This is a genomic window from Sporosarcina pasadenensis, from assembly GCF_047228845.1.
GTDB lineage: Bacteria > Bacillota > Bacilli > Bacillales_A > Planococcaceae > Sporosarcina.
On sequence record NZ_JBFEGM010000002.1, the window covers coordinates 230,687 to 338,069 of the forward strand.

The window sequence follows — 107,383 nt, forward strand, 5'->3', positions numbered from 1 at the left end:
TGCACTTGATGATATTTCATTCACAGTGGAAAAAGGTGAATTCATTGGGATTGTCGGCATGAATACATCTGGGAAGACGACGTTATGCTATGCGCTGAGCGGACTCGTCCCCCACTTTTTCAAAGGGGCTTATGGAGGCGATGTGTATATTAACGACATGGATGTTTTATCACATGAGATTAGCGACATAACGGCAAACGTCGGACTCGTTTTCGAAAATCCTTTTTCGCAAATGACCGGCGCCAAGTTCACTGTCTATGATGAAATCGCGTTTGGCTTGGAGAATCAAGGAGTGCCGCGTGATGTCATGCATGAGCGGATCCGTGAAAGTATGCGGTTGCTCGATATTGAACAGTTGCAGACCCAGAATCCATTCTCATTATCCGGCGGACAAATGCAGCGGGTCGCCATTGCAAGCGTCATCGCCATGGAACCCGACATCCTCATTCTCGATGAACCGACTTCCCAGCTCGACCCGCAAGGTGCGGAGGAAGTGTTCCGCGTCGTTGATAAATTGGCGGATGGCGGTATGACAATCATTATGGTGGAGCAAAAAATGGAGAAGCTTGCGGCATATGCAGATAGGATTCTACTGATGCATGACGGCAAATTGATTCAGGATGGAAAGCCTAAAGAAGTCTTTTCCAGGGATGACTTGAATAAATTCTGCGTCGATCCTCCTATGTATGTGAAAATCGCACGCACTCTCGGATTGCGGGATGAAGCGACAGGACTTTACCCGATTTCCTTGGAGGAAATGCCGATGGAACGAGAAATTCAACGCTCGGTTGATACCGAGTTGGAGGACAGAAGTACCGCTGAACTCATTGTCCGGAATCTTCATTTCGGCTATGAAAAAGGACAGGACGTCATTCGCGGTTTGAACGTCCACTTGTGCGGCGAGCCTATCGCGATCATCGGGCAGAACGGAGCAGGGAAAACGACGTTTGTGAAATTATTGAAGGCACTGTTGAAACCGGATTCCGGTGAGATTTTACTGAACGGAGAGTCGACCTCAGCAACGACGGCTGCTAAACAGGCAAGCCGAATCGGACTCATCTTCCAAAATCCGAACGATCAAATTTTCAAGCATAAAGTGATTGACGAGGTGATGTTCGGCCCATTGAACATCGGCCAATCCTATGAGGAAGCGTTGACCAATGCAAAAGCGATGCTTGCACTTGTCGGGCTTGCGGATAAAGAAGAGGAGAATCCCTATGACTTGAGCCTTGCAGAGCGGAAGATGGTTGCGATGGCATCAATACTCGCCATGGATACGGATATCGTCGTTTTCGACGAACCGACAATGGGGCAAGATTTCCGCGGGAAAGCAAAAGTGAAGGAAATTATCCATTCGCTTTATGAAAAGGGCAAGCTTGTCATCTGTATTTTGCATGATATGGATTTCGTAGCGGAGACGTTCGGCCGGACAATTATTTTCAGCAATGGAGAGATGCTCTTCGACGGTCCAACACGTGAAGCTTTTGCGCAAGAGGAAGCTTTGCGGCTTGCACGGGTCGAGCAGCCGCATATTACAAAGCTAGTGCGACGAATGGGATATGATCGCATTGTGTTGAAGGAAACCGAGCTCGTAAAATATGCAAAACGCCATATCCGCGACTGATGCGGCGGCGTTTTGAAACTAGCTCCCCCCTTGCCAGTAGTGCTTTTGTCGCTTATAATGAAGAGAGAGAATCTTTTTACAAATATTGTGGAAGAAGTGACCGCCATGTTCAAAGACCAACGTTTTATTGATTATAATGCGTCCGGATTCCGGAAAGATTTGCTTTCTGGGATTACTGTCGGTATCGTAGCCATTCCACTCGGGATGGCTTTTGCAATTGCCTCGGGCGTCAAACCGGAGTATGGAATGTATACGACGATCATCGCCGGCTTTATCGTCGCCCTCTTAGGTGGATCCCGTTTTCAAATTGCCGGTCCGACAGGTGCTTTCATCCCGATCCTTCTTGCGATCGTCCTTCAATACGGCTATCAAGATCTATTGATAGCAGGGTTTCTCGCCGGTATTTTCCTCGTCATCATGAGCTTTGCAGGCATTAGCAATCTCATTCATTTCGTCCCCCGTTCCGTAACGATCGGGTTCACTTCGGGAATTGCTATTATTATTTTCACAGGGCAGTTCGGGAACTTCCTCGGCCTCTCGGGATTGGAAAGCAAGGAATTCTTTCATGAAAACATGATAGATGTCGCCAAGCACCTCCATACGGTGAATGTCTATAGTGTGCTCACCGCAATGATTGGATTGGCCTTGATCTTCATCTTGCCGAAAGTCGCCCCTCGACTTCCGTTGCTGCTCTTCGCCCTTTTAATTCCAACATTATTATCTGTTTTGTTCTATCCAGGAAAAGTGGAAACGATCGGCACAGCTTTCGGCGGTATCCCGCAAACATTGCCAGGCTTTCAATTTCCTCAAATAACACTTTCCAAACTCGTGAGCCTTTGGCAGCCGGCATTGATCATCGCTGCACTCGGGGCGATCGAATCGCTATTGTCGGCAGTCGTTGCAGACGGAATGAAAGAAGGACCGAAGCATGATTCGAAGCGAGAACTGTTCGGGCAAGGAATCGCTAACATCGTTTCGCCGTTATTCGGGGGCATTCCCGCGACAGGCGCGATTGCGCGTACAGCGACCAACATCCGATCAGGCGCAGTCAGCCCGGTTTCAGGCATGGTGCAGAGCATTTTCGTATTGTTGTTCATTTTGGTGTTCGCTCCATTCGCATCCTACATTCCATTGGCTTCGATGGCGCCTATTTTAATGTTTGTCGCTTGGAATATGAGTGCGAGAAAAGCTTTCGTTCATATTTTGTCTGTGAGATCGGGCGATTCGATTGTGCTGCTCACGACATTTCAACTCACGATCTTCATTAATTTAACAGTAGCTGTCCAAGTCGGGATCCTGTTGGCCGCACTTTCCTTCCTGCGAAAAATGAGTGGCAAACTCCATTTTGCGACAGAAAAACTTTCCGATGTAGAGATTCATAAGTTCGGAGAGGATGTATCCAAATTCATTATTGAAGGACCGTTATTTTTCGGTACCGCAAAGGTGTTTGAAGACAAGATGCCCGATCTTCTTTCAACGGGAACAGCTAAAATCATTTTGGATTTGGAGCATCTATCGATGATTGACGCAACAGGTGAAGCTGCGCTATCTGCATTATTGGATAATGCTAGTAAAAAGAATGTGAGAATCATTATAAAGAAATTACCGAAGCAGAAGCTTTCTTTGTTCAAAAAGAGTGGATTATATGATCGGATCGGGGAAGAGAATTTCTTCATGTGAGGTTTTTTTGAGGGAAAGCAGCGATGCATAGGGATTTCCTCAGCCTGATTGAAAACGCTTGTCATCCTAGGCGCGAAGTGGAGCGAAGACGCGAATAGAACTTAAATTCATGAGCGGACGAGCGAGACGAGCAACAACGGATGCGAGCGTTTGCCAACAGGCTGAAAGCTGGCACCAATTATTTGGTGTCAGCTTTTTGTTTATCCCCTATGCGACGACTTCTTCAATAGATTGCTTCTCTTCCGGTCTTCTTCTTTGAATAAACCAGATGATTGTAATAAGCAACAGTCCAATGGCGCTTGTCGTCAGCTCCGGAATGATGAGCAATAGACCGCCGGCAAATAGGACAATCCGTTCCCATATGCGGGCATTCCGTACGAAGAATCCGATGACGGCGCTGCTGACTCCGATCATGCCGATCAACGCGGTTGCGATGCCAAGTATGAGCTTCACTGGAGTGACATCGACAAAGACGAGAATCGGGTTGTAGATGAAAATAAATGGAATGATGAACGCGGCAATCGCAAGCTTGACAGCGGTCATCCCCGTTTTGAACGGATTCGCCTTTGCTATCCCAGCCCCCGCATAGGCCGCTAAGCAAACCGGCGGTGTTATGTCGGCAACTATGCCGAAATAGAAGACGAACATATGCGCAGCAATCGGGGCGATGCCGAATTCGTTGATGAGCGCCGGAGCCGCAATCGTTGCTGTTACTACGTAGTTGGCGGTTGTCGGCAATCCCATTCCTAGCACGATACATGCAATCATCGTGAAGATGAGCGCCAATATTAAGTAGCCGTTCGATAGAGCGATAATGCCAGAAGCGAATTTTGCACCAAGGCCTGTCATGCTCACAACGCCTGCGATGATGCCTGCCGTTGCGACAGCTGAAATGACTGGAAGCGCCACCCTTCCTCCTTGCTCCAACACATAAACGACCCTCTTCATACCGAACTCCGATTCCTTTCTAAAAAACGCATTGAAAATCCATACGATCACAGCGGAAAGGATCCCGAACAATGCTGCACGTTGCGGTGTGAAGCCGGACATGATCGTAATGATGATGACGAGAAGAGGAATGATCATGTAACCGTCACGTACAAAAATCTTCTTGAACACCGGCAGTTCAGACTTTGGCAACCCGAGGATTTTCAAACGTTTAGCTTCGAAATGGGTTCCGATGAAAATCCCCGTAAAGTACAGGATCGCCGGAATGAGCGCGGCGAGCATAATAGTTGAGTAGTTGACGCCAAGGTATTCCATCATGATGAAGGCAGCTGCTCCCATCATCGGAGGCATGATTTGGCCTCCAGTCGAAGCGGAGGCTTCCGTAGCCGCAGCGAATTCAGGTTTGAATCCCGCTTTTTTCATCATCGGGATTGTGAAGCTACCCGTCGCCACTGTATTTCCAACAGAGCTGCCTGATACCGTTCCTTGAAGAGCGCTCGCTACGACGGCAGCTTTGGCCGTTCCGCCTGTATATCGCCCGGTTAACGAGAACGCCAGATCATTGAAGAATCTTCCGATTGGCGTATTGACGAGAAGCACCCCGAAAAACAGAAACAGGAAAATGAATTTTGCGGAAATCTGTATCGGGGTTCCAAATACGCCGCTTTCGCGATACCAAAGATTCGTCATCGTCCGGTCGAGCGCAAATCCTTCATGCGACAAGATGCGCGTCGGAATAAGGTTTCCATACATTGCATATAGCATCGCGACGCTCGCAACGATGACAATCGGAAGACCTACTGTCCTTCGTGTCGCTTCCAATACGAGCAATACGCCAACTATGGCAATGATGATATTCAATGAGCTATAGCCAGACACCCTGCTTTGGAGAATCGTATCGTAAAAAAATATTTTATGGTACGCCACATACATAGCAGTAAACGCTAGCAATACATCATACCAAGGGACTTTCTTCTGTGTTTTCCTCCATTCCTTTTTTGCCGGATAGAGCAGGAAGATGACTCCTAAAGCGGTTCCAAGGTGAATGGCCCCTTGTTGCTGTGAAGGCAGAACGCTCGTTGACCCCGTATATAAATGAAAGATGGTCAGCGAGACTGCGAGAAAGGTTACGACGTACGCCCATTTGCCGATTTCTACACGGAACTGATTTTCCTTGTCATATTTTTCAAGAATCTCTTGTGCATCTACCACCTTATGTTCTTTCATTTTTCGCCGCCTTTCTGCTTACTTGGCTGTATTCATTTCAAGTCCTCGAAGCCATTGATCTTCATCTTCTCCCTCGTCACGATTTGAACGACTTCTGGGTAAATATGGCCGATGAACGCTGCGTTTTTCACTGGGTTCCCTTCAAAATCAGCTTTGCCATTCAATGCATTCAACGCAGGCACGTGAACGGTCATTCCAAGATCCATCTGACCTTTGCTGATGGAAGATAGATTTTCGACGGACGCCCCTGTTTCCATATTCGTCACATTGATGCCGTCGATGTATTTATTCCAAAGGTTCGCCATCTCTCCGCCAAGCGGATAATACGTACCCCCTTGGCTCCCTGTTCCAAGTGTCAATTCTGTTTTCCGTTTCCCTTGTGCGGCTGTTAGTTCAGCCACGTCATTATTGACCGTCAATCCTTGTTCTTCGTAATATTTTTTAGCACCTGGGTGGATCAACAACCCTTCTGCCCCGTTCAATGCGTTTTCGAGAATCATCTGCTTTGCTTGCGCATGTGTATTTTCACTCGCATTTTCGATCATGCTCTTCGCCAATTCGTATCCGAGCTCTTCATCGATCGTATCCGTGTTCCCCATTAAAATTGCATATGCTGTTACTGTCTGTACATCCTCCGTGAGAAAATCATAAGACTCTTTCGGAATCGTGAAACGTTTGTACCCCGACTCTGCTTCGATTTTTGCAATCGCGTCGTCGGAGAGGCTGATCATTTTCACATCTCCCGTGGACGCTTGCAAGCTTTCAATACTAGCAGCAGGCAGACCTAAAATTCCGATCGATATGTCGATATTGCCGTCCTGAACCCCGTCTGCTGCAGCCCCGAATCCTTCCTGGAAAGCCTTATAGTCGCCATCATCAATCCCGTATGCCCCCAAAATGATTTTGGAAACATTGTTCGTTTCACTAGCAGGTGGACCGATTGCAATATTCTTCTTTCCACCCCCGCCACATGCCGATAAAACAAGCAAAGCACCAAGCAACATGAACAATAGAACTTTTACGCGATTTCTTTTCATGTGTTGTTCCCCCTCATTTTTCATTTCCCCTTCTCGTAAGCGCTTACAATTATGAAGGACAATGGAGCTCTTATGGAGGTGATGACGCTATGAAAAAAGGAGTCTACTATTAATTATACTTAACTATGGGCATTTAGCAATTAATTATCACTCTATTCCGATTAAATGTAATAGAGGTTCAATTAAAAAACTCCATCTCACGGAGCTTTTCCGTTAGATGGAATTTTTACATTTATTCCAGTAATGAAGCTTTTGCCAACGTCGCTGCCAGCACTTTCGCCCCTATATCAAGCGCATCCCGGTTGAATGTCATATCCGGATGATGAAGGCCAGGCCCTAAGTCGGCTCCTACCCCGATCATTGCGGCTTCCAGATCAGGCCTGTGAATTGTATAGAAATGGAAGTCGTCGCTTCCGGACGTGATGATCGCAGGTGCAAACGCCTCTTCCCCGACTGCTTCCAAAATCGCTTCCTTCGCAATCAAAGCCGCTTCTTCGGACACTTCAGCAGCAGGCGTATAGTCCGACCAGTTCAATTCGATGTCCACGCCGTGCAACTGTGCAATCGATTGGATTCCTGCATCGATGCGTTCCTTCAATTCATTCAGAACCGAGTTTGCCTGTGCTCGGACATCGATGGCAAACACGGCATTCCCAGGAATGATGTTCAAGCTTTCGCCGCCCGCCTGGACTTTCGTCAATTTCGCGGAATACGCTTCATATGGCGAGAAATGAATCGTCTTCAGGAACTGTGCAATTGCGAAAATCGGATCGAGTGCATTTTTCCCTTGCTGCGGCCTCGCACCATGGGCATCTATCCCTTTCACTTTCCCTTCAAGGAAAACCGCGGCTCCGTGATGGATTGCTGGTGAAACCTTGCCGAAAGGGATCTCTTCCTGAGGTCGGAGATGGACGCCGAATAAATGGGAAACACCATCGATGGCTCCTCTTTCGATCATCGATTTTGCACCGTTCCCTTTTTCCTCTGCCGGCTGGAAAATGAACCGGATGCGGCTCCCGATTTGTTGATCCTGTAAATAGGAGAGTGCGCCGAGCACCATCGACATATTGGCGTCATGTCCGCATGAATGGTTCGCCTGGGAAACGCCGTCCACCTCTTGCCAGAGCGCGTCAATATCGGCCCGGACTGCAATGATCCGATCACCTTCCCCGATTTCCGCCACTACGCCGGTTACATCATCGAAAGTATGATGCTTCACGTTCATTTCCGTAAGGATTTCGGCTATCTTTTTTGTCGTTTCGACTTCTTTCCAGCTAATTTCAGGGTGTGCATGAAAATGGGCGAACCATTCTCCTATTTGTTTTTCAATGGACATCGGTATCTCTCCTATTCTAGTTACTTCTATTATTCAGAATAACTTAAATCGGCGTAGAACAACAGATAAAAAATATCCCGCACACAGCTGAGCCGTGACGGGATATAAGTATTGTTTACAGCTTCCACTTCACCCTAGCGTAGATGACGAGCATAATCAGGTTGATGGCGGAGCTGATGACAGTTCCGTATGCGATTGCAGACGCGCCTAGCGAATCGATAAGCGCATAGATGATTGCTATGTTAATGCCGAGCACGCTAATGAGGCTGAAGATGACCGGCAGCATCGAATTTCCTTTTGCATAATAAAAACGGGTCACGTACGTATTCGCAGCGAGGAAGAACATCGACAATGCGAATACCTTGAAAATCGGAACTGTAATTAACACCGATGACTCGTCGAATTCTCCGTGTTCGAAAATGAGACGGACGAGCGGATCCGCGAAGAAATAAGCAACTGCAGTTGCGGGTGCAATTAATGCCGCAAGCAGGAGCATTCCTTTTTTATACAGTTTCTTAATTGTTTCATGGTCCCCTTCGCCTTCCTTCTTGCTCAACATCGGATAGATGACAGTCGTTACAGCCGTCATCATGATCGCCTGCGGGAAATTGCTCAGCTTGGACGCGTAGTTGACTGCCGAGATGGTCCCTTCACTCAATCCCGTTGCAGCGATTCTATGAATAAATGCATAAAATTGCATCGATGCACCACCTAGTAAGATCGGCAAAGCGATGACCCATACTCGCTTCACATCTTCCGACTTGCCAAAAGCAGGTTTCAGCGAGTAGAGCTTGCTCTTTTTGATTCCAGCGAATAAAAAGACGCCCATGAGCACCGCACCTAATAATGCGCCGATTCCGTAGGCCATCGGACCGTACCATTTAACGAGCGGTGCGGAAATGATGACGAATGCAGCGTTGTAGACGAGGATTGCGATGCTCGACAGCTTGAACTTGTCGTTCAGATTCAATAAACCGCTCATCCATGTTGAAAGGACGAGAATGATTGTTGATGGCATCATCCATAGGAATAGCGGATAAGTCAATTCAAATTGGTTCGGTTTTAGATCTGGAAAAGTCGTCTTTAATAACGGTTCTGCAAAAATGACAGCAAGGACCGTAATAATCGTTGCGGTCATTAATACCGAAGTGAACATTCTTCTGACGAAAATCGCTTTGTCGGTTTTGGAGGAGTGATAAACAGAAATGAAAGCCGTCGTTAGCCCTCCGCCGACGACTAGATATATGAAATTCGGTATCGTATACGCGGTCGCTATCGCATCTGCCGCAGCGGATGTCCCGAATTGGTTCCCGATGACCATTTCCCGCAGGAAGCCAATTATACGGGCGACGATATTTATAATGGCGACTGTGCCGATGATTTTCATCATTCTACTCATTTTGCATTCTTTCCTTTCGACACAGCGTCATAGATTGCAGTTAATCTATCGGCGATGACATCATACGTATGCTCGGCGACTTTTTCTTCCGCGATTTTCCGTCTTGATTCCGATGGCTCTTCCAACCCTTCTTTCAAGCCAGCCGCAAGGGATTCAGGGTTTTTCGGTTCAACGAGGATTCCTGCGCCATTATTAAGGAGGAAGGATAGACCTCCGACGTCAGTTCCGACAACCGTTGTTCCGACAGCCATCGCTTCAAGAGCAACGAGTCCGAACCCTTCATGATGGGAAGGAAGCACGAATACGTCCGCGGCGGCTATCCATTTTGCCACTTCTTTTTGCGGTAGCGGTTCTTGATGGGAAATCCGGACATCTTTCGACAGCATACGTTTCGCCAACGTTTCCATGAACCGTTCATCTTTACTCGAGCCAATCAAATGAAGGGCCGCTTCCGGGTGATCTTTGCGCACGATGTCGAACGCATCGACAAGTTCAAGCACGCCTTTCGCTTCAATCATATTGCCGACAAACAATAGAAGTTTTTCGTTTTGAGGGATGTCCAATTGTTTACGGGCTTCCTCTTTCGGCATCGGTTGGAAGATTTCCGTATTCACGCCCATGCTCATGACATGGACATGTTCCTCCTTCACTCCGAATTTTGTTATCACATCGTTCTTCAATCGTTCCCCTACAGTTATGACTGCATCCGCGCCTTGCAGGACCTTTCTTGTATATCCCGCAATACGCTCACTTTTCGCAGCCATTTTGTCGATGTCGCCGCCGTGCACCGTCACTACGTAAGGTATCCTGAAAAGCCTCTTTCCTATTAATGAAAGAACCCCTGTCGGAAACGCGTAATGTGCATGCGTCAATGATAGATGTTTTTTATGTCGTATTAAGAAACCGATCGATTTTAGGAACCACGCCAAATATTTTTTTATAGTGGCGACTTTCCCTTTCCCCGGTTCATCGATTGCTATGAGATCCACTTGAATTCCTTTTGAGCGCAACAGCTCTACTTGGTTTTTAACGAAAATACCGAACGTCGGATGCTTCTCCGAAGGGTACATATTGCTGAAAACTGCGATTCTGCGCATTTATTTCTCATCCCATCTATTGTAAGTCTTTACTCTATACACATTTAACGATTATACCATAAGTATGTTCCTTTCATTTTTGTAACACGTCTGTCATATACCGTTTTATCTACTACAGAAAACAGTGGGAAATACCTAAAAAGATGACGGAAATTGATAAATAACAGTAATTTTTCATTACAAAAAGTGTTTCCTACAAAAATACCCTTTAAGAAACGTTGATATGAGCGCATTTTCGACATAAGCCAGCGGAATGTAACGTTATTGTAATGTAACTGTAACCGAAATGAAGGTTTACCTATGGTAGGATGTTCTCAGATAAAAGCACACTGTATGTAAACGTGCGAAAGGGGAATTTGAGAACCAGATGAAGAAACTGTTTTTCTCTTTTTTGGCATGCTTTTTGTTAGCAACGTCCGTACCAGCCATGGCCTCAGCGAATTCACCGACTTCGCTCGTCAGTACAGCGCGGACCTACATAGGAACGCCATATGCCTATGGAGGCACAACCACTTCCGGATTCGACTGCTCAGGATATACGCAATTCGTCTTTAAAAAACAAGGAATCAAAATACCAAGATCGACTGGCGAACAGTTTGCTATGGGAACAGCTGTTAAGAAAAGCGATCTTAAAACGGGAGACCTCGTCTTCTTCAACACTTTTGGCAATAGAGTTTCACACGTCGGAATCTATATCGGTTCCAGCAGGTTCATCCATGCTTCGACATCAAAGGGTGTCATGATTTCTTCCGTCAACGATCCCGCTTACTGGGGCAAACGTTATTTAGGCGCTCGTCGCATAAAGGATTTCAATCATGAAAAAACAGTTGCTTTCGAAGAACCGACAAAAACTTCTCCTGTCTATGTATCTCGCGCTAAAATAGCAGAGACGCTCGTAAAAGAGCTTGGACTTGAAGCGGATGCTTCCAATGTAACTTTCTCCGATGTATCTGCGGATCATCCGCAATACGAATCGATTACGAAAGTGGCAAATGCCGGACTATTCTCCGGAAATGACGGGAAATTCAATCCCGATGATTCATTGACTCGTGCACAAATGGCAAAAATAATTGTGGAAGCCTTTAATCTACAAGGTTCCGCCAATACATCCTATAGTGATGTACCTGCAGGACATTGGGCTAATGAATATATCAATATACTAGCCTATAACAGTATTGCTAGCGGATATGAAGATGGATCATTCGGTCTCAACGATAAGTTGACTGAAAAGCAATTCCAGAAGATCCTTGATCGTCTCCACTAATAGCCTAAAAGCCAGGTGTTCCGTTTAATTGGACACCTGGTTTTTTTCAAAAAAACTCTATGAAAATAGTAAATTTACTATGGATTTACATGGAGAACACTGGTAAACTTAATCTACATCAAATTTAGGAGGACAACATGAAAACGTTTAAATGGGCAGCTGTTGCTTTACTGTTTTTCGCTCTTGTTTCCATCGTCCCTGGACATTCATCGGCGCAGTTCAAATTCTCGGATATCTCACCTGGCAAGGAATATTATGATCAAGTACATTACATAGCGGAGCTCGGCATTGTCAATAAAGCCGACAAGTTCAATCCCGGCAACAATTTGACAAGAGCACACGCAGCAAAAATGCTTGTCATCGCTTCCGGTAAAAAGGACATGCCTACGCCATCCATCCAGTTCAAAGACTTGAAGCCTGGCACAGAGCAATATGAATTTGCCAGCCGTGCAGTCGAACTCGGTTATTTCAAGAAAAAAGCTGATGGCAGCTTTGGTCCGAACGAGAAATTGAAGCGAGCTGAAATGGGCTATGCCCTCTCTGTCGCTTTCAATCTATCAGAAAACGTAACAGTCGATCGGCCGCTCATGCTTACTGATATGAAAGGCCACGCTTACGCAAAAGAAATCAACGGCTTGTATTATGGCGGCGTCACTCGTGGTGATGCAGGCAAATTCCTGCCAAATGATTTATTGACCCGTTCACAATTCGCATTGTTCGTGGCACGTGCTTTGAATGACAACTATAAGCTAGCTGTCAAATTGCCTGAACAGACTTCGAGAACGTATTTTGCAAAAGTCGCAACTGGCGGCGACAACTTAAATGTCCGTTCACATCCGGCAGTTACAGGTGATGTCGTCAATCGTTTGAAAGATGGCGATATCGTCGAGGTTATCGGACAGACTGGCGATTGGCTGCTTGTCCTGATCGACGGAGCGAATGGATATATCCATAGCCGTTACACGGTTGAAGTCGGAACTCAAGCACCATCCGATGATGACGTCGCTGCTGAGGAACCGGAAGAGCCTGAAGTCACTGAACCCGAGGAGGAGCCGAACACTCCCTCCCCTACAACTGGATTAATCGGTAAAGTGACGACAAGTGTTTTGAACGTTAGAAAATCACCTGACGGCACATCCGCAATCGTAGCAAAGTTATCACTCAACCAAAAGGTTAATGTCGAGTCGATAAACGGTAACTGGGCCAAAATTAATTTACAGAGCGGTACAGGCTATGTACACAAAAATTACTTGAAGCTCCTCAACCAGTCGGGTAACCCATTGAAGGACCGAGTAATTGTCATTGATGCCGGACACGGCGGAAAAGATCCTGGCGCTACTAGCAATAAATTAAGCGAAAAGACTGTTGTATTGAAAGTTGCTAAACTAGTTGAAGGCAAGTTAAAAAAAGCTGGTGCCAATGTATTGCTGACACGTTCAAATGATACGTATCTAACATTGGAACAACGTACTGAATTCGCTAAGAAACATTATGCCGAAACATTCGTTTCAATCCATGTAAATGCGGCAGGTTCTTCTGCAGCGAAAGGCGCGGAAGTCTTCTATGACTCTTCAACGAATCCGAATGCTTCAGAGAGTAAGCTACTGGCAAGCAAGATCCAAACGAATCTTGTTAAAAACGCCAACATGGCTGATCGCGGAGTAAAAGACCAACGCTTTTATGTCATTCGGAATAACAATGTAGCTGCTGTACTCGTCGAGCTTGGTTTCATTACAAACCCTGATGATTTCAAGAAATTATCAAGTGATCAATATGCGGAACTGTACGCCGAAGCGATCTATCAAGGGCTTGTACAATACTACGCAGTTCAATAAAGAAATTATGCCGGAAAGAAGTGACCTACACTTCTCTCCGGCTTTTTCTATGAAGCTATTAATTTACGGAAAATTCATTTGTTCTTTAATAATGATAATGATAAACTTGAAATGAATGAGTTTTCATCATTATTCCATCTTTGTAAGTTATATCAGAATATTGATGAAGAAAAAACCATAAAAGGAAGGTGCATTATGTCAAAGAAGTATATGAAAGGCGCGGCTGCATCCATGTTGCTGTTCAGTATGGCAGGAATGACTCCTGCTGCCGTTTCCGCAGAAGAAGCGTCAAAAGATTTCTCAATGACGGTGTTCCACACGAATGACACCCATGCACAGTTGGACAACATCCCTTATTTCTCAGCACTATTGAAAGCGAAACGGGCGGAAGTGCCGCATAATGTATTGCTGCATGCGGGCGATGTGTTCTCGGGCTCCCTCTATTTCAATGAATTCCAAGGACAAGCGGACCTTGAATTCATGAACTATTTTGGGTACGACGCAATGACTTTCGGAAATCATGAATTTGATTTAGGCAGTTCAGAAGACGGCCATAAAGGACTTGCCGACTTCATCAAGAAAGCGAAATTCCCATTCGTTTCTGCGAACGTCGATTTCTCAGCCGACAGCAACTTCGAAGACCTTCAACTTCGTGAAGTGACAGCTGAGCCTGAAAACGGCAAAATCTTTAACGGAATTGTAAAGGAAGTGGATGGGGAAAAAATCGGTATTTTCGGTTTGACGACTGAAGAAACTGTCGATATTTCCAGTCCTAAAGAAATAAAATTCACAAACTACATCACTGAAGCGAAGGCAGCAGTTGAAGCGTTCGAAGAGTTGGGCGTCAACAAAATCATCGCCTTGACACATATAGGCTTCAACGATAGCGATGCTATTGATAATGATAAATTGCTCGCAGCAAATGTCCCGGGCATTGATATTATAGTCGGTGGGCATACTCATTCCAAATTGGATGAACCGTTTGTCCATGAGGGAGAAGCAGGACCTGTTGTCATTGTACAAGCAAATGAACATCAGAAATTCCTAGGACAATTGGATATTACATTCGATGAAAATGGAGTTATCAAAGAGTACAATGGAGTGCTTCATGAAGTCGACACGAAAGAAGGGGAAAAAGACGCTGAAGCCGAAGAAATGCTGAAGCCATACGCTGATAAGGTCGGAGCGATCAAAAACTCCCCGACTGGAGGAGTTGCCGATGTGTTCCTAAGCGGCTTGCGCGACTTGGGCGGCGTCCGTGCAGGTGAAACGAATCTTGGCAACATTATCACAGATGGAATGCTTGCAAAAGCGAAAGAAGTCGATCCGGAAGTTGCCATTGCGTTCCAAAACGGCGGCGGCATCCGTACTTCCATCAACAAGGGTGAAGTAACTTATGGAGAGGTCCTCACTGTCCTTCCGTTCGGCAACAGCCTTGCGATCATGGAATTGTCCGGAGCTGAACTGCGTGAAACATTCGAGCATTCCGTTAAGGATTACCCGAAAGAAAGCGGTGGCTTCCTTCACGTCGCTGGCATGCAAGTCGTCTTTGACGGTACAGCAGATCCGGGCAAACGAATCGTTTCATTGAAAATCAATGGTAAAGAAGTCGAAGCGGACAAGATGTACAAAGCAGCAACAAACGTTTTCACTGCTAAAGGCGGAGATGGCTTTGTAGCTCTCGGCAAAGCATATGAGGATGGACGCGCAAGCGAACCAGGATTCAGTGACTGGGAGAACCTTGCTAATCACATTAAGTCGTTAGGCAACGTTACAACCGGCCTTGAAGGGCGCATCATCGCAACAGTCCCTTACAAGGATGTATCCCTTAATAACTGGTCATACCAATACATTTCAGATCTTTATTACCGTGACATTTTGACAAAAGAACCGACTTTCAAGCCGGGTGTAAAAATCACTCGCGCTGAAATGGTATCATGGGTCGTTAAAGCGAATGGATTGAAAGCTGAAGGTCAAGCGCCATTCTCAGATCTTAACGGACTGTCCGACGAATTGAAAGCTGATATTGCAGCTGCCTACGAAAATGGCATCGTCAAAGGCAATGAAGGTAAATTCAATCCGAACGACAAGGTGACACGTGCACAATTCGCATTGATCCTTGAGCGTGCATTTGAAAACTACACTGGTGAAAAGTATACGGCTGCGGCGAAAGCGCCTTATTCCGACTTCGGCAAATACGCAGATGACACGGTAAATGCGATTTCCATGTTGCATGAGCTAGGAATCGCGTCGGGCTATGAAGGTAAGTTCATGCCTGAGCAATTTACAACGAAACAACAAGCTGCAAAAATCGTTTCGAACTATATTTATAATACGAAGCAAGTGAAAAAAGCCGAATAAGCTATCAAAAATACCTTCCGCACAAATTTGCGCGGAAGGCATTTTTCATTCAGACAGAAGGCCGACATGGTCCATCGCCCATTCTTCATCAAAACGATTATAAATACGTGCATCTTTTAATGGTACGACTACAAATCTTCTTTTCTCGTCACGAATGACAGCAGTCGGAAAGAAAGTCGATTTCCCCATTTCCATAAATCGTTTTCCCGCCAATTCAACGGTCGAAATTTGCACTTTTGCAATGCCTCCGATATTCGTAGAATCAAATTGCTGGGCGGAATAGAAATTCCCGAGCGAATAAAACACTGAAGTATTGCCGATTTTCGCATAGCGTTGCAACACATGCGGATGGTGGCCGAAAACGATATCGACGCCTTCGGACGAAAGCCATTCAGCGAGCTCCTCTTGCCGCCCGGATGGCTGCAACGCATACTCATCGCCCCAATGGATCGAGACGACCGTTATATCGGCTTCCTCTTCCATTTCCCTAATGTCTGTTTCCATCTGGACTTTATCTATCAATGAAACTAAATAGCCTTTTCCTTTCGGAATCGCAAGTCCGTTCAAACTATATGTGTATGCCAATATGCCGATGCGTATGCCTTTCACTTCGAAGATACGCTTTGTTTCACGATCTTCTACAGACTCATATGCTCCTACGTACGGCATTCCATACTCGTTCATATGGCCAAGCGCCTTCATTAAACCGCCCTCGTTCCGATCCAGCGTATGGTTGTTTGCGATGGATAGCAGATCGACTCCGTTCGCTTTTAAATCTCTGATAATATGTTTAGGACTATTGAAGAGCGGATAGCCGGACAATCCGAGCTCCACTCCACCCGGCAATGACTCTTGGTTCGCAAGCAAAAAATCGATGCCGGTCATCTCGTCTTTCACGGCACTAAATGAGAGATCATAGTTGTCGTATGTATAGAGCGGATAATGCAATAGGATGTCCCCTATCATCCCAACTGTAATATCGGACGATTTTACGGTCAGGTTTATCTCCTGCGGATTGCTGTCAAGCATCGCAAAGTTGTCAGGACGGCTGACTTTTTCCTCATTCTGAATACACCCTGTCAATAAAAAGCTGCATGCTATGGTCAATATAGCAAAACGTTTCAAACAACTATCCCCAGTCATAAAGTAGTAGTCTCTTTCTCACTATACTCCAACATTCTAAAATATGGAAGATAGAAAAAACCTATGCTTCGCTAGAACGAATCATAGGTCTCAGTATTATTTTTCCCATTTATTATCCGTCGGCATTTCTCTGCATTGCGTTGAATTCTGGAACTGCGCCATTTGCTTCTCCGCCTCTTGTTCGGGCTCTAAATCAGGGAATTGCTTGGCATTCGGCATTCCTGTGAATGCTTCGCCCTTTTCATCATTTGGCTTTGTTTGAAAACGGTTGTCCTCCATAATGAACAGCTCCTCCTCTTTGATGTCTTACCATTACGTTACCCACAATCCGGTAATTTAATCTGATTGAACAATTGTAGGTAGGAGGAAAGAGACTTTGTAGGAATGGCTTGCGTTTAATTTATGATCACTCGCTGTTACCTGGACGCAGGATGGATGAAATAAAAAAGAGCAGGGATTTCCCCTACTCTTTTTCAGCAATTATTTCAATTGGATTGAGAAGTTGGCGAAGCCGTCTTTTGTCGGTGCGACGAATTCGATTCCGCTTTCTGTCGGAATGAAGTCCTTCGCTTTTGCCGACGTTTCGAATACGATTTTTACATCGCCTTCGATCGGAACGAACTTCCAGTTGCCATCGGTCGATGGGTCGATCGTTTCTTGCGCGATCATGTAATCCATGATTGCTTCTCGGTTTTCGTATGCATATTCGATTTTATCGGATGCATTAATGACACCCGGGAAGCTTCCGCTGCCACGGTAATTGTTCGTGACGACGATGAATTTCTGTTCCGGATTGATTTCCTTGCCATCGTATTGTAAATTAACAATCCGATTTGCTTCCGCATTGATCGTTTTTCCAGCATAATCATATTTCGCTGGTTGTGTGACGTCGATTTGATACGTCACTCCATCGATTACGTCAAAATTGTACGTGCGGAATTCGGTATTGATCAAATTCTGCTGTTCAGTTGAAGCATGGTCGATCTGGTTGAATTGACCTGCTGACATTTCAAGCCATTCCTTCACATCTGCGCCTGTCATGACGAGCGCATTCACCGTATTGTCGAACACATAAAGATCTGCGACGTTTTTAATGGCAACCTCGCCTGCAGGAATTTCAGTGTAGTAGTTTGCCCCATTGCGTCCGCCCGCTTTAAATGGCGCTCCCGCGGAAAGGATCGGCAAGCTTTCATACTCAGTTCCTTTCAATTGCTCTTCGACATACCATTTCTGAGCGTTCGTAACGATTTGGATTGAAGGGTCATCTTTCACTAATGAAAAGTAGCTTGTAATTGCGGATGTCGTTTTACCGACAGGGCTACGGACATACTCGATTGTGCCTTCATGCGCTTCCTTCACAGCCTCGATGACTTTTTCCGAAACTGCGTCTGATTTTGAATCGATTTCACGGACAGCACCTTTTCCGCTTACCACTTTCCAGCTGTCGCCGTCCTTTTCAAGAACGAGATCCATGACGCCCAAATGGCTTCCGAATTTGCCCGGCATGACGACAGGTGTTCCGTTGACGGTACCGTTTTCACTGTCAACATTTTTCAGATTGGCAAAATCACCCGGGAATACGGAGTGGTTATGGCCGGTCAAAATTGCGTCGACTCCATCGATTTGGGAAATTTGATAGACGACATCGTCTTCCCCTTTCGTATGGATTTCATCTCCCATGCCTGAGTGGGATAGGACGACGATAATATCCGCGCCTGCCTCATTCATTTCAGGGACGAATTTTTCAACAGTGTCCGCAGCATCTTCCGCAGTCACTTTCCCTTCCAAATGTGAGCGGTCCCAACGCATGATGCCTGGTGCGACAACACCGATAACGCCCACGTTAAGCTCGTGAGTTGTTCCATTGCCATCGACAACTTCCTTCTCCATAATGACGTACGGCGTGTAACGGTTCGTGCCCGTTTCCGCATCATAGACGTTGGCGTTTAGTACCGGAAATGGTGCTTCCGCCAATACAAGATCCAAATAATCGAGTCCATAGTTGAACTCATGGTTCCCTAAAGTGCCGGCATCATAATCTAGCGCCTGCAGAGCTGCCATTGCCGGATGAAGCTCTCCTTTTTCCAACGGATCGACGGACACTTTATATCCGCCGAGCGGTGTTCCTTGAATCAAATCCCCATTATCGAATAAGAGATTGTTCGAATTTTCGGCACGTGCTGCTTCTATTAGAAGAGCCGTTTTCGCCAAGCCGAATTCATTTGTCGGCTTGTCCTGATAGTAATCATAGTTTACAAAGTTCGTATGCAAATCGCTCGTGCCGAGAATGCGCAAAGCGACAGCGTCCTTATTCGTTTCGTCCACTTCAGGTGCAGCGTTATACACTGCTAGCAAACGATCAATGATCTTTTTCACCTGGCCTTTAGTCACGATTTGCTGCGGCTTCGCCGTACCGTCCTCATACCCTCTGAACAGGTTCAAACCGACGCTTTTCGCCAGTTCTTCAGGTTCATCCGTTTTGAAGTCAGCTTTGTCTTTGAAGCGGTCCAATAACGTGACCGGATACGTTTCCTCCGACTTCACCGCACGGGACGCGATGAGAAACGCATGCTCGCGAGTCAACTTCTGATCAGGTCTGAACTCAGTCAAAGTGGCGCCTTTTATAAGGCCGTGCTGTTGTGCAGCTTCAATGATCGGTGCCAACGTTTCGTTGACATCCGTAAATGCAGTCGTGCTTCCATCACCCAATTCAAGTTCAAGCGCTTCCACTACGGCTGAAATGAATTCCCCGCGTGTCACGTCTTGAGCCCCTGCCGCTTTTGCGACAGACGTTGAAAAACCGCTGAATGTGAGCGCCATGATAGCGAACCACATTCCCGCTTTTCGAATGAAAGACATCGTTCCATCTCCCCTACTTTTGATATTATTTTAAGTGCAATGATGCACGTAAAACCATTTCTCTTAATCTCCCAGTCTATATAATACCATAATTGGAAACACGACCGAATTATCATTCACTCAAAATTCATTAGATTCAATCCCAAAAAAGCCGTCCAGTAATCGGAACTCGATCACTGGACAGCCATTACTCATTTTTTCGTCTTATTCGCGATTTCCATCGCCCGGTTCGTTCCTTCCGCAGCCTTATCAAGCACTTCTTGCGGATCCTTGCCTTGGTATAGCTCTTCCAAAGCTGTTACGATCTGCTGTCTTGATTCAGGGAAGACGGAAATGAGCGCGCCTTGAGTTGCGAGTCCAGGAATCGTATCTTGAAGCTGATCCACTGTCACCTTGAACTGCGGGAATTCCGCCCATTTATCTTTTACGCTCTGCTCTTCGTACGCAGCAGGGTTGATGGCGAAGTATCCTGTGTCAAGATGCCATTTCGCTTGTACTTCAGGCGTCGTCATGTATTTCATGAACTCCCAAGCCGCTTCCTGCTCTTCCTTTGCAATTCCTTTAGACATCCATAACGAAGCTCCGCCGATGACGACTCCGTTACGTTGGACTTCATCCGCATGCGGAATGTAAGCGACACCGACTTCAAATGGAGCGTTTTTAATAGCGCCCGCTACACCGGCGGACGAGTCCATATACATGGCGACTTTGCCCGTTGCGAATGCGGAGCGGATGTCATCCCAGTTCGTTCCGAAGTTCCCGAAAGTGCCCGCTTTGTTCATCGTATCGAGGAAGCGGAACACGTTCAGCCCTTCAGGCCCGTTGAATAAAGCTTCCGTCGCATCACCTGATCTGCCGTTGTCTTCATTCACATACAAGCCGCCTTGCGTCGCGACGAGCTGCTCGAAGAACCAGCCGTACGTCAGCATGGAAAACCCGTACATGTCATCCGTTTTCAGCTTTGCCGCGGCGTCTATTACTTCAGAGAACGTTTCAGGAGCCTTCTCAGGATCCAGCCCTGCTGCTTTGAACGCGTCTTTGTTATAGATCATAACCGGCGTGGAGGAGTTGAACGGCATCGAATACAGCTCACCATCGACCCGGTAGTAGTTCAAGATATTCCCTTCAAGCTGGGAGAGGTCATAATTGTCTTCATCGATGAATTTCTGCATCGGTTCAATATAGCCGCTGTCGATCATATATTTCGTTCCGACTTCAAACACTTGCGTGATGGCAGGGGCATCTTTCGTGCCGCCGACGCCGCGAAGCTTCGTCAACGATTCTTCATAGGATCCTTGGAATTCCGCCTTCACTTCGTATTTGTCTTGGGATTCATTGAACCCTTTGACAATGGCGTCGATCGATTCCTGGCCGGTACCTGACATCGAATGCCAAAATTCGATCGATACTTTTTCGACAGTCGCAGCAGCGCCGTCGTCCTTACTTCCTTCTGTTTTCGTAGTTGGATCATTCGCCGCTGGCTTATTCGTTTCCTTACTGCTGTCGCTGTTCGTACAAGCCGTCAAAATGGCAACAGCCAGTATCAGTATCCAAAACAAAGATGAAGTGATTAGTTTCTTCAATTTCCCATGCACCCCTTTTTAATTAATCGAATCAATCATTTTAATGCACCTTGAGATAACCCTTTTTGCAGTTGCTTCTGTCCGATGAACAACAAAAGCAGCGTCGGTATGATGACTACGATCACCCCTGCCATGACCACCCCCCATTCGGTTGCGATTTCTTGGGACTGCAGCTGCTTCAGACCAATTTGTACGGTACGCACCGATTGGTTTGTCGTAATAAGCAGCGGCCATAAATACATATTCCAAGTCGTTAGGAAGCCATAGGCGCCCAACGTGACGAGGCTTGTTTTTGAAACCGGCAGGACGACCCGCCAGAAAAAGCGGAATCTGCTCAAACCTGCAATTTGGGAGGCTTCATGCAGCTCCTTCGGGATTGTAAGGAAATGTTGGCGAAGCAGGAAAGTGCCGAACGCGAGCGCGAAAAATGGCAATGTGAGCCCTTGATACGTATTGAACCAATCGAGCTTGCGGATTGTGAATACGTTCGGAATCATCGTCGCTTCCCAAGGGATCATCATCGTCGAGATGAACAGAAAAAAGATGAAGTCCCTTCCTTTGAATTTGAAGAACACGAATGCATATGCAGCAAGACTGCAGACAACGAGTTGGCCGAGCATAACGCTTACCGAGACGATGAAACTGTTCAGTAAATAATTCAGCAACGGTAACCGGCTGAACACTTTGCTATAGTTTTCAAAACTGATCGATTCCGGAAAAAACTTTCCTTGGATGATCTCCGGCCCCGTCATGAATGAAATCATGAATGCGTACAATACCGGAAAGAAAACAAATGCCGATGTGACGATTAACAGGAAATAGATCCATATTTTTTGAGGGAGCCCCATTTTCATTGATAATGCACCTTCCTTTCACCCAATTTGAATTGAAGGATGGTGACAATCAAAATGATGAGGAATAAAATGACGGCTTGCGCGCTCGCGGTGCCGAACTGATAGTTGATGAACGCTTCCCTGTATATCGAATAGACGATTAAGTTCGTCGACTGGGAAGGTCCGCCTTTCGTCAAAATATCGATCTGGCCGAACGTCTGGAACGCATTGATGAGGGAAATCGTAATGATGAAGAACAGCGTAGGCGACAGCATCGGCAATGTGATGCGTCTCAATCGATAGAAATAGCCTGCACCATCGATTCTTGAACTCTCGTAAAGATGTTCGTCGATGTTTTGCAAACCACCTAGTAGGATGAGGAATGAAAAACCGATATTCATCCAGATCGTTGAAATTGACACGGATAATAATGCCCATTCCGGATCAAGCAACCACTGGATTTGCGGTAAATGGAAAACACTCAGCAACCGGTTGAACATTCCGATGCTCGGGTTGAACATGAAAAGCCAGATGACGGAAGAGGCAGCGACAGAGATACCCATCGTCGATGAATACATAGTCCGGAAAAATCCGATGCCCTTCAATTTTTCATTTGCGAGTAATGCAAAGAACAGCGCCAGGATAATCGTGATTGGAACGGTATACAATACGAAAAGCCCCGTCGCTTTCATGCTATTTTGGAATTCGGATGAGCCAAGCAAGTATTGAAAGTTTTCAAACCCGACCATGATGGCGGCATTGCCCGTTTGATCCGTCAGGAAAAAGCTCAAATAGATTGTCCGGAACATCGGATAAAATATGAAAACGGAAAATAGTATGATCGATGGCAATAAATAAAGCGCAGCTGTCCGGCCGTCAACGGACTTTCGCCAGAATGTTGCAATCCGTGTCATGACGACACCTCTTGCTGCGTAACATAATTGCCGTAGTCAATTGTCTTTTTAATTAGCTCACCGTTCTGTTCGTCAAAGATGGACAATGACTGGAATTCCATGCGGACGGGCAAACGGTCGCCGATGTCGATATGCCATTGGCCGCTCCATTTCGCCATCCATTCCTCCGCGCCCAATTTGAATGAAAAGACGGTTTCATTCCCGAGGATTTCCACATTCGTCACTTCCACGTGGAATATGTCACCCGACTTTGTTTGTGGCGTTACCGGATGGAGATTTTCAGGTCTTACCCCGACTGTCATAGATGTATTCGGGAGTTTTCCAATTTCATCAGTTGGAATGTTCAAACGCAAATCATTGCCGATAACGAGTTCGGATGTTGAAGAATTGAACTCGGCTTTTGCCAGATTCATCGGCGGCGATCCGATGAACGTCGCGACGAATGGATTGGCCGGGTAGTTGTATATGTCGATCGGTTTGCCGATTTGCTGAATCTTCCCTTCATGGAGGATCATGATCCGGTCGCCCATCGTCATCGCTTCCACTTGGTCATGGGTGACATATATCATCGTAATGCCGAGGCTCCTTTGAATCCTTCTAATTTCCGAGCGCATATGTGCACGCAGTTTGGCGTCAAGATTGGAGAGGGGTTCATCCATCAGGCAGATCGGCGTTTCACTGACGATTGCTCTGGCGAGGGCTACGCGTTGACGCTGTCCGCCGGAAAGCTCGCGCGGCTTACGATCGAGATAATCTGTCAAACCTAGCATTTCCGCCACTTCTACTGCTTTTTTCCGTTGCTCCTCCTTCTTCATCTTCTTCACATCGAGGCCGAACGTAATGTTTTGCTGAACCGACAAATGCGGGTAAAGTGCATAGTTTTGAAAGACCATGGAAAGGTCGCGTTTATCGGGAGATAGATGATTGGCGACTTTCTCCCCGATTTTCAATGTCCCTCCCGTAATATCCTCCAGTCCCGCAATCATCCGGAGCATCGTGCTCTTCCCGCAACCTGAAGGGCCGACGAGGACAAAAAACTCGCCCGGTTCAATCGTTACGTTTATATTGGATATAACGTCAACTTGCTTATCGTATGATTTTGAGACATCTATCAGTTCTACTCTTTTCATCGATCAAATTCCTTTCCACCCGATTTTATATTAATCAGAAAATAGTTTATAATAACATACTTCGATAAAAGATGTCATTATCCTTCCTTTTTTCTCATATTTTACAATCACTTTACGTTCTAGGAGGAAACATTCGTGAAAAAAGCGATTCTTCTAATCCTGCTCATTCTTCTTTCGGCATGTTCTACAGCATCGATTGCGGCCTCTCTGCCGGATGATGAATTTTTGATTATCGCTCATCGCGGGGCTTCCGCCTACGCGCCGGAGCATTCCTTGCTTTCCTACGGATTAGCGGTGCAAATGAAGGCCGATTATATTGAATTGGATGTACATATGACGAAGGACGGGGAGCTCGTTTCCACGCACGACCCTTTTGTTCATTTGCCGCATGGCAGAAAGACGGTCGCTGAAGTGGATTTTCAGGAGTTGAAGAGCGTTCTTCGTGAGTCCGAATATGATGGGAAGTTGACGGTTTCATTCCCTGAAAGCATCGATCCGCTGCGAATCGTCAGTACGGAGGAGATTTTTTCGTATTTCCAAGATGACGTCAATTACTATATCGAACTGAAGACGCCCGCCTCCTACCCTGGAGTCGAAGAAGCCTTGCTTGGACAGCTGCGGGAGTTCGGACTGTTACCTTTAAAAGAAGCAGAAATGCCGAAAGTGATCCTGCAATCATTCAATGCCAATTCTTTAATGAAGATACATGAGCAGGAGCCGGCTATTCCGCTTATACAACTGTATTCTGCGAAAAATGAAACGATGCTAACGAAAAAACGTTTACAGAAAGTCGCGGAGTACGCGTCCGGCATTGGTGTCGATAAAACGATCGTTACGGAAGAATTAGTGGAGCTTGTACACGGTGAGAGCTTGCATATCCATCCGTTCACCGTGAATGAAGAAAAGGAAATCCGGCGCATGATCGAAATCGGTGCGGACGGGATTTTCACGGATGTGCCGGATGTAGCTGTCAAAGTGTTGAAAAGTTTGTGGGGAGATTGAGGAATGGTGCCGGCTGGTCAAAAAACGAAAACCGCCCTAGTCCCATACAGAGAATAGGGCGGTGCTGTTTTATTTGACGAGTGTTTCCGTTGCTTCTTTGAAGCGGTGGACGGCTTGCTCGATCGATACATCATGCCCGACATCTTTCAATGCTGCACCGATCTTTTCAATTGCAGAAATGAGCATTTCTGGCGTTGTGTTGCCCATATGGCCGATGCGGAATGCTTTGCCTGCCAAATGAGCTAACGCGCCTGCAACGATGAGTCCTTCTTTCGCCAAAGCGGCCCGGAATTCTGCGTCATCTACACCTTCCGGATAAAGGATGCAGCTTAATGTCGATGCGGCAACTTCTTCGTCCGCCAACGGCTCCATGCCGTATTCATGAAGTGCAGCGCGAACGCCGCGTCCAAATGCCGTATGTCTCGCATATCGTTTTTCCAAGCCTTCCTCTAGGACGAGTTTCATGCCTTCATCGTAGGCGTAGATCAGGTTCACTGGAGGCGTCGCGAAATATTTGGATGGATCATGCATGATTGGAATCCAGTTTTCAATATCGCAATAGTAAGCCGGAATATGTCCGAGCTGTTTGCGTGCTTCCAATGCAGTTTGATTGAACGCGACAATCGCCAGTCCCGGTGGAACGCCGATCGCCTTTTGGGAGCCGGTCAGCACGACGTCAATCGTATAGCCTTCGCCGCCATACTCCTTGCTCATATCCTCTTCCATCGCAGCAGTTGCGCAAACACCGTCCAAAATGACGAGCGCACCGTGTTTTTTCACAATCGGAACTAACGCATCCAAGTCTGCCGCCACTCCCGTGGACGTATCGGCGTGCGTAATCGTCACCGCCTTGTATGTACGCTCCGCTAGTTGACGTTCCACTTCTTCAGGTGCAACCTGTTTCCCCCATTCGGCTTGAAGGACATCGATTTCAATTCCGAACGCCTTCCCAAGCTGGATGAAACGATCCCCGAAATAACCGTGACTGATAACTAATAACCGCTCTCCGGCACCAACCGTATTGACGAGCGCCATTTCCATTCCGATCGTCCCCGAACCGGCGATGACGAATACCTCCCCATCGGTGTTCAGCATTTCACGGGTCCGCTCGATGGAACGCTTGTAAATCTCGACGAACCGAGGATCGGTATGTCCTCTCGTTTCACTTGCCATCGCGTCATATATCGAATCGATGACAGGCGTCGGACCAGGAATTAATAGCATCTCTACATTTCGCATAACAACATCCCCTTTACGTTTATTATCACTTCCATCATATCATCATCATTCGCCATAGGTGGGATGGAACCCTCTATTCTGATTGAAAAAGGAAAAGCCCGCTCCCATTATAGGGAGACGGGCCACATTTTACTCCTTATGCTTGCCGATGCAGCGTTCGCATTCATAGAGCAGGGATTCAACTTTCTCTACGATTTCGCAACCGCATTCCCGGCAGAATTTTTTCGACTTTTGCATTTCATTAGTCTTTTGCATAATGAACCTCCTCCTTTTCCTATGATAATTTTTGATATCCAGGCAACGTGAGAAATTCCTCGAAATCATCTTGGAGCGTCAATTCGACGAACAGATCGGCCGCCTCATTGAATTTGCCAAAACGAAATTCCTTCTCCCCGACAGCTTCCCTTAACTTCTTCATTTCATCAGCAAATACGTTTTTAAATAACTCAATATCGATGTCCCTGCCATCAATCAGTCTGCCTTCACGGTGACGGATCCATTGCCATACTTGGGAACGGGAAATTTCCGCGGTTGCCGCATCTTCCATCAAATGATTGATCGGAGCCGCCCCATTCCCTTTCAACCACGAAGCGATATACTGGACGCCGACACTGCAATTCATCCGAAATCCTTCCTCCGTTATCGTCCCGATCGGCACTTCCAGCAAATCCTCCGCCGTCACTTGCACATCTTCCCGTTTCCGATGAACTTGGTTGGGCGTTGCCATATGTTCATCAAATTCAGCCATCGCGACCGAGACGAGCCCCGGATGAGCGACCCACGTTCCGTCGTGTCCGTCCGTCACTTCCCGGCGTTTATCTTCAGCAACTTTCCGGAATGCTTCTTCATTCGCTTCGGGGTTGTTGCGAATCGGAATTTGGGCCGCCATCCCGCCCATCGCAAACGCATTCCGCCTATGGCACGTCTGGATGCAAAGCTGTGTATAAGCCCTCATGAAAGGCGACGTCATCGTCACTTGACCGCGATCCGGCAAAATGACATCCGGTTGGCTGCGCAGCCGTTTAATGAAGCTGAAAATATAATCCCACCGCCCGCAGTTCAATCCTGTTATGTGATCGCGCAATTCATAGAGAATTTCATCCATCTCGAAAGCAGCAGGAATCGTTTCAATTAATACGGTTGCTCTGATCGTACCACTTGGAATTCCGAGCTTTTCCTGTGCGAAGACGAATACTTCATTCCATAATCTTGCTTCCAAATGACTTTCGAGCTTCGGCAAATAGAAATAGGGCCCTGTGCCTCGCTCCAGCAATTCCTTCGCATTATGGAAGAAATAAAGTCCGAAATCGAAAAACCCACCCGCCATCGGCTCACCGTCAATGAGAATATGCTTTTCGTCCAAATGCAGGCCGCGTGCTCTCACCATTAAAACGGCCGTCTCTTCATTCAAAACATACTTCTTTCCAGTAGATGCCTGTTCGAACGAAATTGTACCTCTTATAGCATCTTTCAGATTGAGCTGGCCATCGATCATATTCGACCAAGTCGGTGAAGTCGCATCTTCAAAATCCGCCATGAACGCTTTCGCTCCGGAATTCAGTGCATTAATGATCATTTTCCGGTCGACAGGTCCCGTTATTTCAACCCGCCGATCCTGCAAATCGGGTGGAATCGGCGCCACCGTCCAATCCCCTTCGCGAATATGCTTCGTTTCTTCAAGGAAACCGGGCTTCCCGCCAGCATCGAATCGGCGTTGCCGCACTTCCCGCGCTGCAAGCAATTCCTGTCGCCGTCCATTGAATTTTTCGTGTAGACAATAAAGGAATTCAAGCGCTTCCGGCGTTAGGATTTCCTCCGTACCTGCCGGCATCTCGCCGGTCACATCCATATTGAAACGTGTCTGTTGAGTAGTCAGTTGAACCATCCTTTCATTTAGTTGGAATTGGGTCCTTCATTCAGACGAACTGCGCCTCTTCCGTCGACCCTTTCATCGCCGTCGTTGAGGACGTGCCTCCTGAAATGACTTGTGCAACTTCATCGAAATAGCCTGTTCCGACTTCACGCTGGTGGCGGGTTGCCGTATACCCTTTCGATTCATTCGCAAATTCCGCTTGCTGCAGCTTCGAATAGGCCGCCATCCCGTCTGTTTTATAGCCGTGAGCCAATTCAAACATGCTATGGTTCAATGAATGGAAGCCAGCCAATGTGACGAATTGGAATTTATAGCCCATCATGCCGAGTTCCCGTTGGAATTTAGCAATCGTCTCATCATCCAAATTCGATTTCCAATTGAATGAAGGTGAGCAGTTATAAGCGAGCATTTTGCCCGGAAACTTTTCGTGGATGGCATCCGTAAAACGTTTCGCTTCCGAAAGGTCCGGCGTCGACGTTTCACACCAGATAAGATCGGCGTATGGCGCGTACGCGAGACCGCGGGCAATCGCCTGTTCAATGCCTGCTTTCGTCCGGTAGAACCCTTCCGGCGTTCGCTCCCCTGTAATGAATTCATGGTCGCGTTCATCGATATCGCTTGTGATTAAATCCGCCGCATCGGCATCCGTCCGAGCGATGATGATCGTCGGGACACCCGATACATCAGCCGCAAGCCTTGCGGATATCAAATTTCGGACTGCATTTTGTGTTGGAAGAAGCACTTTCCCGCCAAGATGTCCGCATTTCTTTTCCGAAGCGAGCTGATCCTCGAAATGGACACCTGCGGCGCCTGCTTCAATCATCGCTTTCATCAGTTCGAACACATTTAAAGGACCTCCGAATCCGGCTTCCGCATCGGCGACAATCGGAGCGAACCAATCAAATCCGTCGAGCCGTCCTTCCGCGCAGTCAATCTGATCCGCACGTTGCAGCGCCTGATTGATACGCTTTACGACGTTCGGAACGCTGTTCACCGGATAAAGGCTTTGATCGGGATACATCTGCCCCGCCATATTCGCATCTGCCGCCACTTGCCAGCCGCTCAAATAGATCGCTTGAAGACCCGCCTTCACTTGCTGGACAGCTTGATTGCCCGTCAATGCGCCAAGCGCATTAATGAAATCCTCTTCATGAAGCGATTTCCAGAGCCGCTCCGCCCCTCTTTTCGCCAATGTATGTTCAATTTGAACAGAGCCCCGTAATTTGATGACGTCCTCCGCACTGTAACCACGCTCGATACCCGCCCAACGTTCATCCTGCCAGCTTCTCTCCAACTGCTCTACCTGTTCCATACGATTTGTCATTTCATTACACACCTTTCGTTTAATAGATTAATTGATACTTTCTTACTGTTCCACAACAGTTAAAGTTGTTATACATTACTATATAACAGAATATTTATATTGTCTGTGCATTCCGACAAAATGATAGTTTAAGAGGATGAATAAGGAAATAGCTCGATGAAATCGTTAAAGGAGAAGATATCTCAATGGAAAAGACGGATGTACGTGATGAAGTTCTGCAACAACTTGCATGCCTCCTGCAAGATTGGATTCCAACAGACGCCCGACTTGCGATAGCGTTGAACGGCCATTACATCTATTGCGTTCATGAGTTTGACGATGACAAATGGGTGGATGGCAAACCGGTTCTTGAAGGGAGCATTGCGGCGAAAGTGATTAAGCATAGGAAAAAAACGGAGGCCATGATGGATTCGACTTTGTCACCGACTCCTTCGTATGGCGTCGGCTATCCGATCGAAATAAACGGCGAACAAGCCGCACTCGTCGTCATCCTTCCACAGGAAGATGAGTCGGCCAAAAGCGGTCCTTTGCGGCTGCTCACTGGAAAGCTCGACGACGAATGGTACCCCGTGCCAATCGAACAGATCACACATATCGAAAGCTATCAAAAAAAGACATTCTTCTATACAGAGGATGGCCAATTCAGCATTTCGAGCACATTGAAGGAATTGGATAAGCGGCTGCCTGAGATTTTTTTGCGCATTCACCGTTCCTACATCGTGAATACAGCCAGAATTTTGAGGATCTCGCGCGATTTTTCATCAAACCTAGTCGTAACATTAGTGGATGGTACAGAACTGCCGGTGAGCCAGTCGTATGTGAATGATGTGAAATGTGTGCTGGGGTTTTGAGGGATGAGGGAGGGGATTTTTAGGTGCCAGGGCGGCGCTTTGGGCGCGGGAGGGCGATATATGATCACTTGCAGCGTTTTATGATCACTTGCTGCGATTTATGATCACTTGCCGCGATTTATGATCACTTGCAACGATTTATGATCACTTGCCGCGATTTATGATCACTTGCCGCGATTTATGATCACTTGCCGCGATTTATGATCACTTGCCGCGATTTATGATTACTTGCTGCGATTTATGATCACTTGCCTTTATTTACAAGCGCCTGCTCCATATAAAAACCGCCGGATAAGCACTTATCCGGCGGCACTACATCACTTATTCAATGCATCTGTAAATTGAACAGTTCCATTCATTGCTTCGTCATACAACTTTTTCGAGAGCTGTTCGGTTTGCTGCAATGTTCCTTGCCAGTCAGCATTCATTTCATTAAACGCACCGAGGAAATACTCGTCGTTTTCGTGAAGCTCGTCAATCGGAAATGAAAAGCGTTCCAGCCCCGCCAAGCTCATGAAGTCTTTCACTTTATGGTGGTACGAAATCGCCATGATCGGCGTTTCCGTGCACGTTGCCAAAATCAATGAATGCAACCGTGTTCCGATGACGATATCTTGCTGCTCCGTTACTTCCATTATTTTGGACGGCAAAAGATTTTCGTCGATGATTGTCGTCTTTCCTCGCTCATCCATGAGCTCTTGAATATCCTTCGTCACATTGGCGTCCTGAGGAAACTTTGTCGCAAAAAATGTAATTTCGACGTCCTGCTCGGAAGCAAGCTTGTCCAGATTTTTCGCCATGCCTTCGACGTATTTCCGATACTTATCAGGATTCCCTTCCGGCCAATAATGGGCGTTGTAATAAGGGACTGCAGTCACTCCGATTTTCGTCGGTTTATCGGATTTAGCAGCAGCGCCTTCTTCCCGCAATGAAAAAGCAGGATCACCGATGACGTCGACTTTTTCGTTGACACCGATCGATCGAAGTAACTCCGCGGATTCCGGATCACGGACCGACACACTTTCAGCATGCTTGCACATATAGCGGATGAACCATTTCCCTAAAGAAGTATGCAATGGACCCGCCCCGCAACCATAAATGACATATGGCGTATTTGATTGTTTCGCCATCATCGCATATGACCCGTACAAAGGCGCTTCCCGTCGGTACAAGTCCATGAGGATGCCGCCGCCACCGATAACAAGCAGGTCAAGCTGTTTCACGACCCTTTTATTTTGACGGAACGTTTCGATGAACGTCTTGACGGCGTTCCCTTTTTTATAATAAAGCGGATAGCTTTCCACTCCGTAGCGCTCGGCTGTCTGCTTCGGATTATTGCTGAAAATGGTGAGCTGAGACGTACTGATGTTGAAAGTGGACGTCACTTGTTTCACGAGGCTGAGCAGAATCGCTTCGTCCCCGTTATTATCGTTACCGTAATTCCCTACAATTCCTATTCTCATAATCCAACTTCCTTCTACAAATAATGAATTTATTATAACATGCAAAAGCGAAGGGCGCCTGCTTAGAGTCGACAGGCATAAGGAGGTTGCGGCGTGGCGTTTTTTGCAACAGAGCGGCTTTGACTTATGACCTCCGAGACTCTGGCGCTGCAGCTAGATGATACATGCTTCATTGGCAAAGAAAAAAGGAGCAAAACATATAGTCTTGCTCCCCCCACGAATGAAATATTTGAATTCAGGCATGACCCTTACCTTCCAGCGGTTGTTAAATCACATCGCCGGTTGTAATTAGGTACTGAAGTGCCTTTGGCAAGACACTGTTCTTAACAAGTTCCTCATTTTCCCTAAAATACAATGAGCTTTTTTTACGAATCTCATCGTCCACTTGCTCTGCAATTTTTATTGTTTGTCGTTCACATGAATCATCTACCACGCTGCATTCCACAAAACGATTCTTTTTGTTTCCGTGAATCAACATAAAGTCAAACAATACTTTACCTTGCCCTATTCTCACAACGCTATTTAGCTTTGCTAAATCACTGAGGGAGCTACGAAAGCTTGTTGCGATTAACAAGTAGTCATATGGGGCATTATTAAGTTGTATCACATCAAAGTTATCCATAATAAGCCACCTTCTCCCTCAGTTATTTTATGCAGTAATATACGTATATGTTCGTTCAATCATCTCAATGACTTCATTGACAATTAGGTCTGCTTCTACCTGGTCCTCCAAAATTCGAGTGGTAATAAGCATTCGTTCAGTGTGAAATAAGGTATGACGATTCTTATTTAAATAGCTATACACTTCAACTAATGGAGCTTCCATCTTCGGATTTTTCAAATCCTGAATCACATTCTCCTTTAGGTGAAAAGCATTTGTTTTAGTATCATGCCCAAATTGACTTGCGAAACTATGCCCAATTAGAATTTCTTCCATTTCAAATAACTGTTTTAAATATCCTTCAAGTGCCCGCAAAGCTGGAAAAGCGTAACAAGAATAATCTTCAATTTCGCTGCTAAACTTTCTCAACGAAATAGCAGGAGAAAGAATTTTGAATAACGTATCGTCAAGCACCCCGTACGTATTCGGCATTAATTTTTTAAGTTCCTCTCTTGTTTCGGACACATTAACGTCTACTTCATGGAACTTATTGTTGGCTTCAACAACGTCCTTCACTGTAACTTGAGGAGAATAGGACAAGAATGAAAGAGCTTCGGTATAAAGGTAAGCAGGCTTTCCTTGCAAGACCACCTTACCAGTAGCGTAAACATTTACGTTTAACCGATCCCCTATACTGCTTATAAACTTATACTGTTCAAGTTTTGAAGCTTCATGCTCTTTCAGTTCTTTGGTGACACCTTCTAATTGTTCCAAGAAACAGACTAATTTACCCGCCCAATCTTTAGTAATCGTAAAAGTATGCGATTTAGCTTCGCCTGTGTCCTTGAAATCGCTAAGTTCAAATATTTTTTCTTTCAACTGATTTGAGAATTCAGTGTTCTTCCCTGTCGGGCTCATGGTTGTTGTCCCATTATTTTTGCTATGGAAATTCAAAGTGCAAGGTTTTCCATCTACAGCGAAAATGCACTGCGTTACATTACCTTTCTCTTCCAACGAAATGAAGTGAAAGCTATCCCACAATTCAACCCCTGCAGCTTTTATAAGGTCAGCTAATCCAGCAGAGTCAGTGTAGATGCCCAATTTTTTAGATTTTTCAAGAATAGTATCCTTGTTGGATGTATCTACGTTCTCTGTTTGTACAAAGGCTTCTTTAGCGAGTTTATCCGCCAAGTCATTGAATTCATCACCCGAATGGCTTTTCACTTTCACAAATCGAATCTGCAAATCTTTTTTAATCCCATCGTAATACTTCTTATAACCAAGGGTGCCCGGCTTAGTCGCTTTCCATTCACCTGTACACCATTTTGCAATTCCTTCATAATCATAGTGAATCGAAAGAGTCTTGGCACCTTGTTCGATCGCAAAAGCCATAGCCTTTTCCGACCCTTTGATTTCTCCCGCAACATTTCTCATTGAGACAAGCTCAGGATCATTGAATTTCTCGTTAAACTGCAGTTGTTCCCCTTCGTAAAAAATAACTGCTCCATAGGAAAATTCATTGCTCTCTTCATTGAAACTGCCATCCACGTAAGCTACGACTTCAGAATCGACTTCATCTGCTTGGCCTTTTACCACCCCGTCGTCTTCTTGCGCCCCATGCAGATAATTTTCAGCTTCTGCCTTGTTTGTAAAACTTTTATATTCAGCGCCTGGATAGCCATGCACATTTTGTTTACACTCATCCCATGTAGTGAAGATTCCTGTTTTCTTGCCTTGTTTTACTGCATAGTATTTTTTAGCCACGTTAATCACCACTCCTGTAAGCTCATATTTATAAGTATTACCCTACGAAGAAGTGCCCTACAGAATGGAGATTTAGGTAAATCTATCACTAAACTAAATAAACAACCAGTTTCTATGTAAGAAAACCAGTTGCTCAGGCACATGGGGTTACGGGAATATATTAAATCGAATTTCAGTCTTTACAATTATACGGGGAAATTTATCGGTTTGCAATGTAAACACGTCTGCATCGTTGTTTTAGAGCATCATAATACCTCGCCCATTATACATTAAAGCCTTCTTTTCGTTCCGAATTGCCCGGTCCAGTGCCATAATGGTGGCGACAGCACCATCAATTTTCTCTTTCGAGCGCTCCTTCCACTTCATTTAAACATTCCACAATCTTTTTATATTCTTCATCATAAGGATTAAGTGACAAAGTTATTAAAGTCTTTTGCTTTCTTCTTTTTTCTTAATCAGTGCTAGAACAAAATAACGCAACGCTCTTCTATAGATTTTTCCTCCAATTCTGCCTTTCTTCCGTTATATATTTACCTTGTGACTACGAATGTTCGCATGTTGCGTAGATGAAGGACATTAGACTTATTACCTCTCTCGCTACAATTCTACGAAACCCAATATTAAAAAATGCCGCGGAACGGAAATTCGATCCACGGCAAATCTTTCTATTTAACGATTAATGGCGCGGTATAGGAATGCGCTGAATTGAGCGCGGTTTACCGGCTTATTCGGTTCGAAATTCCCTTTTTCATTCCCAGTCGTAATCTTGTGGTTCGCTAGGATATGAACTTGTTTGTACGCCCAGTGACTTGAAGGTACGTCCTTGAATTTCTTTTCGGACTCCCCTTTCAACTCGTAAGCTTTCACGAGAATCGCAGCCATTTGTGCACGTGTCAATTGGCCGGCAGGGTCGAAACTTCCGTCCCCTTTCCCTCCGACGAGGTTCGCTTCCGCGATGGCATTGATTTCGTTATAGTAACGGTGGGTCGATGGCACGTCGCTGAATTTTTGGGCTCCTGCGCGTGAAGTATCCAAGTTGAATACGCGGCTAAGGATGACAGCTGCGTGTTCCCTTGATAGTGTTTGGCCAGGATTGAACTTGCCGTCCAGATCCCCTTTAATATATCCAAGATCTTTCAAGAAACGGATTTCTGTGTAGTATGCATAATCGGACGATATGTCAGTGAATGCCGGCATGCCATCCGACAAATCAATCGGAAGTGTTGCTGTTTTCGTTCCGAGCTTCACATTGATGGACCCTTTGCCAGGCACTTTGGATGCTCTGAACGTTCCTGTTTCCGTAATAGCACCGATATCGCCGCTGACGCTCCATGTCAATTGTTCCGGAGAATAAATGACCGGTTTTCCTTGCGCGTCGGTAGCTGTTGCTGTGAATGTCATTGTTGAACCAGGGGCGATTGCCGATGTGACTGGTGATATCGTCAATTTGGCAGGCGCTTCGACAATCGTGATTGGGAATGATTGCGTCGCTCCGCCGTATTGGACATTAATCCGGTCGGTGCCCGCTTCAGTCGCCGTATATGTCGTGCCCAAAACGGAAGCTTTTCCATTAGCTGACGTGATTAACAATTGGGAAGCATCGAATTTCAGCGGATTGTAATGCGCATCTAACACATAGTTGATCGTCAACGGTACGCTTGCTCCGACTAGCATTTCGCCGACTTGTCCACGTGAAACGCTAATATGCGCGGGATCGCTGAGCGGTGCCGTGCTGATCGCTTCGATGATTGCGGACACTCTCCGCTGGCTCGTATCTGTCGTCCGGTTTGCCAAAACGACCGTATTGCTGCCATGTTTCCGGATGCCCATCGTCGTCGAGCCGCCGCCGTCAAAGTTAATGGCGCGGTCGTATCCTTGAGAAGCCAAATAATTAGCGAACTGTGTCAGCGTCATGCCCTGGCTGTATCCGCTTCGGCTATCGACAGTCACAAGGTCGACTTTTTTCTTGTCTTTACTAATGGCAATCGCTGTACGGGCAGTCATCGCTTTTGCACGCCAGTTTGATGTATCCATTGTTATATAAGGCTTGCCGTCCTTCAACAGCATCGGACCACTCGCCAACATAAATGAGGAATCCATCCATTTCGAATCTATGGATAAATTAAGAGAAACGTTATCCCCCACTTTGATCCCTTTCAATCGCTCCAACGGTTTCTTACCGTGCGCGGAAATGACAAAACCTGTTTTCGGGATCGTGACTTTTTCCTTTGATCCATAATCCCTTACATGTACAACTTGTCCAGTCAATTGCTGTCCATAATATGTAGACGTAATTGGTGTGCCGGTATCGACGACGATTTCGATGCCGAATTCATTCGACCCGGTCGTGGATGAAATATGTTGTGGTGTAAATACGATTGTTTCCTCCGCTTGTCTTTCACGGTTCAAACCTGTCATCATGTAATTTGTGCCTTGATGGTTAATGCGGATATCGAAATTGAACTCGTCAATTTCCGCGCGACCGTCATTCAATACACCGAATGCAATCGGCTTGCTCACATAATATTCTCGTGAACTTGAGATGACGCCGCCATTGATGATTTCATTGCCTTGCGAAATCAAATACATTGGCAATCCTGAAACCATGTCGAAAAATGAAGCATTCACCGCTCCGACAACGCGGTTCCCATCACGTGAATCTCGATTTGCAAGTGTTGTCGTCGCTTCCCGCTTGGCAATTGGGGATGGCAATCCGACATCCAGCTTCGTGTAAGGGTCATTCAAATTGACACTCACATGATTAATATGGTTCGTGCCCGAATGTGTGTAATGCGTATACGTCACTCCGGACGAAACCGGATAGCTATCCACTGTCTGCGTATTTGCCGATGCTCCTGCTGGCACTGCCAATAGGAGTGAAACGGCAGCCGCTGTCATTGCGACCTTTTTCCCGAAAACCTTCAATGAATCTACTTTATTAATGATAAGTCGACACCTTCCTTTCTATGAATCAATGTCAAGCTTACCAAACGTTTCGACAAAATACCATAATCCATAAGAAGGAAATAGCCTACAAGTGTTGTCATGACTAGATTTCCATCAATTTTAGTTGGTAAATACTTCATTATTATGGAAATCGCAATATTAATTGAGTGAGATATTAGGAGGGAAGATGATGGTTTTCCAGAATGAGATTCCCGTAGTTTTTTGACAACAAAAAACCACCCGGCGAAGCACCGGATGGCGGATAATTAAATATCTTTAATTTTGTATTTCGTGTATTGATTCGTCATGGAAGCGAAAACCCCGAACAGGATGAAGTAGAACATCGTGTAGAGCTTCAGTTCCCATATATTATAGTAGAAGCCGGAGAAGCCTGTTGCAAACCAGAGCGCAATCATGAATTTGCCCATTGGCGTTTTCCGTTCCTTCCAGAACAGATACAGCATGCCGAGCAAGAAGGCGGCGAAAAGAATGACTCCAATAATTCCTGTCTCTGTGATGATCTGGATGTATTGGTTATCCGAATAGAAATACTTGCCTCCGTAAATATCCGAACGGATTCCGTAATGATCGTAGATCGGCGAACCGTACGATAACGTTGCGGAACCGCCGAATGAGCCGAATCCTGAACCGGCAACCGGATACTCCTTAAAGATTTCGAAGCCTTTTTTAATGTAGAAGAATCGGCCGCTTTCAGACATGAGCGCCAAGTTCTGTTGGTCGAACGTCTCACCGAATCGACCGGCGATGCTGCCTGCCGGATCTTGCGGCGGTTCAACCCCTAGTGTCGCGACAAATTTAACGCCTAAATTCACTGGATAATAAATGAGGATGATCGCTGCGACACCTGCGATGACGAGCCTTTTCAGCAAGTGCCAGTTCTTTGTCGTCAAGATGAAAATCGCTCCTAAGACGAAAGCGGAAATCCACGTTCCACGTGAATACGTTAATATGAATACCCCGAGGAAAAGCACTAAATTGATATTCAAGAACCATTTATACTTTTCACCTTTATAAATGTGCTGAAGGAAGAGCAACGACATAATCCCGAAAAACAACAGAAGTGCCAATGAGTTCGGATTTCCCGGCAAACCGTAAATACGCACGAAGTTCGTTGCGCTTAACGTTTTATATTTCCATACATCCGGTAAAAGCAGCTGTCTCATCGACAGCTTTTCAATGAGGCCGTGGATGCTTGAAATCATGCTCGTCCAAACCGTCACCCATGCGAGCCGCTTCAACCAATCATCGGGCAAAACCATTCTTGCGATGACGTAATAAAGCAAGTACATGATGACGAATGTCCGGACTTGGAAAAGCACCGCCGCTGGTAGAACGCCTTGGAGCAATCCGCTGATTGATCCTGCGAGGAGCAATGCAAAAAATGCCCATTCGAACCATTTGAAAGAGAACAATGTCTTCCAATTACGGCCGCTTGAAATGACAAGCTTGACGAACGCTATGAAAGTGATCAAGTCCCCGATCAGCTTCAAGCCCGGGTTCACTTCCACGAGCAATGGACGGATGCTTACATAGATGACGAGAAACAACAGACTTTGCTGAGGCCTGAAAAATGCATAGAGGACAAAAAACAATGATGTCGCGACGAGTGCAATGGACGACGGAAGGAAAAGTGCGACCACGACGACCGCCAATGCGAGTAAGAAATAAACTGTATCTTTTTCCTTCAATTTGTTTGTAAGTGTTGTCATTAACAAAAAAACCCTTTCCATGAATGATCTCCAATAGATAATGGGCATGACCCTTAGTCATTATAGCATCTTATACGACGTTGCGGTTTACTGTTTAGTTGCATTTTCAAAAAAATCGACAAGAACTTGTCGAAAAACCTCACTCTATCACTTCTATTTAAATTCGAGAACAATTTATTTCTAGTAAATCGGAAATTTACACCAAATTACACCTTATTATTTCATAAAGAATCTGATATTATGGTAGATGATGTAGAAAAGGAGGTTTCTTGGTGAAAAAAATAATAACTTTTGCCTTGGCTATGCTACTCATGTTTACTCCTCTTTTCCATAATCCGGTGGAAGCGAGCACAGTCTCGGGACACCAGATGGAAACAGAGTTGAATTATTGGATCCAGAAAAAAGTCATTCGGACGGACAGCAAGCTCAATCCGAATAAAGCGGTCACTCGGGGCGAATTTGCTTCCTATCTTGCCCGCGCCCTGGAATTGCCCCCTTCAACAAAATATACGTTTAAAGATTTGAAGGCGAATTCCGGTTTGACGATCGAGATTCAAAATGCAGCTGGAGCGGGACTGCTTTCCGGCTATCCTGACGGCACGTTCAGACCGAATGACAAGATTACGCGCCAACATATGGCGGGGATGATATACAAAGCATTCCGTTATATGGATCTTCCTATTCAAAAGACGAATTCCACGTTCAAAGACGCAAATAAGATTTCGCCTAATTTCCGTGACGCAGTCTCGGCTGCAGTCTACTTGGGCATCATCCGTGGAGACCATCAGAAGACCGGCGTTTATTTCAAACCGCAAGATAACGCAACTATCGCGCACGCAGCTGCGTTCCTTTTCAGAATGCAGGCCGCAGCAGAGCGTTTGAAGCCAACCGAACCGACAAATCCAACAGATCCGGAAACACCCGAAGTGGATCCTGAAATCTATAAAGTCAGCAAGATTTCAAATGGACAAGTCATTCCGACAAACGCATTTTACACAACTTACGAAGATGCATTGGCAGCCTACAATGCATCTTCATCCATTCAGGTCATCCAAAAGGGAAGCGATATTATCAAGATGAAGGTTGGCCGTGCGTTCGGCGCGAATAACTCGAAGAACTACACTTCCCTTTACAGCGACAAGGCATTGCGGAATGAAGTGACGTATATTACGAGAGGCCGTGAAATGAAATACATTGGCAGCGGTCCGGATTATGTAATCGTTGAATTCGCGGGATCGACTTTCTACACAAGACATAACGAAGTCGATCTCGTCCCTTCCGATCTAGTCACCGGCTATGACTACTATGAAGTGACCAATGGCGTATTGACTCATTCAACCTATGATAATATCAGCAAGACAAGAGGCGTCTATCACGTAGGCCCTGCAGCTCCTAATATGCCTAATGGCAAGAAGTATACGAGCTTTGACGGCGTTCACTTCACGGATGTAGCAACGAAAAATGTGGTCACCTATTATCCATATTTCCAATTCCAATCCGTACGTCAGCCGACGTCCTATTCTGCGGCTGAGCTTAATTCCTACATCGATTGGGCATTGAGGGACCGGGAAGGCACAGGACATGCACGTTACAAAGATGCATCGATCAACTCGAAGCTGATCAATTTAGGTGAATACTTGAAATCAGTGGAAGAGACATACCGGGTGAATGCGATGTTCATTCTCGCTGCAGCGATCCACGAAAGTGACTACGGCATAAGTGCAAATGCGCAGACAAAGAATAATATTTTTGGAATCAGAGTCTTTGATTCTTCCCCTGAATTGGGAGAAGTGTATGCGACTCCTGAAAATAGCGTCAATGCATTCATCCAGCGCTACATCAACTTGAATTATGCAAATCCGCTCGGCGCACATGCAAACGGCGCAGTACCTGGGAATAAAGCGGTCGGCATCAACGTGAAATACGCATCCGACCCGAACTGGGGAGCTAAAATCGCAGGTCATATGTGGAAGATGGACACATTCCTTGGCGGACGTGATTATAAGCAGGCGCAATTAGGGATTATAAATTACACCGGTTCGGCAGGGGTCAATGTAAGAACGAGCCCAGAAGTGCGTTCTGACAATAAATTGTTTACATACAAACCGAAAGATCCCGGCTATAATGCGGCGTTCGGCTATCCGGTCGTCATCGTCGAAGAAGTTGCGGGCAACGACGGATATGTATGGTACAAAGTTTTGGCGGACATCAACCCACCGTCCGATTATGGATGGATCCGCTCCGATCTAGTGAATAAGATTAAATGAACAATAAAAAAGTAGAGGATAGGAATCTTTTAGATTCCTCCTCTACTTTTTTTATGGCCAATTATAATCAATCCAGCTTCGGGCGCCAGAGCCTCGGGGTCATAAGTCAAAGCTGCTCTGTGGAAAAATTCTCCACGACGCAGCTTTGTCTTATGCCTGTCGGCTCTATGCAGGCGCCCTACGCTTTATAGCGCGTCTGTATGTTCCACACCTGCCGGTAATAATTCCGGCATGCCGATACGGTCGAGGCCTTCTCTAATTTTCGTCGTATAGCCTTTTTTGTTTTTATCCATATAGCCTGCCTTCGAACGAATCATCTTCTCTAAGACTGCCGTTTTGGACGGATCGATATCGGACCACATTTCGTATGAATGGATGAGATCCTCCAATGTCAAATGAACGTAGTCCTCTCCGACAAATGTATGGTCCGGAGAGATTTTGTACCAAATGTCCCCGTTCGGACGGATCCATTTATTGACATCCTTCTCAAGTGCCGATTGGATACTTTGCGCTGTTTGCAAATAGACAGGATCGCCGAGTTCCTTGTAGGCAAGCAACAGGATGTTCATACCTCCAAGCAAATGGTTCATCGAACTGTGTGTCTTCACGTTTTGCTTCGATGGGAAGTAATCTTGGATGTAATAGGAATTTGCATCGACTCTGATGATGTTGCCCTTCCCTTTTTGGGAGACGAGCAGATCTGCGTAGTTTTTCAAGCCGAGCGTATAGTCGTCATGCCCGAACGCCTTTCCTCCATTATAAAGGAATAATGCGATCTGTTCATTGAATCGGGTGTCTACGAAAGGAGCTGTAATTCCGAACAGATTTTTCAAATACGTACTCGTCACTTCCGTTTCCCAGTACGTCCGGTCTCCTCTGAAAATGTCGAGGTTCGCAAATGAATTGAAAAGCAAACTTTCGAAATAACGTTCCTTTGTTTGATTGTACATCGCCATCGTGCGATCCTCTTTCACGAGAAGCAAGTTCCGGCCGTAACCCCTGCCCGATTTAGGCATCGGTTCGATCGTCGTTGCCATTTTATTGTAAGGACCGTTTGCGGTATACCATTTGTTCCGCTTCTTATAATACGTAGCCGATTCCAGCATCCACCGATCCATGCTTTGGTGGCTAGAGAACAGAAGTTCATCGGAAACGAGGAGCCATTGATCGACAATGTCATATCCTCTTGATTTCAATGTGTAGACGGAAAGCTGTGTGTCTCCTAGAAGGGCTCCACTGAATGCCTCGCTTTCCTCCAACAATTCGCGCGTATGGCTGCTTGCACCGTTCGGGTATGATTGTGTCAGCTCTTTCGATTGATACGACTTGCCAATCATCCGTTGCGCCTTGTCACCTTCATTTGAAGTTTTTTCAAATACGCCTGTCGGATACGTCGTCAAGTCGAAACCGAATGTGCCGTCTGAATCTTTTTTGATCGGATAGCGGCTATACTCCCGCAAAATCCCTTTCTCAACATTGCTTTCTGTCTGGATGACATCGACTCTGATTGGCATCCGTTGAGGGTTTTTCAGTTCTGTGAAAATGAAATAGTCCCCGTTTTCCAGCAACCGTTTTGTTACGTTGACGACAGCCGGCGACAATCCGCCGACTTTATACGTATAGGTGATATCCGTTGAATGGGCGTGCTTTCTCGTCTTTTCACCTGCAAACTGCAAATAGTTGTTGGAACGAAGATATGTTTTATTTGCGTTTGAAATCGGCACTTCGACAAAATTCTGTTCGTGTCGGATTGTTTCATAGTTACCAAGCATTTGTGGTTTATTGAAGACGATTGATTTGCTTTCTTCTATCTTTCCGGTCTTCACCATTGCACGATGAAGGAACACGACATATGTTGCGCGATTTACCGCAGTTTTCGGATCGAACGTCCCGTCTTCTTTACCCGTCGTAATTCCGTGCTGCGCAAGGATTTTCACGCCTTCCTTATGCGATGCACTGATACGGTTATCATCTTTGAATTGAATGTCTTCGCCTGTATCTTGCAAGTCGAAGGCACGTACGATGACCGTCGCCATCTGTTCACGTGTCAATGAATCCCCTACACCGAATGTGCCGTCTTCCTTTCCTAGGAAGATGCCGGCTTTGTACGTCGACATTGCTCCTTTTAAATGGGAGGACTTGCTACTGACGTCCTTGAAAATCGGTTCATATTGGGCTTCCGGTAATTGAAGCGCGCTCGTAAGGAGGTTCGCCGCTTGACCCCGCGATACTTCTACCGCCGGTCTGAACTGCTTGTCCGGGTAGCCATTGATGACACCCATATCGACAAGCTGTGTCACTTCATCCTTAGCCCAAAACTCGTTATGTATATCGGTGAAGTTCTGGTCGATCGTTATTGTATTTGCATCCGTCGGGCTGCATCCAAATAACACTAGCGCTAAAGACAGTACACTCGCTAGCACGACAGTCGTCATTCTATTTTTCATCACTGATTTTTCACCTTCCTATTTCAAGCTTTTTCATAAATCCTATCATAACACAAAATCCGACACAAAAACCCCCTAGTATTTAGGAGGTCAGTAAGTAAAATAGTGCGGGCTAAGAGTGGCCCGCACTTTATCTTTTAGACAATGTTATATTTCCGTTCAGCCGCTTTTTGATTCAACCGATCCCGTAAAGCATCGAGTGAAGTTGGCGTCTCTGTCCGTTCTTTCTTTGCAAAAAGCTCTGTTGCTAAATTAGCAGTACTGAATTGACGGGCGAACTGCTCCACTTTTACGGCAGTCGCTTCTGCTAGTGCTACGGACGCTTTCTCCACGATTCCTACGCTTTCCAGTTGATCATCGCCCTTCGCTTCTTCAATGATGGACGGCTCGACCGGTTTTGCATTGAATGAAGAAGACGCGACATTACGCTCATAGGCGCCTTTATTAATGGACGCCGCAATTTTCGCGATGTCCGGCCTCAATTCTTGTACAGCTTCCAATGCGAAAGCCATTTCGTTCGGATGATCCGCAAAATAAGGGTTTTCATACCAGTATTTATCTTCAAAACGGCCTTGTGACGCGGCAAGCGCATTATTGTACGGCGAATTGTACCAGTCGCTCGATGGCTTCGGAATGCCGTGTGCCTCTGCCAATGCCGGATCGGTGATGAAAGCGATGACGTGCGGCACTTCCCCTGGAGCGTTTTTAAAATCGGTGATCAGCTCATCCATACGCGCTTTCCGTCTTTCGATTTCCATCTCGTCGCCTGACTGGACCGCTTCTTTCAATGAGCGGTTCTGCACATCTATGAGATTGCCGTAATAGAGTTTATTCTGCTTCATCACTCCGCCTACGTTGTCGTACCAGGCAGGATGCTGTTTTGCTTGGAACTGATGATAGTCCGACCAATCATTCGTGCGCACCGCTTCAAGGATCAGGGAGTTACGTCCTTGGTTCACTGCTGCTAGCTGATTGATAGCAGCCGCTTCCTTGCCCCACACTTTTCGCCATCCGTCACCCGACGTGCTATTCACATCCCGGACTTGCATCGAGAAAGATCGATCATTTAATACGGATACAAACATTTGCCCACCCCTTGTTACTATTAGTATCTATGTCACAGACAAAGTTCTTTACGTTTTTATCCATTGTACACTATTTCGACAATAGTAGACAGTTAATGTAATAGATTAAATGAGAAGTTTTTTAGAGGAAACGAGAACTTAATCCAGTGAAATGAGAACTTAAGTGCCGAGAATGAGAACTTTGAATAGGTAAATGGGAACTTTATTCCGAAGAACGAGAACTTTTTACTGTGAGATGAGAACTTTTGTACCAAGAACGAGAACTTTAAATGAAGAAACGAGAACTTCATAAATAAATCCACCTCCCGTTCAATGTGTAGGGAGGTGGATTCGAATTCATGCATGCTGTTTTTCGTAATTGGCGATATGCTCTTCGTATTGGAACGTCAACGCGATTTCGTCCCATCCATTCAAAAGCATTTGCTTATAATATGGGTCGATGTCGAATGAGTACGTTTTCCCGTCTTCGCCTTTTACAGTCTGCTCGGCTAGATTGATTTCCAACGTATAGGGAGCGGACTCACCTTTGGATAAAAGCTCTTCGACTTCCTCAACACGGAGGCGGATCGGAAGGATGCCGTTTTTGAAGCAGTTATTATGGAAGATATCCGCAAACGACGGGGCGATGACGACTTCGAATCCGTAGTCAAGGATCGCCCATGGCGCGTGCTCCCTAGAGGATCCGCATCCGAAATTATCATGAGCGACCAAGATTTTTGAGTCTTTGAACCGGTCGTCGTTCAATACGAAATCTTTGTTTACCGTTCCGTCGGCCTGAAAACGCCAATGGTGGAAAAGGTATTTTCCGAAGCCGGTCCGTTCTATTCGCTTCAGGAATTCCTTCGAAATGATCTGGTCGGTATCTACATTTTTATGATTCAAGGGGGTCATGACGCTGCGCACTTCATTGATTGGTTTCATGGAATCATCCTTTCATCATCTTCGGGTTCATTAAGCGTGAGCCAACTTCATCTCACGAACATCCGTGAAATGACCGTTGATCGCTGCCGCCGCTGCCATTGCAGGGCTCATCAAATGGGTGCGGGAACCCGCCCCTTGCCTGCCTTCGAAGTTCCGGTTCGATGTCGATGCGCATCTTTCTCCAGCCGGAACGACGTCATCGTTCATCGCAAGACACATGCTGCAACCCGATTCGCGCCATTCAAATCCGGCATCGAGGAAAATCTTATCCAGTCCTTCCTCTTCCGCTTGCCGTTTCACAGTGCGCGAACCCGGAACAACAATTGCTGTCACATTCGGATGCACTTTTTGTCCCGCGATTACTTCTGCAGCATCCCGCAAATCGCTTAGGCGGGCATTTGTACACGATCCGATAAAGACGTGCTGGATTCCAATCGAAGTGAGCGGGGTCCCTTCTTCAAGCCCCATGTAAGTGAGTGCTTTTTTCAAGGCCTCCTTGTCGGATTCATCCGTAAAGTCATCCGCTGATGGGATGTTGGCGCTGATGCCGGAACCCATTGAAGGATTCGTGCCCCAAGTGACGAATGGCTCGATTTCATCGGCATTGATTTCAAGAACCGTATCGTAAACGGCTCCTTCGTCAGATGCCAAGGAGAGCCATTGTTCTGCGGCTTCCACGAACGCATCGCCTTCAGGGACATGGCGGCGCCCTCTCAAATACTCAATCGTCGTCTCATCGGGGCTGATCAAGCCGGCTTTTGCCCCCGCTTCAATGGACATATTGCAGATCGTCATCCGTTCTTCCATCGTCATAGAACGGATTGCTTCACCCGTGTACTCGGCGATATGCCCCGTTCCGACATCGATACCGAACTTTGCGATAATCGCAAGGATAACGTCTTTCGCAGTGACGCCAAAGCCGAGTCTTCCATTGATCCGTATTTCCATCGTCTTCGGTTTTGATTGCCACAAAGTCTGCGTTGACAGGACGTGCTCGACCTCGCTCGTGCCGATTCCGAACGCGATGGCGCCGAAAGCACCGTGCGTCGATGTATGGCTATCCCCGCAAACAATCGTCTTGCCCGGCTGTGTCAACCCGAGTTCAGGACCGATAATATGTACGATCCCCTGGTCCGGATGCTCCATATGTGCAAGCTCGATGCCGAACTCCTCGCAGTTTTTCTCCAATGTTGTAATCTGCTTTTTGGCAATCGGGTCATTGATGGTCGGCAAATTCCGGGTCGGGACATTATGATCCATCGTTGCGAAGCAGAGGTCGGGACGGCGTACTTTCCGCCCCGCCAGCCGCAAGCCTTCAAACGCTTGAGGAGACGTCACTTCATGCAATAAATGAAGGTCGATATATAACAGATCCGGCTTCCCCTGTTCTTCATATACAATATGCTGCTCCCAAATCTTTTCGATGATCGTTTTTGCCATTTAAATTACTCCTTTCATTTCAGACATAAGAAAACATGATGCTATTCGAGACGAACTGCAAATCAAGCTCGTTGATCACTTTATCTGTCCAATCGGTAGTAGAAAGAGCTCGGTCTGAGTCCCCAGCAAGGTCCGCCGTGAAATGGCCATCCTCAAATACGGTATCCACCGCTTTTTCGATCGCCGCCGCTTCCGTATCCATTCCGAATGAATAACGCAGCATCATTGCGGCCGACAAGATCGCCGCAGCCGGATTCGCAATGCCCATTCCCGCTACATCTGGCGCTGAGCCATGCACTGGTTCGTAAAGGCCGAATCCATCGGAACGAACACTTGCTGACGGCATGAGGCCGAGCGAACCGGTGATGACAGACGCTTCGTCGCTTAAAATGTCGCCGAACATGTTTTCAGTGACGACAACATCGAAGGATTTTGGGTTCGTAATCAATTTCATCGCCGCCGAGTCGACGAGCTGATGCTCGACTTCGATATCCGGATAGCCTTTCCGCTTCTCTTCGACGACTTCACGCCAAAGCTTGCTCGACTCCAATACGTTCGCCTTGTCGACGGATGTCACCTTCCCCCGTCTCATCCGCGCAAGCTCGAACGCCTTTTCAACGATGCGTTCGATTTCTTCACGTGTATAGACGAGTGTATCGACTGCGGAGGTATCCGTCTTGCGGCTCGGTTGCCCGAAGTAGATGCCGCCCGTCAATTCCCGAACGATCATCATATCGACTTCCCGTACGATTTCCTCCTTCAAAGGAGAAGCTTGAAGCAAGGATGGGACAGCCTTGACCGGTCTGAGATTCGCAAATAGATCGAAATGCTTCCGAATCGCCAGCAACCCTTTTTCAGGTCGCAATTCCGAAGGGTTTTGATCCCATTTCGGACCGCCGACCGCCCCCAAGAGCACTGCATCACTCGATTCACAGAGTTCGATTGTCTCCTTCGGAAGCGGGTCATTGAACGAATCGATCGCCACCCCTCCGATTGAACCGTAATTGAAATGGAATGTGTGGTTGAATCGTCTTGCAACCACTTCAAGAACTCGTACAGCCGCCGACGTCACTTCTGGTCCGATTCCATCACCTTGTAATACAGCCACTCTTTTTTCCATTGAACTTCTCCTCCTTGTTGTCATCTCTTCCCATTCGCAAAATCTTCAGACTCAATGGTGTATAAATACATCCAAATATAAACGGATTTGCACTCCAGGCGGACGCTTTCCGCGGGCAAGCACCGAGCCAATCGAACAGCGAAGGGTTCGATTTGCCGTATTTCTGCGACCTTTGCAGAAATTAAGGCAGCCTGCCATATCCTGCTCGCAACGCTTCGCTTTTGCTCGCAAACGCCGTCCTTCGTAACGGCGTTCGCCGGAGTCGCCGCCTTCCGTTCCAATCCTATCTAGTTACATCTAAATATATATTTCAATTATATAGAAACGCATAAACAGCTAGAATTACGCATAAATCCGTCTAAAAGCTTATAAACTGCAGTATTCACTCATAAACTGCTAAAATCGCGCATAAATCGTGATACTTACGCATAAATCCCCACAATTACGCATAACGCAACTGCTATTACGAATCACTGACCAACCGTTTCCATCACTTTCACTTGATCCTTCACTAACTTTCGATTAATAGCGTTCAAGTATGCTTTTGCAGATGCTTCTAGAACGTCTTGTGATACGTCGCGGCCTGTGTACGTTTCGCCGTTGAAACGCAAGTTGACGACTGCTTCCCCTAAAGCATCGCGGCCTTTGCCGATTGATGTGACGCGGTAGTCCAGAATGTTGACTTGCCCTTTGACGAGCAGCTCAAGCGCATTGAAGATCGCTTCGACCGAACCGGCACCTGTTGTCGCAACGACGACATTTTCCCCGGTAGGGACGTTCGCTGCGATTGTTGCTGTCGGAACATTGGATGTGCCGTATTGCACTTGCACATTCGTCAATTCATAAATGTCCGCATCTGCATACGCAATTTGCTTCCCTGTGAAGAGGACGAATAGATCGTCTTCCGTAATTTCCTTCTTGCGATCGGCGAGCTTCTTAAACTCGGCGAATGCTTCATTTAATTGCGCATCGCTTAGCTCAAAGCCCATCGATACAGCACGGTCCTTGAATGCATGGCGGCCCGAGTGTTTGCCGAGTGCTAGTGGAGCCGTCGTTTCACCAATCAATTCGGGCGTAATGATTTCATATGTTTCGCGGTTTTTCAGCATGCCGTCCTGATGGATGCCTGACTCATGCGCAAATGCATTTTTCCCGACGACCGCCTTGTTTGGCTGAATGACGACGCCTGTCAACTGGCTGACCAATTGGCTTGTGCGTTTGATTTCCTGTAAATTGATGCCCGTTTCAAAACCGTAGACGTCCTTACGTATATGAAGGGCAACCGCGATTTCTTCGAGCGCTGCATTTCCAGCTCGTTCACCGATCCCGTTAATCGTGCCTTCGACTTGATCGGCACCATTTTCAATCGCTGCGATGGAGTTGGCGACAGCCATTCCTAAATCGTTATGGCAATGCGCAGATAGTTTCACACGCTCAATGCCTGTCACATTCTCCTTCAAGAATTTGAATAAAGCCCCGTATTCTTGTGGCGTTGCATAACCGACCGTGTCAGGGATATTAATTGTCGTCGCACCGGCTTTGATCACTTGATTGATGATCCGGACGAGGAATGCAGGGTCGGAACGGAATGCGTCTTCTGCTGACCATTGAACGAGAGGAAAGAATTTTTTAGCGTATTTTACGGCTTCAACTGCGATGTCCACGACTTGGTCAGGCGTCTTCATCAATTTATGTTCCATATGGATCGGTGAAGTGGCCAAAAATACGTGGAGATGTGGTTGCTGTCCGCCTTTTAGCGCTTCCCACGATGTATCGATATCGCTTTTCATTGCACGTGCAAGTCCTGTGACAGTCGAGTTCTTGACTGTATTTGCAATTCGCTGCACTGCTTCGAAATCACCAGGTGAGGAAGCAGGGAACCCTGCTTCGATCACCGTAGCGCCAAAACGTTCTAGTTGGCGGGCAATTTCCATCTTTTCAGCCGTGTTCAGATTGATGCCGGCCGATTGTTCACCATCACGAAGTGTCGTATCAAAGATGTCAATTTTTCGCACTACCCACCACTTCCTTCTGTTTTGTTTTCTTGCCTTCATTTACAAACGGCATCATCGCACGAAGCTTTTCTCCAACGACTTCGATTTGATGCTTCGCTTCCGATTCCTTATACGCATTGTAGTCCGGGCGGTTGTTTTCGTTTTCTGCAATCCAGCCTTCCGCGAATTTACCTTCTTGGATTTCCGTTAGAATGTCTTTCATGCGTGCTTTCGTATCCGCATCAACGACACGCGGTCCTGATACGTAATCGCCCCATTCAGCCGTGTCGGAAATTGAATAGCGCATTCCGGACATGCCGCCTTCGTACATGAGGTCGACGATCAGTTTCAATTCATGCATCGTTTCGAAATAAGCTAGCTCAGGCTGATAACCCGCTTCCACCAATGTTTCGAAGCCGGCTTTGACGAGGGAAGTCAATCCGCCGCAAAGTACTGCCTGCTCACCGAATAGGTCAGTTTCCGTCTCTTCTTTGAATGAAGTTTCAAGTACGCCTGCACGAGCTGAACCGATTCCTTTCGCATATGCGAGAGCAACGTCTTTTGCTTGCCCTGAAACGTCTTGGTATACCGCGAACAATGCCGGTACGCCAGCACCTGCTTCATACGTTCTGCGAACGAGATGTCCAGGTCCTTTCGGTGCCACAAGGAATACGTCGACGTCTGCAGGCGGTACGATTTGTCCGAAGTGGACGTTGAATCCGTGCGCGAAAACGAGGGATTTGCCTGCTTTCAATGCTGGTTGGATCTCTTCGTCATACACTTTCTTTTGTCGCTCGTCCGGAAGAAGGATCATGATCAGATCCGCTTGTTCAGCCGCTTCCGCTACTGTTTTCACTTCAAGGCCGTCTTCCTTCGCCTGATCGAAAGATTTTCCTGGGCGTACGCCGACGACTACGTCGAATCCTGAGTCTTTCAAGTTTTGTGCGTGTGCGTGACCTTGTGAGCCGTATCCGATGACTGCAATTGTCTTTCCTTGTAGTAGTCCTTCATTGATATCCTGGTTGTAATACATTTTAGCCATTGTAAATTCCTCCTTGGATTTTAGGTTTTATATTTATATTGTCGATATTCGCTACAGGCGGACGCTTTCCGCGGGCGAGCGCCGAGCCTCCTCAGTCGCTTTGCTCCCTCCGGGGTCTCGTCTGTCTCGCTTTTCCCGCAGGAGTCGCCGCCTTTCGCTACAATCAACAAGTTTTACAAACTTAATAGAGATTATTTTAAAATGGATAACTGTGGTGAGTTGACCTTTTGGATTTCACGGGTGAATGCCGTTGCTCCGGTCCTTGCTAATTCTTTAATGCCATAAGGCTTGACGAGATCGATGAATGCTTCGATCTTCTCGGGTGCGCCGGTCACTTGGTATGTGACGACGTTCTTCCCTGAGTCGATGACCGTTGCGCGGAACGGTTCGACGATGCTGCTGATTTCGCTGCGCGCATGCGGTGGTGAGACGACTTTTACGAGCGCGAGCTCCCGCATGACGATCGCTTTGTCAGTGATGTCATTCACTTTGATGACGTCGATCTGCTTTTGCAGTTGCTTGACGAGCTGTTCGATTTTCCGTTCATCTTCCACATGGACGATGAATGTCATCTTCGACATGCCCGGCTGTTCGGAATGCCCGACAGAGATGCTCTCGATGTTGAATTGTCGTTTCATGAGCAATCCCGTTACCCGGTTCAATACTCCGCTTTGATTGATGACTGTGACCGATATGACTCTTCTCATTTGTTCTTCACCCCGATCATTTCCTGGAGTCCTTTTCCTGGCGCCACCATCGGATAGACGTTCTCCATCATTTTCACCCGACAATCGATGAGTACTGGTTCATCCGATAGAAGCGCTTCGCGGAAAATCTGTTCAGCGTCCTCTTTTTTCGTAATCCGATACCCTTTCAAGTCATACGCTTCCGCGAGCTTGACGAAATTCGGCTGGACGGGAATCAATGACTGTGAGTAGCGTTCATCGTAGAACGTCTCCTGCCATTGGCGCACCATTCCGAGTGCTCCGTTGTTCAAGATGACGACTTTCACCGGAATTCTCAACTCTTGTAGAAGGGATAACTCCTGTGCAGTCATTTGGAAACCGCCATCGCCGACAATTGCAACGACTCTTTCATTCGGCTTCGCAAGTTGCGCACCAATCGCAGCCGGGAATCCGAAGCCCATCGTTCCGAGGCCGCCCGACGTAACCCAATGATCGGGATTGTTCAATGAATAATATTGGGCCGCCCACATCTGATGCTGTCCAACGTCCGTCGTGACAATTGCATCCCCTTCGGTAATACGATGGATCATTTGAATTGCTTCTTGCGGCAGGATTTCGTGCTCGTCGACGTTGTACCATAACGGCGCTTCTTCCTGTAAACCATTCAAGTAAGCGATCCAGTCGTCGGAGTCAGGTGCATGGAAATCCTGATCGAGCAATGCTTTCAATGCTTCCTTCGAATCAGCCACGATCGGGATGTCGGTCGGGACGTTTTTTCCGATTTCAGCAGGGTCGATGTCAATATGGATGACTTTCGCATGCGGCGCGAAAGTTTCCAGATTGCCTGTCAACCGGTCGTCGAATCGTGCGCCGACATTGATTAATACGTCGCACTCGCTAATTGCCATATTTGCCGTATACGTCCCGTGCATGCCTGCCATGCCTAGGAATAGCTCATGGTTTCCGGCAATGCTGCCAAGTCCGAGCAATGTGTTCGTGACTGGAATCCGTTTCGTTTCAACCAAAGTCTTTAATTCTTCCATCGCCTGGCCGTGCAATACACCCGCACCGGCTAAGATGAGCGGCTTCCGTGCAAAACGGATTGCTTCGGCCGCCTTCTGTATTTGCAAGTAATTTGGAGTGGTCGTCGGCTGATAACCCGGAAGATTCACTTCAGCATTGCGTTCCTCCTCCGTGACAAAGATTTCTGTAGCCACGTTTTTCGGAATGTCGACGACAACCGGGCCGCGTCTGCCCGTTGATGCGATATGGAACGCTTCTTTGATGATCCTTGGGAGGTCCGCGACGTCCTGTACCTGGTAGTTATGCTTTGTAATCGGCTGCGTAATGCCGATGATATCCGCCTCTTGGAATGCATCCGTCCCGATGACGGTGCTTGCCACCTGTCCTGTGAAGACGACTAGCGGCAATGAATCCATCATCGCATCCGTAATTCCTGTCACAAGATTTGTCGCACCCGGACCTGATGTCGCGATGACAACGCCCGGTTTGCCGGATACTCGCGCATAGCCTTCCGCTGCATGGATGGCTCCCTGTTCATGACGGGCAAGCACATGGGGAATCGGATCCTTGTATAATGCGTCGTAAATTGGTAGGACGGCACCTCCAGGGTAACCGAAAATGACTTCGACACCTTGGTCTTTCAACCCTTGAATCAAGATAGCAGAACCATCCATCGGTTGAATTTTCTGTTTTTCTTCCTTAGGCTCTGGCGCCATTTCCATAACTGCCTGCTTCGTTTGAACTTCCGCACTCATATACGAACTCCTCCTTACTTTTCTAATCGCCTATTTTATATAAAAAAGAAAAGCCTTTTCTCCCCACACAAAGAAACCCTGTTCTTCGTATAAGGGATGAAAAAGCTTTTCATGGTACCACCCTTGTTCGCAGCATTCGCCGCCTCGTGAATGGACTCCAAAATTGAAGTCCATTCGCTGATAACGAGCCCATCTTGCACGAGCCCGGGATTGCCTACTCAGTTTCCCTTTCAGCACTCCACTCCGGGGTGATATCGTGGATAGTTGCATTGCCGGCTTCCAGCACGACCGGCTCTCTGTGAATGCAAGGATCTATCCCCTTTTGCCCCATCATCGATTTATTATATCTTCATGACGCCGCCTGTACTTGCGGACGTGACTAGTTTTGAATATCTGGCCAAATAGCCTTTTTTGATTTTCGGTTCAAATGGCTTCAGCTTCGCTCTGCGCTCCGCCAATACTTCGTCTGTCACTTTCAGCTCAATCGTCCGGTTCGTCAGATCGATGTCGATAATATCTCCATCTTCAACTAATGCAATCGGGCCGCCTTCAGCCGCTTCCGGTGAAATATGTCCGATGGAAATGCCTCGGGACGCCCCGGAGAAGCGACCATCTGTAATGAGCGCAACCTTCGTTCCTAAGCCTCTACCTTGGATAGCTGACGTCGGAGCGAGCATTTCCGGCATGCCCGGCCCACCTTTCGGACCTTCGTAGCGGATGACGACGACATGCCCTTCACGGACCGTGCCGTTGTCGATGTTTTCCTGCGCATCTTCCTGAGATTCAAAGACAATCGCTTCACCAGTGAACTGCTTGATGGATGGATCGACCGCCCCGACTTTGATGACGCCGCCGTCCGGTGCGATATTTCCGAATAGGACGGACAAGCCGCCTACCGGGCTGTACGGATTATCCTTCGTCCGGATCACTTGGTCGTTTGTAATATGATAGTCCTGGACATCTTCCCTCATCGTTTTCCCTGTAATGGTGATGCGATCCGGGTGGATGGCTCCTGGAATTTTTGTAAGTTCATTAATGATGGCACTGACGCCGCCTGCTTTGAAAATATCATCCATGGAAATATCGGATGCCGGCATGATTTTCGCTAAATATGGAACCCGTTCGGCAACTGTGTTAATATCCTGGACGCTATATTCGATTTCGGCTTCATGTGCAATCGCCAACGTATGTAGAACCGTATTGGTCGATCCGCCCATCGCCATATCGAGTGCGAATGCGTCATCGATCGCTTCCTTCGTAATGATGTCACGCGGTTTGACGTCCTCTTTCACCATGCGGATCAAGTTCTTCGCAGCTTCCTTGATCAGCTTATGGCGCTCATCGGAAGTCGCGACGATCGTTCCGTTGCCCGGTAACGCCATTCCTAGCATTTCCATTAGACAGTTCATAGAGTTCGCCGTAAACATTCCCGAGCATGATCCGCATGTTGGACATGCATTGTTTTCAATGTCGAGGAGCTCTTCCGCCGTCATTTTACCCGATTTGTATGCTCCGACCCCTTCGAACACCGACGTGAGGGAAAGCGGTGAGCCTGACGAGGATACGCCAGCCTCCATCGGTCCGCCTGAAACAAATACGGAAGGGACATTCGTCCGGACCGCCGCCATGAGCATGCCCGGCGTAATTTTGTCACAGTTCGGAATGTAGAACACTCCATCGAACCAGTGGGCATTGATGACCGTTTCGGCAGAATCCGCAATCAATTCGCGGCTCGGAAGTGAGTAACGCATTCCGATATGCCCCATCGCGATTCCATCATCCACACCAATCGTGTTGAATTCGAATGGAACCCCGCCAGCTTCCCAAATTGCCTCTTTTACAATTTCAGCAAATTTATTCAAATGTTTATGGCCTGGAATAATATCAATATATGAATTACAGACGCCGATAAATGGTTTCTCCAAATCTTTCGTTTTGACTCCCGTCGCGTACAACAGACTCCTATGAGGCGCACGGTCGATCCCTTTTTTAATCATGTCACTTCTCAATGCAATCTCTCCTAATCAAATCATCCAGCAACTATTAGAACTGAGTGAATAATGTGAAGTGAATCACATATCTAAATAGATTGTTGCTATCATATATCGGATTTTCACCTACGTCAACTATCTTTTTATAATTATTGTTCAATTATGAATAATAGTATATTTTGTATCCGCTTACATTAGCGATATATTGCATATTGTTAGGAATATGACTATTTGAAAATATTTTTTCTTCATTGTTGACTGCAGTATACGACAAGTGAAATTTTAGGTAGTCGATGGAAATCACTTGCTAGGATGGAGATTTTTATTAAGATTTTTGAGGAGAATGTTGAGAGTGCTTTGCTAGATGCAATTTGAGTTCTTGCTGAAGATAACGGTCCTTCTCTTCTACTCATTGAATTTATCAATCCGCCAGCCGGATCTTTTCACGTGGACGTAGCTCACTATGATTGTCTCCGCGGTTCTCGTGTCACCAATCGGAATTGTCAATTCGAATGTTTTCTTGCTTTTTTTCGATTTCACTTCCCTTGCCGTCGCGATTTCCCATAGGAGCAGTGATCCAGGTGGAGATCCCGCTTCAGGTGAGGCCAATTTTCCATGATGTTTCAAAATGCCGTTTTCCTTCATGAAACGTTTCGCTTTCTTCTTCGTCACGAACTTCTGCAGTTCCGCTCTCATTTTCTTCTTGGAGTCCAAATGAGACGCCAAATAGTGGTATTCCAAACCTTTATGGGCGAATGTCTTGTACTCGCCCTCTTTGTACAGCCCGCCGGCCTGGATCATCGCTTCCGCCCCGGTCCAAGCGGTCGCCAATTCGACGGCATCCTTCGGTGTAAAGGCGGCTTGGCCGGCTGGTGATTTTCCGCCGCAAGCCGCCGTCATGAGCAAAAGTAAAATGACAGCTGTTATGTTCATTGTCCTCTTTTTCAACGTGCAACCCCCTGACTAGCTAATACTTTAGCGTATGAACTACTAAGGGGGTACATACGCAGGCATGGCGATTTCTACGCTTTTCATTCACTGATGACTACCGAATCACGCCTCGGTATTTTGAATTTATTCTCAAACAGACTTGCAACAAGCGCTCCGACTGTCAAGTTGACGACCATATTCGCGACGGCCGGCACGGCGGCGAGGGAGCTGACGTGCTCCATTGCGAGCGTCGCAGCGAGGGCGGTGTTGCAGATGCCCGTATGGAACAGGATGGCGCGGGCGTTCTGTTCAGCCACTTTCATCAGCTTCGCAATGAAATAGCCCCCTGCCATCGGGATGCACACTTGAAGGATGACTGCTGCGAATACGAGTGGCAGCACCGATAAGTTCTGCTGCAATGATTGCTGGGCGCTTGAGATGACCGATACGATGACGATGAATAACGCAAGCTGCGAGAGGACGGATGTGTATGGCCTGATTGTTTCAACCTTTTTCGTCCACTTCCATTGGATGAACAATCCCGCCAACAACGGAATGAACACGATATAAATAATATTGAGAAACAGAGGCCAAAACGCGATCGGTATCAACTTCCCCGCAAACACTTGTACGAGAGTCGGCGTCAAAACTGGCGAAATGAACGTATCCATCGTCGCCATCGTAATGCTCAATGCCACTTCGCCGCCTGCAATGAATGTGTAAATGTTGGCGGACGTGCCGCTTGGAACCGTCCCCGCTAAAATGACACCTGTCGCAATTTCCGCTTCGTCCTTGAAGAACAAATAAGCGATCGCTATCGACACGCCGACTGTCATTGTCCATTTGAGGAAGACACCAAAAAAGGCAAACTTCGGGTTTTTAATGACCGCCATCAGTTTATCCGTCGATAAAGACAGGCCCATCAGAAAAAAGATCGTTCCGAGCCCAGCGCCTGTCAAACCACGTATCGGAATGAAGACATCCGGTGCCAAGTACGCGATTATAGATAGAAGGACAATCCATAACGGCAAATATTTTGAAACGATTCCTGTCGCCACTTGCAATAATTTCAATGGATTCCCTCCTTACTCAATTGCGCTCACATTAAGATAAAAGACCTGTGCTTAGAGTCGCATCACAACTCCAAGCACAAGCCATCAGATTTTCGTGTATAAAAAAGCGCCCCCATCGATCTTATCCAAATTAACCTCATCGCCGATCTGCACTGGCCCATCCATCCGGGCGGTCACTTTCACATCCGCATCGTCAAGCTGGATAAGTGCGATCGTATAAGGGGCGATGTCCGCGAACTCGGCGGGAGCGATATGGATGTCCGTAAAGCTGAAGACCATTCCTTTCGGAGATACTTCTTCCACTTCAAGCTTGCCGGTTCTGCACGCCGGACATGTATATTTCGATGAAACACTTCCGTAATCACATGAATTGCATTTGAAGATTCTCATGTCATCACACCCTCTCCAAAATGTGCACGGTCGAATACGAACCCGTACCGCCCAAGTTTTGAGCTAATGCAAGTCGCGCTCCGTCCACTTGGTTCGGAGCTGTGCCTCGAAGTTGCCGGACGAGGTGATAAATTTGGGCGATGCCTGTCGCTCCGATCGGATGGCCGCGCGATAGCAATCCTCCGCTCGTATTGACCGGCTTGTCTCCCGTCGATTTCGTCCGTCCCTCTTCGACTGCCTTCCAACCTTCGCGGCTTTTGAAGAAGCCCAACTCCTCGATGGCGAGCACTTCCGTCATCGAGAAACAGTCATGAATTTCGACGACATCAATGTCTTCCGGTCCGACGCCCGCCTTTTCATAGGCGAGGCGGCCCGATTCCCGGATTGCTGGGATGGATAATATATCTTGCGCATCCTGCATTTGCGTCGGTCCCGAGCTTTGGGCGGATGAACGGATATGCACGCCCGACTTGTTCTTCGAGATGACGAGAGCTGCCGCCCCGTCCGTCATCGGCGAACAGTCGAACAGGCCTAACGGATTCGTGATGATGCGGGCATTCAGTATTTCATCGAGCGTCGCACGCTTTTGGAATTGCGCGAGCGGATTATTGAGCGCATGCTCCCGGTTTTTCAAGGCGACCATCGCCAAATGCTTTTTCGTCGCACCCGTTTCGTAGAAATAACGGTTGGCCAAGACACCAAAAAACCCCGGGAACGTCAATCCTGCCTGCTTTTCATTCGAATCATTGTCCATCGCCGCATTAATCGCCTGGGTTACGTCGGATGTGGTGGCGTGCTTCATTTTCTCGACGCCCGCGACGAGAACCGTTTCATATTCCCCGCTCAAGACGCCCATAATGCCTTGCCGCAATGCAATTCCGCCTGAAGCGCAAGCCCCTTCGACCTTCGCTGTTGGAATGAATCCAAGCCCTAACTCATTCGCAACGATTGCTCCAAGAATTTCTTGGTTATATATGGCGCCGCCCATGAAGTTCCCGACATATACAGCATCGACTCTTGGATTGCCGGCATCCTCCAACGCTTGAATGCATGCTTCCATAAGGAATTCTTTCATCGAGCGGTCGACGTACGTGCCGAACTTCGTCATCCCGATGCCGTGGACATATACATTCGTCATGCCTTGACCCCCTCATGCTTACTGCGGAGTTCCCGTTTCAGGATTTTTCCGTACGAGCTCTTCGGCAATTCGTCCACAATATGAATTTCCTTCGGCTTTTTGAAGCTAGCCATGTTTTCGATGCACAGGGCGATGAGTTCATCTTCTGTCACTTCTGCGGTTCCATTCAAAACGACGTAAGCGACGACATTTTCGCCCCACTTTTCATCCGGCACGCCGATAACACAAGTTTCCTTTACGCCGGCATGCAAATTGAGCACTTCCTCCACTTCACGCGGATAAATATTGACGCCTCCCGAAATGATGACGTCCTTTTTGCGGTCGACGATATGAAGATACCCTTCCGCACTCTTCCAACCGAGGTCTCCCGTATGGAGCCAGCCGTCCTTCAACGTCTCTTCGGTCGCCTTCTTGTTATTCCAATAGCCTTGCATGACGAGGGATCCTTTGCAGATGATTTCGCCCACTTCCCCGTCTGCAACTTCATTCCCTTCGTCATCGATGATTTTCACGTCGACGAAAAGTCCTGTTCGGCCGCACGACTCAATCCTGTTCCCCATCTCACGCTTCGGCATCATCGTAATGCACATCGGTGCTTCGACTTGCCCATATGTTTGGGCGAAAATCGGGCCGACGAGCGATAATGCCTGCTCCAGCTTACTTGCTGCAATTGCCGAACCCGCCATATTGATTGTTTTCAATGTTGATAGCTTCGCTGGATTGAAATTCGGATGTTGAATCATCAAATTCACCATCGTCGGCACGAGGAAAATCGTCGATACCTGTTCCCTCGCCAAATCATTGACGAACTCTTCGGGCTCGAATTTATCGAATACGACTTGCGTCAAGCCATATAGCCAGGCGACGTGCGATAGGAAGTTGCTGCCGTGCGTCAATGGTGCGACATGCCCGATAATGTCGTCATAGTCCGTGTCACAAGCGACTGCAAGCGACAATGCGCCGGATATCATATTGCGATGTGACAGCATGACGCCTTTCGGATTGCCAGTCGTTCCCGATGTATACATGATCGCGAACAGTTCATCTTCTCCGACTTCCTCTATATGGCGCTTCCCGAGGTGCGCGTTGACTGCTTGCTCGTATTCCTCCCCAATCGTCAAAACAGCGACGTCCGTCCCGATCGGTTCAATCAATCCTTTATCCCCGATAATAAGACTTACGTCGGCATCCTTTAGCATGTATTCATGCTCCTTTGGATGAAGACGATAATTCAATGGAATTTTAATGACGCCCGTGAGCGCCGTAGCAACGTCAAGTTCGATATGCTCGAGCCGATTCGCCATGAGAATTCCGACCCGGTCACCTTTTTGCAAACCCGACTCCCGGAAATATGATGTCAAGGCAAAAACCCGTTCCATCATTTTCTCGTATGTAAATGACCGATCCTTATCCTTCACAGCCACCTTGTCCGGATAGGCGGCGGCAGACTTCATTGCAAACTTCCCCAATGTCTCCATACCCCTCACTCCTTCTCCCTAAATTGAAATACAGGAATGCCGTAAATTTCATCCAAGTCACGTTGCATCTTGATGCCATTCAGTGGGAATAGGATGAACTCGATCGTAACCGCGACCGGATTCTTGCCATCGATAAAATGCCCGCCGGTTATATTTTTATTACAGTCCACAATCATTCCATGGAAATGAACTTCCAGCTCCCCTTCCATATCAAGCCCGACAAAGCCGGTTCCCGATAATAGTTCAACCGGTGAATCCGTGATATTTTCCGATGAATAGTACAAAGTTCCGTCTTCATTCTGATCCGGCTGGACATACGTTGCGTACTCAAGCGACCCGAGACATTGAAACTGCGCCGCCTCCACCCCGAACTTTTTACAAACGCCTTTGATCCCTTCAAACAGATCGATGCCTTTCATGAAACGACCGGCAATCCGATCTGACTTCCTGTCATGCACAGCTTGAATACGCTTATCCAAAGCTATAGCCCCCATCGACCTTCAGCACTTGGCCGGTCGTATAGCCTGATTCCGGCAATGCAAAATAAAGGACCGCTTCCGCGATATCGGCTGGCGTCCCCATCCGTTTAATCGCTTGCCCGCTTACATCGTAAGGAACTCCGGAAGTGATCCCCGTCTCGGTTGCCCCCGGCGCCACTGAATTGCAAGTAATATTGAGCGGGCCTAATTCTTTTGCCGCCCATTTCGTCAACGCAATGACCGCCCCTTTCGATGCTGCGTAAGCCGGTCCGGATCGTCCATTCGCGCCATCACCCGAAGTGACTCCGCCGTTGATGCCGGAAACGGAGCTGATGTTGATGATCCGCCCGTATTTCTGTTCGACCATATGAGGATAGACGACCGCCTGCATGAACAGGAATGCGGCTTTAACATTCGTGTCCATATCCCGGTCCCATAGTTCGAGTGTCGTCGTGTCAATTCCAAGCCTGCCGCAAGTGCCCGCATTGTTCACTAAAATATGCAGTTCCCCGAACGAATCGGACGCGCGACCGACAGCCGCTTTGACGAATTCAGGATCACGGATATCCCCTAGGCATTCCAACACGTTCGCTTCAGGAATCTCCCCTTGAATGGAATCAATTGTGTTAGCACAAGGATTCAAATCGATCAGGACGGTATTTGCGCCTTCTCTAGCAAGACGGACGGCGGATTCGGCCCCGATACCGCTCGCCGCTCCCGTGATGATTGCTGTCTGCCCCTTAAGTTTCATGCCAAACTCCCCCCTATTTGACGTTTAATAAATCAGGTAAAAACGTAGATATTTGCGGTATGAATGTAATGAGCAGCAGGATGATGATTGAAGAAACGATGAACGGGAGAACCCCTATCGATAATCTGCCGATCGATGTTCCTGAAATGCCTGCCGCTACGAACAAATTCAATCCTACCGGTGGTGTGAATAAACCAATCGCCAAGTTGACTGTCATGAAGACACCGAAAACGGTTGGGTCCACATTCATGACGAGCATGATCGGCAGTAAAATCGGAATGAAAATATAGTAGGCGGAAATGGCATCAATGAACATCCCCGCAATTAACAGCAATACGTTGACAAGCAGTAGGATGATGATCGGATTTTCCGAAATGCCGAGCATCGCACTGGAAATCTGTCTCGCAATCTGTTCCGTCGTTATGATATACGCATAGACGGACGCCGCACTGACGATGAACATGACAGTAGCGGTCTGGACCGAAGCGGCAACCAATATGTCGTAAAGCTTTTTCAAGTTCAGTTCCCGGTAGATGACGAAACCGACGAATAATCCGTAAAACACTGCAACGACCGCTGCTTCAGTCGGCGTGAAGAATCCTCCGTAAATCCCTCCTAAAATGATAATAGGAATCAACAATCCCCAAAACGCACTGAGGAACGCTTTCACGCGCTCCATACCTGTTGCCTTTTCTTGGACGTGCGCTTCAATAGGGCCTTCCGTCCGCTCCTGTTTCCATCTGACATACATTGCAGCAAGTATGAAGCCGCCGCCAAGCAATAATCCCGGGATGATGCCCGCTATGAATAATCGTCCGATCGATACCGGAATCTGATCGCCCGCAACGACGGCAAACACGATGAAAGCGATACTTGGAGGAATGATAATGCCGATTGCGCCTGAACTTGCTACAAGCCCACCTGCCGTCTCCTTTTTATAACCGCTCTTCACCATCGCGGGAATGAGGATTCCACCGATTGCTGCGACTGTCGCCGGACCAGACCCGGAAATCGCTGCAAAGAAAATAGCCGTCATGACGGTGACGAAGACGATTCCACTTTTCCGATGACCGACTAAAGTCTGTGCGAACTCGATCAGTCTTTTTGAAATGCCCGCCTGCTCCATGATGACGCCTGCCAAAATGAAAAACGGAATGGCTAGCAACGTGAACTTTGACACGCTCGAATACATAATATCTGCGACCAATTCAAGGCCGAACATCCCGCTACCTGTGAACAGCACGGCTATGGACGAGATGGCAAGCGCAACCGCTATCGGCAGCCGTAGCATAACGAGCAGGAAAAACAGACCAAATAATAATAATGCCGTCATACCGACTGCTCCCCTTTCCGGTTTTGCTCACGAAATTCTTTTATTGTCGCTTGTACCGTCCTGAACAGGCACAATGCCGCCCCGATCGGCATAGCCATTGAGAACATCCATTGCGGCCATCCGAGTGCTGGCGTTTTTTGTCCCATCTCCACTTGGAACAGGAGCATTTGAATCCCGAAATAGATGAGAATGACAAACAATAATGACATCAAGACACCAACGAGAATCGTAATGATGTTTTTGACGAATAAATTCGCCGTATCATAAACGAGTGTAAAGCCAAGGTGTGCGTATTGCCGCACACCGATGGCTGTCCCGACGAAAGTGAGTGCTACGAACAAATTCACTGTGATCTCCTCGGCAAAGGAGAACGAATGGTTCGCAAATCCCCTCGAAAGGATGTTCACAAATGCGATGGTGGACATGATGGACAAAACGATTACAACAATCCACTCTTCTAATCTGCTAATCACTCTTTCCATTCATGTTCCCTCCACTTATTGATCTTGGAATGCTTTAAGCAAATCTTCGCCCCAAATATTTGTATATTTTTCGTAAAGCGGTTGAACGGCAGCTTTGAATTCTTCCATTTCCGCTTCTGTCGGCTCATAGAATTGCATACCGGCAGCTTTTAGATCTGCAATTTGTTGCGCTTCTTTTTCACGTGCAAGCTCGATTTGATAAGCCGCAGCTTCTTTTCCTAACTTCTTGAACAGCTCCTGGTCTTCCTTGCTCATCGAATCAAAAAGCTTTTTGTTCATTCCGAGCACTAATGGATCGTAAGAATAGTTCCATGTCGTCAAATAATCTTGAACTTCATTCAGCTTGGAAGAATGGATGACATCGATTGGGTTTTCCTGCCCATGGATTGTGCCTTGCTGCAATGACGTGAACACTTCAGAGAATGCCATTGTCGTAGGGTCGGCACCTAATGCACGGTACAGATCGGTGTACATGTTAATGCCTGGAATTCTAATTTTCATGCCTTTCATATCTGAAGGCGATTTTATTTCATGTTTGCTGTTCGTCACTTGACGGAAACCGTTTTCCCCGAACCCGAGCAATTCAACGCCTTTTTCATTCAAGATTTCCCCGATCATTTCACCGCCTTTTCCACTGAACACTTTATCCGCTTCCGCATGTTCACTGAACAGGAACGGCGCACTCGGCACTCCGAATCGATCATCGAGAATGGAATAAATGATTGTGGAGTGCAAGCTCAAATCCGTCTGCCCTTTTGCCAATAGCTCGACGCCTTTCCCTTGGTCCCCACCCGATAATTGCTCATTCGGGAACACTTCAATATTGATCCTGCCGTCCGTTTCTTCCTTCATGTCATTGGCGAGCTTTTCCGCAGCTTTGTACCATGTGGAAGAGTCGTTTACCGTTACGGACATTTTCAAATTGTATTTTTTATCACTTGATGCGCTGCCCGTGTCATCTTTTGAACAAGCACCCAGCATGAGCATCGCCGTTAAACCGATCGCCCCTAGAATTTTGCCTTTTTTCATCTTCATTTCATTTCCCTCCGTAGGTTCCTATAATTTTTTCGTGAATAAAATCGATGATATGCATGGCGCGGGCAGTTCCGGATAAGCCTTCCCTTTCTACGCCGACTTTCATTTGAAGCAAACATCCTGGATTCGTCGTAATGATTGTCGTTGCTTGTACCCGTTTCACCTCTTCCATTTTCGAACCGAGAATTCGTGAAGCCATTTCTGGTTGAAGTAAATTATATATACCGGCGGAGCCGCAACAAAGATGCGCACCGGGCATTTCCACAAATAGACTGCCTTTGACCGCTTTCAAAATTCCCCTTGGCTCGTCCTTCACCCCATTGACATTCCGCAAGTGGCAAGAGTCTTGATAGGTGACACTTTCATCCGTCTCCGTCACCGGTTGCTTCAATAGCTCATCAATAATGCCGAGCTTCACGAGCAATGAGGAAATATCAATTTGCTTTTCGACGAACCGCTGTGCCAGCGCAAGCAAAAACGGATCATTTTCGAACAACCGGTCGTATTCAGAAAGGAACGCTCCACATCCACCTGCATTGTTGACGATATAGTCGATGCCATCCAGATCGAATACTTCGAGATTCGCTTTTGCGTTCCTTCTCGCCCGATCCATTTCACCGCTATGCCCTTGCAAGGCGCCGCAACATTGCTGGCCTATCGGAATGACCACTTCGCAGCCGAGCATGTTCAGCAGATCGATCGTATTCCGGTTCGTCTCCTGGAACATCGTATCCATGAGGCAACCGGCGAAAAAAGCGACTGTCGTCTTCTTTTCGGTCGATTGGCTAAGCATCCGTCGCTTTTTCGGCGGGTCGGGCAGCGACCTCTCCATCTCTTTCATGAATGGCGGGAAGAGTTCTATGAAGCCGACTTTCCGCACAACTTTCTGCAATCCCGATTTTTGATAGAACGTCACCAGTTTCACGGCAGTCTTCATCTTCCGCTGGTCGGCGAAAAGATGGTCGAACGCCCCTTTCCGGATCGCTTTCTCCTTCAATGACTGCGGTTTAACGGAAAGAATCGCTTCGAGCGTCCCCTCGATGAGTGTTCCGTATTGGACACCTGCGGGACACGCAGGTTCGCACGCCCTGCAGCCAAGGCAAAGGTCGAAAGCCTCTTCGATGGAACCGTCCCATTCGACATCACCGTCGCGGACAGCTTTCATAAGTGCGATCCTGCCACGGGGCGACTGGGTTTCGTCATAACCGGAGTGGATATATGTCGGGCAGGCCGGCAGACAGAACCCGCAACGCATGCAATCCATCAGCCTGTTTTCATCGACATGGGTGACGAACGATTGCCGGATCAACTCAGCCTGAGCACTACTCATGCTGCACCACTACCCTTTTCTTCGCCGACTTGGCGAATATTTTCCCCGGGTTCATTATATTGAGCGGATCAATCGCCTGTTTAATGCTTTTCATCGTGTTGATTCCTGCTTCGCCGATCTTCCATTCCAAATAAGGCGCTTTCATCTCGCCGACTCCATGTTCGCCTGTAATCGTGCCGCCGAGTTTGATTGCTTGGTCGAAGATTTCCGCAAACGCCATTTCCACCCTTGCCATTTCCGCTTCATCCCTCACATCCGTCAATATCGTCGGATGCAAGTTGCCGTCTCCCGCATGGCCGAATGTGCAGATGAGCAAATCGTATTTCACGGCGATTTCTTGGACAGCCTTCACCATCTTCGCTATTTCAGAGCGCGGTACAGTGGCGTCTTCAAGGATTGTCGTCGGCCTTTTCCTTGCGAGCGCGGATAAAGCTACCCGGCGCGCGATGCTCAACTGCGCTGCCTCTTCAACTGTTTGCGCCATCTGTGTCGACGTTGCGCCATGCGCCATGCACAGTTTGTGGACGAGCTCCATATCCTTTTCGACGACCGCCGGATCGCCGTCTTGTTCAATGAGCAGCATCGCCTCGCAATTCGTCGGCAAGCCGATTTTCATGAACTCCTCGACCGCTTCGATCGTGCCTTGGTCCATGAACTCTAGCGTCGCCGGCACGATTTTCGCCGCGATGATCGATGAAACCGTCTGCGCAGCTTTTTCGAGTGTGTCGTAAAACACTAAAAGCGTCTTCTTCGTCTCAGGCGCCGGAATCAAACCTAATGTGATTTCCACGATAATTCCGAGCGTCCCTTCCGAACCGACGAACAAGCTTGTCAGGTCATAGCCCGCAACGTCCTTCGCAAGCTTTCCGCCCGTCGTCAGCAGCTCACCGCTTGGTAGGACGATCTTCAACGACTTCACATAATCGCGTGTCACGCCATATTTCAACCCTCGCAAGCCACCGGAATTCTCGCTCACATTCCCTCCGATTGTAGAAATGCTCATCGAACTTGGGTCTGGGGGATAAAACAACCCTTTTTCCGCAACCTTTTCATTAATGGCCTGTGTAATGACGCCGGGCTGAACCGTAATCGTCAAATTCTCCTCATCCAGCTCCAAAATCTGGTTCATACGGTTGAATAAAACGACGACTCCCCCGGAAGTCGGCGTCGTCCCGGCCGCAAGATTCGTTCCGGACCCACGGGAAACGATTGGAACCCCGTCCTCCGCACAAACTTTCACAATCTCCTGGACTTCCTCGATAGAAGCAGGGGAAAGGACTAAATCGGGCAGCGCCTGGAAATTTGCCGTAGCGTCGTAAGAATAAGCTAATCTCTGCGCCGTCGACGACTTCGCATGAGCACTACCCGTAATGGCAATCAATCGCTCCTTCACTTGCACATCCATGAAGCAGCCTCCTTCGAATTTCTGATTCTTTGTTTAATTCTAATAGTCTGATGATTAGGATGATATAGACAAACGCACAAGTTTTCAGTCATTTTTAGACGTTTTTTTGTTTGCGTGTACAAAGAAGACGAATCCAACGGAATATATGGGTATATAAAAAGACCCCTTTGAATTTTTCATTCAATAGGGATCTTTTACTTCATTTCGTCCAAAAGCCGGATTCCGAGATAGAGGAGGAGGACGTCATGGACATTCGAAACGGAAAGTCCAGTGAGCTGTTCGACCTTCTGCAACCGATACGAAAGCGTGTTTTTATGAATATGCAATTTTTGAGCTGTGTTTTGCATCGATTGGTTTTCATTAAACCAAACTTGAAGATTGTGCAGGAGTTCCTCGTCTTCGAGCAGCGGGGCAACAGTTCGCTGAATATATTCATCGCGGGTCGATTCTCCGATGCTTTGCAAGATCAGCTCGAAACGAAGTTCGTGTTCGAACAAGACCCGCCCTAATTTTTTGGAAGCATTCGCCGCCCTTTCCGCTTGGATGAACGACTTCGACAGATCGAAGTAATCGGTCTGTCCGCCGATTCCCGCCGCCACAATGATTTTTTTCCTTCTCTTAATAGATAAGAGGAAATATTCCAGTTCATTTTTCAATATGTCCTGATTCATCTCAGGCAAAAGCATGAGGATTTTATCTTGTCCCCATCTGATCATTTGAAGATCGGGATGGATGTTTTGATTGGACATAAAACGATCCAGTTCGTCGATTGTGAACTGATCTTCCGTGTTCATCACCTCAATGACGACGACTTGTTTATACAAGCTGACTTCGATGCCGAGAACAGCCCCTCTTTCACGGAAACGGACATCTTTCTTTCCCGTGGTGAGCCAGTCAAAAACGAAAAATTCCAATTCACGCACCTTTTCCTCTTTCTGTTTCCGCTTCATGGCGTCTTGGATGAATAGCTCCGTCACCCTTAGGATGAGTTGCGCCTGCGGATAGATATGCTTCGGTTCGCCAGTTATTCCGAGTACGGCAATCGGCTCCCCTTCAATGACGATCGGCAGGACGACGCCTTTGCGGACACCTCGTAACAGACCAATCTCCTTCTCCGTCATATGAAGGATCTTTTTCTCCCGCAAGCTCAGCAACGCACCTTCATGGAATTGGTTGATCCTATCCGGATCGGTGCTCGCTTGGATGAAGCCCCGGCGATCCGTTAGAAGGACTTGTTCCTGTATCAAATTAGAGAGCTCTTCCACAATTTCCTGACCGAGCGTATCAAATTGAAACATGATTCCTCTCCCCCAATTGTTTTTCATCTAATAGTATGCGAATTCTGTAAGAATCACAAGGTGAATTCTTATAAAATAGCAATTTCAGAAAAATCTTTCGACAATTTTCGCAGTTCCCCCATCTGTGGATAACATTGTCCACGTTATCCACCACACTCCCCTAGGCTTAACCGGCTTACAAACAAGTTAACCACAACTTATCCACCGTTAACTGTGGATATCGGAACGGTTGTTCTTACAATTGAAATTTGGTAAGGTAAAAACAGCCAAACTTAAAGTTATGCACCCGGGAATAGTTTTATGACAAGGAGGAGGAGTAAATTGTTGAGTATACCGGATGATTTTCTTATGGACTCGTATAGAAAAGCAGTCGCGCTAAATCTTTGCCCACAGTTCATCAAACTTTTGGAGAAAGAGATTCAGCGACGTTCCATTCATTCCTCAAAGCGTGGAATCGATTCTCCTTATATTGAAAATGAGAGCCCATCCATTCATTGACGGACAAGCTCTCACTTTCATTTATTTTACTGTGACATCAAGATAGATTCCTTTCTTTATTGCCTTTCCCGTCTTATCCTTCCAAGCTGGATGGATGATCAGCACATATTTCTTCCCAGAAAGTAATGGTGACTCGGGAATTACTTCAATCGTCTTGCCATCCTTCACTTCTATGCGGACACTGCTTTCTTTTCCACCGACTTCTATTAATTGGACCGCCTGTCTTCCAAGTTGACGCCACTCCATTTCCTTCGTCATGCTAACTGTGAATCTCTTCGTCGTCTTTACATTTTCCAATGAAGGGAATGCCGTGTAATCTTGTAATTTTGCAATCAGGTGATCATAATGTGCCGTCGTCAATTCTTCGTCTTTCTGCGTCACTACATCTGGTGAAACACCGACTTTATCGACAGGAATGCCTTTCGGCGAATAAAAACGGGCCGTCGTCATTTTCAACACGCTGCCATCGTTGAATTCAAACATCGATTGCATCGTCCCTTTTCCGTACGTTTTTTCTCCGTACAATATAGCGGCTTCCTCCTCTTTCAAGTTAACCGCCAACATTTCGGACGCACTTGCACTGAATTCGTTCACAAGCAATGATACGGGACCTATGATTTTCTGTTTTTGATTCACGGAAGGATAAATTGCCGGCTTCTTATGTTTCTCTCTCAATTGGAAAGCTTGCTCCACTCCTGGGAAAAATCCTGCAATTTCCTGTGCGGCTGTTATATAGCCTCCCCCGTTATACCTAATGTCGACAATGAATCTATCAGCGCCCTCAAGCGACCGGATTGCGTTTGCCATTTCCTTACCTGAATCGGTCGCAAAACTGTTCAACCGGATATAGCCGATATCGCCGCCGAGCATTTCCGATTCGACTGTAGGCAAATGGATTTCCGCCCGGCGAAGCGTCATTTCGATTGGCCTTTCCGTCTTTTCCCGCTCAATCGTTAGGGAGACGGCTGTGTTTTCTTTTCCGCTGATCAATGGAACTGCCGCCTGCACCGTCTTCCCTTTCAAGGATTTACCGTCGACATGCGTGATGACGTCACCTGCAATAATACCAGCCTTGAACGCGGGGCCGTCCGTTATGACGGAAATCACTTTTATGCCGTTACTGCTTTCCTCCAACACGACTCCGATTCCTACGATACGCTGTTCAATCCCATTAATGAATGCTTCATATTCAGTCTTGGACATGTATGCAGAATGGGGGTCAAGCCCGTTTGTAATCTCTTTTCCTGTGCTTCGTGATAATACCGATTCAGGAACGTCGTCGATATAATAGTCTTTAATGAGTTGCCGAATTTCGTTGATCGGTTCCGCAGCAGCGGTAGTTGTGTGCGGCAGCATAACGAGAAGAATGGCAAACAGCATGATAAATCGTTGCATTTGGTTTCTTATCAAATTGAGTTCCCCGTTTCTGAATAGAGTTCCTACTATTATACTAACTGCAAGTAGAATACGTAAGTAGTATTCGTAAAACTTTAAATAGCAAAACACACCGCTTATCAACAAGGCTGATAAGCGGTGCGTTTTATGTGATCATTAATTCTGTCTAATCATTACCTTAACCCCATTCAAAAAATATATCTAACAACCAACGACTTTTGACCGATATATTTTATAGCCTGAAAATCACCGAACTCATGGAGGAGGCATAGATGCTTCGGGAAGCATGAAACAAAATGACTGGGGAAGATTAAGGGTGACGAAAATAGAAGAGCTAATTTATCCGACGAGTCAACGAGCTTGAATATATTCAGAAGTACAAATACTCAACTGCCAGACGGAAAATGAAAGGAAGTAAGACATTTGAAAAGAGTTTTTTGGTTGGCGCTTATCTTCACTCTGGCTTTTCCACTGATGCCGGAAGCGGGAAACGTACCAACCGTTCACATCACAGAGACAACACCAGTTTATAGTCATTCGCAAAAAGTGGGGGTATTCCAAAAAGGTATTTCCGCATCTATTGTGAAAGAGTCGGACCGATACTACCACACCGTCATTGGCGGAGAAGAAGTGAAATTTTCAAAGAAGCGTGCCGTAAAAGTGAATGACAGCTACGGTTCAACAAAAGGAGCCTATCCGGTCAGGGGAAAAACGACGAAGAATGTCCGGGTACTGAATGCGCCTACACCAAGGGCAAATGAGATCGGGTTGCTTCAACCTACAATGAAGATTCAGCTTCAACGGGCAAAAGGTGACTATTATCCGATTAATTTCGGTGGGAAGACAGGTTATATAAATAAAAAGGATATCGTCATCGATTCTGGAATCCCCGTTCTGATGTACCATGATTTGACGAAAGTTAAACAGAGCGATAATCTATCTGTTCTCGAAGTGAAAAATTTCGAGGAACAGATGGCCTACTTGAAGAAGAATAATTGGACAACCATTACACCGAGGCAATTGGAGTTATGGGTGCAAGGCAAACTCAATTTGCCTGCAAAATCCGTCCTCATCACATTCGATGATGGCTATGAGTCCACAATTCAATTGGGCTACCCGATTTTAAAGCGCCACGGCCTCAAGGCGACATCCTTCCTAATCACAAGCAGGATCGGCAAACCCGGAATGGTTTCTGAATATGCTATCCGATCGACGACTGACGTTTATTCCTATCAAAATCATACACATGCTTACCATATGTTCAATTCGCTTAACGGTTTGAGTTATTTGCAGTCGGAATCACGTTTTGCCATCCGTGCCGACTTACGTGAGGCGAATGAAACGATCGAAGATATTTTAAGCGGCCATAAAGTGACTGCCCATGCGTATCCATACGGAAAGAGCAGTCCTCAAGCTGTTCTGGCACTAAAGGATGCTGGCATCAATATCGCTTTCACAATCGAGGAAGGCAATGTCCACCGCGGCGACCCGATTTATGCGTTGAATCGGCAACGCGTCCATTCGCATATGAGCTTGAAGGACTTTGCGGATAAATTGAAAGGCATGTGAGGGATTGAGCGGGAGTGGTTATGCGTGATTGTGTGCAGTTATGCGTATTAGGAGAAGTTTATGCGTGATTCTGAGCGGTTATGCGTAAGTATTTTCATTTATGAGCTTTTGCGGGGATTTATGCGTTATTGGAGACATTTATGCGTAAATTCTATGCGTTTTTGAAGTTGAAGGAGCCCCTTTTTCAGTCAATGATGACTGAAGAAGGGGCTTTCTTGTCATATCGTTGAGTGCACTCCGGAACGTAATGTATGTTTCAACACTTTTCCTGAAGCGTTCCGCGGAAGTTCATCCAGGAATTCGATTTCTACAGGAATTTTATATTTTGCGAGGTTGCTTGAGCAATGGCTGATGACGTCGGCTTCGGTGAGGGTCGCCCCTTCCTTCGCGACGACATACGCTTTCGGCACTTCCCCTAACACTTCATCGGGAACGCCGACGACTGCAGCTTCAAACAGACCTGGAATTTGATAAAGCACTTCTTCCACTTCGACTGGATAAACGTTTTCTCCTCCGCGGATGATCATATCTTTCTTCCGGTCGACGATATAAAGGAGTCCGTCTTCATCCATTCTGCCAAGATCGCCCGTATAGAGCCAGCCGTTTTTGATTGCCCGCCTTGTCTCCTCTTCGTCTTTCAAATAGCCTTTCATCACTTGCGGGCCGCGCATAACGATTTCACCGACTTGTCCGGTCGGGAGTGGTTCCCCGAATTCATCGACGACCCGGACTTCGGTTTGCGGCAAAGCCTCCCCGACTGAGCCGATTTTCTCAAGGGCAAGGTGATCTTTTAGTGTGGACGCCGCCGGTGAGTTTTCCGTCTGCCCATACAGGTTTTGCACTTTCACATTCGGGAATGTCTCTTTCAGCTTTTTCAATATTTCATACGGCATCGGTGCGGCTCCGTAACCGAACAGGCGCAATGAAGATAGATCCAGGTTTTTTATTTCCGGCAAGTTCAGGATGATTGTATACATGGCGGGAACTCCGAAGAAGATTGTCGGCTCCGCTTTCTGGAGCAGCTCAACCGTTCCTATTGGCGAAAAAGCTTCCTCGATGATGATCGTTCCGCCTTTATACGTTACGGGAATCATGAACACATGGCAGGCAGCGCAATGGAATAACGGGGTCGAAATGAGCATCCTATCCGCTTCCGAAATCGACATTGCCTCTGACCAGATTTCCGCAGTCGATATGATATTCTGATGCGTCAACATGACCCCTTTCGGCTTGCCCGTCGTCCCGGATGTGTACATGACGACCGTCGTGTCTTCACCGTCCATTGCCACAGGTTTGAATGCCCCCACATCCTCTGCAAGCAAACGATCGATGTCCCCTTCTTCACCGATCGAAAGTTTCTCTTTGAACGGATGTTTCGACTGATGGACGATGTCTTCCAATTTCTTATCATATACGAGCGCTTTTGCCTCGGAATGGTTGAAGATGTATTCCACTTCCGGTGGCGCCAATTTTGTATTGACCGGCATGACGGTGAAACCGCCTAATTGAATGCCGAAATAGTAGACGAGGAAGAGGTCGGAATTCAGTGAATAAAGGGCGATGATATCTCCTTTTTTATACCCTTCCGCTTGGAAATGGCCCGCCACTTTCTTTACCTTCTCGAAAAACTCGCCATACGTCCACTCCCTCCCGTTATATGAAGTGAAAACTTTGTCCGGCTGATTTTTCGCATATTCCCCCAATACGTCTGTCATGAACATGGATATTCTCCCCTTTGCGCCATAATGTCATCTACAAATATATTACCAACGTATATTTCAGATTACAAGATATATAACCAATATTCAGATAACAATCCATCTGTCTACTTCTGTTAATCTCCGCGTAAACTGCTAATAAGTATCCTATTTTAATTCTTAATGAGTGGTGGGAGATGTAAATGGCGGAAACCCCAAAAAAATCGTATAGGAAGTTGTTATTATTGGTGGGAGGTTTCGTTTGCCTTCTATTGATCAGCGTCATTTGCTATGCGCTATTCTTTGTGAGTGAACTGACGGAAACTGCGAAACAGATCCATGAGCCGATGGAGCGCGTCTACTCGGAAAAAAGGGATGATCCGATCATGTTTAAAGAGAAAGATCCCTTCTCCGTTCTCGTTTTAGGAGTAGATGAGAGGAAAGGTGACAAAGGCCGCTCAGATACGATGATTGTCCTGACAGTCAACCCAACGCTTCAATCAACAAAAATGGTGAGCATCCCGCGGGATACGTACGGAGAAATTGTCGGGATGGGATTTGAAGATAAACTGAATCATGCCTATGCATATGGTGGAATCGAAATGTCTCTCGCCACAGTGGAGCATTTTCTTGACATTCCAATAGACTATGTCATCCAAGTGAATATGGAAAGCTTCAAGGAGATCATTGACGCGGTCGGTGGAGTGTCCGTCACGAATTCGCTCGATTTCACTGTTGACAAACATTCATTTCCGAAAGGCGAACTGACATTAGATGGTGAAGAGGCTCTCGCCTTTGTACGGATGAGAATGGATGACCCACGCGGCGATTTCGGTCGGCAAGACAGACAGAAGCAAGTCATCCAAGGTATATTGCAAAAAGGCGCCAAGCTCTCAAGTTTAATGAAATATAAGAGCATTTTTGAAGCGATTGGCAACAATGTACGGACGAATATGACGTTCGATGAAATGGTGGAAGTGCAAAAAAATTACCGGGACGCTGCGAAATCCGTTGAACAAATCAAATTCGAAAAAGGCGAAGGAAAACGAATGGACGGAATTTGGTATTATATGATGCATCCTGGTGAGCTTGAATATGTGAAGGCAGAACTGAAGGCACATTTAGAAACAAATTAACTTTACTGCAGCCCATAGAACATGGGCTGTTTTTATTTTTGTTTGATAAGCAGAGATAATTATTGGATAATCTTGTTAACGAGGGATAGCTGATTTATATCTATTGAAAGGATGAATTCAAATGAATCGAAAGCTTTGGTATGCCGTACTAGTTTCAATACTACTAGTTGCGGGATGTTCGAAAGAAAAAGCTGAACAAGAGCCGACCAACGAAGATAAGAATCCATCCGGCGCCGAAGTCGAAGAAAGCGATGAGCTTAATGGACAAGATCCAGTCGAGGACGGTGCTGACCAAACGATTGAGATGGACAATAAACCGCCGCTCTTCGACATGGAAAACGGCAATCTAGTAGTTTATGGAATGAAATTGGGGGATTCCCCTTCAACCGCAGAGGCGATATGGGGAAAACCTGAAATAGTGGAGGAAGAGAACACAATACATGGAGAAACGTATTTCAATTATCCCGAAGCAAAGATGACGATCGGGTACTATGAAGATAAACTTACCTTTCTTGCAGTCGAAGCGGATGAAAAGGCTCTTCAGGAAATCACAGATAAGTTCCAAGGCGATCATTACCGGACGCCGGAAGGGGATGCCGAATTCTTCTTCGTGCCGGAAAACGGACAATTGCTCATTTACGGCGTTGCAAATAGCGCAGACGGTGATGCCGAAGTGCGGCTGCTCATGTCGGATGAAAACTTCTTCTATTATGTAGATGAAGGGATTTATGAGAAAGTGGAATAGAATTGAACATGTTAAATACTCCTCAAACAGGGAATATTCACAGTATCACAACGTGAATAGGAGTTGGAGGATTAACATGTCATTACCAGTGGATAAAGGCTTTGATCATACTTTTAATTTATTGACGGAAGGGTATCACTTCATGAGGAATCGGTTCGACGAATTTGGAACCGATATTTTTGAGACGAGATTGATGGGCAAAAAGATGATCTGCATGAAAGGTCATGAGGCAGTGAGACTTTTCTATGATACATCCCGTTTCCAACGATCGGGGGCTGTTCCGAAGCGGATTCAAAAGTCGCTGTTTGGAGAAGGCGGAGTGCAGACGCTCGATGGGACGGCCCACGAAGTGAGGAAGATGATGTTTTTATCGCTTATGACAGAGGCCGGGATTAGGCGGGTCCACCAATTGACGTTAGAGCAATGGAGATTGCAGGCAAGCCGATGGAAGAGCGGACAGAATGTCATTTTATTCGATGAGGCTGAAGAAGTGTTATGCCGAGTCGCTTGTCTGTGGGCGGGTGTGCCGCTGAAAGAATCTGAGGTATCGAAGCGAGCATACGATTTAGGAGCTTTGATTGATGCGTTCGGTGGAGTCGGTGCGAGATATCGGGAAGGCCGGAGAGCTCGGAAACGGACTGAGGACTGGATCCGCTCCTTGATCGAAAAGTACCGTTCCGGGGCGGTCGAAGGAGTCGATCATGCACTCGAGGTCATCGCAACACATCGCGATGAAAATGGACAGTTGTTGGATGCGCAAATCGCCGCTGTCGAATTGATCAGCGTCATTCGTCCGATTGTGGCAGTTGCTCGGTTCATCGTCTTTGGCGCACTTGCTCTTCATGATTTTCCACAGCACCGCCTAGCATTGGCTACAGATGATGAATTTTTGGAGGCGTTTTCCGAGGAAGTCCGCCGTTATTACCCTTTTACACCATTCCTAGGCGCGATGGTCCGGAATGATTTTGAATGGAAAGGTTATCAATTTCATAAGGGAGATACGGTGCTCGTCGACATATATGGTACGAACCACGATCCAAAAAGTTGGAATCAGCCTGATTTATTCAATCCAGAACGCTTTTTGGAAGAGACAGTGACACCCTATAATTTTGTGCCACAAGGCGGCGGAAATCCTGCGCGGGGCCATCGCTGTCCAGGGGAAGATGTAACCGTCGCGATCATGAAGGCAAGTCTTTCTTTCCTTGTAAATGAACTTGACTATACAGTCGTCCGGAACCAGGACTTGTCAGTCAATCTGACTCGCATGCCAACCCTTCCAGCTAGTCGGATGATCATTCAAATTAAATAAAAAAATCGCCAAAGGATTTCTTCCTTTGGCATTCTTTATTAGTCATCGCGAATTCAGACCCGTATTTTTCAAAAAACCAAATAAGCTCTCCAACTACTCCTTCTTCAGTTTCCCTTCAGCTTTTCTATCCGTTCTCTCGTTAGCGAAAATGGGGTTGCCACGAATATTGCAAAACCTCCGAGCATGTATAAAAAGGCAGCAATTCCAACATTCTCATCCACCGATTGAAACCTTAGAACTGTCATGATCGCAATGCCAATGAGAACAATTCCAGCAAGAGCTGTCGGCCACATAACAAGCTGCTTTAACTTGTGCGGATTTACAAAGACCTCTCCAATCTTCTCTTTCAAAAGATGTCCTACTAGGAAGAGTAGCAAAGTACCAATGAGTAGTGGCCAGAAAGCTACTGATCCATAGCTCATCCTTACAAAAGGCAAGGTCGTGAAAACCGAAAACCCGATCAGCATCCAGTACGCTTGGATGGAATAGTAACGCTCTGTATCGTGTTTGTATCGATTCCACATCGTAAGTACACGAAAGATCAATAAAGCCTCAAAGGTTAGATTAATGGCAAGCCAAAAGAAAAAACGGTCTTCTGGAACGGCACTTGCTCCTAGTATTAAAAATAGATGCAAGACAATCGTAAATCCAATACGTTTCTCTGCAATCGGCTTCATTTCGTTGTTTTGTAATACCATTGGTCACTCTCCTCTATTTTCGCGGAAGGATGATTGTCACGCATAGATGGCAAACAACTCTTTACTATTCAGATTCATTCTCTCTTCTTAGTCAGGTGAGCTTTGTTGATATTTTTCTTCGAGAGTTTGGATTGCTTCACTGTATTGCCTTTCATTCATTATATGTCAAAATAGTGACGAACGGATTTGAAACTTAATATGTCAATAGTCATTGGTCTTAAAGGTAAAGATATCTAACTAATCGTTTCCACATTTGCGAGTAATTTTCCTGTACGATAAAACAAGGACCAGAGGAAAAGTAACTCCTCTGGTCTAATTGTAATCATGAAGCTTTTCTAATATCCTCTGTTCCAGCAACTTGCCAAATCGACCTCACCCATTCAGGATGGTCGATGAACGGATTCCGGTTGCCTTGAATTTGTTCGATCACATTGTTGCGGTTCATTTCAAACGCGTCGACCGGATCCAGCTCATGCCATTCCAGGAGAACAGAAAGTTTTCCGTGGTATGGGTTGCTGCCGTTGTTCAGCAGTTCATTCAACTCCAAGTCGACACGGTCGCCCGCTTCGTAACGGGTTGCCATATAGAACAGCATCCGCGCCACGTCGCCCTTTACTCGATCAGGCGGCTCCCAAGAGTTGCTCGATTTAAAGCAACCGTCACAGCCCTTCACCGCACTACCGCCATAGTCAAAATCCAAGTTGCCGCGTGCGCTGTTCACTTGGACGTCGGTCGGACGCAAATGGTGGATGTCCGTTCCGGGGCCGATGCTTGTGCCGAAGTTGCCGTGCGATTTCGCCCATACATGCTCCCGGTTCCAGTCGCCGACATTCCCGCCGTTTCGATCTTTGGAGCGAGATTCACCAGAATAGAACAAGATGACGTTGTTCGTATTGTTCGGATCTTTATCCGTTTCCTTCAACGCATCCCATACTTGTGCATAGGTGAGCTGCAAGTGGTCAGAGATGATGTCGTGAAGGGCCGCTTTCAATTCCTGCCCTTCCTTGCCGATCGCGTCTTTATAATAACCATCTGCTGGTACTTCCACTTTCGTGACGGTTACTGAGAAGCTCGTTGTTACGGATTTATCGCCATCCGTTGCTGTCACTCCAACGATATGGCTGCCTTCCTCCAATTGCAACGTGAGGACGTCCTTCGTTAAATCAATGGTCCCTTTCGTTGTGGAATACGTCAGCTTATCGCCGTCCGGGTCGCTGAAATGCCCAGAGAGGACGATTGAAATCTTCTCCCCGGCCTTCGCTTCCTGATTAGGAATCGGCTTCGTGACGACCGGCGCATTGTTCACCGTCGGCACGCCAATCCGCTTCCCTTTCGAGTTGTAGAAGATGACTTTTGAAGCGTCTGCCCCTTTCACAAAGTCAATCCTCTTAATATTTTCAGCGCCTCTAATCTCGAGCGGATGCGAGCCTTCCACAATTACATGGCCCATCTCCGTCCCTTTCATGTCGACAATCAAGCCCTTTTTCTTCGGCTGCAAGATGACGGTATTCGTCTTGAACCCTTCACCCGTTAACTCGGCATAGTCCCCTTTCAAGTATATGCCGTCCTTCAATGACGATTGCCCATCCATATAAACGGAAACGCTCGGTTCCGCAATCATCACCTGTTTTTTATGTTCATTGATAAGGTTGTATACTTTCTTGATCGGCACCGGCTCCCATACAACTGGTGCTTCGAAGCCGATCTGCACCATGACTGGGTCATGATCGCTTGCACGTCCCGCCATGTCCGTGAAGTCTGCATTGATGTGTAAAATGTCGATTTCCGTTTGTTCCGCCAAGTTGTTCGACACTAAAATGTGGTCGAGTACTTGAGAGTTCCCTTGATGGACGTACGAATAACGGTTAGCCGTTTCGACATGGTTGATCATGTTCGTCATGAGGCTGCCTTCATGGATCTTCAATGCATCCGCAAACTGGAAGTCATTGAAATCCCCGAGAGAGACGATATTCGCTACCGGATTTTCAGCTTTGATTTCAGAAATGAAATTATAGACGAGCTGCGCAATCTGTTTACGCTGCGCTTCACTGCCATAGACCGGCGGCTGTGCAGAACCGAATAAAGGTGTATCTCCAGTTTTTGAATTCCAATGGTTCACGATCGCGATGACCGACTCGCCTTGGAAATCGAACTGCGCTGCCAATGGCTTCCGGCTGCTGTCGAATGCCGGATCATTCGGAGCGATACGTCCCGGATTGAGCGTCAACTTGCCGTTTTCATAATGAGTTGCCGAAGTCGCATCTCCATGCGGAATTCCTTCCGTGAGTGAAACACGTTCAGGATTGTAAAGGAATCCGACGCGGATATTCGCATTCGGCTGTCCGCCGTCCGCATTATTGACCGGGTCGATATTGACGTATTCGTACTGGACACCACCAGCTTCGACAATTGCTTGGATGAGGCGCACATAGCTTTCATTTGCGCGCGAATCGCCTGCATTTGGTCCATTATTGTCCTGCACTTCTGTGACGCCGATGATGTCAGGGTTTTGCATATCCTGTACAAATGCCCTCGCTAGTTTCTTCGCTTTATCATCTGAAGTCGTTGATTTATTGTTCGAGAAGTTCTCCAAGTTGTAGGAAGCGATTGTCAGCTTATCCGCATCCTTCACGATCGTCGTCTTCTCTGGCACTGCATCGCCTTTCGAATGAGCTTGTTGCATGTCACTCAAAGACGTGTAAATCTTGTAGTTTTGGAATGAATAGCCGACAACTCCCGTAATCGGTCCAGCGAAACGGTCTCCAGTCGCGACTTCGAAATCACGCGCTGGCCCGTTCGGCTCCAATCGGAATTGGACTCGCTCTGCGTTCTGGTCGTCCTCCTTCAAAAGAATCCCGCCATTCACTGTTTCCGTTTCAGCATTTTCGAATACCGTGACGAGGTCGCCATGCTGTTGAGGTCCGACCGCTTTCACATTGCCGACTTGCACAAGCATCGCTTCACGGCTTTCCCAGAAATCAGCTGCGTATTTTGCTGGATCGAATTCTGCGAACTGATGGCTTGCAATTTTCCCTTGTGGCAAGTTTTCTTCATCAATAATGAACGGTGTTGGAAGCGGAACGTTGCGCTTAAGGATTTGCACTTTGCCTCCTTGATCGTTTCTAACATTGATCTGTGTCGTCTTCAAGTCCGTATCCTGACGGTCTGCATATCCCTCGATTGCATATTCGCTCACTTTTCCGGTGACGGAAACAAGGTCACCGACAGAGAGATTCCAAGCATCTCTTCCACTATATAAGACAATTGCTTCTGACGTGTTCAAATTGCCGTCGCGTTTGTCATCCGGGGCTTGGATATGATAGTATGTCGAGCCGTTCAGTTCGTATTTGTATGTGACAATCCCTTCTACACCTTCCACAGTTTGTCCGTCAAAAGGAGATCTATGGCCGTCTCCTTGGATGTCATGGATCTGTAGAGCCTCCGTAATTGTATACGTGAACGTCGCAACGTCGCCGTAACGACCGTCATCCGTTTTCACGACCGCCTTCACTGTCGTGTCTTCTCGGATATCAATCGGCGTTGCGTACGTCGCACCATTTTCGATTGGATCCGCTCCATCCAATGTGTAAAGGATTTCCGCGCCAGGCGTGACTGTCGTCAATGAAACCTTCACTCCGTCGACGAATGTGCCAGCACCCGGGCTCGCGACAACCGGCTGGATGACGGAACTGTCAACGACAATATCGACCGTTGAGCGAGGGATAATTTGATAATCATTGTCGAACTGCTGGACAATTCCAGTGATTGAATCATAAGCTGTTCCGACAGTGAGACCTAATGTCGCCGTCTCATCACGGACGATGAATTCACCCGTTCCGTCTGTTGCTGCATAATTAGACCATCCGCTTCCATTTTGAACTCCCGAAAGGATTGCGTTATGGACAGTGACGAGCTGCGATTCAACCGCTTCACCGACTTCCGCCCCTGTAATGATGATAGGTTCAGGAGTTCCGGCATCTTTCGTAACTTCTACGATTGTCGCCCCATCCAACTGCAGCAACCCGCGGTAATCCGCAAGCTTTCCAGTCAACGTAACTTCATCGCCGACTTGCACATTCAAGCTCGTCGGCCTGACAGCGATACCGCCCGTTTCGTCCTGCACGGAAATTGTGTTCTTCAACTTGGCGGCAACCGTTCCTTTGATTGTTACGGTTTCCCCAAGTGCCTTTGTTCGTACATCGCCGATTGGGGAAATGTCTCCTGAATCATCCGGATCGCCTGGGGTTCCATCCATTTGATGCGACCCTAAATGATCGAATGTATCCTTTGGAAAGACAGTCCATTCTCCATCCCGGTTAAATGAATCTCCGGGATTTGAATCCCCGCTCGTAACCGATGCATTCCGCACAAGCGTCACATCCGTCCCCCAATTGGCACGCGCCCCTACTTGACCAAATGAGTCGATGACTGTGCCGGCTTTTTTGAGGACGAGCGCATCGTCACCATTGAAATTGATGACGCTCACATTCTCATAATGGCCTTTGTTCTTTATTTCGGCAACCGCATCTTTATGGTATAAGACATACGTCTCGCCGTGTCCCAACGCACCGGACAATGCCAGTCTTGCAGAAGGTGCCGTTGCACCATTCGCATACAGCTCCAACGTATAATTACTCAAATCAACTGCTTGTCCCGTGCCATTATAAAGCTCGATTGCCTTATTGAAGCTGCTGCCCTCCACATACTCGGAAATGAACAGATCTGTTGCAACCGACTCCGCTTTCACAACTGCAGGAATCGACGGCAGAACCATCGTTGCAGCAAGTCCCGCTGCCAAAAAGCCATTCAAGCGCTTCCTCCATCTCTTACTCCGCATGAAACCATTCTCCCTTCATCTATTGAAAATATGGTGCATTTGCGAGTAGGTCGTCTGTGAACCGCTCCCTTTCCATATCAGGTTATTAGATTACAAGGTTTCATACTTATCGTACCACTGCATAAATGGCATGACCATGCGACTTTTTGCAATATTTAGCTACTTATTAATCAAACTTTTGACATGTATTTTATCGTTATCTTTGTGAGATTAGGCGCAAGGGTAAAAAGGAGATTGGTTGTTTTACGATAAATACGTTTCATTCAAAAAAACTCCTTAGCCCAATTGGACCAAGGAGTTCCTTTTATTACACAATGATGACGAGCTCTTTTACTTCTTCTACGCCTTTGAAATCAACGATTTCCTGTATTTCGGAGCCGTCCAATGTCTCTTTCTGGAATAAGACATTGACCAATTCCTCAAACTGCGCGGCATTTTCTTGGATGAGCGTCTCCGTTTTCTTAAGTGCCTCACCGAAGAGCGCCTGCATTTTCAACTCTTTTTCGCCTTTATTGAATGTCAGTGTGAATCCATCTTGAAGCAAACCTGTGTCTACCATCCGTTCGATAATTTCCTTCGCTTGCTGCACGTCACCGCTGACGCCGATGCTATGCTCGCCAAGGTAAAGCCGCTCCGCGACGCCTCCCGCGAGAATCATGCTCACTTGATCGAGCAGCTCGCTCGCCGTCTGTAAATGGAGCTCTTTCTGGATTGGTGCTACGTAGCCAAGCGCCTGTCCACGCGGAATGATTGTCGCTTTGCGGACGGAGCCTGGTTTCGTAAGTGCTGCGATGAGCGCATGGCCTGCTTCATGGATAGCGACTCTTCTTTTCGTATCAGGATCATTGAGCGTACGCGATGTGCTTCCGAGAATTGTCCGGTCAATCGCGAAATCGAGGTCTCCTTTGCCGATCTCTTCGCGGCCGTCACGGATTGCCCGTTTGCTCGCGGTTTCGAATAAAGAGCTGAGCTCCGCACCGGAAAAACCTGACGTACTTTCGGCCAATACATCTAATGATGCATACACTTCTTCCGCCAACAGACGGCCCTTCGTATGGATGTCGATAATTTCACGACGGCCGTGCGTGTCAGGAAGCGGCACATTGAACGTGTAATCGATACGGCCCGGACGAAGGAATGCTTCATCGAGCATATCTTTCCGGTTCGTCGCCGCGATGAAAAGGATTCCTTCATTATCGTTGCCGCCGTCCAACTGAACGAGAAGCTCCGTCAATGTTTTCTCGGATTCCTCACCGCCATGCTCTTTCCGTTTGCCGGCAAGTGCATCGACCTCATCGATGAAAATGACGGCAGGACGTTGCTTGCGTGCATTTTGGAATAAAGTACGTACACGTGAAGCGCCGACTCCGACAAACAGCTCCGTGAAGGCTGAACCGCTCGACGAATAGAATGTTGCACCAATTTCGCGGGCGATCGCTTGGGCAAGCAATGTCTTACCAGTTCCTGGAGGCCCGTATAGTAGAATCCCTTTTGGCGCTTGGATCCCAACTTGTGTTGCACGTTTCGGATCTTTAATGATCGACAGCGTCTGGTGAATCTCTTCCTTCATCTCTTCCGGAAGACCGCCGATATCATTAAGTGTAATTTCAGGAAGCGGAGTCGCCTTCGAAGCTCCGTTCTTCATCGAAGAAACGCCGACCCCCAACTTCCCTTTCTTATGAAGAATCATCAACGTCAAAAACGATGCGAGTATCAAACCACCGACAATCAAGCCATTGAATTGGCCGCCATCGGCAAATCTATATGAAAGGTTATATTGTTCAACTAATTGTTCTGCCAGTTGGCTTTGCGGACGGACTTGCGTTACGTATAGCCCTTCTTCCGTCTTTAACTGCAACGTACCATCAGCCTTTTCCTTCAAGGATAATGGCTGTCCTTCTTGAGCCTGAATCGTCTTCTCAAATTCCGAAAACGACACATTCATTCCTTTATTTGCACCCGAGACATACCATCCGACACTTGCTGCTATTCCAATGACCAAAACGACAAGGACGACAATCTTAGTTGCAAATTTTGAATTCGGCTTCAAGCCATCCCCAACTCCCTTAAGAAAGATACTATTATTATATAAGAAATAAAGACGATTTAACAAGAAGAAAGATGTAGAAATAATGACAATTATATTGCGATAACTCGCTAACTAGAGGCTTTTATGCGAAACTCTCATTTTATTCCAGAGTAAAAATATTATATTTTGTCAAATGAAGATATTTCCTCCAACGACCCATCCGATTCTATTTCGGTTTGTTCTTTCGTGTAAATGAAGCAGGTTCTGTCGAAGATTGTTTAATTCCCGGGAAATATTTTTGAAGTCATCTACATTATCCGCCACTTGCCATGTGCCTCCAACCATGTTATAATAAATCAGTTAACGCCATAGTAACTTTTAATTTGACATGGCATTCTACGTACTGTTTTTGAGGACACTTATTCACACTGGCGCGGCTAAAGGGTCGCAAGGACGCAAGAGTCGGTAGGGCTTGCGTTGCTTAAGGATAGAAGACACCCAGTGGAAAATGACCGCGGCATTGATCATTTTCATTAGAATCCGGATCACGGATCTTAAGATGGACATAAACTTCAACAATAAAAGTTACTATACAAAAATAAGGGTTGCTTCTCATCATGAGAGCAACCCTTTTCCAATTTAATGAATGCGTTCTTCCGTTTCAACATCGAAGAAATGGGCTTTTTCCATGTCGAATGCGAGCGGGATTGTATCCGACGGGCGGATTGACGTATCGGAATCAATTCTCGCGATGAAGTCGGAGCCGTTCAATGAGGCGTATAAATACGTTTCCGCCCCCATCAGTTCCGCCACTTCAATTGTTGCTTGGAACGTCGCCTGTCCATTCAATTCAATGTCGGACGCTTTCGTATAAATATCTTCCGGTCGGACGCCGAGAATCATATCCTTCCCAGCATACCCTTTCCCTTTAAGCATCTCGCGCTTCCCCTTCGGAATGAAAACGGTCGTGTCCCCTATCGTAAATCCCTGTTCCGTCATCGTCCCTTTGAAAAAGTTCATAGCCGGTGAACCGATGAAACCGCCGACAAATACATTTCTCGGGAAATCATATACTTCTTTCGGTGTTCCGACTTGCTGGATAAATCCGTCTTTCATGACGACGAGTCGCGTCGCCATCGTCATCGCTTCCGTCTGATCGTGTGTCACGTAGATCGTCGTCGTCTGAAGACGTCTATGCAGCTTTTGGATTTCAGCACGCATTTGCACACGGAGCTTCGCATCCAAATTGGAGAGCGGTTCATCCATGAGGAATATTTTCGCATCCCTTACGATCGCCCGGCCTAACGCGACACGTTGACGCTGTCCGCCCGACAATGCTTTTGGCTTGCGGTCCAAATAATCTTCCAACCCTAAAATCTTGGCTGCTTCCTGAACTTTTGTGTCAATGTCCTTCTTCTTCACTTTACGAAGCTTCAAACTGAACGCCATATTTTCGTAGACGGTCATATGTGGATAAAGCGCATAGTTTTGGAACACCATCGCAATATCCCGGTTTTTCGGGGCTACGTCATTCATCCGCTTGCCGTCAATTTCAAAATCGCCGTCCGTTATATCTTCCAATCCCGCAATCATTCGTAGCGTTGTCGATTTCCCGCATCCGGAAGGACCGACGAACACGATGAATTCCTTATCCTCTATATCCAAATTGAAATCTTTGACGGCAACGACCCCTTTGTCATATTCCTTTGTCAAATTGGTCAATTTCAGTTCAGCCATACATGATTCCCCCCTCAATTACTTCGTGGACTGCTCATTTCGTCATAGTGAGCCACTTACCCCAAACCATCCTATAACCTTCATTTACGGGAAAAGCACACTTTCCCTCTGCAAATGGTCGCCTGAACTTGGAATTCGGCATCCAGGAGCACAAGATCTGCATCTTTTCCGATCTCGATACTTCCTTTTCGGTCAAACACGCCTAACCGTTTTGCCGCATTGGTGGATGACATTCTTATCAAATCTGACAAATTGGCCCCTATGTCCCGCATCATCCGAACCGCTTCGTCCATTTTCAAGACGCTGCCAGCCAATGTCCCATCCAACAGTGTCGCTTTCGCACCGACGACCTGTACGTCCTGACCCGCCAACGTATATGATCCGTCCGGCAATCCTTTCGCCCGCATCGAATCCGTTATAAGGATAATCCGTTCGGGTCCTATCGACTTATAGATGAGTCTCATCATATCCGATGATAAGTGGATTCCGTCCGCAATCACTTCGCAATGGAGCTGCTCCAGCAAGAAACCGGCACCGACCGCTCCGATTTCCCGATGATGTAAGCCGCTCATCGCATTGCCGAAATGGGTCAGATGTGACAGACCGCGTTCGGCTGCCTGCCTGATGTCCGCGAAAGTCGCTTTTGTGTGGCCACCTGAAACGATGATGCCACATTCTGCGAGCCGCTCGGTCATCTCCAGTCCCACGTCACATTCTGGAGCAAGCGTCACGATTTTTAAATGGTCGAGCGCTTCGCCAAACCATCTTTCCAATACATCAAACGAAGGCTTCCGGATAAATTCGACCGGCTGCGCACCCGCTTGTTCCGGATGGATGAATGGCCCTTCCAAATGAAACCCGAGCATTTCAGCGCCGGATTCATTTTGCTCCATAAACCTCCTACCTGCATCGATGGCTTTTGCAATGTCGTTTTCCGATTGCGTCAACGTCGTCGCCAGGAATGAAGTCGTCCCTTCACTTGGTACGGCGGTTGCAATATTTTCAAATGATTCCTCGCTCCCATCCATGAAATCGGCGCCATCCGCCCCATGGATATGAACATCGATGAATCCAGGTAATACAAGACAGCCTTGGCCATCCATCCGTTCCAGAGCGGAATCTTCAATGAATTCACTGGAAACAGTTGCGATTTTTCCATCCTCCACGAAGATTTCTCCGTCGATGACACTTCCGTCCGGCATGGCGATTTGGATGTTACGAATGAGGAATGACGTCAAGCTCTCACCTCCCGGCTAACTTTTTCCGTTTCATGAATGTCTCGTTCCGGATTTCATCAATCGCTTCGCGTGTCGCATCCAAATAAGTGATCGTCGTATCGAATTGCTTCGAGGCAACCGACATGAAAAGGATGTCCATGACGTGCAACTGGGCAAGTCTCGAGGACGTCGCCCCGCTTCGCAAATTAGCTTCCTTCGCCGGCGACGTATGCAGCTGTATATCCGAAATCTGTGAAATCGGCGTCTGGCCGAATTTCGTTAGACTGATCGTCGTTGCCCCGTTCGCTTGCGCAAGCTCCAGGATTTTCCCCACTTCGAACGTCGAACCTGAGAAGGAGATGCCGACGACGACATCGTCCACGTCGACATTCGCCATGATCGTCGCCCCCATATGTAAGTCCGTGCTGACGGTGGAGGCTTTATGGATCCTCAAAAACTTCTGTTGCGCATCGATTGCGGCAATCCCGGAAGCCCCGACACCGAAAAAGTGGATATTCTTCGCTTTGACAATCGCGTCGACGGCGCATTCCAATTGTTTCGGATCGATCAGTTCAGCTGTTTCAAGCAACGTATGGACAGCATGCTCCGTCACCTTCTGGATCGTCGTTGCTACCGGCTCATTCGGCTGGATATCCCGCGTCGTAATTTCCAGCTTCCGGCCGAGATCGCCGTTGATACGCAATTTTAATTCCTGAAACCCTTTCAATTGCAGCGATTTGCATAGCCTCGTTACGGCAGCCCCGCTCGTTTGGCTCACGTCGCCGAGTTCCGAAACGGTCATCGTCACAATGTCTTGCGGGTTTGCCAAAATATAATCGGCTATTTTCTGTTCCGAAGGAGGGAGCAAATGCCTCATTTCTTTCAGCAGCACTAAGCCGCCACTCGTGATTGCCAATTTCATCCCTCCAATTTCATCAATCCATCAATTCCTTCACCATCACATGGAATGTACGGTATGTCTTGAATCCGTTTTTCAAATATAAATGACCCGCTGAGCTCGTTTCACTCGTCCAGAGGAACCAGGCCCCTTGGATCGTCCTTTTCTTCATGGAATGAAGGGCTTCATGTAATAATACCTTCCCTAGCCCCTTTCCTTGCTCGCTCGTATCCACCCCGAAAGGTCCAAAACGTTCCCGAATTCCTTCGTAGCCGCCATACATGGCGAAACCGACGACTTTTCCTGCCTTTTTGGCAATCAGAATTTGGGACGGATCGATTCCTTGCAGTAAACCTTCACGGATTGCACGTCCCCAATCGGGATTGAAAATGGTATTCGCGAATCGGATGACTGCGGGTAAATCACCGTCCTTTACGGATTCAAATATATACCCTTCCTGCTCTCGCTCCGCCTTCACAATTTTCACGGCTTTTGGATATACGTAATCCGTCAACGCCCGATGCATGGCGACCGGCGAATAGGCGCGCAGGAACCCTTCCTTCTGAAGGAAGTCGAAACCGGCTGGATATGCTGCATCGTCGATTCCCGGAAGGAAATAATTCGGCGCATAGGAAGAGAAGAACACTTTCTTTGCCCCTTGATTGCAGATGTAATCACAAGCCCTCTCCATCAGCCCATGGCCAATCCCTTGCCTTCTGACATGAGGATGCACCATGAAAAAGGTGATCCACCCCGTATCCGGTTCCAGATCGGTCCCCATCATCGGAAGCTTCCGGGTGATGGCCAAAATCGCCCCTACAATCCGCTCTCCATCAACCGCGACAATCAAGCCTTCCGGATCGAAGTTCACATCTAGCAGAACTTGTGTCCGGAAACGTTTTTCATTGATCGGATCGTGTAGGAGAACTTCATTCCACAACCCTACAATCCCTATTTCATCCCCGCTTTGAAACGTACGGTACATGCAGATCACCCTTCTTCCCCTATTTAATAGAAGCGAGTGTAACGGCTTTGCCTACGAATCCATCCGCTGATTCAATCAACGTTTGTGCCTTTTCTTTATCAACTTCTGCCAGAATCATGACGATCGCAAGCTTCACATTGTATCCGGTCTGTTTCAATACGGATTCGGCTTTGTCTTCATCCATTTCAGTAATCGTGCAAACCATCTTTTTGGCACGCTCACGTAATTTGAAGTTGCTCGCATTCAAATCGACCATCAAGTTTTGATACACCTTGCCCGTCTTCACCATCGCTGTCGTCGAAATCATATTCAAAACCATTTTATGTGACGTCGCGGCACGCAGTCGTGTCGACCCTGTCAATATTTCCGGACCGGTAATGACTTCAATCGGTATGTCTGCACAGTTGCTAATGAGCGAGTTTTCATTGTTGGAAATGCTGACGGTCGTTGCACCGCGTGACTTTGCGTACACGAGAGCCCCTTTCACATAAGGCGTCCGGCCGCTTGCGGCAATGCCGATGATGACGTCTCGACCGTTTATTTGAAGGTTCTCTAGGTCCTTTGCTCCTAGTGTCTCATCATCTTCGGCGCCTTCGATGGCCTCATACATCGCTCCTTTTCCGCCAGCTAAAACTGCTTTCACGAGATCCGGGGAAGTGCCGAACGTTGGAGGACATTCCACTGCATCCATAACGCCGACACGACCGCTCGTCCCTGCCCCTACATAGAGGAGCCTGCCGCCACTATTAAAAGCTTCCACCACTTTTTCAACCGTCTTTTCAATTTGCGGGATTACTTTCCGGACAGCTAAAGCAACGGTCTGATCCTCGTCATTCATCGTTTTCAGTATGTCTTTGATTGACATTTCATCCAACCGCGACGTCTTCGGATTGGATCCTTCAGTCGTCAGAAGTGATAATTTTTCCATCGTCCGCCTTCCTATCTATAGCGTAAGTAACGTTCTCTCGTATCCATGAATTTCTCCGTGTCACGTTTACACTGCTCGTGATACAAATTCAGATCCCCATTCAGCAGCCCGTTGCGTAAAACATCATTCCCCGCGAGCAAATCGAACATCGGATGCCGCAAATTGTCATATTCCAAAAACTCGAGTTTATCGGCATACATTGATGCAATGACTGCAAGGATATGAGCGACCGACTTCACCGGCTTGAATGTCCGTCGATCCGTAATATGCAGCTGAATTCCCTCGCAAAGCTGGCCATGATACTTTTGATACGTCGGTGTGAAAGCAAGCGCACGTGCTCGGATCCCTTCCAAGCCTAGTTCATTTACGTTATCTTGCAGCTTCTCACCGTCAATGAAAGGAGCCCCGATAATTTCAAAAGGTTGCGTCGTCCCGCGCCCTTCGGAAAGATTGGTCCCTTCCACTAAACAAGTGCCCGGATACATCAGCATCATATCGAGCGACGTCGTGTTCGGTGAAGGGGGAATCCAAGGAAGCCCATTCTCCGTATGGAATGAATGCCGCACCCAACCTTCCATCCCGACCACTTCCAATTCGCATCCGATATGGAACTCTTCATTGAAATAAGCGGCCAATTCACCGACCGTCATGCCGTGCCTGCTCGGAATGGGATAAAGCCCAACAAAAGACGTGTAATCCGGATCGACCAAATTCCCTTCGACACTTTCCCCGCCGATTGGATTCGGTCGATCAAGGACAATCATCCTTTTCCCTGTCCGCGCGCAAGCTTCCATCATATACGCCATCGTGTAGATATACGTGTAATATCTCGCGCCGATATCCTGTATATCGAAGATGACGATGTCGACTTGTTCCATCATCGCGTCCGTCGGTTTTTTCGTCTCTCCGTAAAGGCTGTATACCGGGATGCCTGTTGAACGGTGAACAGCATCTGTGAATTTCTCCCCTTCCTTCACATTCGTCAACAGCCCGTGCTCCGGTGCGAAGAGGGCTGTCAGCTGAAGCCCGGGATGTTCATGGAATAACCGTATTGTAGGGATGAGCCCGGTATTTGCACCTGTTTGATTCGTCAATAAACCGAGCCGCTTCCCCCGCAAGTCAGACAAATCCCTCTCGAAAAATACATCTACGCCCAGCTTCACCCGATTGAGCCCCATCATCATTCCTTCACGCCGCCAAGCGTCAAGCCTTGGATGAAATAGCGCTGGAATAAGATGAAAACGATGATCATCGGGATCGCAGCAACCGCAGCACCGCTCATGAGCAACTTAAAGCTAGCCAAGTTCGCGTCCTGCAATGTTTTCAACCCTACAGGCAATGTGTATAATTCAGCGGTATTCAGCACGATGATCGGCCAGAGGAACGAGTTCCAAACGCTCATGAACGTGAAGATGCCGAGCGCGGCAAGTCCCGGTCTCGCAAGCGGAAGGACGACTGTCCAAAACGTCCGCCATTCACTAGCGCCGTCCATACGTGCAGCTTCCAGCAATTCATCCGGAATAGAATACATGAACTGCCTCATGAGGAATAAGCCGACCACCATTGAAAGATCAGGCAGGATCAACGCCCAATGCGTATCCATGAGGCCAAGGTTTCCGACCATGATAAACAGCGGCACGAGCGTCACTTGACCGGGAATCATCATCGTAGAAATGATGATCCAGAAAATCAGATTCCTCCCCGGGAATTTCTTCTTCGCCAGAACATATCCCGCCATCGAGTCGATGAGCAAGATGCCTATCGTAACGACGACTGCAATGTAAATACTGTTGAAAAACCACTTCCCGACATCATGCTTCTTGAACAAGTTCTTGAAGCTTCCGAACGAATTTGAAACGATATGGTCCATCATGTCACGATGGTACGCTTCCTCGAGCGTCTCGCCCGCTTTCGCTGCTTCTCTCGCCTCGCCCCAATGTTTGAAATAAAGCGGAATCCCCATCGGATACATTTTCGGCGGATTGGAATCGACGTACGACACCGGCCGCTCCATGTCTTGGGATTGGTAGCTGCTTAGTTGAAGGGAAGTCGAGAACACCCAATATAAAGGAAGCAAAGAAACGACAGCAAAAACAGTGAGCAATCCGAATATAATCAGCTTGTTTAAACGATCAAGCGGTTTTTTCTTCATTTCCTATCCTCCAATCACTCATCATGGCGAAGCACCCGGAATTGGATGACAGAAAAGATGAGGATAATAACAAATAATACGACTGATTGAGCTCCTGCCAAACCGAATTCAAAATCCCGGAAGCCCGTTTTGTAAATGAGGTGGACGAGCGTCTCGGTCGCGCTCCCCGGTCCTCCCCCTGTCATCATGATGATTTGCGTGAACACTTGGAATGAGCCAATCGTGCTCAACAGCACTAAATACAACGTCGTTGGCTTCAATAATGGGATTGTAATATGGATCCATTGCTTGAACTTGCTCGCGCCATCCATCCGTGCGGCTTCATATAGTGATTGGGAGATCGATCCCATCGAAGCCAAATACATGATGATCCCGACACCGAACGGAATGAGGCATTGCATGATGATCAACGCCCATAACGCGGTGCTTGACTGTCCGAGCCAGTTGACGGGACCGACGCCGAACCAGCCAAGCACATAGTTGAAAAGACCGAAATCATAATTGTACATCCAGCGCCACACCATCGCGATGATGACCATCGATGTGACCGTCGGCAAATAGAACGCTGACCTGAACAGGCTTTGGGACAGTTTCCCCAACTCAAAAATGAGCGTCGACAGCACAAGGGCGCTAATGACGCCAAACGGGACCGTCACGACCGTGAAAAGCATCGTATTCTTCAACGCAATGCGGAATGCATCGCTCTCGAACACTTTTATGTAGTTCGCGAACCCGACAAATTCACTGCCGAAGATCTTGTATTTCTGAAAGGAAAGGACGAATGCCCACACAACGGGGATTGCAACGAAAAGCGTGAAAAGAATGAGCTTCGGAAGCAGAAAGAGGTACGCACTATAGTTCCGTTTCATTTCGTAGAACAGTTTCCGAGGGCTCCCACTCGGCTTCCCGATGACTTTCAGTTTTTCTTTTTTCTTTTTCGGCACTGCACCCATAGGTATCTGAGTCACATTGACACCCCCTAAAAGTGAAGCAGGCGTACGCGATGCATAGCCTGCTTTCTTTTTATTTCTTCAATATGTGGTCTGCTTCTTGATTCAAGTCGGTTACTCCAAAATTTGGTCTACTGCTTTTTTAGCGTCCGCCATGGCTTGTTCAGCAGTCTTTTCACCATTGAACACGAGTTGCAGCTCATTTTGGATCGCTTCATCGATTTTTCTCCATTCCGGATGACGTGGAAGCATGACGACTTGATCGGACATTTCCATCGCGCGCGTCATTTCCGGATTGTCTTTGAACGGATCCATTTCAGATGCACTGATTCGCGCTGGGAAAATACCATAATTTTGTGCCATATGGTATTGCTCTTCAGCTGTGGAGATGAATTTCATGAAATCAGCGACAGCCGCTTTCTTGTTCACATCTTCCTGGTGCATCATGACCCATCCGCCGACGCCGCCGATTGTTGCTGCATCTTTATCACCTGACGGATATTCAGCAACCATGAAGTTTGTCGGATACGCGCCTTGTGCAGCACCGATTGCCCATGTTGCCCACGGTTCCATTGCGACAGTACGTTGCTCTTCATTCGCCCACGCTTGGAATGTTCCGCCGACGTCATTACCGCCATGCGTTTCCGGAGCGACTTTATGCTTCAATTTCAAATCAGCCAAATCTTGGATCGCCTTCACCGCCTCAGGAGAATCGAATGTGAACTTCGTCATATCCTCGTTCAGCGGCGATCCGCCATTTTTATAGAAGAACGGCCATGCTTCGTAATAACCAGGCATGATATACGTCGAGAATCCGTATACATCCGTCTTCCCGTCTCCATCCCGGTCGAACGTCAATTTTTCCGCTGTCTGTAAAAACTCCTCATACGTCCACTTGCCGTCTTTCGGCGGCTCAACGCCAGCCTCTTCGAATAGATCCAAGTTCAACAGCATCGTGTGCAACGTAATACTATTCGGAATCCCGTATAGCTTTCCGTCATACGTATAAGCATCTAATGCATTCTCATAAAAGTCCTTTTTTGCTTCTTTATCGAAATACGGATCCAATGATTCGATAACGCCTTGCTCAATATGATCGATGCTCACCGCGCTTCCGCTAATATCGACAGGAGCGATGTCCGGCCAAGCTTTCCCCGCGATCGCGACACCTAGCTTATCTCCCATTTCCGCCCATGGCACTTGCACCAATTCGATTTCAATACCATCATTTGCTTCTTCGTATTCTTTGATTTTCTCTTCTAGCCAGTGGAATTTATTATCATCCGCATCCGGCCATCTCGGTCCATCCCAAATGGTGATCTTCCCTTTGAACTCTTCAGCCTTTTCCCGCTTCTTCCTTCTCACTGCAAGCTGCAAGCATCGTTGCTGCAAGCCCCAATGACAAGGCCGCATGAGCGGATCTCTTCCAAACTTTCTTCATTTTTTGACCCCCTGTTTATTTTTCTATGAATTTCCCCATTATTTATTCCCGGCAGGTAAAACGGTAGTGCCCAAAAGCATAGGATTGCGGAAATGCGCAAAAAATTTGCTAAACGCGCATAAATCCCGGAAATGAAGCATAAATGTTTGCAACTACGCATAACTCACTGGATTCACGCATAAACGCCGCTAATCACGCATAAAACCTAAAATGTACGCATAATCGCCTGCAAATGCTCATAATCCCCAAGCGATTTTCCCCATGATCGTCGCTCTCTCCGCCCCCGTCGCCGCGGGCAATGAGTTCGGCATTTTGTGGATGCCCAAATAGCCGAGCAATGCAAAGACGAACGCTTCCTTCGCATCTGCGTCAATTCCCAGATCATCGGTCGTCATGAATTTCAAGTCATCAGGCAACTGAGCCTTCAGGAACCCCAGCAACGTCCGATTGTGCACACCACCTCCGCTAACGATCACTTCCTTCACGTCATGTGATTGTATATATCTTTGAATCTCTGTAGCTATCGTTTTTGCCGTCAGCATTGTAGCGGTTGCGATTTTATCAGTGGCCGATTGACCGCGTTCATCTCCTTCCGCCCAGAACGTTTTGAAGAAAGCAGCCCCGAATAATTCCCTTCCGGTGCTTTTCGGCGCCGGTGCGGCGAAATAGTCATGACTCACCAGATGATCCAGCCATTCATTATCGACCGTTCCACCCTTCGCCAATTCGCCGTCCTTATCGAATGATTTCTGCCCGCCCGTTAACTTTGCAACACAAGCATCAATCACCATATTTCCCGGTCCCGTATCGTAAGCAACGATCGACTGCTCCGATCCGACCCGCGGCAACACTGTCAAGTTGGCGATGCCGCCAATGTTCAGCAAAATACGTCCCGACGTCTCCGATTGGAATAAAACCTGGTCTGCAAACGGCACTAATGGAGCACCTTGCCCGCCTGCTGCCATGTCACGTGTCCTGAAATCCCCGATGACGGTTTTACCCGTACGCTCCGCGAGAACGGCGATATCACCAATTTGCATTGTATTCGGGCGAGCATAAGAACGGTTCGGTTCTACTTCGGGCTCATGCCAAATTGTCTGGCCATGTGAGCTGATGAGGTCAATCGTCTCCATACCAATGCCCGCTACCTGTAAAACTTCTATCAGCGAATTTGCATATATTTCCCCTAGAAACATATTCATTGAGGATACGAGATGCAATGGCGCCGCCAGATCCATCAACTTGTGCAGCTCTTTCTTAAGTTCATCCTCATAAGGCACCGTTACAAAATGAACCAATTCATGCCGGACTTTTCCTTCGTCATATGAGAAATCGGCAACCGCGATATCGAGGCCGTCCAAGGAAGTTCCTGACATTAATCCACAGACACGCATTGGTTTCACCGGCATGCTCCTTTCCAAAATATCTCATTGAAAATGCTTACTGTCATTTTAGCCCTTCTGAAATTAAATATCAATACTAATTTATTACTCTAAAAAGAATTTTCATTCAATTGATAGATACTGGCAACCTACCAGTAATCGATGTTTTTCCTATTAAATAAGCAGCGACGACTTCAAATACCGACTCTGTGAATTCATATGTGCAAATCACCCGATTCGCCTTCGGAAAATAAGCTGCATCATAAGGCGACCGGACAGCGATGACATCGACCGGTTTTCCGCTAGCCAATATTTCATTGACGAGCAGTCGCTGGTTTTCATGCTTATCGGCATTCAGCGTCAACACGACGATATGGTCGTACTGACCCGCGAGTTCGGTCATGTCGACTTCATCCGGAGTTTCTTTATCAATTTCCATCGATGTTACGTTCCCGTGAATCTTTTCCAACTGCTCCGCCATCGTCAGCGTCGCATACCGTTTATCCTCGACCATCATCGCGTATTCGTTTTTCGGATGGACGAGCAACACTCGGTCCTCCGCTGCAATCGGAATACCCGGACCTTTCACTTCCGTTACGCCATGCTTATAAATCTCTTTCATCTCATCATGATGCTTCCTTGAGCCGACAAATTCGGCAACCTTGTTATTCGCATCGATCTCTTTCCAGGATGTATACTTCCGGGAAAGCTTTTCGATCCTTTCAATCGACTCCTCGATTTGCTGCTCGGAAATCCGGCCGCTTTCGACAGCTTCCGCCAGCCGGAGGATCGCCTGCTCCTGCAGATCGTGCAAATGGGACACCATGACGAAGTCCACTCCCGCCTCGACCGCCCGCACACACCCTTCCACCGTGCCGATCCTTTTTGCAATCGCGTCCATTTCCATGCAATCCGTTGTTATGACGCCGTCGAATCCGAGCTCTTCCCGGAGAAGTCCCGTAATGACCGAGTGGGATAATGTCGCAGGGACGTTTTCCTTGTCTTCGAGCGCGGGAAAATAGACGTGCGCGCTCATGACAGCATCCGCCCCAGCCGCCATGCATTCCTTGAAAGGTATTAGCTCAACAGCATGCAGCCGGTCAAGATTATGGTCGATTACTGGCAAGTCAAGATGGGAATCGACGCTCGTATCACCGTGACCCGGGAAGTGCTTCAATGTCGTCATGACTCCCGCTTCCTGCATGCCTAGAATCGAATGCTTTGCCATTTCCGCAACATCCGCAGGTTTTTCCCCAAAGGACCGGACACCGATGACCGGGTTTTTCGGGTTATTGTTAATGTCCACGACGGGCGCCAAATTCCAGTTGATGCCGAGCGCTTTCAATTCCTTGCCGGTCATGAATCCAGCCTTCCTTGCGTTCTTCGGATCATAGGTCGCGCCGAGAAGCATCGCGCCAGGAATAATCGTCGTCCCTTCCCCTAATCTCCTGACGACGCCGTTTTCCTGATCGATGCAAATGAGCAAAGGCGTTTCATAGCCCGCTTTCCTCGCTTCCTCCTGCAAGCTATTCGTCAACGCGAGAATTTCTTCAGGCGTGCCAATATTTCTCCCGAATAGGATGATTCCCCCAATATGATATGTGTGAATCAAATGTTTAATTTCTTCCGACATCTTAATGCCTTTGAATCCGGCAATTAGCAATCGGCCGACCTTCTGTTGCAATTTCATGTTGCTTCCCCCTCTTCAAATCTCTTCTTAAATTGGGAATCCCGGAATATGCCCTTCCTTTCTTACATGAAGCCCCCTGGAATTCTTCAACGTCTGTGCATACGTCGTGCGGGCCAAGCAGCCGCGCATCGTACCGAGCGCTTTGTAATAATCATAGTATCGGAAACTTGTGGAATTCATGATGAACCAATAGCACGATAACGCCTCCAAATAAGCATCGAACGAATTCGTCACATCGACGTAAATATCCGGCTCATAGCCGTCCATGTCCTCCCAATTTTCACTATGGAACACGCGGCGCAACCCGTGCGGCGGAAGCCCGTCGAGGTCGAACCCGGGCAAGGAAGCTTTCAACCAAGCGTCCTGTACGATCTTTTGGCAAAGCTCGTGATCGGGATGCATACTGTTCTCCCAATGCGTAATGACGAATTTCGGTTTCTCTCTCCGGAAAATCGTCGCCACCTCTTTGACGATTTCTTCATTGAATGTCAGCTCGGCATCCCGGTGTGAGAGTGTGATGCTCGTTCCACCCAAAATGGCCGCTGCCGCCTCTGCTTCCCGGATCTTCTGCAGACGATATTCTTCTACATCCATATCTGGCGGGGTTCCCTTTTCCCCAGCTGTTAAATGAAGGAACGTTACCCGATACCCCGCCTGTGCGTATTTATGGGCGATTGCGCCGGCCTGGATCTCCCCATCCCCGCAATGCGCACCGACAATCATGACATGTTGCATACCAATTCCCCCTATGAGAACAATGATGTATAGATGATATTATGTAAGCGGGGCCGCAAGCGGAGCGCTGCAAGATGCCGTCCGAAATACACACGGTTTGCAAGCAACATGACCGTCAATTCCTTTTCTGGATCGATATAGAAGCTCGTACCCGTGAATCCCGTATGGCCATACGTGCTTTGTGACATCAAGTCCCCTGCAGCACTCGCTCCACTCCCTTTCAGTTGCCATCCTAGACCTCTGCTTTCACCCGCAAACGGCGTGAAATTGCGTCTCGATAACGCAAGCCAATTCGGATCCAAGATTCTCTTTCCTTCATGCATTCCGTCGTTTTCAATCATCGCCGTGAAAACGGACAAATCCTCCATCGTTGAAAACAATCCTGCGTGACCGCTTATTCCGCCCATGAATTCCGTATTATCATCATGGACAACCCCATACTTATGGCCTTGCAAATGGTCATAATACTCGGTCGGCGCATACCGCTGCCGCTCATACTTTGGTGTATATCCCGTGTCCTTCATTCCCATCGGCTCAAATAGATGAAGACGTGAATACTCGTCAATCTTCTGCCCGGTAACCTTTTCGATAATTTCCATGAGGAGAATGAATCCGAGATCGCTATAGACGACATCAGTATCCGGTGTGTATTCCAACTTTTCCTCCTCGATTTCTTTCAACACTTGAGTAGCCGAAAGCTTTCTTTCAAAATACGGCCGATGCGCGATCAGTCCCGAAGAATGGGTGAGCAGCTGCTTAATCGTCATGCTTTCTTTTCCGTGTTTTTCGAATGAAGGGATGAACGTCGCCACTTTATCATGCAAATGGATTTCGCCCGCTTCACATAATTGCAAAATGGCGGGCAACGTCACCATCACTTTCGTCAACGATGCCATGTCGAACAGATGGCTGCTCGTTATCGGAACCTTATCTTCTTCTAAACTATTCGTCCCGACTGCCTCTTCGAGAATGATTTTCCCTATATGACGGATGCGGATGACCGCACCCGGTGTAATTTGCTGATCGATTTCACGTTGTAAAAACGACCGTACCGCTTCTTTCATTCACTCCACCCCTATCGTTTTCGCCATCGACTGGTATTGTTTCCATGGCGTGAAGCCAAGCTTTTCATAAAAAGCTATGAGCTGCGTCCAATCGATGACAATTTCCTTAATGCCTCTTCCGATCAATTCGTTCGCCGCAGCCTTCACCAAATCGATTCCGAAATGGCGCCCCCGGATTTCACGATCAATTCCTAACGGTCCGATGCCGCCCATCTCCCCTTCGATGAGTGCAGACCAATACACGTTTTGCGCGATGACCGGCGATTGCGGATCATTCATCCGGCAAAAGCCTTGCAGTTCACCATCAATGAAAAACCCCATAAACTCCCTTCCAGAACCGCCAATCAATTCGTAATGGAGCGCTTCATAATGCCAACGGCCAGGAAAGACCCGTTCCAAAAACGTGAGTAGTAAAGGGATGTCATCTTTCGTCAACAGTCGATAATGCTCGTTTGAATTCGTTAGCTTATACAACTCGCCATCCCCGACATCTTTTATCAAATCGGTTTCGATGCCGCCTTTTTTATAGCCGTGCTTTTCAAACCAGCCGATAGTCTTTTTATCCTCCAGAGGAACGCCCGGAAAGTAATGCCATGGATCACGACCCAATCGGATTTCTTCGACTCCGGCATCAATGAGTGCCTGTTCCGCCAGTTTTTGTAGCTCAGTTCCGATTCCTTCATTCCGGAATGACTTTCCGACAACCATGCATTGAATCCATCCAATCGTCGTTGGCATCCGGGTATCGAGCTTCTCCAAATACCGTTTTGCGACAATGATTCCGCGCAGCCGCCCTTCCCGGATGACTGCGAGCGAACCTTCTTCAAGCACATTCGGCTCCATTGTCGTGTTTTGATTCCATAAAGTTGCATTCATCGGAAACCGATCGCCGAGTTCTTCATTCCACAGCTCCACGATATCGGACACAGGGATTTCGGATAAAGGTACGATTGTCATGGCGTCACCCTTTCTCGAAGCTGTTCATTCAAACGTTTGGAGAACTCCGGATCCACGGCAGTTTGCTGATCCGCCAATCCCGCAAGCACCGCCCCACCGACAGGCGGTACGTGCGTCGTTTGGAAAACGGCGTTCGGAATGGAATGACGAGCTAACTCACTGAATTGAGCTGCGAAGAACTCCGCATCGGTAAAGACGCCGCCCGACAGCACGATTGCCGTCGGGTGGTTTTCATCGAATAAGCGGCTATGGCAAGCCTCGATTGAATGCATCATCTCGATACACGCTCTCTTCACAATCTCTTTTGCCACATCATCATCCGCCTGTACTTCCTGCATGACAAGGCGTGCAAGGGGCGCGACGACTGAACGCGGATGTTCTTTACCGTACACTTTGCCGATAATATCCGGGACACTTTGTACAGCAAGATAGTCAGTGACCCGATCCGTCAATGATGTCGCTGGACCGCGATTATCAAAAGAACGGAATACCGCTTTCAACGCTTCATTCCCTAAATAAAATCCGCTTCCTTCATCATCGAATAAATAACCCCATCCGCCTGAACGTGCGACGTCCCCGTTTTCATTAATCCCTAAAGTGACGGCGCCGGTCCCTGCAATCTGAACGATGCCAGGTCCTCCGAGTGTGCCGGAATATAAAGCATTGAACGCGTCGTTTCGGACAATTACTTTCGTTCCGGCTGGCAGCTCCCGAGCTAACAAAGCCGCCACTTCGGCGTCCCGTCCACTTTCCCCGACGCCAGCAATACCTACGAAACAGACGGAGAGTTGATTGAAAATAGCTTCGCCCTGCCTTTTCAACTCCCTTGCCAACCCGCTAATGACTTCTTCGAATTCCGCTTGCTGCAACGTGTTCGGATTGCTCCGTCCGGTTACCGCATGCATGTAAACATTTCCAAGCTCATCGGCGACAATTCCTGTCGTCCTCGTCCCACCGCCGTCAATTCCTAATACATACATCTGCCGACTACCGCCTTTTTCGTTTCTGAATTAATATCTCGTTTCCAACTCAATTCCAGTGTAGAAATGTTTCAAAATGACATCATACGTATATCCTTTTTCAGCCATTCCGACCGCTCCGACTTGGGACATTCCGACGCCATGCCCCCATCCGCCGCCGTCCACTTTGTACCCGATAGTCTCTTCCGTTTCCTCATCTTTGATCGGCTCGATGATGAATAATGTACTTAACAGCACTGCCGGATCTCCATTCGCATTAATATATTGGAGTGCCCAGCGGATGCGATCTTTGTATTCGTAGAACGTTCCATTTTCAGTTACGAATTCAATTACGGCCGCGCGACCCGAGCTGGAGCGTTCCGTTACATTGATTTCCAACACTTGACCGACTTCCGTATTGAAGTAGCTTCCGACGATTTCACTGATTTCGTCTGCCATCCATTCGAAATGCCAACGATAATATCTGGACCAATCCGCCTCGAAATCGCCAGTCTTCACTTCACGTAATGATTCTCCACTGCCGTTTTTCTTGTAAATATCCAACGCCGGGACGTATTTCAGGTCATTCCCTTTCTGTGCAACATGCTTCGCTCTCAAATAAGGAGTCGCTTCCGATGTCCACACATCCTCATTATTCGCCGTGAATCCGCCGCTCGTTGAATGGAAAACCGCTGTAATGAGCTTGCCTTCATACGTAGCAACAATGCCTCTTGTTCCGTCGACAGCTTCATTAGAAATCGGATGTTCCGCGCCATATCCGCCATACACTTGGTCGGAAGTCGTCGGCAATAGATCATAGCCGTCCGCGCTCCGCTTGCCTAAATTGGACAAAGCGTACGTACGTGCAGCGATCGCCTGCGCTTTTTGCGCTTCTACTTCCCCATATGGAACCGGCGGAAGTTCACGAGGAACGACGCCGTATAAATATTGCTCGACGCTTAATTGATTGATGCCTGCCAACGTTCCGCTGCTATTGAAGCCTACTTCAGCGAGACCGCGATACGTTTGCCCATTGATCTTGACGAATCCGGAAGAAGCAACCAATTGGACTGGATGTGCAGTTTCCTTTTCCTCCCCATTTTTCGTCACTTTCAATTGTGTTTCGCCTTCAGCAATCGTCACCACTTTCCAAAACGCGTCACTCGCAGCCAATCCTTTTGCAACGACTTCATCCTTGAATGCGGTTCTTACTGTAAACGAAGCATCCGCCGGAAATTCACCGAGGTACAAACGCCAGCCGCCGTTATAGTCTTCGGTGTACGTCGGATACCCTTCGGCGTGTGCCCGTCGCAGCCAATCATCTACATATGCTTGACTCGTTGTGAAAGCAACTTGAAGCCGGTAATGGCTTTGAACGGTTGCAGCGGAGCCCAATTCCACAAATACTTCTTCATCCGTTCCGGTAAATAAAACCTCACCTGTATACTTGTCAATCAGTTCAAATGCTCCTTGCCCGCCAACGGTTAATGAACCGACGCTCGGGACTACCCCAATCCGGATTGTTGGATCCTCGCCGGTTTGTGCTGATGCTGAGTACCCTCCGGCCCCGTGAAAAAACAATGTGCACGCCATCAAACCCGCGGCAACAAACTTCAAGACTTTCATCCAATCCCCACCCTCTCTACAATTTCCACAATTTTCGTTGCTATCATTAGAGATTCGACGAAGCTATGAAATTCCCTTTTAAATTATTTAACTATTTTTGATATTTAATTTCAGGAGAATGGGTTCCTTTACTTACTTAGAACGGACGGCAATTCTGAAAGACTATAAATCACTTCGTGAGGAATCGCCTCTTTAGGAAGCATTTCAAAATGTTTTTTCGTCTCCTTCTTCAACTTTTGTAGCACAAGCTCTTTTATTTCCATTGTCACTCTCCGTTCAGCCGGCGATAAACTTTTCATGGAATCCGATAATTGACGGCAAATCCATATGGAACGGACTCCAATCGTATTTGCGGAAATGACGTCATGATCGATTCGATCTCCTACATGTGCAATAATTTCACCGAGTCCCAAGACGGAACCGAACACCCTTTCATCCGGCTTCGCATAGCCCGCCTCCTGAGGGGTGACAACTAGATCAAAATGCTCCGTCAACTTCAAGACGTCCATGACGGGCAATTGATATTTCGTGAAACCGTTCGTAACGGCGGCCAATGAAAAACCAGCTTGCTTTAATTCATCCAACACACAAATCAAATCCTCCAACAAATAAATATTCGGTTCCTCGCAAAATCCACTCAAAATCTCTTCCACATTAATAGATGATTGCAGGCGATTCGCCTTCATATAATCCGTGACAATGTCGTCCCAGTCATAGGCGTCCGCAGTCCTTCCGTCCTTCAAACGCGTTTCATGCTCAGTCACAAGTTGTGCTATGATATTTTCAAGTAATTTATTCTCCAGCAATATCCTTCTTTCAATTTCAGGGAATACATGACCGACAAAAGGATTTTGCATGAGCGTTCCATCCAAGTCGAACGTAATCCACTTTTTCTTCATTTGACAGCTCCTGTCGTTAATAATCCATTTTTCAAATTCACTGACTATTATATGTATAAATCAACACAAAAAAACGGCTAAATGGATTTATCGCCCATTCAGCCGTCTTTCTTCATTCCGCAAACCTTGGATTCGCAATGATCCACTATTGTTTTGTTTCGATTGTGTAGTGCGTTTATGATTTTGGACAGTTGCCATCATATGAATAATCTGTATCAAAAATATCCCTCCATTCTGTTACACCGCCTATAGTATGTAACAGAAATAGAATGGATACACATCGCGCAAATATAACATTATTCAGAAATCGACAGTGATGAGCAGGAAATATTAATCTACATTTCCATTATCTACTTTTATTAAAAGGTCGTCATCTCAATGTAACGATTTTGTAACATAGTTGCCCCTGTACTGTAACATTCAGTCTCTACACTTGTAAGAGTGATCAGCGAGACATACAAAAATTTCAAACCATATAGATCAGTGGTAGATAGGGGAAAAGTGTGAAGAAAGTTGCTTTATCGTTATTCGTAGCAGGTTCATTGGCATTTGGAATTACAGCAGCAGATGCGGAGGCAAGTGCTCCTTCAACACAAACCGTGTCAGCGCATACAGGTACATATTCAACAGCATATAATGTTAATCTCCGTTCTGGAGCAGGAACAAACTATAAAATTCTATCATTAGCGAAAAAAGGGACAAAGGTCACTTACGTCAATGAAAAGAAAGTCGGCAAAGAAGTATGGTATCAAGTGAAAGTGAACGGCAAGACAGGCTGGGCACTCAGCACTTTATTGACTAAGAAATCAGTCGCGAAAAGCAATAACAATGTCGCCTTGGCAGACAATATCGTTACACGCGCAACTGCACTGACAGGCATTCCATACCGTTTCGGCGGAACAACGACGAAAGGGTTCGATTGCAGCGGTTTCGTTCAGTATGTTTATAAGAAATCCGGTAAATCCGTTGCCCGTGATACATTAGGGCAATATGCACAATCTAAAAAAGTGAGCACTCCAAAACCGGGTGATTTGGTATTCTTCCAAAACACATACCGTAAAGGGATTTCCCACGTCGGCATTTACATCGGCAACAACAAGTTCGTCCATGCAGGCGGAAAGCAATCGCAAGTCGTCAGCTTAAACAACAGCTATTGGAAATCGAAATTCCACAGCTTCAAAAGATTATAAGCAATAAGAAAAACCGCTTGCACACATATGTGCAGGCGGTTTTCGTTTTAGACAATCATCCTGAAATTGCGGGTTCCTTTCATAGAATGTGGCCAAGTCCGCAGAAATTCATTCGTTCGCGACCGACCGATGTCCAGTAGTGCATCCTTCTGTTCATCTTCCATATTGAATTGCGTCGCACTATATTGCTCGACTGGAATGAAAATGATATCCTTTTCGTGCTTCCGGGAAATATATCGGTCGTCATGTGCGTTTTTCATCGTTGAAAACAGTGCTTCGAACAAGTTGAGCGCATTGCTGATCTCCCTGCCACCCATCTGATCTTTCCGATGGCTCAGTTTCATGCCGATCAAAGGCCGTTCCCTTCTGCCTTCCGCATCATCAAAAATCCACATCGGGAAATTGCTCAAAACTCCTCCATCTACGACGATCGTCTCCCCGCTCGGCGCCTTGAAACGGACGGGCTCAAAAAAGAACGGGATATTGCAGCTCATTCGTAGCGCACGCGCTATCGAAAACGTTCCCGGCTCAATGCCATAATGGACGAGGTCATCGGGTAATACGATCATCTTTCCATGCGTCAGATCAGACGCCACGAGTTTGAGTGATCCGGGCGGCAGGTCTGCAAAGTTATAGATCCCTTTGGCCGACAACTTTTCGAAAAACCAATCTTCCAATGCTTTTCCTTGATAAAGACCCATGCGCCAATAGAGCAGCAGCCACTTCATGAATGGTAATGGTAGGATTGTCTGACGAGGGTCGAGCAATAATTGCAGATCCTCTTCCTGCATCATCTGTTCAATTTCCTTGCCAGAATACCCTGCCGCGATGAAGCATGCGAGAATCGCTCCGGCACTCGTTCCCGCCACCCGTTTGAAACGATACCCTTTATCCTCCAACGCCTGGTACGCACCGACCAAAGCAAACCCCTTCAATCCGCCACCTGCAAATACCCCATCAATTAACACAGCATCCCTCCCATGGCGTTGTTACACTATAATATCCGGGGGAGAGATATAGAACTTGGAGAGTGAATCGGATGTGCTTAGATGCGGGGCGACTCGCTTTGGACGCGGAACCTATTGCTTTGAGCGCAGAACCACTCACTTTGAGCGCGGAACATCTCGATTTGAGCGCGGAACCTTTCGCTTTGAGCGCAGAACCTATCGCTTTGAGCGCGGAACCTCTCGCTTTGAGCGTGGAACCTCTCGCTTTGAGCGCAGAACCTATCACTTTGAGCGCGGAACCTATCGCTTTGAGCGCAGAACCTATCATTTTGAGCGCGGAACCTATCGCTTTGAGCGCAGAACCTATCGCTTTGAGCGCAGAACCTATCGCTTTGAGCGCAGAACCTATCGCTTTGAGCGCAGAACCTCTCGCTTTGAGCGCAGAACCTCTCGCTTTGAGCGCGGAACCTATTGCTGTGGACGCGTAACCTATTGCTTTGGACGCGTAACCTATTGCTTTGGACGCGTAACCTATTGCTTTGGACGCGTAACCTATTGCTTTGGACGCGTAACCTATTGCTTTGGACGCGTAACCTATTGCTTTGGACGCGTAACCTATTGCTTTGGACGCGTAACCTATTGCTTTGGACGCGTAACCTATTGCTTTGGACGCGTAACCTATTGCTTTGGACGCGTAACCTATTGCTTTGGACGCGTAACCTATTGCTTTGGACGCGTAACCTATTGCTTTGGACGC

At 47.2% G+C, this 107,383-nt stretch carries 84 protein-coding genes (1 of these 84 only partly in view); 14 read left to right on the forward strand and 70 right to left on the reverse strand.

All coding sequences use genetic code 11. The features are described from left to right. Together AB1K89_RS04870 and AB1K89_RS04875 are read left to right on the forward strand one after the other, a co-directional pair. On the forward strand, window positions 1-1,624 hold the 3' portion of the coding sequence (locus AB1K89_RS04870) for an ABC transporter ATP-binding protein (protein WP_413053666.1). The gene continues 56 nt to the left of window position 1, outside the view; 1,624 of the gene's 1,680 nt are visible here — the last part of the coding sequence; the start codon falls outside the window, past its left edge; its stop codon occupies window positions 1,622-1,624. Window positions 1,625-1,729: 105 nt separating this feature from the next. Continuing rightward, entirely contained in the window at window positions 1,730-3,304 is a 1,575-nt protein-coding gene (locus AB1K89_RS04875) for a SulP family inorganic anion transporter (protein ID WP_413053667.1), read from the forward strand. Window positions 3,305-3,511: 207 nt separating this feature from the next. Here the strand turns inward: AB1K89_RS04875 and AB1K89_RS04880 are convergent, their stop codons facing one another. The 5 genes from AB1K89_RS04880 to AB1K89_RS04900 form a co-directional block, all read right to left on the reverse strand. After that, window positions 3,512-5,479, reverse strand: a complete 1,968-nt coding sequence (locus AB1K89_RS04880; RefSeq protein WP_413053668.1) for a TRAP transporter permease — start codon at window positions 5,477-5,479, stop codon at window positions 3,512-3,514. A 32-nt stretch (window positions 5,480-5,511) separates the two neighbouring features. Next, the gene (locus AB1K89_RS04885) at window positions 5,512-6,516 is read right to left on the reverse strand and encodes a TAXI family TRAP transporter solute-binding subunit (RefSeq protein ID WP_413053669.1); all 1,005 of its coding nucleotides are present in this window, start codon (window positions 6,514-6,516) and stop codon (window positions 5,512-5,514) included. A 232-nt stretch (window positions 6,517-6,748) separates the two neighbouring features. Further along, window positions 6,749-7,852, reverse strand: coding sequence for an amidohydrolase (locus tag AB1K89_RS04890; protein ID WP_413053670.1), 1,104 nt, complete (start codon window positions 7,850-7,852; stop codon window positions 6,749-6,751). Window positions 7,853-7,967: 115 nt separating this feature from the next. After that, a complete protein-coding gene (murJ, locus tag AB1K89_RS04895) occupies window positions 7,968-9,251 on the reverse strand; it encodes a murein biosynthesis integral membrane protein MurJ (RefSeq protein ID WP_413053671.1) in 1,284 nt (427 codons plus the stop codon). Next, window positions 9,248-10,348: a glycosyltransferase gene (locus AB1K89_RS04900; RefSeq protein WP_413053672.1), complete on the reverse strand. Its 1,101-nt coding sequence runs from the start codon at window positions 10,346-10,348 to the stop codon at window positions 9,248-9,250. The genes murJ and AB1K89_RS04900 overlap by 4 nt, the downstream gene beginning before the upstream one ends. Window positions 10,349-10,715: 367 nt before the next feature. On the opposite strand from AB1K89_RS04900, the gene AB1K89_RS04905 reads away from it, so the two are divergent. The 3 genes from AB1K89_RS04905 to AB1K89_RS04915 all read left to right on the forward strand — a co-directional run bounded on the left by AB1K89_RS04905 (window position 10,716) and on the right by AB1K89_RS04915 (window position 15,808). Beyond that, window positions 10,716-11,612: a C40 family peptidase gene (locus AB1K89_RS04905; RefSeq protein ID WP_413053673.1), complete on the forward strand. Its 897-nt coding sequence runs from the start codon at window positions 10,716-10,718 to the stop codon at window positions 11,610-11,612. Between the two features lie 137 nt (window positions 11,613-11,749). Continuing rightward, window positions 11,750-13,447 (forward strand): N-acetylmuramoyl-L-alanine amidase, encoded by a 1,698-nt coding sequence (locus tag AB1K89_RS04910; protein WP_413053674.1) that lies wholly within the window; start codon window positions 11,750-11,752, stop codon window positions 13,445-13,447. A 195-nt stretch (window positions 13,448-13,642) separates the two neighbouring features. Then, window positions 13,643-15,808, forward strand: a complete 2,166-nt coding sequence (locus AB1K89_RS04915; protein WP_413053675.1) for a 5'-nucleotidase C-terminal domain-containing protein — start codon at window positions 13,643-13,645, stop codon at window positions 15,806-15,808. Between the two features lie 45 nt (window positions 15,809-15,853). On the opposite strand, the gene AB1K89_RS04920 is transcribed toward AB1K89_RS04915, so the two are convergent. From AB1K89_RS04920 to AB1K89_RS04950, 7 genes are all read right to left on the reverse strand, one after another. Then, complete coding sequence (locus AB1K89_RS04920; RefSeq protein ID WP_413053676.1) at window positions 15,854-16,933, reverse strand: CapA family protein; 1,080 nt, start codon at window positions 16,931-16,933, stop codon at window positions 15,854-15,856. A 114-nt stretch (window positions 16,934-17,047) separates the two neighbouring features. After that, entirely contained in the window at window positions 17,048-17,230 is a 183-nt protein-coding gene (locus AB1K89_RS04925) for a hypothetical protein (protein ID WP_413053677.1), read from the reverse strand. 201 nt (window positions 17,231-17,431) lie between these two features. Then, window positions 17,432-19,810 carry a bifunctional 2',3'-cyclic-nucleotide 2'-phosphodiesterase/3'-nucleotidase gene (locus tag AB1K89_RS04930; protein WP_413053678.1) on the reverse strand — a complete coding sequence of 793 codons (2,379 nt, stop codon included), beginning with the start codon at window positions 19,808-19,810 and terminating at the stop codon, window positions 17,432-17,434. Between the two features lie 191 nt (window positions 19,811-20,001). Then, entirely contained in the window at window positions 20,002-21,393 is a 1,392-nt protein-coding gene (locus AB1K89_RS04935) for an ABC transporter substrate-binding protein (RefSeq protein ID WP_413053679.1), read from the reverse strand. Window positions 21,394-21,428: 35 nt separating this feature from the next. Further along, the gene (locus tag AB1K89_RS04940; protein ID WP_413053680.1) at window positions 21,429-22,247 is read right to left on the reverse strand and encodes a carbohydrate ABC transporter permease; all 819 of its coding nucleotides are present in this window, start codon (window positions 22,245-22,247) and stop codon (window positions 21,429-21,431) included. Next, window positions 22,244-23,140 carry a carbohydrate ABC transporter permease gene (locus AB1K89_RS04945; protein ID WP_413053681.1) on the reverse strand — a complete coding sequence of 299 codons (897 nt, stop codon included), beginning with the start codon at window positions 23,138-23,140 and terminating at the stop codon, window positions 22,244-22,246. Before AB1K89_RS04945 ends, AB1K89_RS04940 begins: the two co-directional genes overlap by 4 nt. Further along, entirely contained in the window at window positions 23,137-24,270 is a 1,134-nt protein-coding gene (locus AB1K89_RS04950) for an ABC transporter ATP-binding protein (protein ID WP_413053682.1), read from the reverse strand. Before AB1K89_RS04950 ends, AB1K89_RS04945 begins: the two co-directional genes overlap by 4 nt. 135 nt (window positions 24,271-24,405) lie before the next feature. Here AB1K89_RS04950 and AB1K89_RS04955 point away from each other — a divergent pair, with 135 nt between their 5' ends. Continuing rightward, complete coding sequence (locus AB1K89_RS04955) at window positions 24,406-25,272, forward strand: glycerophosphodiester phosphodiesterase family protein (RefSeq protein WP_413053683.1); 867 nt, start codon at window positions 24,406-24,408, stop codon at window positions 25,270-25,272. A gap of 69 nt (window positions 25,273-25,341) precedes the next feature. On the opposite strand, the gene AB1K89_RS04960 is transcribed toward AB1K89_RS04955, so the two are convergent. The 4 genes from AB1K89_RS04960 to aceA form a co-directional block, all read right to left on the reverse strand. After that, window positions 25,342-26,511, reverse strand: coding sequence for a pyridoxal-phosphate-dependent aminotransferase family protein (locus tag AB1K89_RS04960; RefSeq protein ID WP_413053684.1), 1,170 nt, complete (start codon window positions 26,509-26,511; stop codon window positions 25,342-25,344). 129 nt (window positions 26,512-26,640) lie between these two features. Then, window positions 26,641-26,766 (reverse strand): YhfH family protein, encoded by a 126-nt coding sequence (locus AB1K89_RS04965; protein ID WP_413053685.1) that lies wholly within the window; start codon window positions 26,764-26,766, stop codon window positions 26,641-26,643. A gap of 19 nt (window positions 26,767-26,785) precedes the next feature. Continuing rightward, window positions 26,786-28,396, reverse strand: coding sequence for a malate synthase A (gene aceB / locus AB1K89_RS04970; RefSeq protein WP_413053686.1), 1,611 nt, complete (start codon window positions 28,394-28,396; stop codon window positions 26,786-26,788). 31 nt (window positions 28,397-28,427) lie between these two features. Next, window positions 28,428-29,708 carry an isocitrate lyase gene (gene aceA / locus AB1K89_RS04975; protein ID WP_413053687.1) on the reverse strand — a complete coding sequence of 427 codons (1,281 nt, stop codon included), beginning with the start codon at window positions 29,706-29,708 and terminating at the stop codon, window positions 28,428-28,430. A 185-nt stretch (window positions 29,709-29,893) separates the two neighbouring features. On the opposite strand from aceA, the gene AB1K89_RS04980 reads away from it, so the two are divergent. Beyond that, entirely contained in the window at window positions 29,894-30,559 is a 666-nt protein-coding gene (locus AB1K89_RS04980) for a LytTR family DNA-binding domain-containing protein (protein ID WP_413053688.1), read from the forward strand. 317 nt (window positions 30,560-30,876) lie between these two features. Here the strand turns inward: AB1K89_RS04980 and AB1K89_RS04985 are convergent, their stop codons facing one another. The 6 genes from AB1K89_RS04985 to AB1K89_RS05010 form a co-directional block, all read right to left on the reverse strand. After that, window positions 30,877-32,022 (reverse strand): polysaccharide pyruvyl transferase family protein, encoded by a 1,146-nt coding sequence (locus AB1K89_RS04985; protein WP_413053689.1) that lies wholly within the window; start codon window positions 32,020-32,022, stop codon window positions 30,877-30,879. 265 nt (window positions 32,023-32,287) lie between these two features. Next, entirely contained in the window at window positions 32,288-32,644 is a 357-nt protein-coding gene (locus tag AB1K89_RS04990; protein WP_413053690.1) for a type II toxin-antitoxin system RnlB family antitoxin, read from the reverse strand. A gap of 27 nt (window positions 32,645-32,671) precedes the next feature. Then, window positions 32,672-34,387, reverse strand: coding sequence for a ribonuclease H1 domain-containing protein (locus AB1K89_RS04995; RefSeq protein WP_413053691.1), 1,716 nt, complete (start codon window positions 34,385-34,387; stop codon window positions 32,672-32,674). 237 nt (window positions 34,388-34,624) lie between these two features. Continuing rightward, window positions 34,625-34,753, reverse strand: a complete 129-nt coding sequence (locus AB1K89_RS05000) for a hypothetical protein (protein WP_413053754.1) — start codon at window positions 34,751-34,753, stop codon at window positions 34,625-34,627. Between the two features lie 303 nt (window positions 34,754-35,056). Beyond that, window positions 35,057-37,312, reverse strand: a complete 2,256-nt coding sequence (locus tag AB1K89_RS05005) for an S-layer homology domain-containing protein (RefSeq protein ID WP_413053692.1) — start codon at window positions 37,310-37,312, stop codon at window positions 35,057-35,059. A gap of 287 nt (window positions 37,313-37,599) precedes the next feature. After that, the gene (locus AB1K89_RS05010) at window positions 37,600-39,084 is read right to left on the reverse strand and encodes an O-antigen ligase family protein (protein ID WP_413053693.1); all 1,485 of its coding nucleotides are present in this window, start codon (window positions 39,082-39,084) and stop codon (window positions 37,600-37,602) included. Between the two features lie 251 nt (window positions 39,085-39,335). Here AB1K89_RS05010 and AB1K89_RS05015 point away from each other — a divergent pair, with 251 nt between their 5' ends. Beyond that, a complete protein-coding gene (locus AB1K89_RS05015) occupies window positions 39,336-41,330 on the forward strand; it encodes an S-layer homology domain-containing protein (RefSeq protein WP_413053694.1) in 1,995 nt (664 codons plus the stop codon). A gap of 185 nt (window positions 41,331-41,515) precedes the next feature. On the opposite strand, the gene AB1K89_RS05020 is transcribed toward AB1K89_RS05015, so the two are convergent. The 23 genes from AB1K89_RS05020 to AB1K89_RS05130 all read right to left on the reverse strand — a co-directional run bounded on the left by AB1K89_RS05020 (window position 41,516) and on the right by AB1K89_RS05130 (window position 68,956). After that, a complete protein-coding gene (locus AB1K89_RS05020) occupies window positions 41,516-43,777 on the reverse strand; it encodes an S-layer homology domain-containing protein (protein ID WP_413053750.1) in 2,262 nt (753 codons plus the stop codon). Between the two features lie 137 nt (window positions 43,778-43,914). Then, the gene (locus AB1K89_RS05025) at window positions 43,915-44,862 is read right to left on the reverse strand and encodes a hypothetical protein (protein WP_413053695.1); all 948 of its coding nucleotides are present in this window, start codon (window positions 44,860-44,862) and stop codon (window positions 43,915-43,917) included. Between the two features lie 336 nt (window positions 44,863-45,198). Beyond that, window positions 45,199-45,783 (reverse strand): 3-isopropylmalate dehydratase small subunit, encoded by a 585-nt coding sequence (gene leuD, locus AB1K89_RS05030; RefSeq protein ID WP_413053696.1) that lies wholly within the window; start codon window positions 45,781-45,783, stop codon window positions 45,199-45,201. Between the two features lie 30 nt (window positions 45,784-45,813). After that, window positions 45,814-47,223 (reverse strand): 3-isopropylmalate dehydratase large subunit, encoded by a 1,410-nt coding sequence (leuC, locus tag AB1K89_RS05035; RefSeq protein ID WP_413053697.1) that lies wholly within the window; start codon window positions 47,221-47,223, stop codon window positions 45,814-45,816. A gap of 19 nt (window positions 47,224-47,242) precedes the next feature. Further along, on the reverse strand, window positions 47,243-48,343 hold the full coding sequence (gene leuB / locus AB1K89_RS05040; RefSeq protein WP_413053698.1) for a 3-isopropylmalate dehydrogenase: 1,101 nt from the start codon (window positions 48,341-48,343) through the stop codon (window positions 47,243-47,245). 470 nt (window positions 48,344-48,813) lie between these two features. Further along, the gene (locus AB1K89_RS05045; protein WP_413053699.1) at window positions 48,814-50,358 is read right to left on the reverse strand and encodes a 2-isopropylmalate synthase; all 1,545 of its coding nucleotides are present in this window, start codon (window positions 50,356-50,358) and stop codon (window positions 48,814-48,816) included. Then, window positions 50,345-51,379 carry a ketol-acid reductoisomerase gene (gene ilvC, locus AB1K89_RS05050; protein ID WP_413053700.1) on the reverse strand — a complete coding sequence of 345 codons (1,035 nt, stop codon included), beginning with the start codon at window positions 51,377-51,379 and terminating at the stop codon, window positions 50,345-50,347. The genes AB1K89_RS05045 and ilvC overlap by 14 nt, the downstream gene beginning before the upstream one ends. 191 nt (window positions 51,380-51,570) lie before the next feature. Further along, window positions 51,571-52,086 (reverse strand): acetolactate synthase small subunit, encoded by a 516-nt coding sequence (gene ilvN / locus AB1K89_RS05055; RefSeq protein WP_413053701.1) that lies wholly within the window; start codon window positions 52,084-52,086, stop codon window positions 51,571-51,573. Beyond that, window positions 52,083-53,843 carry an acetolactate synthase large subunit gene (ilvB, locus tag AB1K89_RS05060; protein WP_413053702.1) on the reverse strand — a complete coding sequence of 587 codons (1,761 nt, stop codon included), beginning with the start codon at window positions 53,841-53,843 and terminating at the stop codon, window positions 52,083-52,085. Before ilvB ends, ilvN begins: the two co-directional genes overlap by 4 nt. A gap of 341 nt (window positions 53,844-54,184) precedes the next feature. Continuing rightward, entirely contained in the window at window positions 54,185-55,852 is a 1,668-nt protein-coding gene (gene ilvD, locus AB1K89_RS05065) for a dihydroxy-acid dehydratase (protein ID WP_413053703.1), read from the reverse strand. 387 nt (window positions 55,853-56,239) lie between these two features. Beyond that, window positions 56,240-56,782 carry a DL-endopeptidase inhibitor IseA family protein gene (locus AB1K89_RS05070; RefSeq protein WP_413053704.1) on the reverse strand — a complete coding sequence of 181 codons (543 nt, stop codon included), beginning with the start codon at window positions 56,780-56,782 and terminating at the stop codon, window positions 56,240-56,242. Window positions 56,783-56,865: 83 nt separating this feature from the next. Next, window positions 56,866-57,837 (reverse strand): bile acid:sodium symporter family protein, encoded by a 972-nt coding sequence (locus AB1K89_RS05075; protein ID WP_413053705.1) that lies wholly within the window; start codon window positions 57,835-57,837, stop codon window positions 56,866-56,868. An 84-nt stretch (window positions 57,838-57,921) separates the two neighbouring features. After that, window positions 57,922-58,227, reverse strand: coding sequence for a Zn-ribbon domain-containing OB-fold protein (locus AB1K89_RS05080; RefSeq protein ID WP_413053706.1), 306 nt, complete (start codon window positions 58,225-58,227; stop codon window positions 57,922-57,924). Between the two features lie 4 nt (window positions 58,228-58,231). Beyond that, the gene (locus AB1K89_RS05085; RefSeq protein WP_413053707.1) at window positions 58,232-59,365 is read right to left on the reverse strand and encodes a thiolase C-terminal domain-containing protein; all 1,134 of its coding nucleotides are present in this window, start codon (window positions 59,363-59,365) and stop codon (window positions 58,232-58,234) included. Then, a complete protein-coding gene (locus AB1K89_RS05090; RefSeq protein WP_413053708.1) occupies window positions 59,362-60,843 on the reverse strand; it encodes a class I adenylate-forming enzyme family protein in 1,482 nt (493 codons plus the stop codon). Before AB1K89_RS05090 ends, AB1K89_RS05085 begins: the two co-directional genes overlap by 4 nt. A 5-nt stretch (window positions 60,844-60,848) precedes the next feature. Then, entirely contained in the window at window positions 60,849-61,322 is a 474-nt protein-coding gene (locus tag AB1K89_RS05095) for a PPC domain-containing DNA-binding protein (RefSeq protein WP_413053709.1), read from the reverse strand. After that, window positions 61,315-62,073, reverse strand: a complete 759-nt coding sequence (locus AB1K89_RS05100; protein WP_413053710.1) for an SDR family NAD(P)-dependent oxidoreductase — start codon at window positions 62,071-62,073, stop codon at window positions 61,315-61,317. Before AB1K89_RS05100 ends, AB1K89_RS05095 begins: the two co-directional genes overlap by 8 nt. Window positions 62,074-62,086: 13 nt before the next feature. Further along, window positions 62,087-63,406, reverse strand: a complete 1,320-nt coding sequence (locus tag AB1K89_RS05105) for a TRAP transporter large permease (RefSeq protein WP_413053711.1) — start codon at window positions 63,404-63,406, stop codon at window positions 62,087-62,089. Next, entirely contained in the window at window positions 63,403-63,888 is a 486-nt protein-coding gene (locus AB1K89_RS05110; protein ID WP_413053712.1) for a TRAP transporter small permease, read from the reverse strand. Before AB1K89_RS05110 ends, AB1K89_RS05105 begins: the two co-directional genes overlap by 4 nt. 15 nt (window positions 63,889-63,903) lie before the next feature. Further along, a complete protein-coding gene (locus AB1K89_RS05115) occupies window positions 63,904-64,923 on the reverse strand; it encodes a DctP family TRAP transporter solute-binding subunit (RefSeq protein ID WP_413053713.1) in 1,020 nt (339 codons plus the stop codon). Between the two features lies 1 nt (window position 64,924). Further along, entirely contained in the window at window positions 64,925-66,253 is a 1,329-nt protein-coding gene (locus AB1K89_RS05120; protein ID WP_413053714.1) for a (Fe-S)-binding protein, read from the reverse strand. Continuing rightward, the gene (locus tag AB1K89_RS05125; protein WP_413053715.1) at window positions 66,246-67,658 is read right to left on the reverse strand and encodes an FAD-linked oxidase C-terminal domain-containing protein; all 1,413 of its coding nucleotides are present in this window, start codon (window positions 67,656-67,658) and stop codon (window positions 66,246-66,248) included. Before AB1K89_RS05125 ends, AB1K89_RS05120 begins: the two co-directional genes overlap by 8 nt. Before the next feature lie 194 nt (window positions 67,659-67,852). Further along, entirely contained in the window at window positions 67,853-68,956 is a 1,104-nt protein-coding gene (locus tag AB1K89_RS05130) for a CdaR family transcriptional regulator (RefSeq protein WP_413053716.1), read from the reverse strand. 324 nt (window positions 68,957-69,280) lie between these two features. On the opposite strand from AB1K89_RS05130, the gene AB1K89_RS05135 reads away from it, so the two are divergent. Further along, window positions 69,281-69,454: a sporulation histidine kinase inhibitor Sda gene (locus AB1K89_RS05135; RefSeq protein ID WP_413053717.1), complete on the forward strand. Its 174-nt coding sequence runs from the start codon at window positions 69,281-69,283 to the stop codon at window positions 69,452-69,454. Window positions 69,455-69,475: 21 nt separating this feature from the next. Here the strand turns inward: AB1K89_RS05135 and AB1K89_RS05140 are convergent, their stop codons facing one another. After that, window positions 69,476-70,864: a S41 family peptidase gene (locus AB1K89_RS05140; RefSeq protein ID WP_413053718.1), complete on the reverse strand. Its 1,389-nt coding sequence runs from the start codon at window positions 70,862-70,864 to the stop codon at window positions 69,476-69,478. 408 nt (window positions 70,865-71,272) lie between these two features. On the opposite strand from AB1K89_RS05140, the gene AB1K89_RS05145 reads away from it, so the two are divergent. Beyond that, window positions 71,273-72,418 carry a polysaccharide deacetylase family protein gene (locus AB1K89_RS05145; protein WP_413053719.1) on the forward strand — a complete coding sequence of 382 codons (1,146 nt, stop codon included), beginning with the start codon at window positions 71,273-71,275 and terminating at the stop codon, window positions 72,416-72,418. A gap of 218 nt (window positions 72,419-72,636) precedes the next feature. Here AB1K89_RS05145 and AB1K89_RS05150 read toward each other — a convergent pair whose 3' ends face one another. After that, window positions 72,637-74,139 (reverse strand): class I adenylate-forming enzyme family protein, encoded by a 1,503-nt coding sequence (locus AB1K89_RS05150; protein ID WP_413053720.1) that lies wholly within the window; start codon window positions 74,137-74,139, stop codon window positions 72,637-72,639. 179 nt (window positions 74,140-74,318) lie between these two features. Here AB1K89_RS05150 and AB1K89_RS05155 point away from each other — a divergent pair, with 179 nt between their 5' ends. The 3 genes from AB1K89_RS05155 to AB1K89_RS05165 all read left to right on the forward strand — a co-directional run bounded on the left by AB1K89_RS05155 (window position 74,319) and on the right by AB1K89_RS05165 (window position 77,305). After that, window positions 74,319-75,251, forward strand: coding sequence for an LCP family glycopolymer transferase (locus tag AB1K89_RS05155; RefSeq protein WP_413053721.1), 933 nt, complete (start codon window positions 74,319-74,321; stop codon window positions 75,249-75,251). 121 nt (window positions 75,252-75,372) lie between these two features. Further along, window positions 75,373-75,996 (forward strand): hypothetical protein, encoded by a 624-nt coding sequence (locus tag AB1K89_RS05160; RefSeq protein ID WP_413053722.1) that lies wholly within the window; start codon window positions 75,373-75,375, stop codon window positions 75,994-75,996. A gap of 70 nt (window positions 75,997-76,066) precedes the next feature. Beyond that, on the forward strand, window positions 76,067-77,305 hold the full coding sequence (locus AB1K89_RS05165) for a cytochrome P450 (protein ID WP_413053751.1): 1,239 nt from the start codon (window positions 76,067-76,069) through the stop codon (window positions 77,303-77,305). Between the two features lie 104 nt (window positions 77,306-77,409). On the opposite strand, the gene AB1K89_RS05170 is transcribed toward AB1K89_RS05165, so the two are convergent. The 21 genes from AB1K89_RS05170 to AB1K89_RS05270 form a co-directional block, all read right to left on the reverse strand. After that, entirely contained in the window at window positions 77,410-78,003 is a 594-nt protein-coding gene (locus AB1K89_RS05170) for a hypothetical protein (protein WP_413053723.1), read from the reverse strand. A 322-nt stretch (window positions 78,004-78,325) separates the two neighbouring features. Further along, the gene (locus AB1K89_RS05175) at window positions 78,326-82,840 is read right to left on the reverse strand and encodes an endonuclease (RefSeq protein WP_413053724.1); all 4,515 of its coding nucleotides are present in this window, start codon (window positions 82,838-82,840) and stop codon (window positions 78,326-78,328) included. 307 nt (window positions 82,841-83,147) lie between these two features. After that, window positions 83,148-84,890 carry an AAA family ATPase gene (locus AB1K89_RS05180; protein WP_413053725.1) on the reverse strand — a complete coding sequence of 581 codons (1,743 nt, stop codon included), beginning with the start codon at window positions 84,888-84,890 and terminating at the stop codon, window positions 83,148-83,150. Window positions 84,891-85,508: 618 nt separating this feature from the next. Beyond that, window positions 85,509-86,606 (reverse strand): ABC transporter ATP-binding protein, encoded by a 1,098-nt coding sequence (locus AB1K89_RS05185; protein WP_413053726.1) that lies wholly within the window; start codon window positions 86,604-86,606, stop codon window positions 85,509-85,511. An 80-nt stretch (window positions 86,607-86,686) separates the two neighbouring features. Next, window positions 86,687-87,844, reverse strand: coding sequence for an N-acetylglucosamine-6-phosphate deacetylase (gene nagA / locus AB1K89_RS05190; RefSeq protein WP_413053727.1), 1,158 nt, complete (start codon window positions 87,842-87,844; stop codon window positions 86,687-86,689). Between the two features lie 4 nt (window positions 87,845-87,848). Next, window positions 87,849-88,745: a MurR/RpiR family transcriptional regulator gene (locus tag AB1K89_RS05195; RefSeq protein ID WP_413053728.1), complete on the reverse strand. Its 897-nt coding sequence runs from the start codon at window positions 88,743-88,745 to the stop codon at window positions 87,849-87,851. Window positions 88,746-88,758: 13 nt separating this feature from the next. Continuing rightward, window positions 88,759-89,706 carry a GNAT family N-acetyltransferase gene (locus tag AB1K89_RS05200; RefSeq protein WP_413053729.1) on the reverse strand — a complete coding sequence of 316 codons (948 nt, stop codon included), beginning with the start codon at window positions 89,704-89,706 and terminating at the stop codon, window positions 88,759-88,761. Window positions 89,707-89,725: 19 nt separating this feature from the next. Then, window positions 89,726-90,634 (reverse strand): N-acetylmuramic acid 6-phosphate etherase, encoded by a 909-nt coding sequence (gene murQ, locus AB1K89_RS05205; protein ID WP_413053730.1) that lies wholly within the window; start codon window positions 90,632-90,634, stop codon window positions 89,726-89,728. A gap of 11 nt (window positions 90,635-90,645) precedes the next feature. Next, entirely contained in the window at window positions 90,646-91,818 is a 1,173-nt protein-coding gene (locus tag AB1K89_RS05210) for an exo-beta-N-acetylmuramidase NamZ family protein (protein WP_413053731.1), read from the reverse strand. Beyond that, the gene (locus tag AB1K89_RS05215; protein WP_413053732.1) at window positions 91,815-92,786 is read right to left on the reverse strand and encodes a carbohydrate ABC transporter permease; all 972 of its coding nucleotides are present in this window, start codon (window positions 92,784-92,786) and stop codon (window positions 91,815-91,817) included. The genes AB1K89_RS05210 and AB1K89_RS05215 overlap by 4 nt, the downstream gene beginning before the upstream one ends. A 14-nt stretch (window positions 92,787-92,800) precedes the next feature. After that, window positions 92,801-93,754, reverse strand: coding sequence for a carbohydrate ABC transporter permease (locus tag AB1K89_RS05220; protein ID WP_413053733.1), 954 nt, complete (start codon window positions 93,752-93,754; stop codon window positions 92,801-92,803). 96 nt (window positions 93,755-93,850) lie between these two features. Further along, the gene (locus AB1K89_RS05225; protein WP_413053734.1) at window positions 93,851-95,101 is read right to left on the reverse strand and encodes an extracellular solute-binding protein; all 1,251 of its coding nucleotides are present in this window, start codon (window positions 95,099-95,101) and stop codon (window positions 93,851-93,853) included. 312 nt (window positions 95,102-95,413) lie between these two features. Beyond that, a complete protein-coding gene (locus tag AB1K89_RS05230) occupies window positions 95,414-96,571 on the reverse strand; it encodes an anhydro-N-acetylmuramic acid kinase (protein WP_413053752.1) in 1,158 nt (385 codons plus the stop codon). A 115-nt stretch (window positions 96,572-96,686) separates the two neighbouring features. Continuing rightward, a complete protein-coding gene (gene nagZ / locus AB1K89_RS05235) occupies window positions 96,687-98,249 on the reverse strand; it encodes a beta-N-acetylhexosaminidase (protein ID WP_413053735.1) in 1,563 nt (520 codons plus the stop codon). Window positions 98,250-98,276: 27 nt separating this feature from the next. Beyond that, window positions 98,277-98,984 (reverse strand): PIG-L deacetylase family protein, encoded by a 708-nt coding sequence (locus AB1K89_RS05240; protein WP_413053736.1) that lies wholly within the window; start codon window positions 98,982-98,984, stop codon window positions 98,277-98,279. A gap of 11 nt (window positions 98,985-98,995) precedes the next feature. Continuing rightward, window positions 98,996-100,048 carry a serine hydrolase domain-containing protein gene (locus AB1K89_RS05245; RefSeq protein ID WP_413053737.1) on the reverse strand — a complete coding sequence of 351 codons (1,053 nt, stop codon included), beginning with the start codon at window positions 100,046-100,048 and terminating at the stop codon, window positions 98,996-98,998. After that, the gene (locus AB1K89_RS05250; RefSeq protein WP_413053738.1) at window positions 100,049-101,005 is read right to left on the reverse strand and encodes a GNAT family N-acetyltransferase; all 957 of its coding nucleotides are present in this window, start codon (window positions 101,003-101,005) and stop codon (window positions 100,049-100,051) included. Continuing rightward, a complete protein-coding gene (locus AB1K89_RS05255) occupies window positions 101,002-101,985 on the reverse strand; it encodes a BadF/BadG/BcrA/BcrD ATPase family protein (protein WP_413053739.1) in 984 nt (327 codons plus the stop codon). Before AB1K89_RS05255 ends, AB1K89_RS05250 begins: the two co-directional genes overlap by 4 nt. Before the next feature lie 30 nt (window positions 101,986-102,015). Beyond that, window positions 102,016-103,590 carry a SpoIID/LytB domain-containing protein gene (locus tag AB1K89_RS05260; protein ID WP_413053740.1) on the reverse strand — a complete coding sequence of 525 codons (1,575 nt, stop codon included), beginning with the start codon at window positions 103,588-103,590 and terminating at the stop codon, window positions 102,016-102,018. A 128-nt stretch (window positions 103,591-103,718) separates the two neighbouring features. Next, complete coding sequence (locus AB1K89_RS05265) at window positions 103,719-104,489, reverse strand: HAD family hydrolase (RefSeq protein ID WP_413053741.1); 771 nt, start codon at window positions 104,487-104,489, stop codon at window positions 103,719-103,721. Window positions 104,490-104,576: 87 nt separating this feature from the next. Beyond that, a complete protein-coding gene (locus AB1K89_RS05270; protein ID WP_413053742.1) occupies window positions 104,577-104,708 on the reverse strand; it encodes a hypothetical protein in 132 nt (43 codons plus the stop codon). A gap of 284 nt (window positions 104,709-104,992) precedes the next feature. Here AB1K89_RS05270 and AB1K89_RS05275 point away from each other — a divergent pair, with 284 nt between their 5' ends. Continuing rightward, window positions 104,993-105,679, forward strand: coding sequence for a C40 family peptidase (locus AB1K89_RS05275; RefSeq protein ID WP_413053743.1), 687 nt, complete (start codon window positions 104,993-104,995; stop codon window positions 105,677-105,679). Between the two features lie 47 nt (window positions 105,680-105,726). Here the strand turns inward: AB1K89_RS05275 and AB1K89_RS05280 are convergent, their stop codons facing one another. After that, on the reverse strand, window positions 105,727-106,647 hold the full coding sequence (locus AB1K89_RS05280) for a patatin-like phospholipase family protein (RefSeq protein WP_413053744.1): 921 nt from the start codon (window positions 106,645-106,647) through the stop codon (window positions 105,727-105,729). Further along, entirely contained in the window at window positions 106,637-107,371 is a 735-nt protein-coding gene (locus AB1K89_RS05285) for a DUF6944 family repetitive protein (protein WP_413053753.1), read from the reverse strand. The genes AB1K89_RS05280 and AB1K89_RS05285 overlap by 11 nt, the downstream gene beginning before the upstream one ends. Window positions 107,372-107,383: the final 12 nt, after the last annotated feature.

Bases quoted from the DNA above. Each gene is read 5' to 3' on its own strand.
- AB1K89_RS04945 (WP_413053681.1), bottom strand. From the start codon at position 23,140: ATGACACGGATTGCAACATTCTGGCGAAAGTCCGTTGACGGCCGGACA.
- leuD (WP_413053696.1), bottom strand. From the start codon at position 45,783: ATGAAACCAATCAATGAAGTGCGCAGCGTCATGACCCCCTTGAATCAT.
- AB1K89_RS04915 (WP_413053675.1), top strand. From the start codon at position 13,643: ATGTCAAAGAAGTATATGAAAGGCGCGGCTGCATCCATGTTGCTGTTC.
- AB1K89_RS05130 (WP_413053716.1), bottom strand. From the start codon at position 68,956: ATGTTTCAATTTGATACGCTCGGTCAGGAAATTGTGGAAGAGCTCTCT.
- aceB (WP_413053686.1), bottom strand. From the start codon at position 28,396: ATGGTTCAACTGACTACTCAACAGACACGTTTCAATATGGATGTGACC.
- AB1K89_RS05195 (WP_413053728.1), bottom strand. From the start codon at position 88,745: ATGAAATTGGCAATCACGAGTGGCGGCTTAGTGCTGCTGAAAGAAATG.
- AB1K89_RS05185 (WP_413053726.1), bottom strand. From the start codon at position 86,606: ATGGCTGAACTGAAATTGACCAATTTGACAAAGGAATATGACAAAGGG.
- AB1K89_RS05215 (WP_413053732.1), bottom strand. From the start codon at position 92,786: ATGAAGAAAAAACCGCTTGATCGTTTAAACAAGCTGATTATATTCGGA.
- AB1K89_RS05150 (WP_413053720.1), bottom strand. From the start codon at position 74,139: ATGTTCATGACAGACGTATTGGGGGAATATGCGAAAAATCAGCCGGAC.
- AB1K89_RS05100 (WP_413053710.1), bottom strand. From the start codon at position 62,073: ATGAAACTTAAGGGGCAGACAGCAATCATCACGGGAGCGGCGAGCGGT.
- AB1K89_RS05255 (WP_413053739.1), bottom strand. From the start codon at position 101,985: ATGTATGTATTAGGAATTGACGGCGGTGGGACGAGGACGACAGGAATT.
- AB1K89_RS04925 (WP_413053677.1), bottom strand. From the start codon at position 17,230: ATGGAGGACAACCGTTTTCAAACAAAGCCAAATGATGAAAAGGGCGAA.
- AB1K89_RS05105 (WP_413053711.1), bottom strand. From the start codon at position 63,406: ATGACGGCATTATTATTATTTGGTCTGTTTTTCCTGCTCGTTATGCTA.
- AB1K89_RS05155 (WP_413053721.1), top strand. From the start codon at position 74,319: ATGGCGGAAACCCCAAAAAAATCGTATAGGAAGTTGTTATTATTGGTG.
- AB1K89_RS05125 (WP_413053715.1), bottom strand. From the start codon at position 67,658: ATGGATGTGCAAGTGAAGGAGCGATTGATTGCCATTACGGGTAGTGCT.
- AB1K89_RS05010 (WP_413053693.1), bottom strand. From the start codon at position 39,084: ATGGAAAGGGTTTTTTTGTTAATGACAACACTTACAAACAAATTGAAG.
- AB1K89_RS04900 (WP_413053672.1), bottom strand. From the start codon at position 10,348: ATGCGCAGAATCGCAGTTTTCAGCAATATGTACCCTTCGGAGAAGCAT.
- AB1K89_RS04905 (WP_413053673.1), top strand. From the start codon at position 10,716: ATGAAGAAACTGTTTTTCTCTTTTTTGGCATGCTTTTTGTTAGCAACG.
- AB1K89_RS05025 (WP_413053695.1), bottom strand. From the start codon at position 44,862: ATGTTTGTATCCGTATTAAATGATCGATCTTTCTCGATGCAAGTCCGG.
- AB1K89_RS04910 (WP_413053674.1), top strand. From the start codon at position 11,750: ATGAAAACGTTTAAATGGGCAGCTGTTGCTTTACTGTTTTTCGCTCTT.
- AB1K89_RS05245 (WP_413053737.1), bottom strand. From the start codon at position 100,048: ATGAAAGAAGCGGTACGGTCGTTTTTACAACGTGAAATCGATCAGCAA.
- AB1K89_RS05160 (WP_413053722.1), top strand. From the start codon at position 75,373: ATGAATCGAAAGCTTTGGTATGCCGTACTAGTTTCAATACTACTAGTT.
- AB1K89_RS05110 (WP_413053712.1), bottom strand. From the start codon at position 63,888: ATGGAAAGAGTGATTAGCAGATTAGAAGAGTGGATTGTTGTAATCGTT.
- ilvC (WP_413053700.1), bottom strand. From the start codon at position 51,379: ATGGCTAAAATGTATTACAACCAGGATATCAATGAAGGACTACTACAA.
- AB1K89_RS05170 (WP_413053723.1), bottom strand. From the start codon at position 78,003: ATGGTATTACAAAACAACGAAATGAAGCCGATTGCAGAGAAACGTATT.
- AB1K89_RS05175 (WP_413053724.1), bottom strand. From the start codon at position 82,840: ATGCGGAGTAAGAGATGGAGGAAGCGCTTGAATGGCTTTTTGGCAGCG.
- AB1K89_RS04940 (WP_413053680.1), bottom strand. From the start codon at position 22,247: ATGAAAATGGGGCTCCCTCAAAAAATATGGATCTATTTCCTGTTAATC.
- AB1K89_RS04965 (WP_413053685.1), bottom strand. From the start codon at position 26,766: ATGCAAAAGACTAATGAAATGCAAAAGTCGAAAAAATTCTGCCGGGAA.
- AB1K89_RS05200 (WP_413053729.1), bottom strand. From the start codon at position 89,706: ATGTACCGTACGTTTCAAAGCGGGGATGAAATAGGGATTGTAGGGTTG.
- AB1K89_RS05250 (WP_413053738.1), bottom strand. From the start codon at position 101,005: ATGACAATCGTACCTTTATCCGAAATCCCTGTGTCCGATATCGTGGAG.
- AB1K89_RS05210 (WP_413053731.1), bottom strand. From the start codon at position 91,818: ATGATGATGGGGCTCAATCGGGTGAAGCTGGGCGTAGATGTATTTTTC.
- murJ (WP_413053671.1), bottom strand. From the start codon at position 9,251: ATGAGTAGAATGATGAAAATCATCGGCACAGTCGCCATTATAAATATC.
- ilvN (WP_413053701.1), bottom strand. From the start codon at position 52,086: ATGAGAAGAGTCATATCGGTCACAGTCATCAATCAAAGCGGAGTATTG.
- AB1K89_RS05260 (WP_413053740.1), bottom strand. From the start codon at position 103,590: ATGAAAGTCTTGAAGTTTGTTGCCGCGGGTTTGATGGCGTGCACATTG.
- AB1K89_RS05090 (WP_413053708.1), bottom strand. From the start codon at position 60,843: ATGGAGACATTGGGGAAGTTTGCAATGAAGTCTGCCGCCGCCTATCCG.
- AB1K89_RS04990 (WP_413053690.1), bottom strand. From the start codon at position 32,644: ATGGATAACTTTGATGTGATACAACTTAATAATGCCCCATATGACTAC.
- leuB (WP_413053698.1), bottom strand. From the start codon at position 48,343: ATGGAAAAAAGAGTGGCTGTATTACAAGGTGATGGAATCGGACCAGAA.
- aceA (WP_413053687.1), bottom strand. From the start codon at position 29,708: ATGACAAATCGTATGGAACAGGTAGAGCAGTTGGAGAGAAGCTGGCAG.
- AB1K89_RS04890 (WP_413053670.1), bottom strand. From the start codon at position 7,852: ATGTCCATTGAAAAACAAATAGGAGAATGGTTCGCCCATTTTCATGCA.
- AB1K89_RS05000 (WP_413053754.1), bottom strand. From the start codon at position 34,753: ATGAAGTGGAAGGAGCGCTCGAAAGAGAAAATTGATGGTGCTGTCGCC.
- AB1K89_RS04930 (WP_413053678.1), bottom strand. From the start codon at position 19,810: ATGTCTTTCATTCGAAAAGCGGGAATGTGGTTCGCTATCATGGCGCTC.
- AB1K89_RS05120 (WP_413053714.1), bottom strand. From the start codon at position 66,253: ATGAGTAGTGCTCAGGCTGAGTTGATCCGGCAATCGTTCGTCACCCAT.
- murQ (WP_413053730.1), bottom strand. From the start codon at position 90,634: ATGGAAAAATTATCACTTCTGACGACTGAAGGATCCAATCCGAAGACG.
- AB1K89_RS04980 (WP_413053688.1), top strand. From the start codon at position 29,894: ATGGAAAAGACGGATGTACGTGATGAAGTTCTGCAACAACTTGCATGC.
- AB1K89_RS05265 (WP_413053741.1), bottom strand. From the start codon at position 104,489: ATGAAGAAAAAGTGGATTACGTTCGACTTGGATGGAACGCTCATGCAA.
- AB1K89_RS05240 (WP_413053736.1), bottom strand. From the start codon at position 98,984: ATGCAACATGTCATGATTGTCGGTGCGCATTGCGGGGATGGGGAGATC.
- nagZ (WP_413053735.1), bottom strand. From the start codon at position 98,249: ATGAAATTGCAACAGAAGGTCGGCCGATTGCTAATTGCCGGATTCAAA.
- ilvB (WP_413053702.1), bottom strand. From the start codon at position 53,843: ATGAGTGCGGAAGTTCAAACGAAGCAGGCAGTTATGGAAATGGCGCCA.
- leuC (WP_413053697.1), bottom strand. From the start codon at position 47,223: ATGGCAAAAACGATCATCGAAAAGATTTGGGAGCAGCATATTGTATAT.
- AB1K89_RS04880 (WP_413053668.1), bottom strand. From the start codon at position 5,479: ATGAAAGAACATAAGGTGGTAGATGCACAAGAGATTCTTGAAAAATAT.
- AB1K89_RS05020 (WP_413053750.1), bottom strand. From the start codon at position 43,777: ATGAAAAATAGAATGACGACTGTCGTGCTAGCGAGTGTACTGTCTTTA.
- AB1K89_RS04885 (WP_413053669.1), bottom strand. From the start codon at position 6,516: ATGAAAAGAAATCGCGTAAAAGTTCTATTGTTCATGTTGCTTGGTGCT.
- AB1K89_RS05080 (WP_413053706.1), bottom strand. From the start codon at position 58,227: ATGAGAATCTTCAAATGCAATTCATGTGATTACGGAAGTGTTTCATCG.
- AB1K89_RS04950 (WP_413053682.1), bottom strand. From the start codon at position 24,270: ATGAAAAGAGTAGAACTGATAGATGTCTCAAAATCATACGATAAGCAA.
- AB1K89_RS04875 (WP_413053667.1), top strand. From the start codon at position 1,730: ATGTTCAAAGACCAACGTTTTATTGATTATAATGCGTCCGGATTCCGG.
- AB1K89_RS04960 (WP_413053684.1), bottom strand. From the start codon at position 26,511: ATGCGAAATGTAGAGATGCTATTAATTCCTGGTCCGACGCCTGTCATC.
- AB1K89_RS05230 (WP_413053752.1), bottom strand. From the start codon at position 96,571: ATGCGTGTCTGTGGATTAATGTCAGGAACTTCCTTGGACGGCCTCGAT.
- AB1K89_RS05085 (WP_413053707.1), bottom strand. From the start codon at position 59,365: ATGACGAATGTATATGTCCACGGCATCGGGATGACGAAGTTCGGCACG.
- AB1K89_RS05115 (WP_413053713.1), bottom strand. From the start codon at position 64,923: ATGAAGATGAAAAAAGGCAAAATTCTAGGGGCGATCGGTTTAACGGCG.
- AB1K89_RS04985 (WP_413053689.1), bottom strand. From the start codon at position 32,022: ATGAGAATAGGAATTGTAGGGAATTACGGTAACGATAATAACGGGGAC.